This window comes from Ralstonia chuxiongensis (assembly GCF_024158925.1).
Classification (GTDB): Bacteria; Pseudomonadota; Gammaproteobacteria; order Burkholderiales; family Burkholderiaceae; genus Ralstonia; species Ralstonia chuxiongensis.
The window spans coordinates 452,672-562,788 of the sequence record NZ_JAMYWC010000002.1; the positions used below are offsets into that span (position 1 = coordinate 452,672).

Here is a 110,117-nt window from a genome sequence, read left to right on the forward strand (position 1 = left end):
GCAGCCGATGGCGTAGTCGCAGCCAAGTTCCGCAACACGGGGCAGGCGTGTATCAGCGCAAATCGCGTGCTGGTGCAGTCCAGCATTTACGATGCGCTTGCCGAACGCGTGGCCGAACGCGTAGCCCGCCTGCGTACGGGTAACGGCCTGGAAGCAGACGTGCAGCTTGGCCCGCTGATCGACACGGCGGCCGTGCGAAAAGTTGAAGAGCACGTGGTCGATGCCCTAGACAAAGGCGCGCGGCTTCTGCACGGTGGCAACCGGCATGCGCTCGGTGGCAACTTCTTCGAGCCGACCGTGCTGGTTGACGTCACGCACGATATGCTGATTGCCCGCGAGGAGACCTTCGGCCCCGTGGCGCCTCTATTCCGCTTCGATACCGACGATGACGCCATCGCCATGGCCAACGACACCGAATACGGACTTGCCGCGTATTTGTACAGCCGCGACGCTGCCCGCATCTGGCGCAACGCTGCCCGCATCGAGTCGGGCATGGTCGGAATCAACACCGGCCTGATCTCGACCGAAGTCGCGCCATTCGGTGGTGTGAAGCAAAGCGGCCTGGGGCGCGAAGGTTCGCACCTCGGTATCGACGAGTTCCTGGAGGTCAAATATCTGTGCTGGGACGGCCTCGACGCCGCTTGAGCCTGATGGATAGCCCAACCTCAACTCACAAAGGACAACGATGATCAAGATGATCGCTGCGGTCTGCCGCCGCCCTGGTATGACGCATGCCGAATACGTGGCCTATGTACAGCACGTGCATGGCGCGATCTCGAATGAGAACCCCGTCACCCTGCGGCGCTATGTACAGAACCACGTCTTCGATGCGGCGTTCGGATCGACCGCCGAACCCGAGCATTCGATGACGGTTGCACGGGATTCGGTAACGGAACTGTATTGGGACAATGCGCAGGACATGTCCGCCACCTTTGCCCATGAGCACGTGCGTACAAACGTTGGACCTGATGCCGCCAACTTCGCAGACGCCAGCGTTTCGCTCAGTTTGGTGGCGGTGGAAGCGGAGCAGCCGGTTGTGACGCCGAAACGCGCATGTGGGGCCAAGGTTCTGCACTACCTGCGGGCAGCGGAAGGATTGTCACTACCCGAGTTCTTTGATCGATGGTCGCGGGCGCACGAGCTGGCCTTGGCCGCCGAGCCGCTTGCCGCAGCCGCATTGCGACGCTGCGTACATAACAGACAGGTTCCGGAATTCAATGCCATGCTGGCCTACTTCAGTGCCACGGATGTGCCCGCCTACGAAGGTGTTGCCAGTCTCTGGTTCGATGATGTGTCGTCCGTTGGCGCATTCCGCGCCTATGAACGCGCGCTGCTCGCGATCAACGCTAACGCCACCACCACGTTCTACCGTCCGGCCCAGTCCTTCTTCCTCTACGCGACGGAAGTACCAATTTACGAGCGCAGCTAGCATCAAGCGCCATGCTCTTGCATTGGCGTGTTAGACGCGTACAGCTACGGCGCTTACGACAGCTTAGAAAGCCTTGCTTCGCGATTCACCATCTCAATCGATAGGAGGGCCCTGCTGCCGAGGTTGTCGTCTGTGCGCGCGTGGTGCTGACGGAGCGACAACTCGGCACCGACAACGCGCCCACGCTGGCGGATCTGAGCGAGGCGCTGCCCCGCCAGGCCGTGGCCTGACAAATGCCCGGCTGCCGACACGGCCGGCTGGAGGACGGCGTCTATCCAGGTGTTTGAAGCGGCTGGCGTGATTGGGGTGCCCGGTATGCTGCATGGCAACTCAATCACCGACTCTTTGGAGACCTGCATGTTCACCGTCCTCAGCAAGCTCGTCCTGCTCGCCGTGTATGGCGTTGCGCTGGCCAGCTATGCCACGCCGCTGCCGCTGTCCGCCGATGCCATCGGCTGGTTGCGCGTCGCGGCCTTGGTGTTGCTGGCCGCGCATGCGTTGGAGGTGGTGTTTTGCTTCCGGAAGGTGTCGCTGCACAAGGGCCCGTTGCTCGACAGCGTGTTGCTGACGTTGCTGTTCGGCTTTCTGCACTGGAAGCCGATGGCAGACGCTGCACGGCAAGCTCGCTGATCGGCGCCAATCGGCCTGACTAGCCGCAACGGCAGCGCAGACCTACTCTAGTTGCAGTCGTCTCCTGATTGACTCGATTGGACTTATTTGCTGCAACGCAGCATTGATCATGGACAGAGTGGAACGAACGGCGTTTGTCTTTGCTGGCGGCGGCAGCCTCGGCGCCATCGAGGCCGGCATGCTGCGCGAGCTGGTGGCCTCGGGCGTGGTCCCGGATATGGTGGTGGGCGCCTCGGCGGGCGCCATCAACGCCGCTTTTTTTGCGTGCAATCCGCACGCGGCGGGCACGGCCCAGCTCGAGGCGCTGTGGCGCGGTGTGCGGCGCGCCGACGTGATGCCATGGTCCTGGCGGGCAATGTTCAGCATGCTCGGGCTCCTGGGTGGGCAACGGGAGCACCTAGTCGATGCATCCGGCCTGCAGCGCCTGCTGACGCGGCATTTCGGGCAGACCCTGCTGGAGGCGGCCACGCTCCCCCTGCACGTTGTGGCCACCGACATGCAAACTGGCGCCGAGGTGGTGCTGTCTTCCGGAGCCATCGTGCCAGCGGTGCTTGCCAGCGCCGCCATTCCGGGCGTGTTTCCGCCGGTGCGCATTGGTGATCGCCTGTTGATCGACGGGGGCGTCGCCAACAACACGCCAATCTCCGCCGCCATCCGGCTGGGCGCCACACGTGTCGTCGTATTGCCAGCGGGGTTTGCCTGTGCCGACCGTCGCGCCCCGCGCAGCGCCATCGAGCACGCGCTGAACGCCTTGTCACTGCTGGTTGCGCGTCAGCTTGTGCAAGACCTGGAGCGCTGGGCCGGGCAGGTGCCCATTGCCGTGGTGCCACCGCTGTGCCCCCTCGATGTGTCGCCCTACGACTACGCCCGCTGTGGAGAACTCATCGACCGCGCCGCTGCCGCCACTGCGGCATGGCTGGCAGCCGACGGTCTGGCGGGCACAGGCATACCGGGCGCGCTGCGTGAGCACCATCACGACGCGACCCAGGCTAGTTGCAGTGCCCAGGTTTGATGCCACGGCAAAAGGCAACGGGGCGACACGGCAAGGCAAAGTAGGGCAGAGCAATTTCAGCGTGAGCGTTGGACCTCGGGTGCCTGACCGCAGACAACCCGCGATGCCGCACGCTGTGTGTGCTCGCTGCAAGCACCACCGATTGAGACACGCAAGACAAGAAGATCAGCGAATCGTCGTGACGCTTCTTCTTTGCCTCTTCTGACAGCCACATAGGCACCATCCACATCAAGGTGGCTTGAGCCCGGCACCTCCCGGCTCACTCCTTCTCCTTATGCACCGGAAACAACGCCGACAACACCTGACGCGCCGTCCCGCGTAGCACGCCGCTCGCATCCGGGTCGCCATACGCCAGTGCCGTCGCAAAGTTGCGTGCCTGCTGCAGCGTGACGTGCGGCGGCAGCGGCGGCACATCGGGGTCGGTCTTCACTTCCAGCACCACGGGCCGGTCTGCGTTGAGCGCTTCGTCCCACGCGCCGGCCAGTTGGTCGGGGTCGTCGACGTAGATGCCCTTCAGGCCGATCAACTCTGCAAACCGGTGATACGGCACATCTGGGATGTCCTGTGAGGCCGGAAATTTCGGGTCCCCTTCCATCACGCGCTGCTCCCACGTGACTTCGTTCAGATCCTGGTTGTTGAGCACCATGCAGATCCACTTGGGAGACTTCCAGCGCTTCCAATATTTCGACACGGTGATGAGTTCGGCCATGTTGTTCATCTGCATGGCGCCGTCGCCTACGAATGCAATGACGGGTCTCTCTGGGTGCGCAAACTTGGCGGCAATTGCATACGGCACGGCTGCCCCCATCGATGCCAACCCGCCCGACAGCGAGCCCATCATGCCGGGCTTGAACTTGAGATCGCGCGCATACCAGTTGGCACACGTGCCAGAGTCGCTGGTGACGATCACGTTGTCCGGCAGCTTGGGTGACAGCTCCCAGAACACGCGCTGCGGGTTGACGGGGTAGGCCGGTTGCAGCGCGCGGTCTTCCAGCGTCTTCCACCAGCTTTCATTCCAGCGGGCAATGCGTTCAGGCCAATAGCGATCGGTCTTGCGCTGGAGCAGCGGCAGCAGTGCTCGCAGCGTTTGTGCGCTGTCGCCCACGAGGTTGACTTCCATCGGATAGCGCAACCCGAGCATGCCGGGGTCGAGGTCGATCTGCACGCCGCGCGCTTGGCCTTCCTTGGGCAGGAATTCTGCATAGGGAAAGCCGGAGCCGACCATTAGCAGCGTGTCGCAGTGGTTCATCAGTTCCCAACTCGGCTCGGTGCCCAGCAGCCCGATGGCGCCTGTCACATAGGGCAATTCGTCGGGCAGGACGGCCTTGCCAAGAAGCGCCTTGGCCACGCCCGCGCCCAGCGTTTCCGCCACCGCTGCCACTTCTGCACTGGCCCCGAGTGCGCCCGCGCCTACGAGCATCGCCACCCGGCGGCCGCTGTTGAGCATGTCCGCGGCGCGTTCCAGATCGGCGGCTTGCGGGATCACGCTCGGCGCGCTGTAGCCCACGCCCGAGTGCACCGTGCCGTGCGCACGCGGCGGTTCGGTGTAGGGCATTTCCTGCAGATCATTCGGCAGCACGAGCGCCGTCACCCGGCGTTGCCCGATGGCGATGCGCACCGCGCGATCCAGCAGATGCCGCACCTGCGCCGGCATGCTGGCCTGGTGGACAAACGCGCCGGCCACGTCGCGGAACATCGCCGCCAGATCGACCTCCTGCTGGTAATGCCCACCGACTGCCGTGCGCGCCTGCTGCCCGGTGATCGCCAGCACCGGCATGTGGTCGAGCCGCGCGTCGTACAGCCCCGTGATGAGGTGCGTCGCCCCCGGCCCGGACGTTGCCATGCACACGCCCAGCTCACCCGTGAACTTGGCATGTGCAGAGGCCATGAAGGCCGCCATTTCTTCATGCCGCACCTGCACGAATTCGATCTTGCCGCCGGCCCGCTGCAGCGCACCGAACATGCCGTTGATGCCGTCTCCAGGGTAGCCAAAGATGCGCCGCACGCCCCAGTCATACAGGCGGGCGACGAGGAAGTCGCTGACGGTGGCTTGCATGGTTTCTGTCCAGTATCAGATGGTGGGTCGTCAGCTCGTGGTCTCGGCGAGCAGCGCTTCCTTGCGCGCGGTCATGGGCTCCTGCAGCGGCGTCAGGTCGACGTGCTGACGGACCAGCTTGGGAAAGAGTTCGGTCTCTTCTTCCTCCACGTGGTGTGAAACGTACTCGGCCAGCACCGTGAATTTGGCCGCGAACAGATCGTCGCCTGCGTGCATGCCGCTCAACTGCTTGATCAGGTCCTTCGCGGTGGCGTGCTCCACCACGGCTTCGTCGACGAGATCCTTGAACGCTTCGCCGCCGTTGTCGCGCACGAACGGGTAGAACACCTCTTCTTCAAGCTGCGTGTGCACGGTCAACTTTTCACATGCTTCGCGCACGATTTGCTCGCAGGTGGCTTTGTCTTTCTCTTGCTGGAACGTCTTGAACAGTTTTTTCACCTCACGGTGATCGTCCAGCAGCATCGACAGCACGGCGCGCTGCGCCACAGGGATTTCAGCTTTGTTCATGGGGCTCTCCGGTAGGGGGGTCTGTTTTGATACGCCGAACCGTCGAGCAAGCGCCATGCCGCACGCGCGCCTTTGCGGGCGACGTACCGCAGGCAAGCTTCGTGCTGACACAGGTGATTGCGTGCGACAGACGCCGCGCAGATGCGTGGCCGCCGCACATCATCCTGAACGTCAACTGATTGATGGGAGGTAACTGCTATGCAAACCACGACAACCGGCACCACGCTGGGCACCGGCACTGGCACCGGTGTAGGAACCACCGCGGGCGTACGCATGCGCATCATTGGGCGTGCCGATACGGATTCGGCCGGCCCGGGCCCGGAACTGATGGCCGCCGATACGCTGGAGGGCAATCGCGTCGTCAATCTCAACGGAGAAGACCTCGGCAAGATCACCGACATCATGCTCGACGTGCAGCGCGGCCGGATCGCCTACGCGGTGATGTCGGTGGGCGGCTTCCTGGGCATTGGCGACAAGCTCTTTGCGGTGCCGTGGAGCGCCATGTCGCTCGACGTTGACCGCAAGTGCTTCGTGCTCGACGCTAACAAGGACCGCCTGGAGGCCGCTCCCGGTTTCGACAAGGACAGCTGGCCCACGATGGCCGACCCGACCTGGGCCGAGTCCGTGCACGAGTACTACGGGTCGCGTCCTTACTGGGAAGAGTATTGAGCGCGCCCGGGCACGCCGTTCGCTTGCGTGTCGTCAGTCACGCTTGAAACAGGAGGGCGCCATGGAGAAAGGCAAGAAAGAGAAGCATCCGCACGCAGAAAAGCGTGAGGAACTGGTGGAAAAGGCCGTGGAAGATACGTTCCCGGCCAGTGATCCGCCCGCCACGGGCGGTATCACCCGCGTTGTCGACAAGGACAAAAACGCGAACGCACACCAGGACAAGCGCACCCACAACGGCAATCACCGGTAGCCGTTAGCCGGCACTGCCGCGCCCGCATCGCCTTTGGCATGCGGGCGTTTTTCTTCGATGCCGCCGTATTAACGGTGCGCCAGGATATTGACGACGTTGCCGAACGGATCGCGCACGTAAAAGCGGCGCACGCCCCAGGGCTCGTCAACGAGCGGATAGACGATTTCCAGGCCCAGCGATACGGCCCGCGCATGCACCGCATCCACATCGTCCACTTCTACCGACAGCGCCGGCACCGGCGTACCGTTTCCGCCTTCGCTGGCGATGCTGACCTGCGGCGTCATCGTGCTGGCCGTATCGGCAAAGGTGATGATCCAGCCGTGGTCCATCACCACTTCCAGATCGAGCAGTTCGGCATAGAACGCGCGGGCGCTTGCCGGGTCGGCGGCATGCAGATTGGGGACGATGCGTCGGACGGCCATGCAGGGGCTCCTTTTTACCGATTCGGTGACGGCATTCTAGTCACGGCTGTGACGCTGTGTTGGCATGCGCACGGGGCGCACATCACGTAAAGTGGCGGGCACTCGAACTACAGAGACACGCACGCCATGGAATTCCTGCAATCGCTGCTGGCACCCCGCCTGCAAAATGTTGAAACCTCCGCCATCCGTGAGCTGTTCAAGGTGCTCGGCAAACCGGGCCTGATCTCGTTTGCCGGCGGTTTTCCTGACTCGGCCCTGTTTGACGTGGAAGGCCTGAAGGCCGCGGCCGACAGCGCGCTCACCACCGACGCCGCCCGCGCGCTGCAATATGGCGCCACCGAGGGCTTCGAGCCGCTGCGCGAGGCCATCGTCACGCTGATGAAGGCACGCGGCGCCAACGTCGCCAACACCGACATCCTCGTCACCACCGGTTCGCAGCAGGGGCTGGATCTGCTGGGCAAGGTGCTGATCGGCGAAGGCGACACGGTGCTGACCGAAGCCCCCACCTTCCTCGCCGCCATTCAGGCGTTCAAGCTGTACGGCGCCAAGGTGGCCGGCGTGCCGACCGACGGCGACGGCCTGGATGTCGATGCACTGGAAAAGGTGCTCGCCACCGCGCGACCCAAATTCCTCTACGTGATTCCCAACTTCGGCAACCCGAGCGGCGCGCTGATGAGCCTGGAGCGCCGCAAGCGCCTGCTGGACGTGGCGGTGCGCCACAACCTGCTGATCGTGGAAGACGACCCTTACGGCGATCTGTATTTCGATGCACCCCCGCCGCCGTCGCTGTACGCGCTGTCGCAGCAGACCGATGGCGCTCAGGGGCGTGTGATCTACCTGGGCAGCCTGTCGAAGGTGATGGCGCCGGGCCTGCGCGTAGGCTGGATGATCGCCTCGCAGCCGGTGCTGGGCAACGCGGTGATGGTCAAGCAGTTTGCCGATGCGCACACCTCCACGTTCGCGCAGGCCACGGCCGCGGCCTACCTGCGCAGCAATCGGCTGGACACCGTGCTGCCGCGCACGCGCGCCGCCTATGCCGAACGCGCCCACGCCATGGCCAACGGCCTGCGCGCGCTGCTGCCGGAAACCGAACTGACCTTCAACCGCCCGCGCGGCGGCATGTTCCTGTGGTGCGCCTTGCCGGGCCGCAATGCCGGCGATGTGGCCAAGGTGGCCATCGAGCGTGGTGTGGCCTTCGTGCCGGGTGCGGCGTTCTACCCGGTCGACCCGGATCGCTCGACGCTGCGTCTGTCGTACGCCACCTCGTCGCTGGCACAGGTGGAAGAGGGTGTGCGCAAGCTCGCGCACGCTATCGGCGAGTTCAAGCTCGGCTGACCCCCGGGCGCAGGCCGCGGTGGCAACGGCACACACCGACGCGCAGCAAGACCCCGCGCTGCTGCGCCGCCTGCTTCGCGCCAAAGACCGCATGGACGCCGCCTCGCATGAGGCGTGGCCCGTCAAGCGGCTGGCCGAAGTGAGCGGCGTGTCGGAGGCGCATTTTGCGCGCTCGTTCAAGCAGGCCTTCGGCATTCCGCCGCACCGCTACCTGCTCACGCGCCGCATCGAGCAGGCCGCCACCCTGCTGCGCGACACCGACCTGCCCATCATCGAAATCGCCTACGCCACCGGCTGGGAAAGCCTTGGCACCTTCGGCCGCATCTTCCGCGACATCACCGGGCAGAGCCCGAGCGCCCTGCGCCGCCACGCCCAGGCCACCGCGCCGCAGCAGCAACTTGATCGCGTGCCCGCCTGTGTGCTGAAAGCGGCGCAGCGGCCCGACCTTGTCACAGCAGTTTCGGAGAAGCGCCGCCAGCTGGCGGACGGTACAAATCCGTCACCCACCAACAACAAGGAGCGGTGATGAGCCAAGGGATCAATGTCGTCGGGCTGTATGTAGATGATCAGGACGCGGCGCTGGCGTTCTATGTCGACAAGCTCGGGTTTCGCGTGCACACCGATGTGCGCAACGGCCCGTACCGTTGGCTGACGGTGCAGCATCCGGAGCAGCCGTCGTTTCAGCTTGGCCTGTTTCAGCCGGGCCCGCCCATTCACGACGAGGCCACCGCGCAGACGCTGCGCGCCATGGTTGCTAAAGGCGCGATGCCGCCGCTGGTGCTGACCGTTGCCGATTGCCGGGCGACCTACACACAACTGCGCGAGCGCGGCGTCGAGTTCACGCAGGAGCCGGTCGAGCGCTTCGGCAGTGTCGATGCCGGCTTTCGTGACCCCGCTGGCAACGGCTGGAAGATGATCCAGGCCGCTGGGGGTGCAAAGTGAGCGCCCGCAACGCAATCCGCCAGTTCCATCGCTGGGTGTCGATGGCCTTCACGCTCACGGTCATTGCCAACTTTGTCGCCATGGGGCTGGGCAAGGGTGCGCAGCCGCCCGCGTGGATCACCTATGCGCCGCTGCTGCCGCTGGCGCTGTTGCTGTTCACGGGGCTTTATATGTTTGCGCTGCCGTACCTGGATCGGCGTGGCGGGCGGCGTTCGACCGGCGAGCGGGACACGCCCACTGCGGCGGTCTGAGCGCGGCGCGTGAGGCTCTGAGGCTCGATTGCCGGGCTCAGACAGTCGAGCGTGAGTGTCCGAGGCTCGTGCACCAAGCTCAACGCCCGGAACATGACAGTTCGAGGTCGAAAAAATCGGGCTCAGAGGGCCGAGCGCGAGGGGTCGGAGCCCGGACGCCGAGCCTTTGAGGCCCGAACGTCGACCTCGAAGCCCGGAGCGCGAGTGTTTGAGGTCGAAAATGTCGAGCTCAAAGTGTGGCGCACGAAGGTTTGAGGCTCGACCGCCGAGGTCCAGGCGCGGAACGCGAGGGTTTGAGGGCCGAGCGCCGGGGGGCAGGGTCGGAACGCGGGGGTTTGAGGCTCGAGCGCCGGGGGCCAGGGTCGGAACGCGAGGGTCTGACGTCCGATCGCCGGGTTCAGAACCCGGCGCGTCGCGTTCCGCGCTTCGGCTTTCAGTGGGCGACCGACGTGGCTGCAGGTTCATCGGCCGACGCTGCCCCATGCCGACCGCTTATCCGCCACAGCACCACCGCCACCACATGGCACGCGGCGGCGGCCCATCCCAGCATGCCCGGCCCGCCGTGGGCCAACGCTAGCGCCCCCACCGTGGACCCCAGCGCGATCCCCACATACACCGCCGACGCATGCAGCGACAGCGTGGTCGGCGACACATCGGGGGCGAGGCGGATCAGCCGAGTCGCTTGCGCCGGGCCGAAGCCCCAGCCGGCCATGCCCCACAGCACGACCGCGCCGATGGCGATGGCGCCGGCCACCGTGCCGTGCAGCACTTGCACCGACAGCGAGAGCACCGAGAACGCCAGCACGATGCCCGCGCTGCTCACCGCCAGCACGCGCGCTACGCCCGCGCGGTCGGTCATGTGGCCGCCCAGGCCCGTGCCCAGCGCCGCAAAGCTGCCGACCAGGAACAGCACGATGCCCACATGCTGCGGCGCGAACCCCAGCCCCTGCACAAAGAACGGTGCGACGTAGGTGTAGAACGTAAAGCCGCCTGCCGCCCACAACGCGGACACCGCCAGCGCGCCCAACATGCCGGGCCGGCGTGCCACGCTCAGGCGTTGCGCCAGCGTGGTCACGCTGTGCGGCAGGGCGCGCGGCAGGCCGAAGGCGAGGCCTGCGGTGGCCAGCGCCGACAGCACACCGCACGCGATGAACGTCGAGCGCCAGTCGCCCTGCGCGGCAATCCACGCGCCCAGCGGCACACCGAGCGCCACCGCGACCGTGCCGCCGCCCGTGATGATGGCGAGCGCCGAGCCGCTGCGCCCAGCCGGCACCAGCGAGGTCGCCACTGCATTGGCTGTCGGCAGGAAGACGCCCGCCGCCAGCGCCAGCAGCACGCGCGCCGCCATCAACTGGCCAAAGCCGTGTGCGGTGGCAGCCAGCAGGTTGCCCGCCGCAAAGATGGCCAGCGCGCCGATCAGCACGCGGCGCCGGTCCACATTGCCGAGCAGCGTCGCCATCACGGGCGAGCCCACGGCGTACGTGACGGCAAACACGGTGACGAGCTGCCCGGCCGCCGGCACGCTCACGCCCAGGTCTGCGGCCAGCACCGGCAGCAGGCCGGCGATCATGAACCCTTCAGTGCCGATGGCGAACGCGCCCAGGCACAACCACCACAGCGATGCCGGCATGGTCGGCTCCTGTCAGAAGAAGAAAGCGGAATGGAGGCGGAGCGCAGAGGCTCCGCGAGGATCAGCGCGCGGTGGAGCTGGCCGTCTGGCCCAACAGCACGTTGCGCTCGTCGTCGGAGATGTCTTCGCGGCGGCGCGAGTAGGCGCGCTCGACCCCGGCATAGGCGCGCTGCGTGGCCGGGCGCGCGCCAACGGCTTCGAACCAGCGCTGCAGGTGCGGAAAGTCGTTCAGGTCCTGGCCGTGCCCGGCGTGCGGCACGATCCACGGATAGGCCGCGATGTCGGCGATCGTGTAGTCGTTGCCGGCAATGTAGGGGCGATCGGCCAGGCGGCGGTCGAGCACGCCGTACAGGCGGTTCGTTTCCTTGGTGTAGCGCTCGATGGCGTAGGGCACGCGCTCCGGTGCATACACGTTGAAGTGGCCGATCTGCCCGGCCATCGGCCCCAGGCCGCCCACCTGCCAGAACAGCCACTTGAGCACTTCCATGCGGCCGTGCAGGTCCGCGGGCATCAGCTGGCCGGTCTTCTCGGCCAGGTAAAGCAGCATGGCGCCCGATTCGAACAGCACCACGGGTTCGCTGCCTTCGGCCGGGTCGTGATCGACCATGGCCGGAATCTTGTTGTTGGGCGAGATGGCCAGGAACTCAGGCTTGAACTGGTCACCCCGGCTGATATCGACGGGGATGACGCGGTGCGGCAAGCCGGTTTCGGCAAAGAACAGCGCCATCTTCAGGCCGTTGGGCGTGGCGCAGTAGTAGAGGTCGATCATGGCGGGGCCCTCGTGTTCTGTCATGTTGGTTGACAGATTATGTGGGCGAGTGGCCTTTGGTAATGTCCAAAAACTGGAATTTTCAGGTGACCACTCAGTGGCCGTGCGCCTGTGCGGGCTCCGCTGTTTCGCAAGAGCGTGCGTACCATTCCCAGGCCGCGGTGCCACACAGCACGCCCGTCGCCAGCGCCGACACGGCCAGCGCCGGAAGCTCAACCGCTGGCAGCCACGCGCCGCCCAGCACCACCAGGCCAACCACGTGCGCCGGGCGCAGCCGCCCGAAGATCGCCCACTTGAACAGCAGGTTGCCCAGCAGGTATAGCGCCGCACTGCCCAGCACCGCCAGCGCCGTCCCCGCATGGGCGTGGCCCACCGGATGCGCCAGCACGAACTCATCGGCCACCGCCCCGACGATGATGCCGGCCACCAGCACCACGTGGATGTAGGTGTAGGCCAGGCGTGCGAGCCGGCCCGGATCAGCCGAATGCGAGATGGTGCGCGCACCGCGCTCGGCAATCGTGTCGAAGTACAGCCACCACATCGCCAGGCTGCCGATGAACGACATCGCCATCGCCGCGATGTTTTCTGCGTTCCAGTCGAGCCCGGCAAACGTGGAGCCCGTCACCAGCACCGATTCGCCCAGCGCGATGATGATGAACAGCGAGCAGCGCTCGGCCATGTGGCCGCCTTCCACGTTCCAGTCGTTGGTGGTGGAGCGGCCCAGGCCCGGCGTGTAGAAGCCCATCGATGGCCCGAGCCATTCGATGGCCAGCGCGATGATCCAGCATGCCCAGCGCACGGAATCCTCTGACAGGCCACCGGCCAGCCACAGCACTGCCGAGACCCCGAGCCACGTGCCGATACGCTGGAAGTTGCGCCGCAAGGGCAGCGACTCGCCACGCACGGCCCACAAAAAGAACAGCGTGCGCCCGAACTGCATGAACACATAGGCCAGCGCAAACGCCAGCCCGCGCGAGCCGAACGCCTGCGGCAGCGATGCCGAGAGCAGCAGCCCACCCGTCATCAGCACGAGCATCAGCATGCGGATGGCGAGTTTTTCGGGGTCGAGCCAGTTCGTCACCCACGACGTGAAGATCCACACCCACCACACCGCCAGCATCAGCAGCAGCGCCTGCGCGCCGCCCTGCAGCGTGAAGTTGCCGATCAGCAGATGCGAGAGCTGCGTCACCGCAAACACGAACACCAGATCGAAGAACAGCTCGATGTTGGTGACGCGGTGGTGGCCGTGTGCCCCTTCGGGCGAGGGGCGGAGGTAACTGCGGGGCATCGGGTGTCCTCAGTGCTGCTTAAAGCGCGATCAGGCCGACTGCATGCCCAGCGTGAGCGTGCCTGCGCCCACCATCACCGCGCCGCCCGTGTAGCCGAAGCGGCGCTGTGCGGCCACGCTGGTCAGGCGCTTGGCGAGCAGCTTGGCGGCCAGCGCGTACATCGACGCATTGGCGGCAGCCAGGATGACGAAGGTCGGCAGCAGGATCACGCTCTGCGAGAGGAAGGTCTGCTCGGCCGACATGAACTGCGGCACGAACGCGACGAAGAAGACGATGCTCTTGGGGTTCAGCGCGGTGACCGTCCAGGCGGACAGGAAGCGGCGGCCAGCGGACTTCTGCTGCACGGGGATGGTGGCCTCCGGCGCATCGTCGCGTAGGCGGCGGGCGCTGAGGATGGATTTGATGCCCAGGTAGACGAGGTACGAACCACCGATGAGCTTGAGCGCCGTGAAGGCCGTGGCTGAAGCGGCGAGCAGCGCGCCCGCACCGGCAAGGGAAACGGCCATGGCGGTCGTGTCGCCTGCCGCCACGCCGGCAACGGTGCTCCACGCCGAGCGGCCACGGTTGGCCAGCGAATCACCAATCACCAACAGGATGGTCGGACCCGGGATGAGCAGGATGATGATGCTGGCGCCGATGAAGGCCAGCCAGGTTTGGAGGGTCATGGGGTGGCTCGCTGTGTTGTTGGGGGGAGGGGGACACAGTTATCCATGAAAAAATTGGGGCGTCAAATGGGGCGGGGTGTTTTTCTTTTTTCTTGGTTTTGATGTTGGTGGTGCATCCCTTGTTTCATCCCCTGCCGGGGCTGACTCACTTTCTTTGGTCTTGCCCAAAGAAAGTAAGCAAAGAAATGCGCGCCCGAGATGGCGAAAGACTCCTTCAATTTTCGTAACCGGGCGGAGGCGGGGAAAACTCGCTGCGCTCAGACAGTTCCCCGCCTTTTTTCCGCCCGCTTACAAAAATTGAAGGCGCCATCTAGGGCAGGAAAGTCAAAGGCCAAACCATCTCAGCGCCAGCCCAAACGACAAGGCCAACCTCGCGACGGGTTGGCCTTTTTCTTTTGACGTTGAGCCCTTGATGGCGCCTTGGATTTTTGTTGCGGGGAGGATAAAGAGGGGAGGCCTGTCTGAGCGCAGCGAGTTTGCCTCCCCTCCCTCCCCGCGACACAAATCCAAGGGGAAGTCGCCATCTCGGGCGCGCCTTTCTTTTGCTTACTTTTCTTTGGCAAGACAAAGAAAAGTGAGTCGTGCCCGGCAGGGTACGAAAGGGGGATGGACCACCACGTCCAAAACAGCCCAAACAAAAAACCTACCCGTGCCTCCGCGCCGCCAACCCCACCCCACTCACCAACAAAACCGCAGCCGCCACCTCAAGCCCATGAGGCCATCGAGCCTCATAGATAAACCCATACAACAGCGCAAACACCGTCTCAAACACAATCAACTGCCCCGACAGCGTCAGCGGCAACTTGCGGCTGGCCGCATTCCACAGGCTGTTTCCCAGCACAGATGCCCCCAGCGCCACCCCCATATTCACCAGCCAGAACATCCCCCATGCCGATGCGGGCTGCGCTGAAGCCGTCGCCATGCCGGGCACGAAAAACGCCGGTACGGCCAGTGCCAATGACAACCCCCCCGTCGCAACGCCAGTCAACAGCGACCACTCCCGACTGGAGAACTGCGGCCGCGCGCGCAGGTACCGCGCATTGCACACCGCATACACCGTCCAGCACGCCAGCGCGCCCGCTGCCATCAGCAGACCGATGAAATAGGTTCTGCCGCCCGCACTCGAATGCACGTTGGGCGCATCCAGATAGATGCACACCACACCCGCCACGGCCATGAGCAGTGGCAGGGCCAGGCGGCGCATGGGCAGGCTGCCCCGTTCTGCTGCACCGGCCAGCGTGACCGTCACCGGCAGCAGCCCGACGATGAGCGATACCGGCGCCACGCCCGCACGCTGCACGCCACCCGCCACGCACAGGTAGTAAAGAATGTTGCCTGGCAGCGATAACAGCAGCAGCGCCACCCAATCGCGCCGAGTCGGTTTGCGCCACAGCGTGCGCCACACCGGCAACGCGAGCGCCAGCGACAACACGCCATACAACACATACCGCGCGGCCGACAGCGCCAGCGGCGAGAACTGCGGCAGCATCTTCGGCGCAACGAAGATGACGCCCCACAGCGCCCCGGCCGCGACGCCGTAGCCGATGCCCGTCAGGTGGTCACGCCGTATGTCGTGCTGACCGTGAGGAAGATGCGTTGCAGTGGAGGTGTCGCCAACAGCCATGGAGCGTCTGCCCGGAAAGATCAATCGAACCGGCACTCTGCGCGTGCGCGCGCCGCGCGTCTTGGCGAAGACGGCTGCGCTTTGGCAAAAACGGAAATGGCAGGGCTAGCGCCGCACAGCTGCGGGCGTAATGCCGTGGGCGGCTTTGAGGTGGCGCGTGAGGGCGCTTTGGTCGTAGTAGCCGGTGCGCGCGGCAATCTCGGCGATGGGCAGGGCGGTGGTTTCCAGCAGCGTCAACGCATGCCGCAGCCGCACCTGGGCCAGATGCGCGTGCAGCGTGGTGCCGTATGCAGCACGGAACAGCGTGGCGAGGCGACGCGCGCTCACGCCCACGTCTGCGGCGAGCGCGTCGACGGTGAGCGGCTCGGCGTAGCGGTGTTCGATGGCGTGCCATACGCGCTCGGCACGTGCATCGGCGCGTGCGCGTATCTGCGTGGACTGGTTGGCCGGATGCGCGGCCAGCGTCGCCAGCGCGAGTGACGACCACGCATTGGCCAACACCGTGTCGACGATGGGCGCGTCCTGCAGCCAGGTCGTCAGCGCGCGCAGGCCCGGTGTGAGCGGAAAGAACACGCGATCGGCCAGGCCGCCCAGGCCGGGGGCATCCACGGTTTGCCCGGGAATGTCGAACACAATGAAGCGGTTGGCGCCCGTGGCTTCAAACGCATGCGTGGCGCCGGCCGGGATGAGCGCGGCGTGGTGCGTGTCGACGCGGCCGCCGCGGCCGTCCACGTCCATCTCCAGGATGCCGCGTGCGGGCATCACGACCTGCATGAAGTCGTGCGAGTGAGGAGGTGCGGCAAGGCCGTAAGTGCGGAAGTCCAGCATGGTGCCGCCGAGAATAGCACCGGCATCCGCCCAAAAAAATACCCGGCCACAGATCATGCTGCGCCGGGTCTCGGAACTTTCACGGAAAGAGGATCCGTGAGAAGAGGAACAGGCATATCGTGCGCTGCGTGCATGACAGCGGCATGTCAGCCGCGCCTTCGCACTCATTCCTCCCGGATCGTCACCTTGTCCGGATAGAACGCGAGATAGCCCGCCACTTCACGCGCGACGGGTTTGGGCTGTTCGTACGTCCAGACGGCGTTGTCGACGCGCACGTCGCCGGCCACGATCGTGTAGTACGACGCAGCGCCCTTGTATGGGCAATGCGTGTGATGTTGCGTGCGCTCCAGCAGGTTCATCTGTACATCGTCGCGCGGGATGTACTGCACCGGCGGGTACGACGCCTCGCGCAGCGTGCGCGCCAGATGCGTGCTGGCGATGGTGAAACCGTTGAGGGTCACTGTCACGCGGCGCGGGTTCGACTCCACGGTAATGGGGTGATTCGGATCGATATCTGGCATGCGGCACTCCTGCAGTTGGGCGAGGAAAGACGCTTTCACTGTAGCAAGCGCCGCGCGCGCCTTCTGTCGCCGCCCCTCCTTACCAGTGCGTTTCCGATTCCGGCGTGGACGAGACGCGGTGGATCGCCAGGTCGGCGCCCATGAATTCGGCCTCGCGGTCCAACCGCAGCCCCACGACTTTGCGCAGGGTGCCGTACACCACCGTGCCGCCGATCAGCGCAATGACAATGCCGCCCGCCGTGCCTGCCACCTGCGCCCAGAACGACACACCGCCCAGGCCGCCCAGCGCCTTCAGGCCGAAGATGCCGGCCGCGATGCCGCCCCACGCGCCACACAGGCCGTGCAGCGGCCATACGCCGAGCACGTCGTCGATGCGCCAGACGTTCTGCACGCGCGTGAACATCCAGACAAACAGCACGCCCGCAATGCCGCCGACGGCAAGCGCCCCCAGCGGGTGCATCACGTCAGAGCCGGCGCACACGGCCACCAGGCCGGCCAGCGGGCCGTTGTACGAGAAGCCCGGGTCGTTCTTGCCCATCCACCACGCGGTGAGCGTGCCGCCCACCATGGCCATCAGCGAGTTGATGGCGACGAGGCCGCTCATCTTGTCGAGCGTCTGCGCGCTCATCACGTTGAAGCCGAACCAGCCCACCGCCAGCACCCAGGCGCCAGCCGCCAGGAACGGGATGTTCGACGGCGGATGCGCGGCGATGCGGCCGTCGTCTTTGTAGCGGCCGTGGCGGGCGCCAAGCAGCAGCACCGCCGGCAGCGCGATCCAGCCGCCCACGGCATGGACAACCACCGAGCCGGCAAAGTCATGGAACTCCGCGCCCGTCACGCTCTGCAGCCAGTGCTGGATGCCGAAGCGCTCGTTCCAGGCGATGCCTTCAAAGAAGGGGTAGACGAAACCCACCAGCACGAAGGTTGCCGCCAGTTGTGGCTCGAAGCGCGAGCGCTCGGCAATGCCGCCCGAGATGATGGCCGGGATGGCCGCCGCGAAGGTCAGCAGGAAGAAGAACTTCACCAGCTCATAGCCGTTCTGCTGCGCGAGCACATCGGCGCCGGTAAAGAAATTGACGCCGTACGCGATCGAATAGCCGATGAAGAAGTACGCGATGGTCGACACGGCAAAGTCGACCAGGATCTTGACCAGCGCATTGACCTGGTTCTTCTTGCGGACAGTGCCCAGCTCAAGGAACGCGAAGCCGGCATGCATGGCCAGCACCATGATCGCGCCCAGCAGGATGAAGAGCGCGTCGCCCCCGGTTTTGATGGAGTTCATTGCGGTTGTCGTGCGGGTTGAGGGTCAGCGCCATCCGGGTGCAGTGCATGCCCACAAATGACGCAAAAAGCGCCGACAGATGCAAAAGCTGTTCCAACCGTGTGCAAAAAGGTGACATGGCGCACCACGGCCGTGCGCGCGCCGTCGTTCTCGGGCGCCGCGTTGGGGTTGGCCCGAAATCGGTGCGCAATTGCTTTGAATTGGTGCATGTGAGGCGGTTGATGCGCCGTGGTGGTGCGTCCTGGCGCGGAAGGTTACGGCGTGGCGCCCGAGACGCTGAACGATGCCGCCACGGCGTTCCACAGCGGCTCGTACCGCAAGCGCACGGCACTGGCCTGCTCGGGCGATGTGGCGGGAGACTGCATGTGGAGCATCAGCAGCGCGCCGTCGGTCGGCACCATGAAGACGCGGCCGACCAGCGTGTTGCCCGTGGCGCGCGGGATATGCGGGCCGGGCGATTCGCCGATGTAGCTGGCCCACACGCCGGTGCGCCCCCCGAACGATTGCGTGCCCCAGCCAATGAGCCGGCAGGGGGCTGCCACAGCTTGCTTAACGGCATCGCGCATCCAGCGAGGCTCGCGGCTGTCAGGAACGGTTTCGGGGTCCCCTTCGGTGGGGTGCACGATCAGTTCAATGCGCGACAGCCCCGAGCCGCCCTGGTTGGCCCACGCGCCGATCGCTACCCGCGCCGGGTCGGGCTTGCGCGGCGGCGTGGGCGGCACGCGCTCCCAGGAGAACGGCAGCCGCAGGCCGAGGCTCGCACCGCGCGCATTCGGCCAGTCAGACAACGTCACGGCCTGGGTGAAGCGGCTGCTCAGCTCATCAGCGGGGCGGTCGTCGTAGACCACCGCCAGCAGCGTCTGCAGCGTGGCGCGGTCTTGGTTGCCCTGTGCGCGCTCAACGACGCGTTCGGCCAGGGCGTGGGCGGTCTGGGCCGTCTGGGTGGCGGTCATCACGCTGGGCTGGTGGATATCGAGTGCGCGCTCGATCAGCAGCTGGCGCTCGTCGTCGGATAGCGGAATGCCGGCGATCAGGCGGCGCGTGCGGGCTAGCGCCTGCGGGAACGCGTTGTCGAATTGCGTACGGGCGCGGATCAGCTCTTCACGCTGACCGGGAAAGCGCTGGATGGCGCGGTCGAGCGCCTGCGTCTGCACGGTCAGGAAACCAAGCACGCTGATCAGCCCCGGGATGGCGCCGGGCGTGTAGTCCCACGCCAGGGCGTGACCGGACCACGCCAGCAAGGCGGTCAGACACCAGCGCATCGTTGCGCGGCTTGGCATTGGAAGTTCCCCCTGTGGCCGGACCCGTTTCCGACCAAAATCCGACTCTAACGATTTGTATCGATTGTGTGCAAGATGGGTGTTGCACCGAGATCGGACCGTTCCCGCCCCGCCATTTGCGCAAACAATGTCGGCGACCGTGCGGCCGGTTGACGAGTGCGTCAACCCCGAAAATACTGTCTGTTCGACCCGCCGACCGGCTCGCATCGCCTTGTGCGTCGTACAACACATCCAACGCCGGCGCCCACTTTTCGAAGGTGGAGACATGACCGATCTTTCCGCTGCCCGCGCGGCCGATCCCTCGCCTGCCAGCGAGCCTGCGCCGGCGCGCAACAAGGTGCGTTTCGTGACGGCCGCATCGTTGTTCGATGGGCATGACGCGTCGATCAACATCATGCGGCGCATCCTGCAGTCGATGGGCTGCGAGGTGATCCACCTGGGGCACAACCGCTCGGTGGACGAGGTGGTCAACGCCGCGCTGCAGGAAGATGTGCAGGGCATTGCCGTGTCCAGCTACCAAGGCGGCCACGTCGAATACTTCAAGTACATGATCGACGCGCTGCGCGCACGCCGCGGCGAGCACATCCAGGTGTTCGGCGGCGGGGGCGGGGTGATCGTGCCGACGGAGATCCGCGAGCTGCAGGACTACGGCGTCGCGCGCATCTACAGCCCCGAAGACGGCCAGCGCATGGGCCTGGCCGGCATGATTGCCGACATGGTGCAGCGCTGCGATATCGATCTCTCCATCTACGCGCCGGCCACACTGGAGCCCGTCGCCAATGGCGACCGCCGCGCCCTGGCGCAATTGATCACCGCACTGGAATCGGGCCGCATCGATCCGGCGTTGCGCGAGGCCGTGCACGCGGCTGCGACGGCTGCGCCGACGCCGGTGCTCGGCATCACGGGCACGGGCGGCGCGGGCAAATCGTCGCTGACCGACGAGCTGATCCGCCGCTTCCGGCTCGACCAGCAGGACGCGCTGCGCATTGCCGTCATCTCGATCGATCCGTCGCGGCGCAAGTCGGGCGGCGCCCTGCTGGGCGATCGCATTCGCATGAACGCGATCAACCATCCGAGCATCTTCGTGCGCTCGCTGGCCACGCGGGAGGCCAGCCGCGAGATCTCCGACGCGCTGCCCGATGTGATTGCCGCATGCCGTGCCGCCGGGTTCGATTTCATCATCGTCGAGACCTCCGGCATCGGGCAGGGCGATGCGGCCATCGTGCCGCACGTCGATTTGTCGCTGTACGTGATGACGCCCGAGTTTGGCGCCGCCAGCCAGTTGGAGAAGATCGACATGCTCGATTTTGCCGATCTGGTGGCGATCAACAAGTTCGATCGCAAGGGCGCGCAGGACGCGTGGCGCGACGTTGCCAAGCAGGTGCAGCGCAACCGCGAGCAATGGCATGCCCGGCCTGAAGACATGCCGGTGTTCGGCACGCAGGCCTCGCACTTCAATGACGACGGCGTGACGGCGCTGTATCACACGCTGGCCGATCGGCTGACCGAGCGCGGCATGGCGCTTGCCGAGCGCACGTTGCCGCGCCCGGCCGGCAAATGCTCCACCAGCCACGACGCCATCGTGCCGCCCGCGCGTGTGCGTTATCTGGCGGAGCTGGCCGATACGGTGCGCAGCTACCACCGCCGCGTGGATGCGCAAAGCCGCCTCGCGCGGGAGCGTCAGCAGTTGCACGCCAGTCACCGCATGCTGGAGCAGGCCGGTGCCACGGTGCAGACGCTGTCCGCGCTCGACAAGCAAGCCGCGGAACGCGACGCGCAACTCGGCGCCACCGAACGCAAGCTGCTCGCCATGTGGCCTGATTTGCGCCGTGCATATTCCGGCGACGAATACGTCGTGAAGATCCGCGACAAGGAAATCCGCACGCAGCTCACGCACACCACGCTCTCGGGCACCACCATCCGCAAGGTCGTCCTGCCGCCCTATGAAGACGACGGTGAAGTGCTGCGCTGGCTGATGCGCGAGAACGTGCCGGGCAGCTTTCCGTACACCGCCGGCGTGTTCGCCTTCAAGCGCGAGAACGAAGACCCGACGCGCATGTTCGCGGGCGAGGGCGATGCCTTCCGCACCAACCGGCGCTTCAAGCTCGTCTCCGAAGGCATGGACGCCAAGCGGCTGTCCACCGCATTCGACTCCGTCACGCTCTACGGCGAAGACCCGGCGCTGCGCCCGGACATCTACGGCAAGGTCGGCAATTCGGGCGTCTCCATCGCCACGCTCGACGACATGGAAGTGCTGTACGACGGCTTTGATCTGACCAGCCCTGCCACGTCGGTTTCCATGACGATCAACGGGCCGGCGCCGACGATCCTGGCGATGTTCATGAATGCCGCCATCGACCAGAACCTCGCCAGGTTCCGCGCGGACAACCAGCGCGAGCCGACGCAGGACGAGGAAGCGAAGATCCGCGCGTGGGTGCTGCAGAACGTGCGCGGCACGGTGCAGGCCGACATCCTCAAGGAAGACCAGGGGCAGAACACCTGCATCTTCTCGACCGAGTTTTCGCTCAAGGTGATGGGCGATATCCAAGAATATTTCGTGCACCACCAGGTGCACAATTTCTACTCGGTGTCGATCTCCGGGTACCACATTGCCGAGGCCGGCGCGAACCCGATCTCGCAACTTGCGTTCACGCTGGCCAACGGTTTCACGTATGTGGAGGCGTACCTCGCGCGCGGCATGCATATCGACGATTTCGCGCCGAACCTGTCGTTCTTCTTCTCCAACGGCATGGACCCGGAATACAGCGTGCTCGGCCGCGTCGCGCGTCGCATCTGGGCGGTCACCCTGCGAGACAAGTACGGCGCGAACGAGCGCAGCCAGAAGCTGAAGTACCACGTGCAAACGTCAGGCCGATCCCTGCACGCGCAGGAGATCGCCTTCAACGACATCCGCACGACGCTGCAGGCGCTGATCGCCATCTATGACAACTGCAACAGCCTGCACACCAACGCCTACGACGAGGCCATCACCACACCGACGGCCGAGTCCGTGCGGCGTGCGCTGGCCATTCAACTCATCATCAACCGCGAATGGGGCCTGGCCAAGTGCGAGAACCCGAACCAGGGCAGCTTCATCATCGATGAACTGACGGACCTGGTGGAAGAAGCCGTGCTGCAGGAGTTCGAACGCATTGCCGAGCGCGGCGGTGTGCTTGGCGCGATGGAAACCGGTTACCAGCGCGGCAAGATTCAGGAAGAGTCGATGCTGTATGAGCAGCGCAAGCACGATGGCTCGCTGCCCATCATCGGTGTGAATACGTTCCGCAATCCGGATGCCGAGAGCGTGGTGCCGCCGCACATTGAGCTGGCGCGCTCAAGCGAGGAAGAGAAGCAGAGCCAACTCGCGCGGCTGCAGGATTTTCACGCGCGGCACGCTGCAGAGGCGCCTGCCATGCTGCAACGCCTGCAGCGCGCGGTGATTGACGATCAGAACGTGTTTGCGGTGCTGATGGACGCGGTGCGGGTCTGCTCGCTTGGGCAGATTACGCATGCGTTGTTCGAGGTGGGCGGGCAGTATCGACGCAACATGTAGCCGCCGCGCGTGGGCTCAAGCGTGCGTGGCGGGTTCAATCCATGCCGGCGGCACGCCATGCCCGCCGCGCGGGGCACGCCACACTTGGCGCGCTGCCGCCGTCACGCTGTCGATGAGGGGTACGGGAACGTGCGGTTGCAGCTTCTGTGCAAGGCCGGCCAGCCCGGCGCCGCCCAGCACGATCGCGTTCACCGCGTGGCGGCGCAGGACGGTGATACACGCGCCAATCAGGATCTGTTCCGCAGCATCCGGCGCGGCGTAGAGCGCAGCCCCGTCGAGGTCGACGGTATGGATATCGCGCACGGTGTGGCCGCCTTCAAGCGTGGGCAGCAAGCGCTCCAGAATCGGCCCCCACGCGTGGCCACCCGTGATGACAGCGCACGTGCCGTACGTTGCAGCTTCCATCAACGCGGCTTCCGCCAGGCCGGTGACGGGGCACGGCGCTACCTCGCGCAGCGCGAAGAGCCCGGGGTCGCCAAAGCAGCCGATGATGGCGGCGTCAGGTGCGGGCTGCTGCGCCCTCGTCCATGCGTCGAGCGCGGCGTGCGCGGCGACTGCGTAACCGACCTCGGTTGCGATGTAGGGCGCCCCAAAGCGCGCGGTGACGGATTCCACGATCACATCGCCGGGCAATGCGGCCTGCATGAAGCGCGTGACGGTCTGCGTGAGTGCGCTCGTGGTATTCGGGTTGATCAGCAGCAGCCGGCGCGGCCCGGCCGATTCCGTAGCGAGGGTCATTGGCGCGCGTTCCGTCAATGGTTCAGTCAACCCGCCCGGCGCTTTGGCGGCGGCGCAGTCGAACAATGGCCAGCATCGTTAGCCCCATCACCACGAACGACACGACGGTGGTGAGCGTGCCCAGCGCGTAGATGGACGGCGTCGTCACGGTGGTGGTCAGCCCTTGCAGTTCGAGCGGCAGCGTGTTGACGTCGCCGATTGCCTGCGAGGTGCGCGCGATTTCATCCCAGCTCAGCGTGAAACCGAACATGCCCACGCCGATGAGCGATGGCGCGATCAACGGCAGTACGACGTGCCGGAACGTCTGCCAGGGCGTGGCCCCGAGGTCGCGCGCGGCTTCTTCGTAGGCGGGATTAAATCGGTTGAAGACGGCGAACATGATCAGCAGCCCGAAGGGCAGCGTCCACGTGAGGTGCGCGCCGAGTGCGGATGTCCAGAGGCCAAGGGACGATCCAAAGCTGTCGGCCTGATCGGCCATGCCCAACGCGGTGAGCAACGCCTTGATGCCCGTGTCGATCAGCCGGAACTGCAGGCCGATGCCGAGCGACACCACGATCGACGGCATGATCAGGCTGGCCACCGTGACGTAGAACAGCGCACCACCGCCACGCAGCCGCTTCCGGAAAGCCAACGCTGCCAGCAGCGAGAGCCCCATGGTCAGCGCCATCACGACCGCGCCCAGCGCAAGTGAGCGCCGGAATGCCGCGCCGATGTCGACCACGCCCAGGCCTTCGGCAAGCTGGCGATACCAATGCAGCGACAGACCATTCATCGGAAATGTCAGGCCGCCTTCCGGGCCCTGGAAGCTGAGCGCGAAGATCGTCAGCATCGGCCCGTACAGAAACAGCACAAACAGCGCGAAGAGGCACGCCAGCGGCCAGAAGCCGGGGGCGCGTGGTTCACGAAAGCGGGCGCGCATGTCAAAGCTCCTTGCGGATGTCGACCACGCGGGTCAGGCCCCAGATGATCATCAGCACCGTCAGCAGCAGCACCACGGCATTGGCTGCCGCCAGCGGAAACTGCAGGTACGACGTCTGCACCTGGATCATCTTGCCGACCGAGGCGATCTGCTGGCCGCCCATCACGCCCACGGTAACGAAATCGCCCATCACGATGGTGAGGATGAAGATGGAACCGATCAGGATGCCGCTGCGCGACAGCGGCACGATCACGTGCCACAGCGTTTGCCAGGCACTGGCGCCAGCATCGCGCGCGGCTTCGAGCAACGCGCGGTCGATGCGCATCATCGAATTGAAGATCGGCACGATCATGAACATGGTGTAGAGGTGCACGTAGGCCAGCAGCACCGAGAAGTTCGAATACAGCAGCCAGTCCTGCGGCTGCTCGATCAGGTGCATGGCCTGCAGCGTCTGGTTGACGAGGCCATTGCGGCCCAGCAGCGGAATCCACGAAATCATGCGGATCACGTTGGAGGTCCAGAACGGCACCGTGCAGATCACGAACAGCAGCGTTTGCACCGCAGCCGAGCGCACGTGGAACGCCAGGAAGTACGCCAGCGCAAAGCCCAGCACCAGCGTCAACGCCCAGGTGCCGAGCGCAAAGCGCAGCGTCGACAGGTAAGTCGACGCCGTCACGCACAGATCGCCGTATTCATTGAGATGGCCGCAGCCTTCCCACAGCTTGGCGTAGTTGCGCAAGGTGAAGGTCGGCAGCAGCGCGTACTCGTTGAAATCCCAGAAGCTGACCATCGCGACCAGCCCCAGCGGGATCAGAAAAAACACGACAAACACCGCCGCAAACGGCAGCGCCTGCAAGCCCGGACCGAGCGAGCGTCGGGCGCCGGCGGCGGGTGGAGTGGACGGCGTAGACGGCGTAGAGGGTGTCATGACGATGGCGACGTGCTGAGGGGCGTCAGGCGGCGACGAACTCGTTCCACTTGCGGACCATGTATTCGTTCTCGTCCATGACCGCGTTCCAGCAGGCAATGCCGCCCATGCGCTGTTCGTAGCTGCCGCCGTCGCGCACGCTGCCCGCCTTGGCCAGCAGATCGCCGTGCGGGCTCTTGATGTCCTTGGCAGCGGGTTTGCCTTCCATCCAGTAGGCCCACTCATACGGCTCCATCTTGGCCTTGGCCGTTTCCAGCACGGCGCTGTAGTAGCCCTGGCGGTTCAGGTAAGCACCGGCCCAGCCGTCGAGGAACCAGTTGATGAATTCGTACGCCGCATCGAGCTTCTTGCCCGACACCGTCTTCGGAATGCCAAAGCCGGCGGCCCACGCGCGATAGCCTTCCTTGAGCGGCTGGAACGTGCAGTCGATGCCCTTGCTGCGCACGGCCGTCACCGCCGGGCTCCACATCGACTGGATCACCACCTCGCCCGAGGACATCAGGTTCACGCTTTCGTTGAAGTCCTTCCACAGCGCGCGGAACTGGCCGGCCTTCTTGGCTTCAATGAGCGTCTTGATGGTCAGGTCGATCTCGGCGCGGGTCATGTTGCCCTTGTCGGCGTACTTGTGCAGGCCCTTGGCTTCCACCACCATCGCCGCGTCCATGATGCCGATGGAAGGGATGTTCAGGATCGACGCACGCCCCTTGAATTCGGGGTTCAGCAACTCGGCCCACGAGCTGATGGGGCGCTTGATCAGGTCGGGGCGGATGCCCAGCGTGTCGGCGTTGTACACGGTCGGGATCAGCGTCATGAACTGCGTAGGCGAGGCCGCAAATGTGGTCGCATTGGCGCCCGGCAGGTACATGACCTTCTTGGGCGCGGTGCCCTGGTCGCCCACCTTCTTGCCGGCCACTTCGCCCTTGGTGAACAGCGACGTGATCTTGTCGGCGTTCTTGATGCGGCGTGCATCGATGCCCAGAAGGTTGCCCGTCGGCACGATCTTCTTGAGCGAGAAATATTCCGTGTCGATCAGGTCGAAGCTGCTCGGCGCTGTCACGGCGCGCTTGGTGATCTCGTCAGTGGTCACGGCCACGTATTGCACGCGGATGCCGGTGTCGGCTTCAAATTTCTCGGCGATCAGCTTGTCTTGGTTGACGGCCGTACCGAGGTAGCGCAGGGTCAGTTTCTCTTGTGCATGGACGGCCGGCACGACGCCGGTGGCCAGAATGGCAGCCATGCCCTTGAGTGCGGTGCGGCGGCCGGCCTTGAAGTCGTTGGAATCGTCAGACATGTTGCAACCCCTGATAGGAAGGTGAAGGCAGCGCCTGAAGCCGTCAGGCTGCGGATTGGAATGGTTGAGCCGGTTTGTCAGGCCGCTGGCGTGCCCGGTAAGCGGTGGGCCTGTGCTGCATCCCACGACGCCCAGATGGGCTGGTGCAGCGCCAGGCTTGCAATGGCGGTGTCAGTCTCGGGCAGGCTCACCGTCACGCGTTGCGAGGGCGAGAGCACCACGCCTTCCACGCTCACCAGGACATGGGTGCCCTGGTATTCGATGTCGCAGATGCGGCCGCGCACTCGGGGGCGATCTCCGGCTGCAGATTCATCGGCATGCAAGGCCATGCGGTCGATGCGCACCGCAACCGGCCCATGCGCGTCTTCCAGCAGGTTGTGCCCGCCGATGAAGGTCGCGACAAACGCAGTGGCCGGCTGGTTGTAGACCTCGCGCGGGCTGCCGGCCTGTTCGATGCGGCCGTGGTTCATCACGACCATCTGGTCGGCCAGCGCCATCGCTTCTTCCTGCGAGTGCGTGACGTGCACGAAGGTCAAGCCAAGCTCCTGCTGCCAGCGCCGCAATTCGGCACGCATCTGTGTGCGCAGGAACGGATCAAGCGCAGAGAGTGGTTCGTCCAGCAGCAGCACGCGCGGCTCCATGATCAGCGCACGCGCCAGCGCCACGCGTTGCTGCTGGCCGCCCGACAGCTCGCCCGGCCGACGCTGCGCCAGGTGGCCCATCGCCACCCGCTCCAGCAGCACCTGCGCGCGCCGGCGCCGTTCGCGTGTGTGGATGCCTCGCATCTTCAGGCTGAAGGCCACGTTCTCGAGCGCGCTCAAGTGGGGAAACAGCGCGTAGCTCTGGAACATCATGGCCGTGCCGCGCGAAGCCGCCGGCAGATTGGTGATGTTGCGATGACCCAGCAGGATGTCGCCGTCGCTCACATGTTCGTGGCCGGCAATCATGCGCAGCGTTGACGATTTGCCGCAGCCCGAAGGCCCCAGCAAGCAGCAATAGCTGCCGGCCGGCACGCGCAGGTTGATGGCGTCGACGGCCACGGCATCCTGTGCGTAACGCTTGGTCAGCGCAACGAGTTCGAGGGAGTCGGCGGGGGCGGTGGGTGCGCGGGTCATGTCGGGTTGGTGCAATAGGTGTGCCTGTCTGCGCGCGGCAATTTCGGCGCGAGCGCGCTTGGCATGCGTCGTTCTGGTGCGTGAGGCCGCTTGCGCGGGCAGCCGCGCCACATACCGGGGCAGGTGGCGCGGCCGGCTTCGCGTGCGTTAGAAGCTATGACGCACGCCCAGCGCCACCGAGGTCTGGCTCGTGCCCGGCACACCGCCGCCGATGGCGCCCGACGAGGTATTGACCAGCGCTTCCGTCGCGCTCGACGAGTTTTTCAGGTACGCCACGTTGGCTACCAGCGTGGTGCGCTTGGACAGGCTGTACAGGCCCAGCAACCGATAGACCATCGAGCTGTTCGACAGCGTCGAGTTACGGCGGTACAGCACGTCGGCGGAGCCCGTAAAGGCTGTGGTGAATGCGTAATCGACGCCGCCTTCCACGGCGAAGGCCTTGCGCGCCGACATGCTCGGGATCGACTGGAACGCACCTGCGCCGCCCACATCCGCCCGGGCGGCGCCGAGCCGCAGCTTGGTCGCGCCAAAGGTGTAGCTGCCGCCCACGGTGATGAGCTTGTAGAGCGAGCCGGTGCCGCTGCCGTCGCGTTCCTGGTCGTAGCTTGCGGCCAGATACAGCGGGCCAGCGCTATAGCGCCCCGCCAGGTTGAACAGCGAGCCCTGCGAGATGGAGCCGGCCGCTTCGCCAAAGCCGTACATCGCGCCGAATTGCGCGCCGCCCAGCGTGGGCGACACGTACTTGACGGTGTTGTTGTAGATCTCGCTCACGGCGTCGAACTCGCTGAACTTGAAGATCGAGCCCGAGTTGTAGCCGCCCTTGAAGATGCTGCCCACCAGCCAGTCGTCGTTGAAGTTCCATTGCTTGCCGGCCGTGAGCGTGCCCGACGACGAACTCAGCCCGACATACGAATTGCGCGAGAACAGCGTGCCGTTGGACGACATGCGCCCGTTGCTCGGGTTGAAGCCGGCCTGGAGGTTGAACAGCGCATTCACACCGCCGCCCAGGTCTTCCTTGCCGCTCAGCCCGAAGTTGGACACGCCCAGGATGCTGTCCGACACGCCGGTCAGACTTTGCGAGCCGTTGCCGGCATGGTTGGTCCAGCTCACGCCGGTATCGATGACGCCTGACAGCGTCACGCTCGATTGCGCAGCGGCAACGCCGGACAGCCCGAATGCCAGGGCGGCAGCGCCCAGCTTGGTGGTGGTGCTCATGACAGGTGATTCCCCTCAAAGATTTGGCGCGACCGCCTTTTCAAGGTCAGTGGCCGCTCCCGGCATTGCGTTCTATGTTGAGTACAAGCTTTGTTTTGATTGTGCACAATCACGCTTGTCTACATGCAGTAACCGTGCCAAGCAAAATGGACGGTTTTGGCTTGTTTCTGGTGCAAGGACGGCAAAAATATGGGGGGATTTCTTGAGGATGCCGCACCAACGCCGTCAGGTTCAGCATCAGTTTTGTGCACAATCCAAGCGGTGTTTGCTCGATTAGAATGGCGAGATGCCAGAGCCCACGACCCCTCCGACCTCCCAGCCACGCCGCAACAACGCCGAAGTCGACGCCCGTATTTCGGACGCGGTGTACGACGCCATCCTCGAACAGAAGCTGCCGCCCGGCACCCGCCTGGTCGAGGCGCAGCTATGCAAGGCGTTTGGGATTACACGGGGGACATTGCGCCGGGTGCTGGTGAAGCTGGCACATGAGGGGGTGGTCGAGCTGCAGCCCAACCGCGGCGCGACGATCGCCGTGCATGACGCGACGGAAGCGCGCCAGGTCTTTGGTGCGCGGCTGATTCTGGAAACCGGCTCGGTACGCGAACTGGCGCAGCACGCGACGGCGGAGCAACTCACCGAGCTGCGTGCACTGGCGGCTGCCGAACACGCCAGCCGTGAATCCGGCAACTGGCGCGATTGGATCCGCCTCTCGGGCGATTTCCATATCCAACTGGCCGAGGCGAACGGCAACCCCATCATCACGGCGATGCTGCGCACGCTGGTGGCACGCACCTCGCTGCTGATCGGGCTCTATGAATCCCCCGCGCGGCCGAGTTGCGGCCACGACGAACACCTGGCCATTCTCGATGCGGTGGAGCGCCGCGACGGCGAGCGCGCCGCGCGGCTGATGGGCGAACACCTGGGCGAGTACATCGCTGCGCTGGAGCTTGAGCCCCGGCAGGTGGAGACGATCGATTTCTCCAAGCTGTTTCGCCGCGTCAAGGTCTGACCGGGCGCCGGCCTAGCGCTGCATGACGGCCAGGGCCACGAGGATGCCCGCGGGCGGCAACACACACCAGAACGACAGCGTTGCAAACGCCAGCGCGCCCAGCACCGCCCCGACGGCAAAGCCGGCAAGCGGCGGCACCATCTTGCGCAACCGCGTGCGCGCAACATCTTTCTGCGTACCACTTGGCGACAGCAGTTCCACTACGTCGATCACGATCTGCGTCGTGTTGCCGGTCATGATCGTCGTGGGTGCATGCTCCGACAGCACGATGCGCGCCTTGGCGTTCTGTACGCCCATCGCCGCGACGCCGATCAGCCCGACAACAATTGTGGCCGGTGCATCGGCCGATTGAATCGGTAGGGCCAGCAACCCCGCCACCATGAACGCCAGCAGCAGAACGGCCTGCGCCAGCAGCAGCGGCCGAAGCGGCGCCACACCGCGCCGCGTGAGCGACGTCACGGCCAGCTTGGTCGCCGCCACGGCCAGCACGAACATGGGCAGCGCCAGCAGCTTGGCCAGCACGCCTTGTCCGGAACCCGCCAGCTCCAGGCCGATCATCACGAAGTTGCCAGTCACGTGTGCGGTGAACAGCCCAAACAACGCCGCAAAGCCGACCACATCCACATAGCCGGCGACGAACGCCAGCAGCGTTCCCTGGGCGATCAGGAAACGCGCTGACGCTGGTGTAGCCGTTGCGGCTGCCACAGTTTCAGAAGGCAAAGCACGAACACCCGAAGGCGCCCCAGAAGCCGCGGAAGTCGGTCGTGGGCACGTTGGCCGTGCGGGCCTTCTGGTGCGCATGGCCGTGCACGGAACACGAGCCGACGCACTGGTGCACCTGCTGCTGCAACGGCGCCGCCGGCCGCCAGTGCCCAGGCACGCGCGCCACGGGCGACCACTCGGGCAGCACCGGAATCGGCGGCGGCCCGAACTCGGAGAACTCCGCTGCCCCGTAGACGATGCGTCCACCCACCACCGTCAGCACCGATTCGATGGTCTTGATATCGGCCTCGGGCACGCTAAAGAAATCCGCCGACAACGCTGCCAGGTCGGCGAGTTGCCCGACCTTGATCTGCCCCTTGTTGCCCTGGTCTGCCGAGAACCACGCGCTGCCGTGCGTGTACAGCTCCAGCGCCACCTCGCGCGGCAGGCCCTCCGGATACAGCGCCATGCCGCCCACGGTGCGCCCGCTTGCCAGCCAATACAGCGACGTCCACGGGTTGTAACTCGACACGCGCGTGGCGTCGGTGCCTGCGCCCACCGGCACGCCTTCGGCCAGCATGCGCTTGATGGGCGGCGTTTGTTCTGCGGCGGCGGCGCCGTAGCGGTCGACAAAGTATTCGCCCTGGAAGGCCATGCGATCCTGGATGGCGATGCCGCCGCCCAGTGCGCGCACGCGCTCGATGTTCTTCGGCGAAATCGTCTCCGCATGGTCGAAGAACCACGGCAGGCCGTTGAACGGAATGTCGCGGTTCACGCGCTCGAACACGTCGAGCATGCGCGAGATCGATTCGTCGTAGGTTGCGTGCAGGCGGAACGGCCAGCGTTGCGCGACAAGGTGGCGCACCACGGTTTCCAGCTCCTGCTCCATCGTCTCGGGCAGGTCGGGGCGCGGCTGCAGGAAGTCTTCAAAGTCGGCCGCCGAGAAGACGAGCATTTCGCCCGCGCCGTTGTGGCGGAAGAAATCATCGCCCTGGCGGTATTGCACGCTGCCGGTCCAGTTCTTGAAGTCGGCCAGCTCCTCTTTCGGCTTCTGCGTGAAGAGGTTGTAAGCGATGCGGATGGTGAGCTGGTTCTGCGCGGATAGCTCGCGGATGACTTCGTAGTCTTCCGGATAGTTCTGGAAGCCGCCGCCTGCGTCGATGGCGCTTGTCACGCCCAGGCGGTTCAGCTCTCGCATGAACTGGCGCGTGGAGTTGACCTGGTATTCCGGCGGCAGCTTCGGCCCCTTGGCCAGCGTCGCGTACAGGATCATCGCGTTGGGCTTGGCGATCAGCATGCCGGTGGGCTCGCCGGACGCGTCGCGCTGGATCTCGCCGCCCGGCGGGTTCGGCGTGTCCTTGGTGTAGCCGACCTGGCGCAGCGCCGCGCGGTTGAGCAACGCGCGGTCGTACAGGTGCAGCACGAACACGGGCGTGTCGGGCGCGGCCTGGTTCAGCTCTTCGAGCGTGGGCATGCGGCGCTCGGCAAACTGGAATTCCGTCCAGCCGCCCACCACGCGTACCCATTGCGGCGACGGCGTGCGCGCAGCTTGCTCCTTGAGCATGCGCATCGCGTCGGCCAGGGAGGGCACGCCTTCCCAGCGCAACTCGAGGTTGTAGTTCAGCCCGCCCCGAATCAGGTGCAGGTGCGAATCGTTCAGGCCGGGGATGACGGTGCGCCCGCGCAGGTCGATGACCTGCGTGGAGGCGCCGCGCAGGGCCATCACGGCGGCGTCGTCGCCCACGGCAACAAAGCGGCCGTCACGCACGGCAACGGCGCTGGCGGTGGGGCGTTCGCGGTCGACCGTGTGGATGCGGCCGTTGTGCAGGATGAGGTCGGCGGTCATTGCGTCAGTATTTGGGATAGATCGAAAAACGTCCGGGTCCGGCAATCAGGACCGTGGTGAAGATGATCAACAGCATCCATCCGAACTGGCCCTCGGCAAGCGACCAGTCCGGATGCACCACCAGCATGGCCACCAGCAACGTGGCGACGATGGGCAGACACGCCAGGCGCGTGAGCACGCCGAGCGCAACCAGCAGCGGACACAGGGTTTCGGACAGGATCGCCAGCAGCAGTGTGGGGGCGGCGCCCATGTGGAACGGGTCTTCAATGCGCGTGAGCTCTTGGCTGTAGTGCAGCACCTTGGGCAGCCCGTGCACGGCAATCAGCAGGGCGCTGCCAGTCAGGCGCAGGAACAGCAGGCCAACGTGCAGGGCGGTATCGGCAGGGGCCGCAGCGTGCGAGGGGTCGAGCGAAAGGCGTGTCATGGCGTCAGCTCGGGTTGCGCGGCGTGGTGCCGCCGGTGGCGGCAAGGTCCGTTGGTGGCGCCTCGGTTGGCACTTGGGGCGGTGCGCCCGTGATCTTCGGCACGCACTCGTGGCGGAACCACGCCATGGTGATCGGCTCGCCGGCCAGCAGGCGCTGCGCAGCCGGCACGACCTGTTCGCCGATCAGCATGCCGAGCAGCCCGACCAGCGCAATTGCCGGTGGCGCGGGCGATCGGACGTGCAGCAGCGCATAAATCACGCCGACTAGCATGCCGACGCCAATGGAGATGAGGTAGGGCTTCAAAGCGAGGGCTCCAGATCCAGAATGCGAAGGGCGACGCGCTCAAGGTGCGCCGCCCGCGCAGGTCAGCCGGTGATAAACGCCAGCAGGTCCGCGTTGACCTTGTCCGCTTCGGTCACGCACATGCCGTGCGAGCCGCCCGGATAGACCTTGAGCGTGCCGTTCTTCACCAGTTCCACGCCCAGCTTGGCCGAATCGTCGATCGGCACGATCTGGTCGTCGTCGCCATGCAGGAACAGCACCGGCACGTCGATCTTCTTCAGGTCTTCGGTGTAGTCGACCTCCGAGAACTCCTTGATGCACAGATACTGCCCGTGAATGCCGCCGGTCATGCCCTGCGCCCAGAAAGCATCGATGGTGCCTTGCGAGACCTTCGCGCCCGGCCGGTTGAAGCCGAAGAACGGCGTGGCGAGATCACGGTAGAACTGCGAGCGGTTGTCGGCGACACCCTTGCGGATGCCGTCGAACACGTCCATCGGCAAGCCGTTCGGATTGGTGGCCGTCTTGAGCATGATGGGCGGCACTGCGCCGATCAGCACCGCGCGGGCGACGCGCTTGGTGCCATGACGGCCGATGTAGTGCGCGACTTCGCCGCCGCCGGTGGAATGGCCCACCAGCGTGGCGCCCTGGATGTCGAGCGCGTCGAGCAGCGCAGCCAGATCGTCGGCATAGGTGTTCATGTCGTTGCCCTGCGACGGCTGGTCGGAACGGCCATGGCCGCGCCGGTCATGCGCGATGACACGAAAACCCTTCTGCACGAGGAAGAGCATCTGCGCGTCCCAGGCGTCGGCATTGAGCGGCCAGCCGTGCGAGAAGACGACGGGCTTGCCGCTGCCCCAGTCCTTGTAAAAGATGCGCGTACCGTCTTGGGTCGTAATCGTTTGCATGGGAATGAGAGAGAGGGTGGTAGCTGATTGAATGGACGACAGGGCAACGCATGCGGTTGCACATGCGTCGCCCGGCCGGAGCAGCGTCTTCTTTTATGGTCGGCAGCGCGATCAGTTGGCCGCCACGGGCGCCAGCGCCTCGTGCGGGGTGGCCGTGCGTTGCGAGGCCTTGTGCACCATCGTGTAGGCGTAGTCCACGCCCATGCCGTAGGCACCGGAGTGTTCCTTCACCAGCTTCATGACAGCGTCATACGTGTCGCGGTGGGCCCAGTCACGCTGCCATTCCAGCAGCACCTGTTGCCACGTCACGGGCACCACGCCGGCCTGGATCATGCGCTGCATGGCGTAGTCGTGCGCCTCCTTCGACGTGCCGCCCGAGGCGTCGGCGACCATGTAGATCTCGTAGTCGGCATCGTGCATGGCCGACAACGCGAAGGTGCAGTTGCACACTTCCGTCCACAAGCCGGAGACGACCACCTTCTTGCGGCCGTTCTTTGCCAGGGCATCGCGCACCTTCTGGTCGTCCCAGGAGTTCATCGAGGTGCGTTCAAGCAGTTCCTGATCCGGAAACACATCGAGCAGTTCCGGGTAGGTATAGCCCGAGAAGCTCTGCGACTCGACGGTCGTAATGGTGGTGGGGATGTTGAAGATCTTCGCAGCCTTGGCAAGGCCGACGGTGTTGTTCTTCAGGACCTGGCGATCGATCGACTGCACGCCGAAGGCCATTTGCGGCTGGTGGTCGATGAAGATCAGTTGACAATTTTGGGGGGTGAGGACTTCCAGCTTGGGATTCATGGCCGTATCCAGTTTCCGATAGGGGATGCGAGGGGGATGCTGCAGACCTGACGCCGCGTCGGCGCGGCGCGATCAACGGCCCATCCATGATAGGAAGTCGCGTTCCGGGCGCAACGCTCAATCGGCGAGTGCAGTTTTTGCGATTGCCGAACAATCGTCGCGACTTCCCGAAACATTCCGTCGGTACCCTGGACACGCGCGCCGGTCGTGGGATTCGGCGCGCGTGGCCGTTAGCGGATCCAGCCGCGCTCGAGCAAAGGCGTGTCCCATGCCGGCTCGCCAGCGTGGTGGCTGGCCAGGCAATCGATCAGTGCGCACACCTTGACAGCCTGACGCTGCGTCGCCGGATACACGGCAGAGAAGTGCAGCGGTGTCAGGTCGTAATCGGCCAGCACCGGCACGAGGCGGCCGGCGACGAGATCGTCGCTGATGACGAGGGTGGGCAGGCAGGCAATGCCGGCGCTGGTGAGGGCGTAGTCGCGCAGCAGATGCACGGAATTCGAGCGCACCTGCTCGGGCAGGTCCATCGCGGGGCCGGCCTCGCCGTTGCGCGAGAACAACCAGCGCTTGCGAGTCGGATAGCCGGAGTAGAGCGCCAGCGAATGCTGCAGCAGATCGGCCGGCTGCTGCGGCATGCCGTATTCCTCCACGTACGCGGGCGTGGCGCAGAACATGCGCCGCAGCGGGAACAGGCGCCGCTCGATCAGCGAATCGTTGATCGGCGGAAAGATCTGAAACACAACGTCGAACCCCTCGGCAATCGGATCGACCACGCTGTCGTCCACCACCACGTCGAGCTGGATATCGGGGTACTGCGCACCGAACCTCGCCAGCGGCTCGGCAAAGTGGCTGAGCGCGTATCCGGGCAGCATGCGGATGCGCAGCTTGCCGGCGGGCGTGGCGCGCAGGCCGCGCATCTGGTCGGTCAGGTCCGTCAGCATGCAAACGGCTTCAGCGCATTGCTTGTAGTAGGTTTCACCCACTTCGGAAAGACGCACGTGCCGCGTGCTGCGGTGAAACAGCGGCGCTTCAATAAAGCGCTCCAGTTGTTGCACGCGGTTGGTGACCACCGAGTTGGTCACGCCCAGCTGGCGCGCGGCCTCGGCAAAGCTGCGCGTTTCCGCCACGCGCACGAAGGCTTCAATACTGAGAAAACGGTCCATTTCCAGCGTCCTTGCGCCTGAGCTGAAAGAGCGGCGCGACGCCGGCCATCATACGGCGATCCGGTGGAATGTGACGCGCGCGTCAGCAAGGCTTTTCTGCGCATCGCCGCGTCGTTTATCCTTTGCAATCTGTTTCATTTCCATCTCGCATTCCAATACCAAACGAGGAGCAGTTCATGGCAATTCAAGTCGTCGGCATCGTCGGTGCCGGAACAATGGGCAACGGCATTGCGCAAGCGTGCGCCGTGGTTGGGCTGGATGTGGTGATGGTGGACATCAGCGATGCCGCCGTGCAGAAAGGCATTGCCACGGTGGCAGGCAGTCTGGACCGCCTCATCAAGAAGGAAAAGTTGACCGAAGCCGACAAGGCTGCCGCGCTCGCACGCATCCACGGTTCGACCAGCTATGACGATCTCAAGCGCGCCGACCTCGTCATCGAGGCCGCCACCGAGAACTTCGACCTGAAGGTGAAGATCCTCAAGCAGCTCGAAGCTGCGGCTGCGCCGCACGCAATTGTGGCGTCGAATACGTCGTCCATCTCGATCACCAAGCTGGCCGCCGTGCTGCAAGATGCGAGCCGCTTCATCGGCATGCACTTCTTCAACCCGGTGCCGATGATGGCGCTGGTGGAAGTCATTCGCGGCCTGCAGACGAGCGACGCCACGCATGCGGCGGTGGAAGCGCTGGCCAAGCAACTGGGCAAGACGCCGATCACGGTCAAGAACAGCCCGGGCTTTGTCGTCAACCGCATCCTGTGCCCGATGATCAACGAGGCGTTCTGCGTGCTGGGCGAGGGGTTGGCCTCGCCGGAGGAGATCGACGAGGGCATGAAGCTCGGCTGCAACCACCCGATCGGGCCGCTGGCGCTGGCCGACATGATCGGCCTGGACACCATGCTCGCCGTGATGGAAGTGCTGTACACCGAGTTTGCTGACCCGAAGTACCGCCCGGCCATGCTGATGCGCGAAATGGTGGCCGCCGGCTACCTTGGCCGCAAGACCGGCCGCGGCGTGTACGACTATCGCAAGTAAGTCAGCTGCGATTCTTCACGGCATGCGCGCTGTCCGCCAACTGTCAGGCCGGATTCGCGCGAACTGTCCGCAAGTGTGCATGGAGGCGGTGTGGGGATGCGTCGATGATGACGTATCGCCACACCGTTTTTTCTTCCCCACACTCCGGACGCCATCATGCCGCGCTACGCCTTCCGCCTGCTCAACGTCTTTGCCGAATCCACGTTCGGCGGCAACCAGCTCGCCGTCTTTGAAGACGGGCGGGGCCTGGACGACGCCACCATGCAGGCCATCGGACGCCAGTTCAACCTGTCCGAGATTACGTTCATCTTCCCCGACGACACGGATGGCGCCACGGCGCGTTTTCGCATCTTCACGCCCGATTACGAGATGCCGTTTGCCGGTCACCCATCGCTTGGGACCGCGCAGGTGGTGCGCGAACTGTACGGCCCAGGCAATGAACTGACGCTGCGTTGCCAGTCGGGCATCGTGTCGCTGACGGCGCAGGACGAGGGGTGGTCGCTCGTGCCGCCGCGCTCGGGGGCGTTGGATACGCGCGAAGCCGATCCGGCCATCGCCAAGATGCTTGGGCTGGATGCGGATGCGCTGGCGGGCCCGCCGCTGTGGGTTGACGCAGGCATCGAGCAACTGATGGTGCCGGTCAAGACGCGCGCCGATGTGGAGCGCGCCCGGCCCGACCCGTCAGCCTTCGATGCGTGGCCGCGCAGCCGCAACGATGGGCGCAACGCCTACGTCTTCACCATGCCCGCGCCTGGCAGTAACGATCCGGTGGTTTCGCGCTTCTTCTTCGAATACGGCACCGGCCTGTGGGAAGACCCGGGCACCGGTTCGGCGTGCGCCAACCTGGGCGGCTGGCTGCGCGCGACGGGCCATGCGCTGCCCGCCAGCTACCGCATCGAGCAGGGCGCCGCAGTGAGGCGACCCTGCCACCTGACGCTGCGTGTGGATGCCGACGGCACGATCCACGTGGGTGGCCGCGTGATCGAAATCGGACGCGGCACGTTGACGATTTGATCGGTCGACTAGGCCGCGCGGGCCGACGGTGTGAGCTGCTTGCAGAAGAACGTCGTCCCGCAGAATGCGCCGTCGGGCATCAGCGCGTAATTGGGCACCACGCCCACGCGCTGCCAGCCGGCGCGTGCGTATAGCCGCTCGGCATCGCCGCCCGTCACCGTGTCGAGCACGAGCACCGTCTTGCCTTCGGTGCGCGCCTCTTCCTCGATCGTCGCCATCAACCGCCGCGCCACGCCCTGACGGCGCGCGCGGCGGTGCACGAGCATCTTGGCGACGTCGGCGCGGTGCGGCTGGTTTTCCGGCTGTGCGAGCACCAGTTGCACGGTGCCGTGGATGGCGCCCGCTTCATCCTCGGCAATCAACAAGGCGCGCTCGCTGCGCGCCACGCCTTCGGCAACGTTGCGCCAGAACGCTTGCGCCTTGTCGCGAGACAACGGCCACATGAAGCTCACTGACGCGCCGCCTTCCACGCAATCGATCAGCACGTCGGCCAACGCATCCACACACGCGCTTGCCTCGTTGGCGCCCACGCGCCGGATGGTCAGGGTGTCGATCATCAAGGCCTCCAGTGGGCAGCGGACACGGTTGTCAGCGCGACGAGGTAACGGGCCGGCCGCCGCGTGGGGTTGTGATAGACGATCGGGCGGTCCAGCCGCATGGTCAGGCAGTCGCCTGCATTGAGGCGCCAGTGTGTGTCGCCCACGGTCATTTCCATCGAACCTTCGATCACCCACACTTGCTGGTGGATTTCGGCATCGCGCGCGCCGGTGTCATAGGCCACGCGCTCGCCGGGCGGAAAGTGCACCTCAACGAGCTGCAAGGGCGAACGCGCCGCCGGCGACAGGTTGCGGCGCACGTAGCCAGAGGCAGGGTCGGTCCACTCGGGCTGATCTGCCGCCCGTGATACCGGCGACGGTTCCACGGCTGGCGCGGGACTGTCTTCGAACAGCGAGGCAAGGGTCACGCCCAGCGCGGAGCTGAGCCGATCCAGCACCGCAGCGGTCGGGCTGCTCTGGCCGCGTTCAATGAGGGAGATGGCCGAACGGCTGACCTGGCTGCGCTCTGCCAGCGCGTCGAGCGAGAGCCCCTGGGCGTCGCGCAGTTCGCGCAGGCGGTGGGCGATGCGTTGGTGAATGTCCATATTTTCCAGTTTAATGGAAATTAATCTCTAATAAACTGGAATTTGGGCCGCAGCCAGATTGGCCCCTGCTCTGGGTCGTACCTTGCCCAGACGGCGGGGGCTATTGCGTTGGCGATAGCGGGGAGAACGCCCCGGCCGCGTTCATCGGCCTACTCGAAGGACGCAACTTCGGCAAGCTCGTGGTGCGGGTGGCCGAGGCCTGACCGCGCGCTCGGCCGCTCTTGGCTATTGGGTTGCAGCGTCCCGTCGCTGTACGGCGGGCGGCAGCCACGATGCATCGAGTGCCGCCTCCTTGGGCCAGGTCAGTTGCATACGCAGCAGGAACGAGCCGGTGGGCGGTGGCAGCCAATTGTTGCGCATGCCCTTGGGCGGTGCGCGCTGGATCAGGATGTCGAGCGAGCCATCGCGGTTCAGGCGTGGGCGATCAGCTTCGCTCAGCACGTTGCGCAAGCCCGGGCGTTCGATCGCGCGGCGCGGCTGCCCGGCAGCGGACAGGGCAGCGATGGCCCAGCCGGCATTTTCGGGCGGGAGTTGGTTGCGCTCGAAATGCAGGACGTAGCGGTGCGTGCTGTCCAGCGCCATGCCGTTTGCGTCGGTCGTGGCGGTGGCGATGAGCATGTCCTGCGGCAGGTCGGTGCCGCCGCCGTTCCACGCCACGATGGCGCGCTGTGCGTAATCCAGCCCGTAGGCGCCGATCATGCGCGGGATGAACCAGCCATTCTGCGTGACGGACGGTTGCTTGACGGCCAGCGCCAGCGTTTCGCGCGCGGCCGCCACCCCACCCTCCATCACCTTCAGGTTGGCGGCGCTCACGGCTTTGGCGTCGAACGGCGCACCAGGCACGATGCCCAGATCACGCAGCGATTGCAGCATCGTGGAGTCGGCTGCGTGCGGCGGATTGTCCTTGAGCAGCTCGGCAAAGCGCGTGAAGTAGCTGTTGGCGTCCAGCGCGGTGACACGGCGGCGCGCGGCATCCAGGCTGACGTCTAGGTCGGTGGCCTTGTCCGTGTTCACCTTTGCCCCGGCTTCGGCCTCGCGCGGGGTGGTTTTGCCGAAGGCCTCCAGCGGGGTGATGCGGTAGCGGTCCTGTATGCGGCGTGCGGCGGTCAGGTCGCGCGGTCCGGCCACCGGCGTCCGTGCCACCACCCAGACGAGGCTGGTCGGCGCGGCAATCTGTTTGACGCCCGTGGGCAGCGTGCCCTCCCAACCCGGCGGCGTGATGGCGTAGTGCGCGGCACGCGCCCCGGTGGTGCGGTTGCCGAGCGATTCGAACACGTCGTTCCACCCGTCGTGCAGCGCCACCCAGAGGTGTCGGCGCCCGGCGTCGGGCAGGCTCAGGACGACCGGGCCGTTACGCAAATCGACGAAGGCGCTGCTGGCGAGTACGTCTACGCGGGCGCGCACGCCGGCGGGCAGGGTCTCATCTTCCAGCGTGCGCTGGTGCATGAACGTGCCGGCGGGCGCCAGCGCAGACGTGGTCTGCAGCAGCGCGTCGGTCATCATCAACGGAAACGCGTAGACATAGGCCGAGCGCACGAGCGCTTCGTTCGGCTGCGGCAGACGTTGCTCGATCGGTGCCGTGGTCGCGGCGTTCTGGGTGGAGCAGCCGGTCAGGCCCAGGGTAAGCGCCGAGGCCGCCACGCTCAGCGCCACGGCCGCCAGCTTGGTAAGCCGGCGCGCGGGCGCAGGGCAGTGCGTCATCTTGTTCTCCTTTTGTCGTCGTCGGTGCGCGCAACAGGAAAGCAGACGCCTGTCGGACATCCCCCCAAGGATGCTTGCGCATACGGTTGCGCGGTAGCCGATCCCATGGCTCCGCGCATGTCGTGTCTTGAATCTTTGGAATGTAGAAGCGCTGCCAGCGCAAGTCAATTCAAGTGCAGTGGGGCATGCACGCCTAGTTGTGGGGCGGGCAGAGTCTAGAGGCGCAGGTGCAGCGCAAGACGCAACTTGGCCGCGTCATATTCCGCCTTCATGCGCGCCACGATTTCGGCGGCGGGCGGCAGATCGGCAATCTGCCCCACCCCTTGCCCCGCGCCCCAGATGTCTTTCCAGGCCTTGGCGCGCGAGCTGCCATCGCCAAAGTTCATTTTGGATTTGTCGGCCTCGGGCAGGGCGGCCGGGTCCAGTCCCGCGAGTTCGATGCTTTCGCGGATGTAGTTGCCGTGCACACCCGTAAAGAGGTTGGTGTAGACGATGTCCGACGCGGCCGCGCGCAGGATGGCCTGCTTGTAGCTTTCGGCCGCGTGGGCCTCCTGGCTGGCGATAAAACGCGTGCCAATGTAGGCGAGGTCCGCACCCATGGCCTGCGCGGCAAGGATGGCGTCGCCTGTGGCAATGGCGCCCGACAGCGCGATCGGCCCGTCGAAGATGCGCCGCACCTCGCCCACCAGCGCAAATGGCGACAGCGTGCCGGCATGCCCACCCGCACCCGCAGCCACCAGAATCAGCCCGTCGACGCCGGCTTCCAGCGCCTTTTCGGCATGGCGCAAGTTGATCACGTCGTGCAGAACGATGCCGCCGTAGCCATGCACGGCATCCAGGATCTCCTTGACGGGCGCGCGCAGCGAGGTGATGAAGATCGGCACCTTGTGTTTGACGCAGGTGGCCACGTCCTGCTCCAGCCGCGCGTTTGAGTGGTGCACGATTTGATTGACGGCGATCGGTCCCACCACTTCGTGCGGATGCGCGGTGCGGTAGGCCGCCAGCTCCTCGTTCATCTGCGTGAGCCAGTCGTCCAGCATCTCGGCCGGGCGCGCGTTGAGCGCTGGAAACGCCCCGACGATGCCGGCCTTGCATTGCGCCAGCACCAGTTCCGGATAGCTGACGATGAACATCGGCGAACCGATCACGGGCAGCGTCAGGTGCTGCAGCATGGGCGGCAGGTGCTTGGCGGCGGGCATGGCGTCTCCTGGTTGGGCAAACCGGCACGACAGGGGCAGAACACGTCGTTTGATTATAGGAACGATCCCGCACCCCGCCGTGCGCGGTCTACCCGCCGGGCTCAGACATGGGCGTGCTGCGTCAGCAGTTCAATGAAGGCGCGGTTGAAGGCGGGCAGGTCGTCGGGTTTGCGGCTGCTGACCCAGTTGCGGTCGGTCACCACTTCGCGGTCTACCCACATGCCGCCGGCATTGCGGATGTCGTCCTGCAGCGTCGGCCAGCTTGTCAGCGTGCGCCCGCGCACCAGGCCCGCAGACACCATCAGCCACGGCCCGTGGCAGATCACGGCGATCGGCTTTTGCGCCCGCTCGAACGCTTTCACAAAGGCCTGCGCGGCCGGCACGACGCGCAGTGCATCGGCGTTGAATACCCCGCCGGGCAGCACCAGGCCGTTGAAGTCGTCAGCCTTGGCTTGATCCAGCGTCAGGTCCACCTTGAAGGTGTCGCCCTTGGTGGCGTGGTGCAAGCCCGTCACGCTTGGGCCTTTCGGCGCGACGATGCTGACCGTGGCACCGGCGGCTTCCAGCGCCTGCTTGGGGCTGGCCAGCTCAGCCTGCTCGAACAAATCGTCGACGAGGATGGCGATGCGCAAGTCTTGCAATGGGGTCATGGCGAACTCCTTGTCAGGGGAAATCGAAAGAGGGGACGGCAGTGGACGGTCCCGCAACGCGCGTGCCCGCTCTGCGCTAGCATGCGGAGCATTCGCCACGCATCACTTCACCCAAGACTGATCACCGGAGACTTGCATGACCACGCCGCTTTCCATCGATGCCGCCACCGCTGCTGCAGACGCCGCGCTGTTTCCTGGCTTCCGTCCGTTCCGCCAGGTGGTCAACGGGGTGGAGATCGCGGGGGTGATCGGCGGCAGCGGTCCGCCGCTGCTGTTGCTGCATGGCCATCCGCAAAGCCATGTGATCTGGCACAAAGTCGCGCAGGAGCTGGCGCACGATTACACCGTCGTCGCGACCGATCTGCGCGGCTATGGCGCCTCATCCAAACCGGCCGGCAGTGCCCGGCACGCCGAATACAGCAAGCGAACCATGGCGCAGGACCAGGTGGAGGTCATGCGCGCGCTCGGCTTCGGCCGCTTCCGGCTGTGCGCGCATGATCGCGGGGCGCGCGTGGCGCATCGCCTATGTGTTGATCACCCCTTGCACGTCGAGCGCGCCATGCTGCTCGACATCGCCCCCACGCTGGCGATGTACGAGCACACCGACATGGCGTTTGCCTCCGCCTACTGGCATTGGTTCTTCCTGATCCAGCCGTCGCCGTTTCCTGAGACGCTCATCAACGCCACGCCCGATTTCTACATCGGCAAACTGATGGGCCTGCGCCACTCTGGGCTCGAACCGTTCGCCCCGGAAGCAATGGCGACCTACGCCGCCGCCATGCGGGAGCCCGCCAGCGTGCACGCCATGTGCGAGGACTACCGCGCCGCCGCCACCATTGACCTCGAACATGATCGCGCCGACCGCGACGCCGGCAAGCGCGTGAGCGTGCCGCTGCGTGTGCTGTGGGGTGAGCATGGCGTGATCCAACGCTGCTTCAAGCCGCTGGAACTGTGGAGTGCCGTGGCGGACGACGTGAGCGGCGGCACCGTGCCGTGCGGGCATTACGTGCCGGAAGAGGCGCCGGAGGCGCTGCTCAAGGAGATGCGGGCGTACTTCGCCTGAGGCAGCCGCCTAGGCGTCGGCCCACTCGCGCAGCAGGTTGTGATACGTCCCCGTCAACGCGATGACCGACGGGTCGTCCTGCCCCAGCAGCCCCATCAGCCGCTGCAGTTCCGTATCCATCTGGAACAGCAGCGTGCGATGCGCGTCACTGCGCACCATGCTTTGCAGCCAAAAGAATGAGCAGACGCGTGCGCCGCGCGTAACCGGCGTCACGCGGTGCAGGCTGCTGCTGGGGTAAAGCACCATGTCACCCGCCGCAAGCCTGACGCGGTGCTCGCCGAAGGCGTCGTCGATCACGAGTTCGCCCCCCTCGTAGTCTTCGGGCTCGGTCAGGAACAGCGTGCAGGAGAGGTCGCTGCGGATGCGGAAATCGGTGCCGCGCAGGTGGCGCACGGCGTTGTCGACGTGGTTGCCGAAGGTCTGGCCGCCCGCGTAGCGATTGAACAGCGGCGGGAACACCTTGAGCGGCAACGCGGCGGAGAAGAACAGCGTATTGGCCGAAAGCGCATCCTGGATGAAGGTACCGACCTCACGCGCGGCCTGCGAGCCCTCGGGCAACTGCATGTTGTGCTTCACCTGGCCTGACTGCGCGCCGGCGGTGACCTTGCCGTCCACCCATTCGGCGGCATCGATGATGGCGCGGCACTGCGCAACCTGTTCCTTGGTCAGGACGTTGGGAATCTTCAGCAACATGATGGTTCGGTGTCCAGCGCAGCGGCCAGCACGCGCAGGCGCGCATCGGGATGGCCGACAAGAAAGTCATGCGCCTTCGCGAGGAAGGCCGGTGTGGCGGTGTGCGGCACGGCGCGCATCCAGGCGAGGGCGTCATCTGCGCGGTTGGCGAGCGCGAGTAGGCGCGCGGCATTGAACTGGCCGCGGAAGTCACCGCCCTCTGCGGCGCGCAGGTAGCAGCGCAGGGCCATCGCCGTGTCAGCCTCGACTTCCCAGCCGTCTTCATAGAAGCCACCGAGCACGTTGATCGACTTGGCGTGGCCTTGTGCGGCCGCAGCCTGGAAAAGTGCGAACGCTCGCGTGCGATTAGCCGGGACGCCTCGGCCGAGTTGCAGGCTCGTCGCATAGTTGTACTGCCCCCAATCGAGGCCGGCAGCGGCGGCGCGCGCGTACCAGTGCGTGGCGGTCTTGTCGCAGGCGGGCGCGCCCCAGCCGTGCTCGTAGCAGCGACCGAGCATGTTGGCGGCCATGGCGTGGCCTGACAGCGCGGCCGTCTTGAACCAGAACAACGCTTCGGCCGGTCTGCGTTCGACGCCGCGGCCATCGAGCAGCCATTGGCCGAAGATGGCCTGCGCTTCCGTGTGCCCGCGCCGGGCGGCAGCCGCCAGCCAGCGTGCGGCGCGCTCAGCAGGGCCAGTCAGCACGGCGTGGATGGCATCGACCACCGCCGCATCGGCAGCGGCAGCTGCAGCGTGTGCCGACATCAGTAGCGGATGCCCAGCGTCAGGATGGCCGTGCGGCCAGGTGCCAGCGATGCGTAATGCGATGCATACGCCTGGTTGAAGTACACCTTGTCGAACACGTTCTGCACGTTCAGCTGCAGGGTGGTGTGCTTGTCGATGCGGTACGCGGCCATGGCATCAAAACGCCAGTACGCCGGCACCCACTTCGGGTTGGCAGGGTTGGTGCTGCCCCACACCTTCGAGACGTAATACGCGCCGCCGCCGAGCGTGAGTTTCGGCATCGGCTGATACGTCGTCCACAAGCTGAAGCTGTTCTTCGGCGTGTTGGGGAAGGCCGTTCCGTTGGTGCCGCCAAAGGCTGCGCCTGCGCCGCCGTTGTTGCGCAGTTCGCTCTTCAGATACGTGTATCCGCCGAATACCTGCCAGCGGTTGGTCAGCGCGCCCGACCAGCCCAGCTCGAAACCGTCGACGCGCTTGTTGCCGGCCATGGCGGCGGTGCCGTCCTGCTGCACGATGCGCGCATTCGTCGTTTCAATGCGGAAGACGGCGGCTGTCAGCGCAAGCTTGCTGTCGAGCACGTTCCACTTGGTACCGAGTTCGTAGGCGCGGTTCTTTTCCGGGGCAAGCACGTCGCCGCGATTGCCCGAGCGGTCTGGCGTCAGCGCGCTTGTATCGGCACCCTGGCCCGCCACCGAGCCCGACGGCGTGGAAGACGTGCCGTACGCCACGTAGATGCTGCCGTTCTGCGCAGGCTTGAAAACGAGGCCGAGCTGGTAGTTCAGCAGGTTGTCGTCACGCGAAAAACTTGAACGCACGCCCTGCGCATTCGCCGACGTGGTGGCCGATGCCGAATAGCGGTCGAAGCGCAGGCCGCCGTTGACCTGCCAGCGCGGCGACAGCTCGATGGTGTCGAACACATAGGCCGATTGCGTGCGCACGGTCGTCTCGGCCGGATTGTTGTTGAGCCTGATGCTGCCCGCCCAAGGGTCGTTCGGGTTCGGGTTGAAGAGATCGGTGCAGTTGTAGCCGCCGGCCGCGCCGACGCCGTTCGGGCAGCGGTTGCTGCCGGTGGCAACAGCATATGTGTCATTGCGGCTGCGCTCGCGCGAGAACTCCAGGCCCGCCGCATAGCTGTGCTTGAGGCCGCCCGTGTCGAACTTGCCAGTCGCTTCGGTCTGGTTGGCGACGGTGTTGGCCACCGAATATCGCGAATTGGTGCGGCGCCAGACCATGCCGTAATAGATGTTGCCCTGGCTGTCGTCGGGCTGCGTCCAGATGGTGTCCTGGCTTGTGCGGGCGATGCGCGTGGTGCTGCGCAACTTCAGCGCGCGCGACACATCGTGCTCCAAAGAGAGCGTGCCCATGTCGGCGCGGTCGCGGCGGAAGTCGCGCGACAAGCCGTAATAGACGCTCCGGTCGACATTCACGGGCGCGCCGTCTCCGGGGCCGAACAGTTGCGGGCGGCCATCGGTGCGGCGGTTGAACGTGCCGTTGTTGTACGGAATGCCGGTGTCGGGCGTGTCGTTCGATTGCAGGTGGTAGTACGACAGCGTGGCGCGCGTGGGCGTGCCCAGCCCAAAGGCGATGGACGGCGCAATGCCCCAGCGGCTCAAGCTCGTCACGTCGCGGCCGGCAACGGCGGCGTCGTGGGCCATCGCGTTCAGGCGGAAGGCGGCGTGCTCGCCGATCTGGTAATTGCCGTCAGCCGTGACACGTTTGTACGCCGCGTTGCCGACCGACAGCGTGCCCTCGGTAAAGTGCTCCAGCTTGGGCGTCTTGGTGACGATGTTGATTGCCCCGCCGGCCGCGCCGCGCCCCTCATACGCGCCCGACGGCCCCTTGATGACTTCCACCGATTCCACGTTGAACATCTCGCGCGATTGCGCACCGATGTCGCGCAACCCATCGAGGAAGGTGCTGGCCTGCGCGTCGTAGCCGCGGATGAACGGGCGATCGCCCACCGGATTGCCGCCTTCGCCTGCGCCAAACGCGATGCCCGGCACCGTGCGCAGCGCCTCGGTGAGCGTGACGGAGCCGGTGTTCTGCAGCACCTCAGCCGGAATGACTGTGACGGACTTGGGTGTATCGAGCAGCGGCGCGGTGAATTTGCCGCCGGACGCGGCATCCGTCTTAAAGCCGCTGCTGCCGGTCACGGTCTGCTCAGGCAGGGTGGCCGATACGGCGTCCTTCTTTGTGTCGGCCAGCGCTGGCGCTGAAGCCACGGCAAAGCTCATCGCGCCCGTTAGATATCCCACGACCGAATGTTCGGTGCGCTTGCGTTCCGTCTGTGCTGCGTACATGGCGTGCTGCCCCTCCCCAAAAGTTCTGCTTACACGTGTGTTGCAAATGAGAATTGTTATCGTTTGCATGTGAGCGAGTCAACGCACCGGCTGGCGAATTCCTTACGAACGCACAGGGTTCGTCATATAAATCAGGGGGTTATAGCGCCGCGACGCTGCTGTAGAAAATTGTTGAAAGCTATGTCACTCGAACGCTTCCATTTTTTCAAGCAAATGATTTAGTATTGTCGGGCAGGTTGTCCAACCGAATCCCTTTTCGAGGCGAACATCGCGTGAGCACGGACCCGGAACTCCTCATCGAGCGGCGCGGCCAGGCGCTGTGGCTGACCATTCAGCGCGAAGACCGCCGCAACGCGATCAACGCCGCCGTGCTCGAAGCGCTCACAACTGCGTTGACCGACGCCAGCCGCGACACCTCCGTGCGGGCCGTGGTGTTGACCGGCACCGGCACGCGTGCCTTCTGTGCCGGCGCCGATCTACAAACCGGCCAATCCTTTCGCTTCGACTATTCCCAGCCGCATCAGGCCCTGGCGGATCTGTTTCGCCAGGCACGCCGCTGCACCGTGCCGCTCATTGCCCGCGTGAATGGCGCGTGCATGGCGGGCGGCATGGGCTTGCTGGCGATGTGCGATCTGGCGGTGGCCAGCCGTAGCGCCACGTTCGGCTTGCCGGAGGTAAAAGTCGGCGTGTTCCCCGCCCAGGTGTTGGCCGTGCTGCAGCACCAGTTGCCGCGCCGCGTGCTGAACGAGCTGTGCCTGACGGGCGAACCGATGAGCGCAGAACGCGCACTCGCCGCGGGCCTCGTTAACGAAGTCGCAGAGCCTGAAGCGCTTGATGGAGCGGTCGATGCGTTGCTTGCGCGGCTGCTGGACAAATCGCCGTCGGCCATCCGGCGCGGGCTGTACACGCTCAAGCAGGTTGAATCGCTCGGCTTCGAGCAAGCCATGGCGTTCACCGAAAGCCAGATCGGCCTGTTCGCCCTGACCGAAGATGCGCAGGAAGGGCAAGCCGCCTTTCGTGAAAAGCGCACCCCCAACTGGACGGGCCGCTGACATGCGCAAGGACACCATTTCCATTGGTGGCGCCAGCGGCTTCTGGGGCGACAGCATTACGGGCCCGATGCAGCTGGTCGCCTCGGGCCGCCTCGACTTCCTCGTCTTCGATTACCTGGCCGAGCTGACCATGTCGCTGCTGGCCAGCGCGCGCATGAAGAACGCCGAGTTGGGTTACGCCACCGACTTTGTGAGCGTGGCGATGCGCGCGGTGCTCAAGGATGCGCTGGCGCAGAACATCCGCATCATCGCCAACGCGGGCGGCGTGAATCCGCGCGGATGCGCCGCCGCGCTGCAGGCGTTGGCCGACGAGCTGGGCGTGCGCGTGCGCATTGCTGTGGTGGAAGGCGACGACGTCTTGCCGCTGCTCCCCGCCCTGCGCGACGAAGGTGTGCACGAACTGCAGAGCGGTCGCCCCTTGCCCGACAAGATGGTGAGCGCCAACGCGTACCTGGGCGCATTGCCGATCAAGGCGGCGCTCGACGCGGGCGCGCAGGTTGTCATCACAGGGCGATGTGTCGACAGCGCCGTCACCCTTGGCGCGCTGATGCATCACTTCGGCTGGGCAATCGATGATTACGATCGCCTTGCCGCCGGCAGCCTCGCCGGGCACATCCTTGAATGCGGTTGCCAGGGTGCCGGCGGCCTGTATACCGATTGGGAAGCGGTGCCCGACTGGGCGCACAGCGGTTACCCCATCGTCGAATGCCGGGCCGATGGCAGCTTCGTTGTCACTAAGCCCGACGGCACGGGCGGTCTGGTGACGCCCGCTACCGTGGGCGAACAACTGCTCTACGAAATTGGCGACCCGGCGCGCTACGTGTTGCCCGATGTGGTGTGCGACTTCACGCAGGTGACGATGGCGCAGGCAGGCGAGCATCGCGTGGAAGTGCGCGGCGCACGCGGCCTTGCGCCCACGCCCGATTACAAGGTGAGCGCAACGTATGCCGAGGGCTACCGCGCGACCGGCCAGCTCACCATCGTCGGCATTGACGCCGATCGCAAGGCGCGCCGCACGGCCGAGGCGATTCTGGAACGCACGCGCGGTCTGTTCCGCCAGCTTGGTCTGCCGGATTACAGCGCAACGCATATCGAGACGCTCGGTTCGGCGTATCTGTTCGGGCCGCACCAGCCGAACGTGCCCCGTTTCGAATCGGTGATGTGGCTGGCGGTGACGCATCCGAGCAAGCAGGCGCTGGAGTTGTTCGCGCGCGAGATCGCGCCGGCGGGTACGTCGTGGGCGCCGGGCACGACGGGCGCAGGTGGGCGGCCAAGCGTGGTGCCCGCCATCAAGCAATACGCCTTCCTGATCGACAAGGCGCGCGTGCAGGCGCGCGTGACATTGCTGGGCGGGGATGGCTTCGACATTGCCGTGCCGACGGGCGGTGCCGCACTCGAGGCATCCACCGCGGCAGCTGCATCGGATGCCTTGCCGGCCGGCCCAACGCGCGAAGTTCCCCTCATCGAACTCGCCTATGCCCGCAGCGGCGATAAGGGCGACATCTCCAATATCGGCGTCATCGCGCGTCGGCCTGAAGACCTGCCGTTGCTGCGCGCGCAATTGACGGAAGACGCCGTCGCGGCGTACCTCGCGCATGTCGTGAGGGGGCGCGTCACGCGATACGACTTGCCCGGCATTCACGCGCTCAACTTCGTGTGCGAACAGGCGTTGGGCGGTGGCGGCATGGCCTCGCTGCGCAACGACCCGCTCGGCAAGGGCATGGCGCAGGTGCTGCTGACGATGCCGGTGCGCGTGCCGGCCGACCACCCTTGATTGACGAGGCGATCATGCTCTCCGGCCTGCTGCCGTCTGCCCGTTTCGATGCCGACCACGATACGTTTCGTGAGACCGTTCGCCGCTTTGTCGACAAGGCCGTGATGCCAAACATCGATGCATGGGAAGAGGCCGAGACGTTTCCGCGTGCGCTGTATCGCGAGGCGGCCGACCTTGGCTTGCTCGGCATCGGTTTTCCGGAGGAACACGGCGGTACGCAGGGTGATTTGTTTCTGGAACTGGCGATGATCGAAGAGCTGACGCGGGCGGCCAGCGGCGGCTTGCTCGCATCGCTGTTCAGCCACACGATCGGTGCGCCACCCATCGTGGCGGGAGGATCGGCAGAACTGAAGGCGCGTGTGCTGCCGCAAATCCTGTCGGGCGAGAAGATCAGCGCGCTCGCCATCACCGAGCCTTCGGGCGGGTCGGACGTTGCCAATCTCACCACCCGTGCGGTGCGCGACGGCGATCACTACGTCGTCAACGGCAGCAAGATCTTCACCACCTCCGGCATGCGCGCGGATTACATCACCGTGGCCGTGCGCACGGGCGGCGCGGGGGGCGGTGGCATTTCTGTGCTGCTCGTGGAGGGCGATACGCCGGGCCTGACGCGCACGCCGCTCAAAAAAATGGGCTGGTGGTGCTCCGACACGGCGCAGCTGCATTTCGACAACTGCCGCGTGCCCATCGGCAACCTGCTCGGCGTGGAAAACCGCGGCTTCGAGCTGGTGATGCGCAACTTCAACCACGAACGCTTGGCGCTGGCGATGCAAGCCTACGGCTTGGCGCGCACGTGCCTGGCCGAAGCCGTGGAATGGGCCACGCAGCGCGAAACGTTCGGCAAGCGCCTCGTGCAGCATCAAGTCGTGCGGCAGAAGCTGGTGGCGATGGCCACGCGCATCGAAGCCACCCGCGCATTGCTTGAAGACCTGATGCACCGCATGCAGGCCGGCGATTCACCGGTCGCGCAACTGTGCATGCTGAAGAACTTCGCCACGCAAGGCCTGCAGTTCTGCGCCGACACGGCCGTGCAACTGCTTGGCGGCATGGGTTTCATGCGCGGCACGAAGTCGGAGCGCATCTATCGTGAAGTGAAGGTCTACATGATCGGCGGCGGCGCCGAGGAAATCCTCAGCGATCTTGCCGCGCGTCAGCTCGGCTGGGCCTAAGGGCCTAACGCGCGCATTCAGGGAGAGAACCATGTATCGCTCAGTCTTTCGACCGGGGCTGTTTCAGGGGCAAGTGGCCGTGGTGACGGGTGGCGGCAGCGGCATCGGCCGGTGCACGGCGCATGAGTTGGCGTCGCTGGGGGCGGCGGTCGCGTTGGTGGGGCGCAATGCAGAGAAGCTTGCCGCCGTGCGCACGGAGATTGTCGAAGCCGGCGGCACCGCGCACACCTACGTTTGCAATATCCGCGACGAGGCCGCTGCGCAAGCCACCGTTGCGCAAATCTACGGAGAGCACGGCCGCATCGATGCGCTGGTCAACAATGCCGGCGGCCAGTTTCCGGCGCCGCTCAAGGACATCTCTGCCAAGGGCTGGGAAGCGGTGGTGCAGACGAACCTGACCGGCGGTTTCCTGATGGCGCGCGAGTGCCTGAACCAGGCGATGCAGCAGCACGGCGGCGCGATCGTCAACATCGTCGCCGACATGTGGGGTGGCATGCCGAACATGGGCCACTCCGGCGCAGCGCGCGCGGGCATGGTCAACTTTACGGAGACGGCCGCGTTCGAGTGGGCTCAGTACGGCGTACGCGTGAACGCGGTGGCGCCCGGCTACGTGGCGTCGTCGGGCATGGACGCGTATCCGCCGTGGATGGCCGAGACCATCCGCAGCATGCCTTCGACCGTGCCGCTTGGGCGCTTTGCCACCGAGGCGGAGGTGTCGTCGGCCATCGTGTATTTGCTTTCGGAAGCCGCGGCGTTCATCACTGGCACGACGCTGCGCGTGGATGGCGGCCGCCCGAACGTGCGGCCCGGGTCGCCCATGCCGGCACCGCGTCATGGCGCCGAGCCGTTCAACGGCTTCCACCTGGCCGTGACTCCCAAGGTGCTGCAAAGCGAGGAGGGCCGCAATGCCGGCGCTTGAATCGCGCATCGTGCCGCAGAGCGACGCGTACCGGCAGAACCACGCCGCGCTCATGGAACTTGTCGGCCGGCTGCGCACGCTGGAAGACCGCACACGCGACAAGTCCGAAGCTTCTCGCGCGCGCTTCGAGCAGCGCGGGCAACTGCTGCCGCGTGACCGGCTTGGTCGTCTGCTCGACGCCGGCGCGCCTTTTCTGGAGCTGTCCACGCTGGCCGGCTTTTGCCTCGACCACACAGACCCGGCGCGCTCGATTCCTGGCGGCGGCTTCATCGCAGGCATCGGCTGGGTGAGCGGCGTGCGCGCGATGATCATCGTTGACGATGCGGGCATCGACGCAGGTGCCGTGCAGCCGATGGGCATCGAGAAGTTCCAGCGTGCTCAGGCCATTGCGCTGGAGCAGAAGCTGCCGTTCATCCACCTCGTCGAATCGGCCGGCGCCAACCTGTTGACCTATCGCGTGGAGACTTTCATCCATGGTGGCAGCGGTTTCTATTGGCTCGCACGGCTGTCGGCGGCGGGCATTCCGGTGATCAGCGTGGTGCACGGGTCGAGCACTGCGGGCGGCGCATACATGCCCGGCCTGTCGGACTACGTGGTCATGGTGCGGGACCGCGCGCGTGCCTTTCTCGCCGGTCCGCCGCTGCTGAAAGCGGCCACGGGTGAGATCGCCACCGAAGAAGAACTGGGCGGCGCACAGATGCACGCCAGCACGTCGGGCCTTGCCGAATACCTGGCCGAAGACGATGCCGATGCACTGCGGATCGCACGCGAACTTGTTGCAGCGCTCGACTGGAACCGCGATGTACCGGCAGTGGATCGGCCCTACGCACCGCCGCGCTTTGATGCGGAGGAACTGCTTGGCATCGCGCTGACCGATCACCGCAAACCGCTCGACATGCGCGAGGTGATTGCCCGCATTGCCGATGGATCGGATTTTCTGGAGTTCAAACCAGACTACGGCCCTGCGACGATCACGGGGCACGCGGCAATCTGCGGCATGCGCGTCGGCGTCATCACGAACAACGGGCCGCTGGACCCGGCGGGCGCCACCAAGGTGGTGCATTTCATTCAGGCGTGCTGCCAGTCCGACACGCCGCTGCTGTATCTGCAAAACACCACCGGCTTCATCGTCGGCAAGGCGTCGGAGCAGGCCGGCATGATCAAGCACGGCTCCAAGATGATCCAGGCCATGGCCAACGCCACCGTGCCGCGTATCACCTTGCATTGCGGTGCGTCGTTTGGCGCGGGCAACTACGGCATGTCGGGGCGCGGTTTCTTTCCGGATTTCTGCTTCAGCTGGCCCAACGCCAAGACGGCCGTGATGGGCGCTGAGCAGGCCGCCGGCACGATGGCGACGGTCATGGCCGCGAGCATGCAACGCAAGACACAGACCGTCGACCATGAAGCCATCGAAGCGATGCGCGCCAAGGTGATCGACACGTTCGAGCGGCAGTCCGACGCGTTCACCATTTCGGGCCGATTGCTGGACGACGGCGTGATCGACCCGCGCGACACGCGCAAGGTGCTCGCCTGCGTGCTTGGAGTCTGCGACGAAGCGCGCCGCCGCACGCTGCATCCGATCCAGTTTGGCGTTGCACGCCCGTAGCCACCCCGAACCCATACACGAACAGCCCAGGACAACCGGAGCGAGACACCATGCATTTCACCCACGAGCATCAGGAACTGCAGCGCAACTTGAAACGCTTCATCGACAGCGACATCAACCCGTACGTCGATGAATGGGAAGCAGCGGAGATGTTCCCTGCCAAGCAGCTCTTCAAGAAGATGGGCGAGCTGGGTTTTCTCGGTATCGCCAAGCCGACCGAGTTTGGTGGCCTGGGCCTCGACTATTCATATGCGATGGCGATGGCCGAGACGCTTGGCCACATTCACTGCGGCGGCGTGCCGATGGCGATTGGCGTGCAGACCGACATGGCGACGCCCGCATTGGCGCGCTTCGGTTCGGACGCGCTGCGCGCGCAGTTCCTGGCGCCCGCCATCAGTGGCGATGCGGTGGCGTGCGTGGGCGTGTCGGAGCCGAGCGCGGGCTCCGATGTGGCGAGCATCAAGACCACTGCGCGCAAGGACGGCGACGACTACATCATCAACGGCAGCAAGATGTGGATCACCAACAGCCTGCAGGCCGACTGGATGTGCCTGCTGGCCAACACGTCGGACGACCCTGCCCACCGCAACAAGTCGCTCATCATCGTGCCGATGAATACGAAGGGCGTGTCAGTCGGCAAGAAGATCCGCAAGATCGGCATGAATTCGTCGGACACCGGTCTCATCTACTTTGACGACGTGCGCGTGCCGCAGCGCTACCGCATCGGTGAGGAAGGCAAGGGCTTCACGTACCAGATGCTGCAGTTCCAGGAAGAGCGCATGTGGGCCGCGGCCAGCAGCCTGGCGACGATGACGATGTGCATCGAGGCCACCGCCGAGTACGCGCGCGAGCGCAAGCTGTTTGGGGCCAGCCTGCTCGACAACCAATGGGTGCACTTCAAGCTGGCCGAGTTGAAGACGGAAGTGGAAGCGCTGCGCGCGCTCACGTATCGCGCGTGCGATCTGTACATCCAGGGGCAGGACGTGACGGAGCTGGCATCGATGGCCAAGCTCAAGGCCGGGCGCCTTGCGCGCATCGTGCCCGATGCCTGCCTGCAGTTCTGGGGCGGCATGGGTTTCACGTGGGAAAACCCGGTCTCGCGCTATTACCGCGATGGGCGTCTGGGCTCGATTGGCGGTGGCGCGGACGAGGTGATGCTCGGCATCATCTGCAAATACATGAACACGCTGCCGGGCAAGAAGGGCTGAGCGATGACCGCCTCGCATGCCGCATTCCGCTCGATCCTCATCGCCAACCGGGGCGAGATCGCACTGCGCATCATGCGCACGGCGCGCCGCCTTGGCATGCGCACCATTGCCGTGTATTCCGAGGCTGACCGCGATGCCCCGCACTGCCGCGCGGCTGATCTTGCGTTGCCGATTGGTGCATCGCAATCGCAAGCGTCTTATCTGAACATTGCGGCATTGCTGGAGGCCGCGCGCAAGTCGGGCGCGCAGGCTATACACCCCGGCTACGGCTTCCTTGCGGAGAGCGACGCCTTTGCCAATGCCTGCGCAGACGCGGGCCTCGTCTTCATCGGGCCGCCTGCGGATGCCATCCGCGCAATGGGCAACAAGGCCGGCGCCAAGCGCCTGATGGAAGCCGCTGGCGTACCGTGCGTGCCGGGTTATCAGGGCGAAGATCAATCCGCTGAGCGCATGGCGCAGGAAGCCGCACGCATTGGCTACCCGGTGATGATCAAGGCGGCCGCTGGCGGCGGTGGGCGCGGCATGCGCCGCGTGGACGGTGCAGAGGATTTTGCGGCGGCGCTGCAGTCTGCGCGTTCCGAAGCAGAGAACGCATTTGCCTCGGGCGAGTTGATCCTGGAGAAGGCCATCGTCGAGCCGCGTCATATCGAGATTCAGGTGTTTGCCGATACGCATGGCAACGTGGTTCACCTCGGCGAGCGTGATTGCTCGGTGCAGCGCCGGCATCAGAAGGTGATTGAAGAATCGCCATCGCCTGCCGTATCGCCCGAGTTGCGTGCGCGCATGGGCGCGGTGTCGGTGGCGGCGGCGCGCGCGATCGGCTATGTGGGTGCGGGCACGCTGGAGTTTCTGCTCGCCCCGGACGGCGCGTTTTACTTCATGGAGATGAACACGCGCCTGCAGGTGGAGCATGCGGTGACCGAAGCGGTGATCGGCGTCGATCTGGTCGAGTGGCAGCTGCGTGTGGCGCTTGGCGAGCCGTTGCCGCTCGCGCAAGACGCCATCGATGCACGTCGCGCGCAGGGCGGGCACGCCATCGAAGTGCGCCTGTGCGCAGAAGACCCGCAGCAGGATTTCCTGCCGCAAAGCGGCACTGTTGCCCGATGGCGTGCGCCGCAGGATGTCCGCACGGACCATGCATTGGCCGACGGGCTCGTCGTCTCGCCGTACTACGATTCGATGCTTGCCAAGATCGTGGCGCACGGCACCGACCGCGCCGATGCATGCCGACGTCTTGCGCACGCCTTGGACGATTGCCTGCTGCTGGGTCTGCCGACCAACCGGGCGTTTCTACGCGATTGCGTGGCGCATCCGGCGTTCCTTTCCGGCGATGTGTCGACCGCGTTCATCGACCGGCATTTCCCCGCGGCGATGCGTCATGCGGCCGTACCTGATGCAGCGGTTTGCCAAGCGGCTGCCGTGCTGCTCACGCACCTGTGCCAGGACACCGCACGCCGCTATCCCGCAGAACTGCACGGCTGGGCCAGCAGCCGCACGTATCCCACGCTGTGCCGCTTCTTGCTTGATGGCGAGGCCATCGAGATGCGTGTGCGTGCGCTCGGTGCGCAGCGATGGGAGTTGACTTGGGACGGCGGTGCCACTCAGGTGGCCCTTGTGTCAGCGGCCAATGACCGCGTCACGCTTGCGCTGGGCGACACGCTCCACGCGGTCGACTACGCCTTCACCGGCGACGCATGCCACTTCGTGCTGAATGGCGTCGAGCACATCGCCATCGACGCCACATACACCAAGGCAGAGCGTGACGGCGCGCAAGCCGGCAGCGGCCGGATCAGCGCCCCGATGAACGGCCGCGTGGTTGCCGTGCACGTGGTGCAAGGCGAGGCGGTCTGCGCCGGTCAGGTGCTGCTGGTGGTCGAGGCGATGAAGATGGAACACAGCATTGCCGCGCCGCTCGCAGGCGAGGTGAAAGGGTTATTCACCCAAGTCGGTGCACAGGTTGCGCCCGGCGGGTTGCTGATGGAGATTGCCGCGGCCTGACGGCTGCACTGCCGTCCTGATCCATCGTTTCGTCGTGCAGTTCATGCGGTCAATGCAGTCCATAGGAGACGTCCCATGTCCGAAGCCACGCCAGACACCACGCTTGAAGCCAACCTGCTGAACCGGGTGACGCTGGGCGATACGTTGCATCGCAGTGCACGCAAGTTCGGCGCGAAGGTCGCGCTGGTCGATGGCCCGCGTCGCATGACGCATGGCGAACTCAACGCAGACAGCAATCGCTATTCGCACGCGCTGCTTGCAAGCGGCCTCGCGCCCGGCGACAAGGTGGCGATGGTGTGTGGCAACTCGGCGCAGTTCCTGGTGGCCGCGTACGGCATTCTCAAGGCGGGGCTGGTGTGGGTGCCGATCAACGCGATGCTCGGCTCGGACGATGTGCGCTATATCCTCGAACATGCCGAGGCGCGGCACGTGGTGATCGACGCGGCGCTGTACCCGGCGCTGCGTGACACGCTGTCGGCGCTTGCTTTACCCGCGCACCAATGCTTCGGCGCACCGGTTGCCGATGGCCCGCAAACCGTGGAGCAAGCGCTGCAAGGCCACGCCGATACGCTGCCCGCCGTGGTGATCGACGATCGCGATCTCGCGCTCATCATGTACACCAGCGGCACGACCGGCCGGCCGAAGGGCGCAATGCACTCGCACCGCTCGGTGCATGCCGCGTTGATGTCCAACATCGCCGGCCTGAATCTGAACGAGACCGACGTGTTCTCGTGCCTGCTGCCGATGTTCCACTGCGCGCAGTTTGCGACCGCCGCGTCCGCGATGATGGTGGGCGCCACGCTCGTCGTACAGCGCGGCTTTGATCCGGCAGCGCTGCTCGATGCGATTGCCAACGAGCGCATCACGCAACTGTTCGGCCTGCCGCTCATGTACGCCGCGCTGCTGCACCATCCGCTGCGTGCGCAGCGAGATCTGTCCAGCCTGCGCCTATGCCTGTATGCGATGGCCCCGATGGCCAAGCCGCTGCTCGAACGCCTGATTGCCGAGGTGTGTCCGAACTTTGCGCTCGGCTCCGGTCAGACCGAAATCTTCCCGATGACGATGTACTTCGCGCCCGACCAGCAACTGCAGCGCACCGGGAACTACTGGGGCCGGCCCTGCATGGTGAACGAGGCGGCGATCATGGACGATCAAGGCAATCTGCTCGGCCCGAACCAATTGGGCGAGATCGTGCATCGCGGCCCCAACGTCATGCTCGGCTACTACAAGGACCCGCAGGCCACCGCCAATGCGCGCCGCTTCGGCTGGCACCACACGGGCGATCTCGGCATGTGGGATGCCGACGGCCAGCTCCAGTTCAAGGACCGCATCAAGGACATGATCAAGACCGGCGGTGAGAACGTGCCCTCGGTCAAGGTGGAAGAAGTGTTGCTGCGGCACCCGGCCGTGGCGAACGCCGCGGTGGTCGGCTTGCCGCATGTGCACTGGGTGGAAGCGGTGGCAGCGTTCGTCTGCCTCAAGCCCGACGCACAAGCCGATGCTGCCGCGCTGCAGGCGCATTGCAGAGAGCATCTCGGTAGCTTTGAGGTGCCTAAGCACATCGCCGTGGTTGACAAGCTGCCCATGACGGCGACCGGCAAGATCCAGAAGCACGTGCTGCGCAGCGCCAACCAGGCACTGTTCGAAGGCGACGCGCGCTAGGAGTGCTAAGCCGCCGGCTGGGGCGGCGTGCGCAGGATGAACAGCACCGCCTGGTCGGCCAGCGCGTCAATGCTGATGCCCGCGCCTGCCTGATACCACTGCGCTGTCCAGTTGAGCGCGCCGAACATCAGCAGGCGGTCGACAGGCGTCGGGTGTGCCCATTCGCCCGAGGCGCGCAGGCGGTCGATCACGCGCGTCCAGATGTCTTCGTAACGGTCCTTGAGCGCGATGATGCGCTCTTGCGCATGCGCATCGAGCGAGCGCCACTCGTACAGCATCACCGGAATGAAATCCTGGTGGGGCGCAAGGATCGTGTAGAGGTGCGCGCGCACGAGTTGGCGCATCGCCTCGCGTGGCGGCAGGTCGTCGATATCGATGGCTTCGATATCCGCCAGCGCCACAGTCAAGCCGTGCTCGATCACGGCCTGCAGGATGTCCTGCTTGGTTTTGAAGTGGTAGAACCAACTGCCCGCATGGACGCCCGTGGCGGCGGCAATGTCGCGCACCGTGGTGTTGCCGTAGCCCTTCTCGCGGAATAGCCTGGCCGATTGCTCGATCAACGCGCGGCGCAAGCCCTCGTTGGCATCCTGCGCGGGGCGGCCGCGCTTGCGGCGCGGCGCTTCTGCTTCAGTGGCGGCTTCAGTGGCGGATTCGGGCGGATTGGATGTGGCGGGTTTCGGCATGCCCAGGCGAAGAGAAGAGGCGTCGCTGCATTGTAGCGGGGCATCGCCACCGCGCGGCATGTCAATCGCGGTTCAGGATGCGGCCGTGTTCGACCGTGGCGGCGCCTGCCTTGACCAGCGCCGCGATCGCAGCATCCACCAACGTTTCCATCGATTGGCTTGCGAAGAAGCGCGCCTGCAAGCGCGGCATCAGCGTGGTCTGCGTGAACCACGCAAACAGCGCGTCGTGCGACAGCGCCTGCTGCTCCAGGAGCTTGAACTTCACCAGCACGCGAATGGCGTGCAGCGCGTTGCGTTCCGGGTCTGCACGCAGATACGCAAGCCGCCCCAGCGATGCGTCAATCGCGGCGTTGACGCTGGTGAACGGCCGGCCGTGTCCGGGAATTACCACGCGCGCGTCGAGCTGCGCGATGCGCTCAAGAATGGCCTGCTGCTCGGCAAAGCCGCTTTCGCCCTCAAGCTCGGGAAAGATCACGCCAAAGCCGCGCTCCCACAACGCATCGGCAGAGATCAGCACGCGCGTATCGGGGTTGAAGAGGATGACCGCGTGCGGGTCATGCCCAGGTGCACTGATGACTTGCCAGTCGAGGCCGCCCAGACGCAACGTCATGCCGTCGGCGAGGCCAGCGTCGGCATCGCGATCGGGCAACGAGAAGCGTGCGCATTCCTGGCCGGTGGGGCCGTAGCTGAGGGCGTCGGTATCCCAGCGGCGCACGTCGTCGATCTGCGCCGCAGGCACGCGCGTGTGACTGCCGTAGATGGCCTGCAGCGCAGCATTGCCGCCGCAGTGGTCGGAGTGCAGGTGCGTGTTCAGCAAACGGCGCAGTGGCCTGCCTTGCAGCGCGTGCTGCACCAGCGCCACGGTCTGCGGCGCGTGCGTGAGGTAGCCGGAGTCCACCAGCGCGCAGCCGCCATGCGCTTCGTCATCGAAGAAAAGGATGTTGTTGGACGACAGCCAGCCGCGCTCGAACACGCGCATCGAATCAGGAAAGGTGACGATGTCGTGTTCGGCCATGGTGATGGGCGCTCAGGCGCAGGGCGTCTCGTTGAGCCAGGCGCAGGCGCGCTCGGGCAAGGTCTTCCACACGGCCAGGCGAGCGGTGTCGTTCATGGTCGACCAGGCGGCAATTTCGTCGATGGTGCGCATGCAGCCGATGCACAGGCCGTGCGCCTCGTCCATCTTGCACACGCTGATGCACGGCGACGACACCGGCTGGGCGCGCTCGGCCTGCGCGCGGCTATTGCGCAGCTTGCCGAGCGAGAGCTTCAGTTGCGCGCGGGTGCAGGTGTCCATGCGTGTTCGATCAGTCGCGCTGGGCGATGTCGGCCACAGGTGCGCCCGTCATGGCTTCCAGTTCCGCGGGCGTCAGGTTGAACACGGCGTGCGGGTGGCCGGCTGCGGCCCACACGCTGTCGTATTGGAACAGGTCGCGGTCGAGCAGCATCACCGGCTTGACTGCATGCCCCACCGGACACACGCCACCGATGGCGTAACCGGTCTTCTCGCGGACGAACTTCGCATCGGCCTTGGCCAGCGCGCCCACGTGCGCGGAAACCTTTGCCTCGTCGACACGATTGGTGCCGCTGGCGATCACCAGCACCGGCACATCGTCTTCCGCGCGACGGAAGATGATGGACTTGGCAATCTCCGCCACCGAGCAGCCCAGGCCGGCAGCCGCTTCGGCAGACGTTTTTCCGGTGGCCGGCAGCATCACGATGGCTTTTTCGTAGCCGAGCGTGCGCAGGTGGTCGGCCACGCGTTGGGCAGATTCAGGCAGCGGGGCGTTTGTATCGGTAGCGGTCATCGTCGTTGTTCTTGATTGGGTTTCAGATGCAGGCCTGGGCGATCTGGTCCTGCAGCTTGAGCAGCAGCGCACGGCCTGCACGCGAGGCGGTGGGGCGGCCGATGGCTTGCGAGATGAAGTCGCCCGCCAGCACCACCTTGTCCAGGTCGATGCCGGTGCGGATACCCAGGCCGTGCAGGAGGTACAGCACGTCTTCGGTGGCCACGTTGCCGGTGGCGCCCTTGGCATACGGGCAGCCGCCAAGCCCCGCCACCGATGCGTGGAAGATGGCGATGCCGACTTCCAGGCTGGCGAGGATGTTGGCCAGCGCCTGGCCGTACGTGTCATGGAAGTGGCCCGAGAGGCGGTCGATCGGGAACGTCGCCGCAGCGGCTTCCATCACGGTTTTCACCTGCCCGGCGGTGCCCACGCCGATGGTGTCGGCAATGTCGATCTCGTCGCAGCCCAGGTCGGCCATGCGCTTGATGACGTCCACCACCGACGACACCGGCACTTCGCCCTGATACGGGCAGCCCAGCGAACACGAGATCGACCCGCGCACGCGAATGCCTGCATCCTTGGCGGCCTTGGCCACTGGCGCAAAGCGTTCGATCGATTCGGCGATCGTGCAGTTGATGTTCTTCTGCGCGAAGGCCTCGCTGGCGGCGCTGAAGATCACGATCTCGTCCGCGCCTGCTGCAGAAGCGCCTTCGAAACCCTTCATGTTGGGCGTGAGCACCGAATACAGCGTGCCCGGCCGGCGCTGGATGCGCGCCATCACGTCGGCGCCATCGGCCATGGCCGGCACCCACTTGGGCGACACGAACGACGCGGCTTCCACGTTGACGAAGCCGGCCTCGGACAGCCGGTTCACCAGTTCGACCTTGGTGTCGGTGGAAACCGGCGCCTTCTCGTTCTGAAGACCGTCGCGCGGGCCGACCTCGACCACTTTCACGAAATGCGGGTAGCTCATCTCAGTAACCTCGTTGCAGATCGACGATGCCGGCAATCGGTTCGCCGGCTTCCAGCGCGCGGATCTTGCGCGCGATCTGGGCAATGCTGACCTCACGCAGCGTCAGCGCCGAAATGTGCGGCGTGATGTGGATGCGCGGTTCGGTCCAGAAAGGATGGTCGGCGGGCAGCGGCTCGGTGCGGAATACGTCGAGCGCGGCGCCGGCAATGTGGCCGCTGCGCACGGCGGCCAGCAGGTCGTCTTCCACCAGATGCTTGCCGCGCGCCACGTTGACAACGAACGCGCCCGGCGCGAGCTGACCGAGCAGCTTTGCGTCGATCACGTTTTCCGTGTCGGCGGTCAGCGGCAGCACATTCACCAGCATGCGCGTGCCGGCAAGGAAGCCGGGCAGGGCATCGCTGCCCGCACGGCAATCGACGCCCTCGACGTGCTTGGCGGAGCGGCTCCAGCCACGCACCGGAAAGCCGAAGCCCGCCAGCGTCTTGGCGATGTGCGTACCAAGCACGCCCAGGCCCAGCACGCCGACGACAAACTCGTCGCGGTTGAACGGCTTGAGGAAACGCCACATCTTGGCCTGCTGCTGGCGCTCGTATTCATCAAGCCGGCGGAAGAAGCGCAGCACGGCGTGCGTGACGTATTCGCCCATCTGCGCGGCCATGCCGGCGTCGTCCAGGCGCACGATCGGCAGGCCTTCCGGAATGGCATCGGGCGATTGCGCGCGCAGGCCGAGAATGGCATCGACGCCCGCCCCGAGGTTGAACACCGCGCGCAAATCGCGGCGATCACGCAGCATGTCGGCGGGCGGTTGCCAGACCACGGCGTAATCAGCGTCCTGCGCCGCACCTTGCTCCCACACCGACAGCCGTGCCTCAGGCAGTGCCTGCGCAAAACCGTCGAGCCAGGGTTGGGGCTTGCCGTCGGGCGTGTAGATCTGGATGTGCATGTGGGGCGACTTCAGTGCGGGTAGTTGACGTATACGTCAAGCAGTGTAGCAGGGGCCGGCAACGCGCGTTGCGGCCCGCTCGCGCGTCATTCAGCCGTCACTCCGCCGGCTTGAACGCCAGCAGCTGCACGCCTTCCGTCACCTGATCGCCCACGCCATAGAGCACGGATTCGACGACGCCGTCGGCAGGTGCGGTGAGCGTGTGTTCCATCTTCATGGCTTCCATCACGACGAGCGGTGCGCCTTTGGTGACGGTCTGCCCTGGCGCGGCCAGCACGGCGATGACCTTGCCGGGCATCGGCGCGGTCAGCTTGCCGCCTTCGTCGTCGGCTTCGCCTGCATGGGCGAGCGGGTCGTGGCGCTCCAGCGTCCAGTGCGCGCCACCGGTGAAGACGTGGAAGACGTCGCCATCGACATGCACCTGGCCGGTCGCCTTGTGCGAGCCCAGTGCGGTGGTGAAGGTCTCGGCGTGGCGCTGCGAGGTGAAGGGCGCTTCATGCCCGTTTGCTTTCAGACGCGAGCCGTCGCGGCCGTAGACGAGCGTGGCGTCGACGGCCTGTTCGCCGTGGGAGAAGCGCAGCGTGCGCTCAGCCGCGCCGTTCAGACGCCAGCCGCTGCCGCGCGCCCACGGCGAATGCGGATCGCGTGTGTCCGTGCGCAGGCTGCGTGCCTCGCGGGCAAGCAGCGCAGCCACGGCCAGGGCGATGGCGTCTTGCGGCACGGCCGGGGCTGCCGGGAACAGCGTGTCGTGATTGCGCGCGATCAGGCCGGTATCCAGATCGGCGGTCGCGAACGGCTTCGATGCGACCAGGCGGCGCAGGAAGGCCACGTTGGACGACAGCCCCACCAGGTGGAAGCTGCCCAGCGCCTGCAGCATGCGCGCGAGCGCTTCTTCACGGTCACGGCCCCAGACGATGAGCTTGGCGATCATCGGATCGTAATAAGGGCTGATGGCATCGCCTTCGCGCACGCCCGCGTCGATGCGCACGGCGGCGGGTTCGCCATTGGCCTGCGCGCCCACGGTAAATTCCACCGCCGCCGGCGTGCGCAGCACCTTCAGCGTGCCGATGGACGGGAGGAAATCGCGCTCGGGGTTTTCTGCGTAGATACGTGCTTCCAGCGCGTGGCCGTGGATGTGCAGTTCGTCCTGCGCGCGCGGCAGCGGCTCGCCGGAGGCCACGCGCAATTGCCATTCGACGAGGTCTTCACCCGTGATCATTTCGGTGACCGGATGCTCGACCTGCAGGCGCGTGTTCATCTCCATGAAGTAGAACGTGCCGTCTTCGTCGACGATGAACTCGACCGTTCCAGCACCCACGTAGCCCACGGCGCGCGCCGCAGCCACGGCGGCTTCGCCCATCGCGCGGCGACGGTCCAGCGTCATGCCGGGGGCGGGGGCTTCTTCCAGCACCTTCTGGTGGCGGCGCTGCACCGAGCAGTCGCGCTCGAACAGATAGACGGCGCCGCCGAAGCTGTCGGCAAACACCTGGATTTCAATGTGGCGCGGGCGCGTGAGGTACTTCTCGATCAGCACGCGGTCATCGCCAAAGCTGGAGGAGGCTTCGCGCTTGACGGAGGCCAGCGAGGCTTCAAATGCATCGCTCGATTCCACCACGCGCATGCCCTTGCCACCGCCGCCCGCACTCGCCTTGATGAGCACCGGGTAGCCAATGCGATCAGCCTGCGTGCGCAGGAATTCGGCGTCCTGGTTGTCGCCGTGGTAGCCAGGGACGAGCGGCACGCCGGCCTTTTCCATCAGCGCCTTGGCCGCGCTCTTGCTGCCCATGGCTTCGATGGCCGAGGCCGGCGGGCCGACGAAGATGATGCCGGCGTCTGCGCAGGCCTTGGCGAAAGCTTCGTTTTCCGAGAGGAATCCGTAGCCGGGGTGGACGGCCTGGGCGCCGGTGGCGCGCGCGGCTTCGAGGATGCGGTCGGCGCGCAGGTAGCTGTCGCGGGCGGCGGGCTCACCGATGTGGATGGCTTCGTCGCAGGCCGCAACGTGGCGGGCATTGGCGTCGGCATCGGAATAGACGGCGACTGTGCGGATGCCAAGCTTGCGGCAGGTGGCGGCGACTCGGCAGGCGATTTCGCCTCGGTTGGCGATGAGGAGCTTGGTGATCATTGGTGTGTGTCTCCGGTGCTTTCTGTCTGCATCTTTTGCACTTGTGGTGCATCCCTTGTTTCATCCCCTGCCGGGGCGGGCGGTGGTGGTGCATCCCTGTTTCGTACCCTGCCGGGCACGACCTACTTTTCTTTGTCTTGCCAAAGAAAAGTAGGCAAAAGAAAGGCGCGCCCAAGATGGCGACCCCTTCCTTGAATTTGTGTAACCGGGCGGAGATGGGGAAAACTCGCTGCGCTCAGACAGTTCCCCATCTTTTTTCCGCCCGCTTACACAAATTCAAGGCGCCATCAAGGGCAGGAACGTCAACGGCCAAACCGTTGGTGTGCATGTCCTGTCAGGCGCTTGTTTGTTGCTGTGTTGCCGTTTGCTTCGCTCCGCGTCTTGCCGCGTACCCACCACTGCGTTTGCACTGCGATGGTGGGGCCGTTGATGCCCTAGATGGCGCCTTGAATTTCTGTTGCAGAGAGGAAAAAGAGAGGAGGCTGTTTGAGCGAAGCGAGTTTGCCTCCTCTCCCTCTCTGCGACATAAATTCAAGGAATCTTTCGCCATCTCGGGCGCGCCTTTCTTTGCTTACTTTCTTTGGCAAGACAAAGAAAGTGAGTCGGGCCCGGCAGGGCGCGAAAGGGGGATGGACCACCAACAAAAAAACCATCCCCACACCAAAAACATCAGTCGGCAGGCGTAATGTCGATATGGCAATGCGAAGACTGCGACCCCGCATGCGATTCATGATGCATGTGATCCTGCGCCTCCACCCGCATCCCCAGCCGCGCCAACAGCTTCCGATCCGCATCCGCCTCCGGGTTGTCCGTCGTCAGCAGCTTCTCGCCATAGAAGATCGAGTTGGCGCCCGCCATGAAGCACAGCGCCTGCAAGGCATCGTCCATCGCCTCGCGGCCAGCGGACAGCCGCACCATCGCCTTGGGCATCGTGATGCGCGCCACAGCAATCGTGCGAACGAAATCGAACGGGTCCAGTTCTTCATTGCCCGCCAGCGGCGTGCCTTCCACCTTCACGAGGTTGTTGATGGGCACCGAATCCGGATACGGCTCCATGTTCGCCAATTCTGCGATCAGGCCCGCACGCTCGTGCACCGATTCCCCCAGCCCGACGATGCCGCCGCAGCACACGTTGATGCCGGCGTCACGTACGTGCTCGAGCGTGTCGAGCCGGTCTTGGTACGTGCGCGTGGTGATGATCTCGCCGTAGAACTCGGGCGCGGTGTCGAGGTTGTGGTTGTAGTAATCCAGGCCCGCGTCCTTCAGTTGCGCGGCCTGTTCCTGCTTGAGCATGCCCAGCGTTACGCACGTTTCCAGCCCCATCGCCTTCACGCCGCGCACCATGTCGGCCACGGCATCGAGCTGATGCGGTTTCGGATTGCGCCAGGCTGCGCCCATGCAGAAGCGGCTCGCACCGTTCTGCTTTGCGCGCGATGCGGCTTCGAGCACGGCGTCGATCGGCATCAGCTTTTCCGCCTCGACACCGGTGTCGTAGCGGGCCGATTGCGGGCAGTACGAGCAATCTTCGGGGCAGCCGCCGGTCTTGATGGACAGCAGCGTCGAGAGTTGCACCGCATTCGCATCAAAGTTGGCGCGGTGCACCTGCTGCGCCTGGAACAGCAGGTCGTTGAACGGCAGCGCGAACAGCGCTTCGATGGCTTCGCGGCTCCAGCGCGCGTCGGGCGCCTGGCCTGGCGTGACGGGCGCCTTGGCGGCGTTCGGAACGAAGTTGAGCGGAGTGGATTGCATGAGGACTTCCTTCAAGTGATGCGTGGTTTCGTTGTTATGCGGATCAGGCCGGCAGCAGCCAGTTCGGCTTGCGCTTGCCCAGGAAACTTTGCACGCCTTCGCGGCCTTCTTCCGAAGCGCGAATGGCGGCGATGCGTTCAGCGGTATCAGCCAGCAGTGCGTCGTTGACCGCAGCACCAGACACCTCGCGCACGAGCCGCTTGCTCTCGCGCACGGCGTTCGGACTGTTGGCGACGAGCGCGGCCGTGATGTCGGCCACCTTGGCGTCGAGGGCATCCGCGTTCACCAGTTCATGCACGAGGCCGAGGCGATGCGCTTCGGCAGCCGAAAAGCGTTCTGCGGTGATGAAGTAGCGGCGCGACGCCTGCTCGCCCAGGGCGCGAATCACATACGGGCTGATGGTGGCCGGAATCAAGCCGAGCTTTGCTTCCGACAGGCAGAAGTTGGCCGTGTCGACGGCAACGACGATGTCGCACGCGGCGACCAGGCCGACGCCGCCGGCATACGTGTCGCCCTGCACGCGCGCAATGACTGGCTTGGGGCAGGTGTAGATGGCGCGCAGCATTTCGGCCAGGCGCAGCGCGTCGGCGCGGTTCTCGTCATCCGAGTAGCCGGCCATCTTCTTCATCCAGTTCAGGTCGGCACCCGCGCAGAACGCAGGGCCGTTGCCCGACAGGACGATGGCGCGCACGCTCGGCTCATTGGCCAGTGCGCGAAACGCGCCGGTCAGTTCGGCGATGACCGTTTCGTTGAAGGCGTTGCGCACGTCGGGCCGATTCAGCGTGAGCGTGGCGACGGCGCCGTGCTGCGCGAAGGCGAGGGTCTCGAAAGCGTTCATTCGGGGTCCTTGTTGGTGTCGGACTTGGGGTCGTCTGCGCCGGAGGCTTCAGCGTTGCTGCCCGGTGCCACCGCTTGCACCGGGCCTGCCGGCAGGCCGAGTTCGCGCAGGAAGGCATCCACCTGCGGCAGCCAGATGGCGAGCCCTGCATGGCTTGCAAACATGCCGTGCGAGTCGCTCTTGAAGTTGCCGAAATCCACCAGCCGGCCTTTGCCGCCGGCACTGGTGTAGGCAGCGAACATTCTGTCGGGCATCGGCTTGGGCCAGTAGCTGTCGTTGTCGCCGTAAAACCAGAGCGATGGGTAGCGTGACTGGCGACCGTACGTCTCGAAGGCGCGCACGAGGTTGCCTTCCCAGTCGACGCAGGTGTCGTTGCGCAGGCCGCCGGCAAAGTTCACCAGCCCACGCACGCCGGGGTAGGCGATGGTGCCGAAGGCCAGCGTGGTCAGGCCGCCATGCGACTGGCCCATGACGACGATGCGGTTGCGGTCCACGTACGGCTGCGCGGTCATGTAGTCGAGGGCGGCCACCACGTCTTCGGCCTGGATGATGCCGTTGGCTTCGACGTTGCAGCCGCTGCCGATGTACGCGCCGCCGGATTTGGAAAACCCCTGCCGCATCGGAATGGCCACCACGTAGCCGCGTGCGACCAGCGCCGCAGCCTGCTCGCTGTAACGGGCACGCGCTTGGAATGCCGCCTTGCCACGCGCCTTGCCATGGTTGAGCACGATGAGCGGAAACGGCCCGTCGCCGGCCGGCTTGTAGATGGTCGTCTCCAGCTTGAGCGTGAAGATGCCCGCAGACTTGGGCACCTCCACGATGGTCTCGCTGATGCCGGACGGCGTGGTCTCGCTCGCATGCGCGGCCGCGAGCAGCAGCGCGCAGCCGAAGGCTGCCAAGGCGCTGCGCCACGTTCGCGCGGTGATGCTGTTCACTGCAAATTCCCTGGTCGATGGACGGCCCGCTTACATGCGGAACACGCCGAAGTTCATGTCGCCGATCGGCGCGTTCAGGCTGGCCGACAGCCCCAGGCCCAGCGCGCTGCGTGTGTCGGCCGGGTCGATCACGCCGTCGTCCCACAGGCGCGCGCTGGCGTAGTACGGATGGCCCTGGCGCTCGTACTGGTCGCGGATCGGTGCCTTGAAGGCCGCTTCTTCATCCGCGCTCCATTGACCGCCCTTGGCTTCGATGCCGTCGCGGCGCACGGTGGCGAGCACGCTTGCGGCCTGTTCGCCGCCCATCACCGAGATGCGCGCGTTCGGCCACATCCACAGGAAGCGCGGCGAATACGCCCGACCGCACATCCCGTAGTTGCCCGCGCCAAACGAGCCGCCGATGATGACCGTGAACTTCGGCACCTGCGCCGTGGCCACCGCCGTCACCATCTTCGCGCCGTTCTTGGCGATGCCTTCGTTCTCGTACTTGCGGCCGACCATGAAGCCGGTGATGTTCTGCAGGAACACCAGCGGAATCTTGCGCTGGCAGCACAGCTCAATGAAGTGCGCGCCCTTGAGGGCAGCCTCTGAAAACAGGATGCCGTTGTTGGCGATGATGCCGACCGGGTAGCCCCAGATGCGCGCAAAGCCGCAGACCAGCGTCGTGCCGTAGCGCGCCTTGAATTCGTCAAACGCAGAATCGTCGACGATGCGGGCAATGACTTCGCGCACGTCGAACGGCTTGCGCGTGTCGGTCGGGATCACGCCGTAGAGTTCTTCGGCGGGGAAGCGCGGCTCGACCGGCGCGTGGATTTGCACCTGCTCCGGCTTGCGGCGGTTCAGGTGCGCGACGATGCTGCGCGCTTGCGCCAGCGCGTGCGAATCGTTGTTGGCGAAGTAATCCGCCACGCCAGAGAGGCGCGTGTGCACATCGGCGCCGCCAAGATCTTCGGCACTGACGACTTCACCCGTGGCGGCCTTCACCAGGGGCGGGCCCGCCAGGAAGATCGTGCCCTGTTCCTTCACGATGATCGATTCGTCGCTCATCGCCGGCACATAGGCGCCGCCGGCGGTGCACGAGCCCATCACCACTGCAATCTGCGGAATGCCCTTCGATGACAGGTTGGCCTGGTTGTAGAAGATGCGGCCGAAGTGATCGCGATCAGGAAACACGTCGTCCTGGTTCGGCAGGTTGGCGCCGCCCGAATCGACGAGGTAGACGCAGGGCAGGTGGTTCTGCTCGGCAATCTCCTGTGCACGCAGGTGCTTCTTCACCGTCATCGGGTAATACGTGCCGCCCTTGACCGTGGCGTCGTTGCAGACGATCACGCATTCCTGGCCCGAGATGCGGCCGATGCCGGTGATGATGCCGGCGCCAGGTGCGGCGTCGTCGTACATGCCGTACGCCGCCATCTGAGAGAACTCCAGGAACGGCGTGCCGGGGTCGAGCAGTTGCTGCACGCGGTCGCGCGGCAGCAGCTTGCCGCGGGCGAGGTGCTTGGCGCGGGCGTCTTCACCGCCGCCCTGGGTGATGCGTGCAACCTTGTCGCGCAAGTCGGCGACGAGCGCGCGCATGGCATCGGCGTTGGCCTTGAAGTCTTCAGCGCGGGGGTTCAGCTTGGTTTCTAGCGTCGGCATGGCAGCAGTGCAAGAAGGTCGGTGCGGTTCAGTCAGGGAAGGTGCCGTCGACGTACAGCCAACGGCCTTCGGCGGATTCAGCGCCGCTGGCGTCCAGGCGGACGAAGCGGCTGGTTTCGTGAAGACGATGCGCGCGGCCGCCCACCTTGTAGCGCGCGACGAATTCCACCGTCGCGTGCGTGGCGTCTTGGGGCGTGTGGCGCTTGACGTCCAGGCCGAGCCAGCGTGTGGCGGCGGCCTCTGCTTCGCTGGTTTCCAGGTCGACAGGGCAGGTGGACGGATGCCACGTGCGGCGCAGGTACGCCGTGTCGCCCAGCACATAAGCGCTGTAGCGCGAGCGCATGAGCTGCTCAGCCGTAGCCGGCACGGCGTCACCCGCGTGGAAAGGGCCGCAGCAGCGCGCATAGGCGCCGTTGCCGCAAGGGCAAGCGTCGGCTGGGCCGATGGGCTTGGTTTGTGCGGCAGGCATCAGGCCAGCAACTCCGGCAGTTCGCGCATGTCGGTGAACGTACGGGTGGCGCCAGCGGCGATCAGCGGGCCCGGCGCATTGCGGCCGGCGTACGCCAGCACCGTCATGCCGGCAGCGTGCCCGGCGGTGACACCCGTGGGGCTGTCTTCGATCACCAGGCAACGCGACGGCGATACCCCCAGGCTGCTGGCGGCCAGCAGATACACATCGGGTGCGGGCTTGCTGCGCGCGACTTCGGTCGCCGAGAAGATGCGCACGTGCGTGGGCTGGAAGTGCTCGATCAGCCCGGTGCGGTTGAGCTGCAGTTCAACCTTCGTGCGATCGGCGCCCGAGGCCACCGCCATCGGCAGGCCCAGCCTGGAGAGCACATCGATGGCGTGCGCGATATGCGGCACGGCTTCCACCTCGGCTTCGAGCAGCGCGTTGCGGCGCGCGTGGAAGGTGGACAGCCAGTTCGGCGGCAGCGGTTCGCCGCGCATCTCGGCAATCGCATCCAGTTCTTCGCGAATGGCCTTGCCGAGGAAGCGCTTGATGGAATCTTCCGGGCTGATGCTGATGCCAAGCTCGGTCAGCATCTCCCAGATCAGGCGGTTGACGAGGGGTTCGCTGTCGACCAGCACGCCGTCGCAATCGAAGAGGATCGCGTCAAAGCGCGGGTGGTTCGAAACAGAGGAGGTCACTGCAGTCATGCGTTCTTCGTAAAGGGTTCGTCGGCGGCGGCTGGTACATCCGCCGCCTTCGTGGATGTCGTCTTATATGCGTCCGTCGCGCAGCAACGCTTCAATCTGGTCAAAGCGGTCGAAGCCCCAGAATGCTTCGCCGTCGACGATCACGTAGGGCGAGCCGAACACGCCGCGCGACATGGCCAGGTCGATTTCGGCCTTGAGCTGATCCTTGATCTGCTGGCTGCTTGCGCCGGCGTTGAGCGCGGCACCGTCGATGCCCATGGCGTCGGCAATCTTCATCACCTCCGCCGGCTCGCCGATGTTGATGTCGTCCACGAACAGTGCGCGGTAGAGCGCACGCGCAAAGTCGATGGCGCGGTCACCGCCGTGGTGGTCATGTACCCACAGCGTGGCGCGCGCCGCGTATTGCGTGGGCAGTGGGAAGTGCGTCGGCTTGCGGTATTCAATGCCGTTGAAGCGTGCAGTGCGCTCGAAGTCGCGCCAAGCGTAATCGCCCTTGAGCGGCACCTGCGGCAGCGGGGAGCCGCCGGTGGTCTTGAACACAACCCCCAGCAGGATCGGGTGCCATGCCGTCGCCCGGTTGTACCGCTGGGCGAGTTCCTCCACGCGCGTGCTGGCGAAGTAGCCGTACGGCGATGAGAAGTCGAAGTAGAAATCGATGGCCCCGTTCATCATGTGCTCCCCTGTTGTGCTGCGCCTTCCCCGAAAATGCCTACGCCAGAGCGCGGGCGATCAAGATCTTCTGGATATCGCTCGTGCCTTCGTAGATCTGGCACACGCGCACGTCACGGTAGATACGCTCCACCGGGAAGTCGTTCACGTAGCCGTAACCGCCAAAGACCTGGATGGCATCGGAGCAGACGCGCTCGGCCATCTCGCTGGCGTTGAGCTTGGCCATGGCCGCCTCTTTCAGGCACGGCAGCCCGGCGTCTTTCAGGCTGGCGGCATGCCAGACCATCTGTCGCGCCACATCTACGCGCGTGGCCATCTCGGCCAGGCGAAATTGCACCGCCTGATGCGCGAACAGCGGCTGTCCGAAGCTCTCGCGCTCCTTGGCATACGCCAGCGCGGCTTCGAAAGCCGCACGCGCCATGCCCACGCTCTGCGCGGCAATGCCGATGCGCCCGCCTTCCAGCCCGGACAGCGCCATTTTGTAGCCCGCGCCTTCTTCGCCCAGCAGGCAATCGGCGGGGATGCTGCAGTCTTCGAACACGATCTGCGCCGTGTCGGACGAGTGCTGGCCGAGCTTGTCTTCGAGCCGCGCGACGATGTAGCCAGGCGTGTTGGTCGGCACCAGGAACGCGCTGATGCCGCGCTTGCCTGCTGCCTTGTCGGTTACGGCCATGACGATCGCTACGTCGGCATGCTTGCCGCTGGTGATGAACTGCTTCACGCCGTTCAAGACCCAGTGGTCGCCATCTCGCACGGCCGTGGTGCGCAGCGCCGATGCATCGGAGCCGACATGCGGCTCGGTCAGGCAGAACGCGCCAAGCATCTCGCCGCGCGCCAGCGGCACCAGCCACCGCTGCTTTTGCGCGTCATTCGCAAACGCCATCAGCATGCTGCACACGGGGCAGTTGTTCACGCTGATGACGGTGGAGGTGCCACCGTCGCCGGCAGCAATTTCTTCCAGGATCAATGCCAGCGACAGGTAGTCGAGCCCCGCACCGCCCAGTTCTTCGGGCACGGCCACGCCATAAGCGCCCAGCTCGCCCAGCTGGCGGTGCACGTCTTTCGGGAAGGTCGCTTCACGGTCCCATGCGGCTGCGTGCGGCACGATCGCCTCGCGCACGAACGTGCGGATGGCGTCGCGAATCATCTCTTGTTCTTGGGTCAGCAGCATCGTTCCGGCCTCACCATTCAATGACGCTGCCGTCGTAGTTGCGGAACCCGCCGTTGTCGGCACGCGTGGCACCGGCAATGACGCTGCGGATGCCGGCCACGCTCTCCTGCGGCGAGATGGCCGCGCCTGCGCCGCCCATGTCTGTCTGTACCCAGCCGGGGTGGAAGGTCAGGCACGTGGCGTTTTTGGCGTCGATCGACACCCCGCGCAGCACGGCATTCACCGCCGCCTTACTGGCGCGATACAGCCAGCCTCCGTTGCCTGTCATGTCCCCAATGCTGCCCATGCGGCTGGAGATGACGGCGAGCACGCCGCCGGTTTCGTCCAAGCCGTTGCGTCCGGCTTCCACCATCGGCAGCACCGCAGGCAGCACGCCCATCGGCGCCCACACGTTGGTGTGCATGACGGCATCGAAATCCGCCTGGCTGACGGGCGTGGCGCCCTGCGTGCGCGGGCCGTAGATGCCCGCCACGTAGATCGCCACGTCCAGCGCTTCGCCGTCCAGCTTCCATGCCAGGCCGGCAACGGCATTGGCGTCGGTCAGATCAAGCACGTGCGTTTCCGCGCCCAATGCCTGCAGCGCCTGCGCGGCTTCTTGCGTGCGCACGGTGGCAATCACGCGCCAGCCATCCGCACGGTATTGCTTGACCGTTTCCAGGCCGATGCCGCGCGACGCGCCCAGGATGAGCGCGGTACGCGTGCGGCGGGACGTTGCGTTCGTCATGCGCGTGCCTTAGTAGAGTTCGATGCCGACGGCCGTGGCTTCGCCGCCGCCGATGCACAGGCTTGCCACGCCGCGCTTGCCGCCACGGTGTTGCAGGGCGCCCAGCAGCGTCGCGATCAAGCGTGCGCCCGACGCGCCGATCGGATGGCCGAGTGCACACGCGCCGCCGTTCACGTTGACCTTCTCGTGCGGGATGTGCAGGTCGTGCATCGCGGCCATCGGCACCACGGCAAACGCCTCGTTGATCTCGAACAGGTCAACGTTGTCCGAGTTCCAGTCGAGCTTCTTGAACAGCTTGTCGATGGCCGTGACCGGTGCCGTGGTGAACCAGCCCGGCGCTTGGGCGTGCGTGGTGTGGCCCAGCATCACCGCCAGCGGCGTGATGCCGAGTTGCTTGGCAGTCGACTCGCGCATCATCACCAGCGCAGCCGCGCCATCGTTGATCGACGAAGACGACGCGGCCGTCACCGTGCCGTCTTTCTTGAAGGCAGGCTTGAGCGAGGGGATCTTGTCGACCTTGATGCGGCGCGGGCCTTCATCGGTATCGATGACGGTGTCGCCGGCTTTGCTCGACACCGTAACGGGCGTGATTTCCCAGCGGAACGCGCCGGATTCGGTGGCCTCCTGCGCGCGGCGCACGGACGTCATCGCGAAGTGGTCCTGGGCCTCGCGCGTGAATCCGTATTTCTCGGCGCAGTCCTCGCCGAAGGTGCCCATCGCGCGGCCCTTGTCGTAGGCATCTTCCAGGCCGTCGAGCATCATGTGGTCGTAGATCATGCCGTGGCCGATGCGATAACCGCCGCGGCCTTTCGGGATCAGGTACGGCGCGTTGGTCATGCTTTCCATACCGCCCGCAACCACAACGTCCAGCGACCCTGCGAGCAGCGCGTCGTACGCGTTCATGGCGGCGCGCATGCCCGAACCGCACATCTTGTTGACCGTGGTGCAGCCGACTGACAGCGGCAGGCCCGCGCCCAATGCGGCCTGACGTGCCGGTGCTTGCCCCTGCCCCGCAGGCAGGACGCAGCCCATGATGACTTCTTCAATCTGTTCCGGTTTCAAACCCGCACGCTCGACTGCCGCGCGGATGGCAGCGGCGCCGAGTTGCGGAGCAGTGAGGCTGGCGAGTTCGCCCTGGAAGGCGCCCATTGGGGTACGGGCGGCGGAGGCGATGACGATGCGGTCGGACATTTCTGCAATCTCCTGGAACTGTGCTTGGGACAGGTTCTGCACTTGTGGTGCAGGGTTTGTGTGTCTCTTGCTTTTTGCGTGGGCCTTGGTGGTCCATCTGCGTTTCGTCCCCTGCCGGGGGCGACTCACTTTCTTTGTCTTGCCAAAGAAAGTAAGCAAAGAAAGGCGCGCCCAAGATGGCGACCCCTTCCTTGAATTTTCGTAACCGTGCGGAGACAGGAAAAACTCGCTGCGCTCAGACAGTTCCCCGTCTTGCTTCCGCCCGCTTACGAAAATTCAAGGCGCCATCAAGGGCAGGAACGTCAACGGCCAAACCGTTGGTGCGCATGTCCTGTCAGGCGCTTGTTTGTTGCTGTGTTGCTGTGTTGCCGTTTGCTTCGCTCCGCGTCTTGCCGCGTACTCACTACTGCGTTTGTGCTGCGATGGTGTGGCCGTTGATGCCCTAGATGGCGCCTTGAATTTCTGTTGCAGGGAGGAAAAAGGAAGGGAAACTGTCTGAGCGAAGCGAGTTTTTCCCTTCCCCTCCCTGCGACATAAATTCAAGGAGTCTTCCGCCATCTCGGGCGCGCCTTTCTTTGCTTACTTTCTATGGCAAGACAAAGAAAGTGAGTCAGCCCCGGCAGGGGATGAAACAGGGGTGAACCACAACCCAAAAATCCAAAACAAAAAATCAGAACCCCACCGGACTAGGCGTACTCCCTTCCTTCCCATAATTCAGCCAAGCTTCACCAAGCTGAGCATGCAGTTCCTCATTGGAGCTCGCCGCCATCCCCAGATTGCGCAACATCCCATCCTTCACGCCGTAAATCCAACCGTGAACGGTCAGCGGCTGCCCGCGATCCCATGCGTCCTGCACGATCGTCGTCAGGCACACGTTGTTGACTTGGTGAATCACGTTCAGCTCGCACAGCCGGTCGTGCTGATCCTGCTCGCGGACCACCGTGCCGAGATACGTCTCGTGTTGCTCGGCCACGTCACGCACGTGACGAATCCAGTTGTCGGCCAGCCCGAAACGTTGCTTCGTCAGCGCTGCCTTCACACCCGAACAGCCGTAGTGGCCCACCACCGTGATGTGCCGGATCTTCAGCACTTCCACCGCAAACTGCAGCACCGACAGGCAGTTCAGGTCCGAGTGCACCACCACGTTGGCGATATTGCGGTGGACGAACACCTCGCCGGGCGGCAGACCGATGATCTGGTTGGCAGGCACGCGCGAATCCGAGCAGCCGATCCAGAGGTATTCCGGGTTCTGCTGGTTGGCCAGGTTGGAGAAAAAATCCGGGTCTTCAGCGTGGACGCGCTCGACCCATTTCCGGTTGTTCTCAAACAGCTCTTTAATGCGATGTGGCATGGTTTCCCGTCGTGTTGAGAGGGTTAAGCGGCGGCGCGCTGCAGTGTCGTGTTGTCTTGGGCTGCGTTGTCGGGCGCGCTCGCGCCGTAGCGATTGACGAAGCGTTCGGCTGCGTCATACGCGTAGAAATCGTGCATCTGCCCGGAGAGCAGGCGCTCCTTGTACCCCTGCCACATGGAGGCTTCGAAGAAGTCTGCGTGGTGCTTGAGGAAGGCTTCGCGCACGCGCGGGTCGCCCAGCAGGAACGTGCGGTATGTCTCTGGAAAAATGTCGTGCGGGCCGACGCTGTACCAGACCTCGCCAGACATCTCTTCTTCTTCGGTGCGCGGCTGGGGAACGGTGCGGACGTTGCAGTCGGTGAGATATTCGATCTCGTCGTAGTCGTAGAAGACCACGCGGCCGTGGCGCGTCACACCAAAGTTCTTGTACAGCATGTCGCCCGGGAAGATGTTCGCGGCGATGAGTTCCTTGATGGCGTTGCCGTATTCGATGATGCCGTGTTCGACTTGCGCATCGGTGCCTTCGTGCAGCCAGATGTTCAGCGGTGTCATGCGGCGCTCGATGTAGACGTGGCGGATGACGATCTCTTCGCCGCCGTCTTCGCTGCGCTGGTATTCGACCATTGAGGGCGCGTGCTTCTCCAACTCCTTGATGAGGTCCTCATCAAAGCGCGAGAGCGGGAAGGCCACGTCGGAATACTCCAGCGTATCGGCCATGCGCCCCACACGATCGTGGCGCTTCACAAGCTGGTACTTGCTCTTGATCAGCTCGCGCGTGGTTTCCTTCGGCGGCGGGAAGTAGTCCTTGATGACCTTGAACACGTACGGGTACGAGGGCAGCGTGAACACGAGCATCACCAAGCCCTTGATGCCGGGCGCGATGATGAACTTGTCCGACGAGTGCTGCAGATGATGCAGGAAGTCGCGATAGAACAGGTTCTTGCCCTGCTTCTGCAAGCCGAGCGAGGTATAGATCTCGGCGCGCGGCTTGCGCGGCATCAGGTCACGCAGGAAGGTCACGTAGGCAGACGGAATCTCCATGTCCACCATGAAATACGAGTGCGTGAACGAGAACAGGATCAGCAGTTGTTCTTGCTGCAGCAGCACCGTGTCGAGCGAGAGCTGGCCCGCGGCATTGCGCAGGATTGGCACGGCCAGCGGGAACGTCTTGTCGCCATTGATCACGCGGCCAATGATGTACGCCGCTTTGTTGCGGAAGAACAGCGACGACAGCACATGGATCTGGAAATTCGGCGCGATGCGGAAGTCGCCGAAATGCTCGCCCACCGCGCGCACGATGTAGCCGATGTCGCGCTCGAGATCTTCAAACGGCGCGTTGAGCTGGAAGTTGTGGACGATGCGCTCGAAGCAGGGGCCCAGGCCATCGCGCGTGCCGGGGTAATAGGCGCGGTACGTCGGCTTGGTGGGCGACTCTTCGTTCTCGATGTATTCCGTCGAGATGGCCGGGCGCACGAAGATGAAATCGTTGTTGAAGTACGAGCGATGCAGGATGCGCGTACACACCGAGTTGAAGAAAGTCTCGGCGCACTCGGGCTGGTGATGGTTGGTCAGCAGGCCGATGAAATGCAGCTTGATCTGGCGCCAGATCTCGTCGTCGATGTTCTCGGCGTCGTATTCGTCTTCCAGGATGACGGACGCTTCGCGCACGCGCTCGTCGTAGTAGGCGATGCGGTCGCGCTGCAGTTGCTGCAGGCCGGCCCAGTCCCCGGTCTCGAACGCAGTCTTGGCCTGTACGCTGACTTCCCGGAACAAGCGGTAGTGCTTGTCGAAGCCGTCGAGCATCGTACGGGCGACGTCAAAGGCGATCTGCGACGAGAGGAGCTTGGGGAAATGGGACATGGCGTGTGCGCGGGGAGGGGCAGGGAAGCGGCGAAACCAGCAAACCAGGCAGACCTAGATTGTAGGGTCTTCGGTGCCGTGTTCGCGTCCTGAAACCGTTGCGCCTCCTTATCCGTTTGGCTGATGGCCCCGTGCCACCAGCCCGCCTGCTCCTGCCCGTTACATCGTCTCTGCGTACAGCTCCCGACCGATCAGCATGCGGCGGATTTCCGACGTGCCGGCGCCAATTTCGTACAGCTTGGCGTCGCGCCACAGGCGGCCGACCGGGAATTCGTTGATGTAGCCATTGCCGCCCAGGATCTGGATGGCTTCGCCGGCCATCCAGGTAGCCTTCTCGGCCGTGTAGAGGATCACACCGGCGCAGTCCTTGCGCACCTGGCGCACGTGGTCGCGGCCCAGCGAGTCGAGGTTCTTGCCCACCGTGTACAAGTACGCGCGGCATGCCTGCAGCGTGGTGTACATGTCGGCCATCTTGCCCTGGATGAGCTGGAACTCGCCAATGCTCTGGCCGAACTGCTTGCGGTCGTGGATGTACGGCGTGACCACGTCCATGCAGGCCTGCATAATGCCGATCGGACCGCCGGAGAGCACCGCGCGCTCGTAATCCAGGCCGCTCATCAGCACCTTGGTGCCGCCGTTTTCCTGGCCGAGGATGTTTTCCACCGGCACTTCCACGTTCTCGAACACCAGCTCGCCCGTGTGCGAGCCGCGCATGCCGAGCTTGTCCAGTTTCTGCGCCACCGAGAAGCCCTTCATGCCCTTTTCGACGATGAACGCCGTCATGCCGCGCGCGCCCAGTTCGGGCTCGGTCTTGGCGTAGACGACGAGCACGTCGCAGTCTGGGCCGTTGGTGATCCACATCTTGGTGCCGTTGAGCACGTAGCGGTCGCCTTTCAGCTCCGCGCGCAGCTTCATGCTGACGACGTCAGAGCCGGCATTCGGCTCGCTCATCGCCAGGGCACCGACCCATTCGCCAGACACCAGCTTGGGCAAGTACTTGGCCTTCTGGGCCGACGTGCCGTTGCGGTGGATCTGATTCACGCACAGGTTCGAGTGCGCGCCATACGACAGGCCAACCGACGCCGAGGCGCGGCTGATTTCTTCCATGGCGATCATGTGTGCCAGGTAGCCCATGTTGGCGCCGCCGTACTCCTCGGCCACCGTGATGCCGAGCACGCCTAGGTCACCCATCTTGCGCCACGCGTCCATCGGGAACTGGTCGGTGCGGTCGATTTCGCCGGCACGTGGTGCCAGCTCGCCCTGCGCCCAATCGCGCACGGCCGAACGCAGCATCTCGATGTCTTCGCCCAAGTCGAATTTCAGGCCGGGCAGATCAATCATGGTGGTCTCCTTGGGCGCGGCTCAAGCCGCTGGTGTCTCTGAGTAATGGGTCCGGCGCTGTGCGGTGTGCGCCGCTTGTGGCGGGCGCACCGGTGCCGGAAGGGTGCTTTAAGGTGTTGCGTATTGTATTGACGTTTACGTAAACGTCAATGACCGGTCGTTACGTAGATTTGCGGAATCAGGCGGCCTTGCGTCGCTTGGGCGGCTTGCCCGTTCCGGCCTGCGCCTCTTCCAGCAAGCGGCGGCACTGGCGCTCATGCTGGTCGATCTCGGCCAGTTGCGCGTTCAGATCTTCCAGTTGCTGCGTGAGCGCCGCACGGTGTTGTGCCAGCGACGCCAGGAAGCGCTCAAGTTGCGGCACCGTATCGCGCGGCGACTCATACAGATCCAGGATCTCCTTGATCTCGCCCAGCGACAGACCGAGCCGCTTGCCGCGCAGGGTCAGCTTCAGGCGCGTGCGCTCGCCGGCCGAATACACCCGGCGACGCCCGCCCGGGCCTTGGCGATCCGGCGCCAGCAGGCCCTGGTCTTCGTAGAAGCGGATGGCGCGCGGCGTGATGTCGAACTCGCGGGCAAGGTCGGTGATGGTGAAGCTTGCGTCGGCAAGCTCGCCGGCATCGCCCGATTCAAGATCGGCGGCGAGCGCAGCGGCGGCAGACGGAGTAGAGGAAGACATACGGCGGGGGAACGGAGTAACGGCAGAGGTGTGATGACACATGCACGCCGGGCTGCGACATTAAGTTTTCGCTTAAGATGGATGACCGGCGGCGAATTGACGTTTACGTTAGCGTCAATGGCGCCAAACCGCAATCGCAAAGACCGCCCCGAAGCACCCAAAGGCGGCGACCGAGACCACATCCCCATGAACGCGCTCGAACACCAACTTGATTATCCCTTTGGCGACACGCTTCCCGAAGGCGGCACGCGGTTTGAAGTCGCCCCCGGCGTCTACTGGCTGCGCATGCCGCTGCCCTTTGCGCTCGATCACATCAACCTCTGGCTGCTGCGTGATCGGCAGGACGGGCAGGAGGGCTGGACGATCATCGATTGCGGCATCAACCACGAAGCAATTCGCGGGTACTGGGAAACGATCTTCGCGAACCACCTCGACGGCCTGCCGGTGCTGCGCGTGCTGGTCACGCACTGCCATCCGGACCACGTTGGCCTCTCGAACTGGCTGTGCGAAGGCGGCGACGAAAAACGCTGGAACGTGCGCCTGTGGATGAGCCTGGGCGACTACGCCTTCGCGCGCATGCTGGTGGGCGGCACGGGCGCGTCGAACGCCGGCGGCGAATTTGCCGCGCGCCATTTCGAGCGCCACGGCTTGACGGACCCGACCTCCATCGAAGGCATCCGCAACCGCAAGGATTACTACAGCACGCTCGTGCCTAGCGTGCCCAGCCAGTACCGTCGCCTGATGGATGGCGATATCGTTTCCATCGGCAAGCACAAGTGGCGTGTCATCACAGGCTTCGGCCACGCGCCCGAGCACGTCGCGCTTTACAGTGAAGATGCCAACGTGCTGATTTCCGGCGACATGGTCTTGCCGCGCATCTCCACCAACGTGAGCGTGTTCGATCTGGAACCCGAAGCGGATTCGCTCACGCTGTATCTGGATTCGCTGGGCAAGTACGAGCCGCTGCCGGCCGACGTGCTGATCCTGCCGTCGCACGGGCGGCCGTTCCGCGGGCTGCATACGCGCATCCAGCAACTACGCGACCACCATGCCGATCGGTTGGCTGAAACGTTGGCTGCGTGCAAGGCCGCGCCGCAATCGGCACGCGACATCGTTAACGTCATCTTCAAGCGCCAGTTCGATGTGCACCAGATGACCTTCGCGATGGGTGAGGCGCTTGCCCACCTGCATGCGCTGTGGCATCGCGGCGAACTGGTGCGCGAATCTGGCGCGGACGGTATCGTTCGATTCCACGCAACCGCATAAACTGCACAACCCGCTTTCCACCGGAGCCGACCATGGCTGACCAGCATGACGTTCTCGACGACAGCGCCGTCGTCCTGCCGTTTCCCGCACAAACGCCGACTGCGCCGTATTACGCGGTGATTTTTTCCTCCACGCGCACCGACGGCGACAACGGCTACGGCGCCATGGCCGACCGCATGGTGGAGTTGGGGCGCAGTATGCCGGGGTTCCTCGGCATCGAATCCGTACGCGATGAACTGGCCGGCGACCAGGGGCGACCGGGCATCACCGTGTCGTATTGGTCGTCGCTGGAGGCCATTCGCGAGTGGAAGAACCAGAGTGACCACCTTGCCGCGCAGAAGCTGGGGCGCGAGCAGTGGTACGCGTCGTACCACCTGCGCATTGCAAAGGTGGAGTACGACTATGGGTTCGAGCGATAACGCATCGCTGTGGCCAACAAAAAACCCGCCAACCGGCGGGTTCTCTTTTTTTCTGCGGCCTGATGATTCAACCTTAACGCAGGGTCTTCGCAAACTGCCCCAGGTATCGCACGCCGTCGATTGCGCGGCTGCCGTACCACGACACCATTTCGCCATCGACGAGATAGACCGGTTTGCCGATCTGCTTTTCCAGCGCGTCGACATGCTCTTCGGTAAAGCTGTAAGGCTCGGTGGAGAGCAGCACGCAGTCGATGTTGCGCACCACCTCATCGCTCCAGCGGAACGTCGGGTAGCGCGTGTCCGGCCGGTTGGGGCGGGCGCAATCGCCGCTATTGTCGGTGCCGCATTGCACAGGCGCCGGATCGTCCGGCCACGTATGGCAGTTCACGAGCTTGAGCATGCGCGAGATGTACGTGTCGCGCGACACCGTCATCCACGGGTCTTGCCAGATGGCGTACAGCACGCGGTGCGGCAGAAAGTGGCGGCCGCGCAGTGCCTCCAACTCCTGCCTGAGCGCATCCGACAGCTTCTGCGCCTGCGCTTCGCGGCGAAAGATACCGCCCAGCAGCTGGTATAGCGCGAGGTTGTCTTCCGGCGAGCAAGGATGCGTGACGATGATGTGCGGGATGAATTCGCGCAGCTTGTCGACGGTCGGGCGCGTGTTCTCGTCAATGTTGACGATGACGTGCGTGGGCGCCAGTTCGCGCAACTTGTCGAGTTTGACGGTCTTGGTGCCGCCGACCTTCGGTACGTTGCGCACCGCTTCGCGCGGGTGGATGCAGAAGCCGGTGCGGGCGACCAGTTGATCGCCCAGGTCAAGCGAGAACAGCAAATCGGTAATCGAAGGGACCAGGCTGGCGATGCGCGGTGTGGTGTCGACAGGGGCGTGCGCGATGCCAGCCGCATCGGTGTAAGTCATGACGAAATCTCGGGGTTGCGGGGTTTGCGCCCGGCGCGCGCAAACGCAAAGTCATAGAGCCCGCGCGGCAGCACGTGCAGCAGCTTGGCGACGATGCCCATCGGCCATGGCAGCACTGTGAAGCGCACGCCGCGATGGATCGCATTCACAGCTTTCTGTGCGAAGCGGTCCACCGGCATCAGGAAGGGCATCGGATACGGATTGTGTTCGGTCATCGGCGTCTGGATGTAGCCGGGGGCGATCGTCACCACGCGCAAGCCAAGCGGGCCGAACTCCACGCGCAGACTCTCCATCAGCTTGATCACCGCCGATTTGGAGGCGCTGTACGCCGCCGCGCCGGGCAGCCCGCGCACGCCCGCCACGCTCGCAATGCCGACCAGCGTGCCGCCAGGCTGCCCAGGTTTGGCGCGTGCCAGCATCGGCCCGACGAACGGCTGGAACGTGTTGAGCACGCCCATCCAGTTGGTGTCCATCACGGTGGCAAAGGCTTTCAGGTCGCCGGGTTCGCGCAAGTCTGTGCCGACCGAGATGCCTGCGTTGGCGATCACCACATCGGGCAGCCCAACTGTGGCGATAAAGGCGTTGGCCACGTCGCGCATTGAATCAGCGCTACGCACGTCGGCCGCGTAGCAATGGCAGCGGCTCTGGATACCGGCAGGCAGCGTCTGCACAAACTCATGGAGCGCGTCGACACGTCGTGCGACCAGCCCGATCTTAGCGCCCTGCGCTGCGTACTGACGTGCCAGTGCCTGCCCGATCCCGCTGGAAGCGCCCGTAATGAAGACGATCTCGCTCATGTCGATGTCCTGTTGGTGTGAAGATGTGAAGAAGGCCGACGCACAAAAAACGCCCGCACAGGGGCGGGCGTCGATGGCGGTGTCACGCCCGGGCAGAGGCCCGGAAACGCGGCAACCCGTCACATCTTGCGGTTGCGCACCTGGTCGACGAGGTAGTCGAGCGTTTGGGCGGCACCCACGTTGCTGCCTGCATCTGCCGGCGAGGTGGTGTACTTGCCCTGCACGACCACGGTCGGTACGCCTTCGATCTTGTACTGATCGGCCAGCTGCGCGGCGCGTTTGGTATTGGCGTTCACACTGAACGAGTTGTAGGTGTCGCGGAACTGCTTTTCATCGACGCCGTTTGCGGCCATGAACTTGGCGATGTCATCCAGTTCGGACATCGAGCGGTAGTTCTTGTGCAGCTGGTCGAACACGCGGTCATGCAGCGTCTTGCCGCTGGCGTCTTTGGCGTCGAGCTTGCCCAGCGCTTCCAGCGTGTAATAGATGCGGGTATGCGGCTCCAGCTTGGCATTGAAGGCCACCGGCACGCGCTTGATCACCACGTCCTTGCCTTGCTTGGCGACCCACGCCGTCCAAGTGTTTTCAAAGTCGTAGCAGTGCGGGCAGCCGTACCAGAAGAACTCCGTCACTTCGATCTTGCCTGCGGGCACGGGCTGCGGCGTTTGCAGCACTTTGTATTCCTTGCCGGCGGTCGGCGCGGCATTGGCCGGTGCGGTCATCAGGAAGCCGGCGCCGGTGGCGAGGGCGATCAGGAAAGCAGCGAGTTTTTTCATGGTGAATGGACGACGGATTAGACGACGAACTGGACGAAGTAACGGAAAAACCAGCGAAATCGAGTGCCGAACCGCTCGACGCGGGTGTCAGCGTAACTGAATCTCAGGTTTCTGACCGATCACAGCCCGCGGGGTTCAAAGCGGGCTGCGCGGACTGCACGTTACTGGCGGGCGAAGCGGATGACCGAAGATTCCACGCCTGTCGATTGCAGGCGGCTGCGCACGGCGGTCATCTCGTCGAGCGAGTTGAACGGCCCCAGGCGCACGCGATACATGGTGGCGCCGTTCACCTCGCGCTGCGTCACCTTGGCTTCAAAGCCTTGCATGGCCAGATTGCCCTTCTGGCGCTCAGCGTCTTCGGAGGATTTGTAAGCGCCAACTTGCAGGAAATACCCCGTCTTGGCGGCATCCTGGCGAGCAATCTCGGCAATCGGGTCCGTCACCGGCTTCTCGTTCGAGGCAGTGACAGGCGGCTTGGGCGGCTTGGCGCCCGGTGCGCTTGCCATCTGCGGCGTCGAGCTCGGTTGGGCCGGGTGAATGGTGATGCCCGGCGGCGGATTGTTCTGCTCGGCGGTCTGATCGACCGGCTTGGCCGGCACGCGGCTCCACAGCGGCGCGTTCGGGTCCGCCGCCTGCGGGGCGCTGGCCTGCGGCGCGGGTTGTGCCGGCGCAGGAAGCGTGTTGACCACGTTGCCCGCTTCGCTCGGCTTGGGTTGCGCGCCGCCACGAGACACGAACGGTACCGGGGCCTTGGTGATGTACACCGCCACCACCACGGCGATCGCCAAACCGACGATCAAGCCCAGCACCAGACCCAGAAACGTGCCGCCCCGTTGCGAGCGGGCACGGGAAGATTGCGTATTGCGTGCCATGTCGATCCTTCTAGAAGCGCCCGATTATAAGAGCGCCGTGTGATGCCAAATCGTGCGCATTTACATCTTTTGCGGCGCGGACACGCCGATCACCGCCAACCCGTTGCGCAGCACCTGACGCGTGGCGGCCAGGAGCGCCAGACGGGCGCGCTTGACGGCCTCGTCGTCGACCAGCACGCGATCGGCGTTGTAGAACGCGTGGAAATCGCCAGCGAGGTCGCGCAGGTAGAAGGCCACGGCGTGCGGGGCCAGTTCGCGTGCGGCGTCGGCCAACATGTCGGGGAATGCGGCCAGGCGTTGCACCAGGGCTGTCGCCTGCGGGCTGACGTCCGGGCCCGTCACCGCAGCCAGATCGGCGTTGGTGAGCGACGCAGGGTCAACGCCTGCGCGTTCGAACACCGAGCAGATGCGCGCGTGAGCGTACTGCACGTAGTACACCGGGTTCTCGTCGCTTTGCTTGAGCGCCAGATCGACGTCGAAGACGAACTCGGTATCGGCCTTGCGCGACAGCAGGAAGAAGCGCACGGCGTCGCGGCCACGCGTGAAGCGCGCGGGCCAGTTCGGCTCACCGGCATCCACACAAGCGCGGATGGTGTCGACGCCAGCTTCGCTCTCGGCATCCCCGTTGGACCATTCGATCAGGTCGCGCACGGTCACATACGAGCCGGCGCGCTTGGAAATCTTGACCTCGGCGCCGTCCTTCATCACCGTGACCATCTTGTGCAGGACGTAATCCGGATAGCCCTTCGGGATGCCGATGTTCAGGCCCTGCAGGCCGGCGCGCACGCGGGCGATGGTGCCGTGGTGGTCGCTGCCCTGGACGTTGATGACCTGCGTGAAGCCGCGGCCCCACTTGGTCGTGTGGTACGCAACGTCGGGCACGAAGTAGGTGTAGGCGCCGTCGGACTTGCGCATGACGCGGTCCTTGTCGTCGCCGTCGTCGGTGGTGCGCAGCCACAGCGCACCTTCCTGCTCGTACGTCTTGCCGGCAGCAACAAGCGCGTCCACCGTCTGCTGCACCTTGCCTTCGGTGTAGAGCGACGATTCCAGGTAGTAGCGGTCGAACTTCACGCCAAAGGCTTGCAGGTCGATGTCCTGCTCGTTGCGCAGATACGTGACGGCAAAGCGGCGGATGGCTTCGATGTTTTCCACATCGCGCTCGCCCGTCACGGGTTCGCCATCGGAGGCGCGTGCGGTCTTGCCGGCGAGGTAATCGGCGGCGATGTCGGCAATGTAGTCGCCGTTGTAGGCGGCTTCGGGCCAGTTGGCGTCACCGGGTTTGAAGCCGCGCGCGCGGGCCTGCACGGAGACGGCCAGGTTGTGGATCTGCACGCCGGCGTCGTTGTAGTAGAACTCGCGGTGGACCTTGTGGCCTTGCCAGTCGAGCAGGCTCGCCAGCGCATCGCCCAGCGCGGCCTGGCGGCCGTGGCCGACGTGCAGCGGGCCGGTCGGGTTGGCGGAGACGAATTCCACCAGCACGGGCGCGCCGTCATGTGTATTGGCGGCGCCGTAGCGGTCGCCTTCCGCAAACACGGCGGCAATCACGTCGGCGCGTGCGGCGGCCGACAGGCGCAGGTTGATGAAGCCAGGGCCGGCGATCTCAACGGCGGACACCAGGCGTTGGCCGCGGGCATCGGCGCGGATGGCGTCGGCGATCTTGCCGGCCAGCTCGCGCGGATTGGTGCCCAGCGGCTTGGCGAGCTGCAGCGCGACGTTGCAGGCGATGTCGCCGTGCGCGGCCTGCTTGGGGCGCTCCAGGACGATCTCCGGTCGGGCTTGGCCCTCGGGCAGCAGGGAGCCGACGGCGTCGGACAACAAATGGGCGATCGTCTGTTTGTGGGAGGGCAGCATAAAGAAACCATGACGCCGGCAGTGCTGAAATGGATTGAAATCCAGTTCTGGCGCCGCCAGTTGCGTTGTTCGGGGAAAAGTACGAAATTTTATCAGGTGAGCCGTGGTCTCAGAGGTATCCGCCCCCAGTCATGGCAATCTGCGGCTCCCCCACCCAACCAAGGGAAACAAGAAATCATGATCACCTTTACTTCGCACGCTTCGCAAAAATTCTCGATGCAGAAGGATCTCGCCATGGTGCTGCTCGGCGTGATCGGCAAGACGCTGGGCGAGCGCGGTGTCATCACGCCCGAAGAAATGCCCCACGCCATCGATCGCCTCAAGCGCGCCATCAAGGATGACACGCACCAGGCACATATCAAGGTGGCCGAACTTTCGGCGCCCGAGCTGGACGAAGACGGCGAAGAAGAGCCGCCGCATCTCGGCCAGCGCGCCTATCCGCTGCTGCACATGCTGGAAGAATCGCTGGTCGAGAAGTCCAGCGTGCTCTGGGGCGTCTGAGTTTCGGGCGCAGGCCCAAAAAAATGCCCGGCCGCCAAACGGGGCGGTCCGGGCATCCGGCCACACGGGCCGGGAGCGGGGGAGGGGGCTGGCGCGTTGGCCGGTGTCTCGTCCTGCTGCGTTTGTGTTATTGGTCGTGGAGCATGTCGGACAGTTCGTCCGCGTGTTCCTCCTCAACGGCCAGAATCTGTTCCAGCACGCGCCGCGTGGTGGGGTCTCGGTCCCCGATGTAGCGGATCATCTCAAGGTAGCTGTCGATCGCGATCCGCTCGGCAACCAGGTTCTCCCTGATCATCTCGACCAACCCGTCGGCTTCCACGTATTCAGAATGGCTGCGCGTGGACAGGCCTTCCGGGTTGAAGTTGGGCTCGCCGCCCAGTTGCACGATGCGCGTGGCGATGCTGTCGGCGTGCGCTTGTTCCTCGTTGGCGTGCACGAGAAATTCTGCGGCGATCGGTTCGGCGTTGATGCCCTTGGCCATGAAGTGATGGCGCCGGTAGCGCAGCACGCAGATCAGCTCCGTGGCCAGCGCCTCGTTCAGCAGCCGCAGCACGGTTTCCCGATCGGCTTTGTAGTCTTCGGTCACCGCGCCTTCCTCGATGTGCTTGCGGGCACGTTCGCGCAAGGTTTTGATGTCGGTGAGGAAGCCGCTTTCCGAGGGGGCGGCGACGTTGGTCCGGCTCATGTGTTTGCTCCTGCGGGGTGATTGGCGGGTTGGGTTTATTCGCTGGCGTCGCGCCGGCTGCTGCCGCCGGCCAGCGCCACAACCAGCCCGATCGCCGCGCCAATCGCCACGGCTACACCCACTGACTTGAATGGCGCCGCAGTGATGGTTTCTTCGGTGCGATCGAGCGCCCAGTCCATGCGCTGGCGGGCTTGATGCGCGCGGTCGTTGGCGGCTTGGCGCAGCTGGTCGGCACGCGCATGCAGCGTGCGGCTGGCGCGCCGGGCTTCGGCGCTACCTTCGTCGGTCAGTGTATGGATGGCGTTTTCAAGGGAGCGCAGCAGGCTTTGCACGTCTTCCACGGCGGGGCGAGCAGCGTACCGGGCGTGGTCCACGGCGTCGCTGGCGCTGTTCATGGCGCGGTGCGCGCGATCATTGACGTCATCAATTCGGCTTCGGACGCGTTGGCTGGCAAAGAGTGACATGGTGAAGCTCCTCATCGTGGCGCCGCGGGAAACACACACGGGCGGCGCGGTTGGTTCGGGTGCAATCTCGGCGCTTGCGAAAGCGGGCCGCATGTCAATGGCATAGCAAGACACGGGCCGCGCTCGCGCCTGGGCTGTCTGCGCTAATCGACCGCCTTGAAGACCGTGACGCCCAGCACCAGAAACAGCACGAACAGCACCACGAAGATGAAGAACAGGACCTTGGCGATACTCGCCGCGCCTGCGGCAACGCCGGTAAAGCCCAGCACGCCGGCCACCAGGGAAATGATGGCGAAGATGAGTGCCCATTTCAGCATGTTGTCGTCTCCGATTCGGATGGATGGGGATGCAGGGCAACGGCACATTGCGTGAGGCCGGCGCCCTGTGGCGTACTCCACGCACATCGCGTGCCTGACCGGGGTGCGCCCGAAGTGTCGCCCGGGGCGCCCACGCGGTATCATCCGAATTGCCAAAAAAACACAAACGCAACGCGCGCCGCGTCGGGCGGTTTGACGCGTTTCCTATGGGTCTGCATGCCATGCGGTCATCCTTGCGCTCCACTCTGCTGCTCGCCGGCGGCATTCTGCTGACGCTCGGGGTGCTGATTGCCTCGGAGACGGGCAACATCCGCCTGAGCCAGGGCTATCGGCAGGTGATCCAGTCGCAGCAGGCTGAAACCGCCATCAACGAACTGCTTGCCGAGCTGGTGAACGCCGAGGCCGGGCAGCGCGGTTTCCTGCTCACGGGCAAGGACGAATACCTCGATCCATACAACAAGGCCATTCCGCATATTCATGCGTTGATGGCAGAAATTCGCGATCACTACGCCAACGATCCGGATGCGCTCAAGCTGTTCTCGGAGACTGCGCTCCAGGTGAGCCGCAAGCTTACCGAGATGGAACTCACGCTGATTTACGGCAAGCGCGACCTGGAAGTGGCGCTCGATCTGGTGCGCACCGATTTCGGCAAGGCATCGATGGAAGCGGTGCGGCAGGGTCTGGATCGGCTGCGTCAGCGTGAGATCGCCACCGTGGCCCGCAGCCTAGAACACGCCGAGCGCGATCTGGCGCTGTCGCGCTACGGCATTGCGCTCATCACGGCGGTCAACATCATCCTGCTGGTGGTGCTGGGCATGCAGCACGCCAAACGTCTTGCCGTGACGGAGCGCGAGCGCGACATGGCGGAGGAAGAAAGCCAGAAACTCGACCGGATGGTGCGTGAGCGCACGCGGCAGTTGTCCGACTTGGCCGCCCACTTGCAGCGCGTGACCGAAGACGAGAAGACGCGTCTCGCGCGCGAGCTGCACGACGAACTGGGCGCTATCCTCACCGCCACCAAGATGGACCTGCACTGGCTGCGTTCACGCATTCACGCCAACGAGCCGGCCATGAGCGAAAAGATCACGCGCGTGATGGCCCACGTGGATCAGGGCATCCAGATCAAACGCCGCCTGATCGAAGATCTGCGCCCGACGATTTTGCTCAACCTGGGTTTGGTGGAGGCGCTTTCGCAATTGACGGAGGACGTCGGCACGCGCAACGGCTGGCATACGGAAGTGAGCCTGCCTGACGACATGCCCAAGCTGACCGACGATGCGGCCATCGCGCTGTATCGCATCGTGCAGGAATCGCTGACCAACGCATCGAAATACGCGCATGCGACCACGGTGTCGGTGGCGCTCGATGTGGATGACCAGGGCGTGCGTTTGCGCGTGCGCGACAACGGCCGTGGCTTCCCGGCCGATATCGAGCGGCGCCGCATGGTCGGCCATCACGGCCTGCTGGGGATGGAGCAGCGCGCCATTGCGCTGGGCGGCACGCTCGTCATCGATTCAATGCCAGGCGGTGGTGTGACGATCATCGTTGAGCTGCCTCCCACCGATGCCGTATTCGACCGAGGTGCGGCCAACGAGCCGTCTGGCATGCAGGCGCTGACTGGCGGTATTGCGCCCGCGCCGGGCCACGGTGGTGCGACGGTGTAAGTCGCCCCGCGTGATGTCAACGCCCAAACAAAAAGCCCCATCGCGGGGCTTTTTGTTTGATGCCGGTGTAGCTGACGGCGTTACATCTTCTGCTTGGCGTTGTCGGCCGAGTTCTCCAGCTTCTGACCACCGGTCTGGAGGTCCTTGCCGGCTCCGGCCATGGTGTTGCAGCCGGCCAGGAATACACACGTCAGTGCAAGTGCGGCACACAAGGTCTTCATCGAACGCTCCTTGGGGGTGAGAAATGGCGTTGGGCGCGCGCCACGACAGCCGACGCGGCGGGCGCGAAGAATCTCAGGGGTGAAAGTGCTGCGCGGGCTGCTGGCGGGGGCGGCCGACGCCGGCGCGCTCTTCGATCACCTCGAACACCTTGTCGAGTTCGAGCGATTTGTCGAAGAAATAGTTGGCGCCTGCCTCAAAGCAGCGCTGCCGATAGGTCGGCACTTGCGCGTGGTTGGTGTAGACGATGCGCACGCTGGGCGACGCTTGATCGCGCAACGTTTGGAGGACCTTGAAGCCATTGCCCTGCCGCAATTGCAGGTCGACGATCACGACGTCGTAGTTGCCTTGCCCGAGAAGGCCCAGCGCCAAGTCTTCGGTATCTGCCCACTCGACCGTCGCTACGAACGCGGAGGCCTTGAGGTATTCCAGCACCATGCCGCGAAGCACCGGGGAGTCCTCGATCAGGAGGACACGCAGGCCACGGGTGGAGAGGGTGACGGCTTGATCCAGCATGGGTTGATGTTAGCCAGCGGGTTGCCGAGGTGGTATCAGGCGTTGTCCTACATGCCAGTTGGGTTTGCGGTGCGCCGAGGCGGTTTGGCGCCCAACCGGGTGCTACTCGACCAAGCCGTTTTTGATGGCGTAATACGTCAGATCGGCATTGGATTTCATGCCCATCTTTTCCAGAATCCGCGTGCGGTAAGTGCTCACCGTCTTGACGCTCAGGAACAGCTCTTCCGCGATGATCGATACCGATTGCCCGCGCGCCAGCTTGCAGAAGATCTGGAATTCGCGCTTGGAAAGTGTCTGGTGCAGGGGTTGATCGGTCGGCTTTTCCAGACCGCCAATCAGCAGCTCGGCCACCGTCGGGCTCACATAGCGACGGCCTTGCGACACGGTGCGAATGGCCTTCACCAGCTCATCCGGCGCGCTTTCCTTGGTCAGATAGCCCGATGCACCCGCGCGAATCAGGTTGATGGCGTACTGGTCTTCCGGGAAGGTCGACAGGATCAGCACCGGCAGATCGGGATGGCGCTGGCGAGCGAGCTTGAGGGTGTCGATGCCGTTGCGATCGGGCATGGAAATGTCGAGCACCACGACGTCAAAGGCGCCGGTGCGGAGTTGCTCCATCACCTCTTCCCCGCTGGCCGCTTCCCCCGCGACTTCGATGTCCCGCTCTTCGGACAGGAACTGTCGAAGGCCGGCACGGACGATCTCGTGGTCGTCCGCAATCAGGACGCGAATCATGCTGCTCCTTATGAGCGCGCTGGGCGGGCTGCCCGGCTCTGCGCGCTGCGCTTGTTGGTTCGATACGACAGCAATTGTATCGGACTGTTGCGCCGAAACGGGGCTCCTCTTGCTGGCGCGGTCTGGGGGAGTTGTCAGCGTTTCCATAAAAGACCTCGGGAATGTGCATGAATCGCAACATGTCGATGCCTGCCACTGAGCAATCCACGTGCCTGGGCGTGCGCGCCCAAAGAAAACGGGGCGGAAGAGTTCCGCCCCGGGGTCGCTAGCGGGGCGCCGGGCCGTGCCCAGCTATCCCGCGTAGTGACGTGTTACTTGGTCTGGGTAGTGGCCGTGGCGTTTGCGCCGGCGTCGGCGCTCAGGCCAGGAGTGGTCTCAGCCTTGGCAGCCTTGCCCGACTTCTCTGCCGACTTTTCCGTCTTGCTGACCGACTTGCCGACCTTGCCGGCGGTCTTGTCGATGCCGGCTTCCGCCTTGGCCTTGTGTTCGTGCGCGGCCTTGGCGCCGTGCTCGGCCTTGGTGTTCAGTTGACTCTTGGCGGACTCGGTGTCCAGCTTGGCGCCCGCATCGGCCTTCAAGCCCGCGCCGGTATTGCCTTGCACCGGAGCCACGGCAGCCGTGCCATTGGTTTGCAGCGATGCGCCGGCCGACGGGGTTTGCGCGTTGGCGTAAGCCGAAGCAGCAGCGATGGCGATGGCGGACAGGGAGATCAGCAGCTTGTTCATGGAAGAGACTCCTTTCGTTCTGAACGGCCACGCGAAGGATTCGTCGCGGCATCACTCTGTGTGTGTTGAGTGAATGGGTTCAGTCTATGGAGCCCTTCCGGTTACGACTGTTAGGGGGTGTAAGCCTTTGTAATGTAAGGATCGCCCCTCTTGAAACCCCGGCGAATCCAATGCCGGTAAGGGTTTGCGGACGTAAGACACAGTGTGGATCACGCCATGTCTTAAACGTCTTGTCACAGAATCAGAGATTCGGCGCGAGGGCGCGCTCCACAAAGGCGCGGTCTTCACCGCTGCGGGCGATCATGTCGTCCACTTGATCCTGTCCGATCTTGCCCAGCGTGAAGTACGTGCTGTCGGGGTGCGACAGGTAGAAACCCGAGACGGACGCAGCCGGCGTCATCGCCAGCGCTTCGGTCAGGTTCATGCCGATCTCCTGCGCGTCGAGCACGCGGAACATGTCGCGCTTGACCGTGTGCTCCGGGCAGGCCGGGTAGCCGGGCGCGGGGCGGATCCCCTTGTACTCCTCGCGAATGAGCGCGTCGTTGTCGAGCGTTTCATCCGCCGCATAACCCCACAGGTCGCGACGCACGCGGGCGTGCAGGCATTCGGCAAAGGCTTCGGCAAAGCGATCGGCCAGGGCCTTGAGCATGATCGCGCTGTAGTCGTCGTTGTCGGCTTCGAACTGCTTCTCGCGCTTTTCCACCCCAATGCCGCCCGTCACGGCAAACAGGCCGATGTAATCGGCAATGCCGGTGCTCTTGGGCGCAATGAAATCGGCCAGGCAGCGGTTTGGGCGCATCACGCCATCGATGATCGGGCGCTCGCTTTGCTGGCGGATGTTGCGCCAGGTGAGCGCGACTTCCGAGCGCGATTCGTCGGTATAGATCTCGATGTCGTCATCGTTGACGGTGTTGGCGGGCAACAGCGCGATCACGCCGTTGGCCGTGAGCCAGCGCCCGGCGATCAGCCGCGCGAGCATGCTCTTGCCGTCGGAGAACACGCGACGGGCTGACTCACCCACGATTTCGTCGTTGAGGATGTCCGGGAATTTGCCGGCCAGGTCCCACGTCTGGAAGAACGGGCCCCAGTCGATGTACTGCGCGAGTTCGTTCAGGTCGTAGTTGCGGAACACGCGGCGGCCGATGAACTTGGGCTTGGGCGGCGTGTAGTTCGACCAGTCGATTTTCGTCTTGTTGGCGCGCGCGGCGGCCAGCGACACCATCGGCTGGGCCTTCTTGTTGGCGTGCTGCGTGCGAATGCGGTCGTAATCCGCATGCAGCTCTTCGACGTAGCGCGCGGCGCCTTCGTCCGACAGCAGGCTCGACGCCACGCTCACCGAGCGCGAAGCGTCCGGCACATAGACGACCGGGCCTTCGTAGTTCGGCGCGATCTTCACGGCGGTGTGCACGCGGCTCGTCGTCGCGCCGCCGATCAGCAGCGGGATCTTCTTCACGCGGAAGTATTCGTCGCGCTGCATTTCCGATGCCACGTAGGCCATCTCTTCCAGCGACGGCGTAATCAGGCCCGACAGCCCGATGATGTCCGCGCCTTCCACCTTCGCCTTCGCCAGAATCTCGTTGCAGGGCACCATCACGCCCATGTTGACGACTTCAAAATTGTTGCACTGGAGCACGACGGTGACGATGTTCTTGCCGATGTCGTGCACATCGCCCTTGACCGTGGCGATGACGATCTTGCCGCGCGAGCGCACGTCGCCGCCGGCCGCTGCAATCTGGCGCTTTTCTTCTTCGATGAATGGAATCAGGTGCGCCACCGCCTGCTTCATGACGCGGGCGGATTTCACCACCTGCGGCAGGAACATTTTCCCGGCGCCAAACAGGTCGCCGACGATGTTCATGCCGTCCATCAGCGGGCCTTCGATTACCTGAATCGGGCGACCGCCTGCAGCAAAGATTTTCGCGCGGACTTCTTCGGTGTCTTCGACCACGTAATCGTTGATGCCATGCACGAGCGCGTGGGCCAGGCGCTTTTCCACCGGCTCCTGGCGCCAGGCGAGGTTCTCCTCACGCTTGGTGCCACCACCCTTGTAGCGGTCTGCAATCTCCAGCAGGCGGTCGGTGGCGTCGGGGCGGCGGTTGAGCACCACATCTTCCACGCGGTCGCGCAGTTCGGGGTCGAGGTTCTCGTACACACCCAACTGGCCGGCGTTGACGATGCCCATGTCCATGCCCGCCTGAATCGCGTAGTACAGGAACACGGTGTGGATCGCCTCGCGCACCACGTCGTTGCCGCGGAACGAGAACGACACGTTCGACACGCCGCCGCTCACCTTTGCGTACGGCAGGTTCTGCTTGATCCAGCGCGTCGCTTCGATGAAGTCGACAGCGTAGTTGTTGTGCTCTTCGATGCCGGTGGCCACAGCGAAGATGTTCGGGTCGAAGATGATGTCTTCCGGGGCGAAGCCGACCTTGTTGACCAGGAACTCGTAGCTGCGTTTGCAGATTTGGGTCTTGCGCTCGAACGTGTCAGCCTGGCCTTGTTCGTCGAAAGCCATGACCACGGCGGCCGCGCCGTAGCGCTTGATCAGCTTGGCATGGTGCGCAAACTGTTCTTCGCCTTCCTTGAGCGAGATGGAGTTGACGATCGCCTTGCCCTGCACGCATTTCAGACCCGCCTCGATCACGTCCCATTTGGACGAATCGATCATGATCGGCACACGCGCGATATCGGGCTCCGAGGCGATCAGATTCAGGAAGCGAACCATCGCCGCCTTGGAATCGAGCATCGCCTCGTCCATGTTGATGTCGATGACCTGCGCGCCGTTTTCGACCTGCTGGCGCGCCACGGCCAGCGCCTCGTCGAACTGGCTGTTCAGGATCATGCGCGCGAACGCCTTGGACCCGGTGACGTTGGTGCGCTCGCCGACGTTGACGAAGAGCGTGCTCTCGCCGATGTTGAACGGTTCGAGGCCCGAAAGACGCATGGGGCGCATGGAGTGGTCGGTCATGATGGTGCGGGGTTCGGTCAGGCGGCGGCGTATTCGCCGAGCTTCAGCAAGTTGCCGTGCGGGTCGATCACGTAGAGCTCTTTCATGCCCCACGCGCGCACCGCCGGCGGCGCGAGCTCCAGCCCGCGCGCGGTGAATTCTTCAAACAGGGCCTGCGTGCTCGGTACACGCAGGTAGCACGACGTGTGCTCGGCAATGCGGCGGTCGTCGCACAGCCAAAAATGGATCTCGGCGCCATCGCGGCTGACGATCAGGTAGTCGCCTGCAATCAATTCCTGCGAGAAGCCAAGCCGCTCCGTATAGAAGCGGGCCGACTCCTGCAGGTCCAGCGAGGCCAGTACGGGAATGGTGCTGTCGATGCGTGCGGTCATGTCGATGGCGGGAGTGATGCCCGAGCTCAAGCGGCTTCCTTGTACTGGCCCGGCCATGCGCGCGGCTTGCGATTCGCCACGCGCTCGGCAATCGCCTTGATGTGCTCTGGCGTCGTGCCGCAGCAACCGCCCACCAGATTCACCAGGCCGGCCGACGCAAATTCGTCGACCAGGCTGGAAGTGACCTCAGGCGTTTCATCGAAGCCGGTGTCGCTCATCGGGTTGGGCAAGCCGGCATTCGGGTAGCACGAGACGGCCGTGTCGCAAATCTTCGCCAGCTCGGCAATGTACGGACGCATCAGCGCGGCGCCCAGCGCGCAGTTCAGGCCAAAGGTGATCGGCTTGGCGTGGCGCAGGCTGTTCCAGAAGGCCTCCACGGTTTGGCCAGAGAGAATGCGGCCGGAGGCGTCGGTAACGGTGCCGGAGATCATCACGGGCACGCACTCGCCGGTGTCTTCGAAAAGCTGATCAATGGCGAACAGCGCCGCCTTGGCGTTGAGCGTGTCGAAAATCGTCTCGACGAGGAACACGTCCGCGCCGCCTTCGAGCAGCGCTTTGCCCTGCTCGTAATACGCGTCGCGCAGCAGGTCGAAGCTGACGTTGCGGGCGCCCGGGTCGTTCACGTCGGGCGAAATGCTGGCGGTCTTGGGCGTCGGCCCAAAGGCGCCCGCCACGAAGCGGGGCTTGTCCGGCGTGCTGTATTTATCGCAGGCCTCGCGTGCCAGGCGCGCGGCCACGACGTTCATCTCGTAAGCCAGCTCCGCCATCTTGTAGTCTTCCTGCGCGATGGTCGTCGCACCAAAGGTATTGGTTTCGATCAGGTCCGCGCCGGCCGCCAGGTATTGCTCGTGAATTTCACGGATGACGTCGGGGCGCGTGAGCACCAGCAGCTCATTGTTGCCCTTCACGTCGATCGGGTGGTCGGCAAAGCGCTCGCCGCGGTATTGCGCCTCGGTCAGCTTGTAGCGCTGGATCATGGTGCCCATTGCGCCGTCCAGGATCAGGATGCGCTCGCGAAGCAGCGCGGGCAGATTGGCGGCACGAGTGTAGGGCAGGGGCGCGGTCATGGGAGGGACTCCGAGGTGCTGCGGCCGGTCAAATATTCAGAATTTGCGGCCAAAGGTGAATTTTACCAGTCGCATCAATGACTTGCCGCCGTTGTGGGCAATCGCGCTCCTATAATCCACATCACGCCCTTTGCCCGCCCTGCCGCCTGCCATGCAACTGCTCGATCCCACAGACGCCCACGCCTTCCTGGAACGCACGCCCGCCGCGCTTTTTGTCGACTGCCGCAGTGAAATGGAACACCTGTTCGTGGGTCATCCGGCCGGCGCCCATCACGTTTCATGGAACGACGGCCCGCATTGGGAGGTGAACCCCGAGTTCGTGCCGACCGTGCGCAAACTGACCGGCCATGGCGTCGAGCGTCCCATTGTGCTGATCTGCCGGAGCGGCAATCGCTCAGCCGCTGCGGCGCACGCACTGGAAGAGGCGGGTTTCCGTGATGTCTATGTCGTGCGCCACGGCTTCGAGGGGGACCTAGACAGCACGCGCCATCGCAACACGCTGAATGGCTGGCGTCATGCGGGCCTGCCGTGGGAGCAATGCTAGAAGGACGCTATCGAACCGATAGTCGATCGACACATAAAAAAACGCCCGGCAGCGCCATGCTCCGGGCGTTTTTTGTTGATCCGTCTGGCGGGCGATCTTGCCCGCGCGATAGGTCAGTGCATCGTCACCGGCTGCGTCATCACCGTGTCGAATTTGCCGAGAAAGTCGTCGACTTCTTCAACGGTGGGCTCGCTGGCGATCAGCTTTTTCACATCCTCGCGGAAATGCTCGGCCAGCTCGCCGCCGAGGAAAATTTCACGTTTGAGGTTCTTGTCCACGATCTCGTAGCCACCCGCTGCCAGCATGGCGTGTTGGCCGTCTACACCGAACTCAACAACACAGTAGTTGTCGCTGTTGTAGATCATTTGCATGGTGCACCTCCGAGGCGTCAATCGTCTTGCTGTTGTGGGGACTGCTCTACTGCTGCACCGGGTAGATGGGGCCCACGACCACGACTTCAAGGGCCGATCAACTCCCGCCTCCTGACCGTTCTGCCCCATCTGCTCCTTGGGCTTAATGATCGGTCACAAAGTTCGCGAAGGCGAGCCGAAATGTGTGACGTGCGTTGTGATCGCGTAACAAGACCTTTCCGCTCCTGCACCGAAAGAAGCAACCGGCCTTCCGCCGTTTGGCGGGTAGACGACGGGCCGTGTGCGGGGCGCTTGCAACTATCGACAAGGCAAGCAGGCCTTATGGCGTGTCACATTGGCTCCCGCATCCTGCGTGCCCGAAGAACTCATCCAGATCGGCGAGAAAGGCCTCCTCCTGTTCGATAGGGGCCAAGTGTGCTGCGTCGGGAATCACTTTCAAACGGGCGTCGGGGATGTGCGAGGCGATCTCCTGCGCTACTTCCACCGGCGCACCGGTGTCTTGTTCGCCGGTCATGACGAGCGTTGGACAAGCGATGCGTGCAAGCGAGCTGCGTGTGTCGAGCGCCTTGATGGCCAGGCATGCACCGACATAGCCGTGCGGTGGCGTGGCGCGCAGCAACTCGCGAATGCGTTCAACAACGTCGGGGTGGGCTTCACGAAACGGCGTGGTCAGCCAGCGCTGTATCGTGGGTTCGACAATGCCGCTCATGCCGTGCGCTTCGACTTGGCCGATGCGTTCGTCCCACATGGCGTGCGCTGACACCGGCGTGTAGCACACGGTGTCGCACAGCGTGAGCGAGAGCAGTCGCTGCGGGTGCCGCACCCCCAAAATTTGCCCGACCATGCCGCCCATCGACAGGCCAACGAAATGCGCCTGTTCAATCGACAGCGCATCAAGCAGGGCGGCCACATCGTCCGCTAATTGGAACAGCGTGTAGGCGCCGTGCGGCGCGCTGGTCTTGCCATGGCCGCGTGCGTCATAGCGCAGCACACGGTGGCGGCTGGCCAAGCGTTGGGCGATGCTGTCCCACAGTTGGTGGTCCACGCCCAGCGCGTGCGCAAGCACGACCCATGGGCCATCTGCACCGTCGGTACGGTAGTGGATATCGATGCCGTTGGCGCGCACCGTGCCGGAGTTGGAGAGGGCGTTGGCGTCCATGTCAGCCTCCTTCCTGGGACTGGTAGACCAGATCGAATTGCATGCCGTTGGGCTCGGTCTGGCGCAGGCGTACTGGGAGCCAACCGTGATCGGCAGACAGCCAGATCTCTACACGCCGTTTGTCATCTGCACGGCGCGGCAGTCGTATGAAGTGTTGTGCACGAATCGTGCCGTTCGGCGTCTCGATGGTTTCCTCGCCGACATGCTGGACGCGGGCCACTTCCACGCTGTCGGTATCGGCGATCGGGAATTCCAGCGTAAGGCCCGGGCTGGCAATGCGCGCGGGGCCGCCCCGGGCCAATCCGGTCAATTGCAGGAAGACGCTGAAGCGGTCTTGCGTGCCTTCGGGCAACGGAAGCACGGCCGGCGAGCGGGTGAAAGTGACCGTGGGCGCGCTCTGTGCGCCGGATGCTGGGATGGAGTCGGTCGCGTAGTGGAACGTCGTCACGTCGGGTTGTCGGCGCCCGCGCACTTCTTCGTAGCGCGCGGGGGTTAGACCGTACGGGCCGACGGTGCCGGCGCTGCGAAACGCGAGTTTGCCGAAGAAGAGCGGCAACGGAATTTCCACGGCGAGCGTGTAAGTTTTGCCATCGGTGGCCCAGCGGATCACGCCATCTTCGTTGCGCACGCCGTTGACGTAAGTGGCGTACCGCAGCGTGGTCGATGGTGGCAGCGAGAATGCGTCGCCCGGCGGTGCAGGCGGCCCGCCCGGGCCTTCGCCGCTCAGATCCTTGACCACGCCGGTATCGCCCGAGGCTTGAGCGCCAGCGCTGGTGAATTCGGATGGATCCATGCTTGCCAGATCGGGCGCCGGCGACGTGGGTGTCGGCGCAGGTGGGGTCTGAGCACGCGGACGGGGCGGCGCCGGGCGGGGCTTGGGCGCAGCCGGGGGCGTTGGCGGCTGCACGGGCTCGGGATGCAGCAACAGCGCGGGGATGATCTGCTCGGGGGCCGGCGGCCACGTCACCTGACGGCTGCGCGCGATCCACACGACGGCAATGACGTGCAGCACGAGCACGGCCAGCAGCACGAGCCCGAACCGGCCAAGCCGATAGAAGCGACGCCTGCGGGGTTGCATGCTGTCGGTATTCAGTTCGTCAGGATTGCGGGGCGATGGGTGCAACGTATCCAAGATCGGCGGAAAGCTGTTGTGCGGCCAGCCGCAAGCGCCGCTCCAGCGGGCTGCTCCAAGTGGTGTCGAAGGTGCTTTGTGCGCCCAACGCGATCAGCACGAGACACAATTGGCCGTTGGCGTCGAACACAGGTAGCGACATCGCGTTGATGCCCGGCAATACGCCGCCGTGAATGCGCGAGGCGCCATGCAGGCGCACGTCGGCGCAGATGGCGTCGTAGGCTTCGAGCGTTTGCGGCAGCTCGGGGTTCTCGGCGCTCGGGGTATTCCCTGCTGCCGTAATGCGGTCCAGTTCGCGCTGGATGAACGAGCGCGTTTGCGCACGCGGCAAGTAAGCGCCGAACACGCGGCCGGTGGCCGAGTTCAGCATCGGCATCACGTCGCCCAGGCGCAGGCTGACCGTTACGGGATGACTGGCTTCTTCCCAGTGAACGATGGCCGGGCCCTGGTTGCCCCAGACGGCCAGGCCGATGGTGTGATCGATCTCGTCGCGCAGCGCGGCGGCTGCGGGCCGGGCGCGGCGCATCGGATCTTGCCGGTTCAGGCTAACCAACCCCATTTCCAGCGCGAACGGGCCCAGGTCGTAACGGCCTTCGGGCGTTTGCGTGACGAGCCCCAGGCGCGCAAAGCTCACCAGATAACGGTGCGCTTTGGCGGGGTTCATGGGCGCGGCACGCGCCAGGTCGCGCAGCATCATCGGGCCATCGGTGTGCGTGAGCACTTCCAGCAGCCGGAAGCCGACTTCGATGGACTGGATGCCCGAGCGCGCGGGCGCATCCAGCTCGCCATCGGCATCGGACTCCAGGTCGAGATCGGTGTCGGCGGGCAGCGGTGACATGGTGAGGGGTGATGGGTCGGTTCGGGCCAGTTTAGCCGATGCAAGGTGTACCATCCGCGCAGCCTTTTTTCATACAACGCACATGAAACTCGCCACCCTCAAGGATGGCTCGCGCGACGGTCAGCTGGCCGTGGTCTCGCGCGACCTGAAGACCGCTCACTTCGCCACGCACATCGCCGGCACGCTGCAGCGCGCGCTGGACGACTGGGCCTTCCATGCACCGCAGTTGCAGGATCTGTACGACCAGCTCAACGCGGGCCGTGCGCGCCACCCGTTTGCGTTTGACGCCGGCAACTGCATGGCGCCGCTGCCGCGCGCGTACCAATGGGCCGATGGCTCGGCCTATGTGAACCACGTTGAACTGGTGCGCAAGGCGCGCGGCGCCGAGATGCCCCCCGAGTTCTGGACCGACCCGCTGATGTACCAGGGCGGCTCGGATGACTTGGCTGGCGCGCATGACCCCATCGTCTGCCGCAGCGAAGCGTTCGGCATCGATTTCGAGGCAGAGGTGGCCGTTATCACCGGCGATGTGCCGATGGGCACCGAGCCGGCCGTCGCTGCCGAGGGCATCCGCCTGATCGTGCTGGCCAATGATGTGTCGCTGCGCAATCTGATTCCGACGGAGCTGAGCAAGGGTTTCGGCTTCTTCCAGAGCAAGCCGGCCACGTCGTTCTCACCCGTGGCCGTCACGCCCGATGAATTGGGCGGGGCCTGGCGCGAACGCAAGGTGCATCTGCCGATGACGGTGCGCTGGAATAACAAGAAGGTTGGCCAGCCCGAGTGCGGCACCGACATGGTGTTCGACTTCGGCCAGCTGATCGCGCATATCTGCAAGACACGCAACGTGCGCGCGGGCAGCATCGTCGGCTCGGGCACGATTTCCAACGTGGACCGCAGCAAGGGGTACGCGTGCATCGCCGAGAAACGCATGCTCGAAACCCTCGAATCGGGCGCGCCCGTCACCGAATACATGCGCTACGGCGACACCGTAAAGATCGAGATGTTCGACGCCAATGGCGTGTCGATTTTCGGTGCGATCGACCAGGAAGTCGTTGCCCCAGGCACGCAAGCGTAAGGCTTAAGCGGATTCGGGTGCCGTCTTCGGACGGCGCCCCCGCTTTGGCGCCGCGGCACCCGTTGTCAGCGCCTGCCCGTGATACCCCAGGCGCAGCGACAGCGTCCGCCCGGCTTCGCGCAGCAGCCGCGAGGCGGGACCTTCCAGGCTGGAATCGAACACGCTGGACAAGCCCAGCGCCGTGATCGCCCCCGCCAGCTTGCCTTGTGAATCGAGCACCGGCACGGCTACCGAATCAATGCCGTGCACCAACGTGCCGCCGATGCGCGCCACGCCCTCCTGCCGCACCGCCTGCCAGCGCGCGCGGCAGTTCAGCCAGTCGGTCAGGCCGGCCTTGCCGGCGCCGGGGCCGCGCAATTCGCGGTCGATGAGCGAGACGATCTGGATTTCCGGCATCCACGCGGCGCACGCCTGGCCCGTGGCGGAGTTCAGCAGCGGCATGACCGAGCCAACCCGCACGTTGACCGCCACCGGCCGGCCGCTGTCTTCCCAGCGCACGATGACGGGGCCGCGCGCGGTCCAGATCGACAGAAACACGCTTTCGTTCAGCCGTTCGGCCAGCTTCGGTAGCAGGTTGCTGCCCTCGCGCACGAAATCCACGTCGGACAGCGCCGACAGCCCGACCTGCAATGCCTGTGCGCCCAGCCGGTAGCGGGCGGAGGCGGGATCCTTCTCCACAAAACCCATGCGTTCCAGCGATACCAGATAGCGGTGGACCTTTGCGCGCGGCATGCCGAGCTGCCGGCCCAGTTCAGAGACGGCGTGTGCGCCACAGGCATGCGCCATCGCCGAAAGCACGGTCAGCGCGATCTCGGCGGACTGGATGCCAGCGCTGGTGCGTTCAGGCGCGGCGTCGTCTGCGGGCAATTCGTCAGGCGATGTATCCGGCGGCAGGGGAGCGTCGATGGGCATCTTGAAGTCTCGGGTGTCGCTTTATAAGATACGCGTTACGTAAAAAGATACAACCGGCGCGGCGGCCCCTGCGCGCTGGAAAAGACCTCGAACCCGGGAGACGCTATGAAGCTGTCGATCTTTTCCGTGCAGGACCACTACCCCGACCGGCCCCGCAGTCTGCCGCAACTCTACGCAGACGTCATCGCCCAGGCGCGTCATGCCGAAGCGCTCGGCTACGACACCTTCTGGGTGGCCGAGCATCATTTTCACGAGTACGGCGCCGTCCCCAACCCGGCGGTCTTTCTCTCGCATCTGGCCGCGCAGACGCAACGCCTGCGGCTGGGCACGGCCATCTCGATCCTTACCTTCCACCATCCGGCCACCGTGGCCGAGAACTACGCGATGGTCGATGCGCTCTCCGGCGGGCGGCTGTCGCTGGGCGTGGGCTCGGGCTACCTCAAGCACGAGTTCGAAGGCTACGACGTCGACCCCGCCATCAAGCGCGAGCGCTTTGATGAAGCCTTGATGCTCGTCGAGCGCTTGCTCGCTGGCGAGCGCGTGCACCACGCGGGCCAGTTCCACACGCTGCGCGACGTGCGCCTCAACGTGCTGCCAGTGCAGGCCCGCGTGCCGATCCACGTGGCGATCCTGCGGCGCGAGGCGGCGTATCACATTGGCCGGCATGGGCGGCGCATGCTGTTCGTGCCGTACGCGTCGGTCGACAGCTTCGACGACATCCGCACGTTGATGGACGATTACCTGCGCGGTTTGGCCGAAGCGGGCATTGCCGACACGCGTGGCATGGCAGCCGTCGCGCTGCACACGCACGTGGGCCCGACCGAAGCCGCCGTGCGCGCGACGGCCGCCAACGCGTTCGACCTGTACGTCGCCACGCGCCTCTATGCGCGCCGCCAAACCTACGACGATGTGCTGACCAGCGGCCTGTCGCTGTTCGGCACGCCCGACGCGGTGGCCGAGAAGCTCGCGCGGCTGTCCGACATGGGCGTCGATCACGTGATGGCGCTACACAACTTCGGGTTGATGCCGCAATCGGCCGTGCTCGAGTCGATGCGTGCGTTGGTGGAGGATGCGTTGCCCCGTGCCGGCATCACTGCGCTCGCTGCCTGAACCTGTCTAGCCTGGGCGACTCCGCATCGCCAAACCGCCGCAAAACCGCTACGCTCTTTGCCAAACCACGGGAGGAGACCCCCAATGCAGCGACCGAAGTGGCGACATGCGGGCGTACTGGTCGGTTTGGCTTTGCTGTCTTCCGCCGCGCTGGCGGACATCCGCATCGGGGTGACGGTGTCGGCCACGGGGCCGCAGGCCTCGCTGGGGCAGCCCGAGAAGAACGCCACCACGCTGTGGCCGCGCGAGATCGGTGGTGAGCGCGTCGACGTAATCGTCCTTGACGATGCGTCGGACACCACGCGCGCTGTCACCAACACGCGCAAGCTGATGAGCGAGTCCAACGTGGACGTGATCGTGGGTTCGTCCACGACGCCGAATACGCTGGCGATGATCGACGCGGCGGCCGAGGGCAAGACGCCCGTGATCTCGCTGGCCTCATCCGCCAGGTTGATCGAGCCGATGGATGCGAAGCGGCGCTGGATCTTCAAGACGCCGCATTCGGATTCGCACATGGCATCGCTCATTGCCGAGCACGCCACCGCGCACGGCGTGAAGACCATCGCCTACATCGGTTTTGCCAATGCGCTGGGCGAGGCCTTCCTGGCGGAGGTGCAGCGCTTTGCCGATCTCAAGCACATCCGCATCACCGATACCGAGCGGTTTTCGCCTACCGACAACAGCGTGACGGCGCAGGTGCTGCATCTGTTGGCCAACAAGCCGGACGCCGTGGTGATTGGCGGCTCCGGCACGCCCGCAGCGCTGCCGGCCCGCGCGCTCGCCGAGCGAGGCTACACCGGCAAGATCTACTTCAATCACGGCGTTTCCAACAACGATTTCGTCAGGCTGTGCGGCAAGGATTGCGAAGGCGCCTACGTGCCGACCGGCCCCGTGATGGTCGCCGCCGAATTGCCCGACACCAACCCCGCCAAGAAGCAGGCGCTGGATTTTGCGCGCCGCTACGAGGCCGCCTTTGGCAAGGGCAGCGTGTCGATCTTTGCCGCCTACACGGGCGATATCGGCTTGCTGCTGCAGCGTGCGGTGCCGGTCGCGCTCAAGCGGGCCAAGCCGGGCACGCCGGCCTTTCGCGAGGCGCTGCGCGATGCGCTGGAGCAGGTGCGTGACCTGCCCACCAGCACCGGCGTGGTCAACATGAGCCCGCAAGACCACGTGGGCCTGGACCAGCGCGCCCGCGTGATGGCGCAGATCCGCAGTGGCCAATGGCGCCTGGCCGATACAGCGAAGTGACGATAGCGCACATCTCGCGTTGCACGCGCGATCTCATCCGCTATGCTTGATCCATTACCTCGGACGCCATGACCTCGCTCGCTCCCCGCTTTGCCCGCTACCAGGCGCTGACGCTCGTCCAGCACGGCCCCATCCTTGAAATCGTGATGGGCGCGGCGCAGTCGGCCAACCGCAAGCTGTCCACGGCCGATGCCGGCCTGCACCGCGAGCTGGCGGAGATCTGGCGCGATGTGTCCGCCGAGCCCTCGGTACGCGTCGCACTCATCCGCGGCGAGGGCAAGGGCTTCTCGGCCGGCGGCGATCTGCACCTCGTCGAGCAGATGGCCGAAGACTTCGACGTGCGCACCCGCGTCTGGCACGAGGCACGCGACCTCGTCTACAACGTCATCAACTGCGACAAGCCCATTGTCAGCGCCATGCACGGCCCGGCCGTGGGGGCAGGGCTGGTCGCCGGATTGCTGGCCGATATTTCCATCGCCGCGAAGGACGCCCGCATCGTCGACGGCCACACGCGCCTAGGCGTGGCGGCGGGCGACCATGCAGCGATTGTCTGGCCGTTGTTGTGCGGCATGGCCAAGGCCAAGTATTACCTGCTGCTGTGCGAGTCCATGACCGGCGAGGAGGCCGAGCGCATTGGGCTCGTCTCGCTGGCCGTGCCCGAAGCGGACCTCGTCAACCGCGCATTCGAAATCGCCGAGCGCTTGGCGGCGGGTTCGCAGACGGCCATTCGCTGGACCAAGTACGCGCTGAATAACTGGTTGCGCATGGCGGGCCCGAGTTTTGATACATCGCTGGCGCTTGAATTCATGGGTTTTGCGGGCCCCGACGTGCGCGAGGGCATTGCGAGCCTGCGCCAGAAGCGTCCGCCCACGTTTGATGGCGCCTGATGGGAAACACGCCCGCACGCCCGACCCCGACCGATTTGTAGGAGACACCATGTTCACCCAGATGCCCAATTTCGCTGAAGGCGGTTTCGATTTTCTGCGCAAGCTGTGGGGCGGCGGCTTTGCCGGGATGGCCGGTGGCGGCATGCCCAACATGGCCAGCTTTGCCGCGCCGCCGATGGATCTCGAGGAAATCGACAAGCGCATCCATGACCTGCGCGCTGTTGAGAGCTGGCTGCAACTGAATGCCAGCCTGCTGCGCACGGCAATCCAAGGGCTGGAAGTGCAGCGCGCCACGCTGGTGGCCTTGCAGACCTTCGGCTCCGCGCTGTCGCCAGATGCCATGAAGTCCGCGTTCGACGGGCTGACGCCGGGTGCGACTTCCACTGACGAAGAATCCAAGCCCGCGTGGCCGCACACGGCCGCCACAGCCAAGCCGGCCGAAGACGAACCGCCGCCCGAAGACGAGGCCGAGGCCGAGGCAGAAGAAGACACGGACGACGACCAAGCCGAAGCCCGCGCCGAAAATGCACAGGCTCAGGCCCAGGCCGCCGCGCAGGCGCAAGCTGCTGCACGTGCCGCCGCGGCTGCGCTGGATCCCTCGCCGTGGTGGAACATGCTGCAGCAGCAGTTCAACCAGATCGCCAGTTCGGCTGCCGCCGCCATGCCGATGCCGCAGAACTTGATGCCGGGCTTCCCAGGCGGCTTCCCCGGGTTTGCCGGTGCGCCGGGCGCGGAAGGGTTGGATGCGGCGCCGGAAGACATCGAAGAGAAGACGGTGCCGGCCAAGCCCAAGCGTGCTGCCGCCAAGCCGGCGCAGAAGCCGACCGCCAAGACGCCTGCGGGCAGCACGGCCAAGCCAGCCACCAAGAAAGCGGCTGCCAAGAAAGCGCCGGCGAAATCTGCGCCGCGCAAGCCCGCCAACGACACGCCCTGATCGATGTCGCCGGACTGCACTGCGCTCTTGATGATGGGCGGCGGCGCGCGGGCCGCCTATCAGGTTGGTGTGCTGCGCGGCATCGCGGGGTTGGCGCAGGAGTATGCGCCGGGTGTGGCACGTACGCCGTTCGACGTCATTTGCGGCACGTCGGCGGGAGCGATCAACAGTCTGGGCCTCGCACGCGGTGCGCAGGATTTCACACTCGCCACCGAGGCGCTCACCCAGCTCTGGGGCAGTCTGCACGCCGATCGTGTCTATCGCACGGACGTCGGCCGCGTGGTCTCCAGCGGCGCCCGGTGGCTGACCGCACTGGCGTTCGGCTGGATGACCGGCCGCACGCCGCGCGCGCTGTTCGACAACACACCGCTGCGCGAACTGCTGGAATCGCAACACGACGGGAAGCAGGTGCAAGCCGCATTCGAGGCTGGAGCGCTGCGCGCGCTGGCCATCACCGCGCTGTCATACACCACTGGGCGCCACGTCACGTTCTATCAATCGCCGCACGTGGTGCTGCCGTGGCGGCGTTCGCAGCGGATTGCGGTGTCAGACGAGATCGGCGTGTCGCACATGCTCGCGTCGTCGAGCATCCCGTTCATCTTCCCCGCCGAGCCTGTGCCGCTCGAAGGTAATGACGAATGGTTCGGCGACGGCACGATGCGCCAGATGTCGCCACTGAGCCCGGCCATTCATTTGGGGGCGAATCGTATTCTGGTAGTGGGCGCCGCGTCGCGCTCGCAGCCGGGCTGGTACGACACGGTGCCGGCGTCCGGCTATCCGTCGCTCGCCCAGATCGCGGGGCAGGCGCTGGCGAGCATCTTTCTCGACGGGCTCTCGGCCGATATCGAACGGCTGCAGCACGTCAACGCAGTGGTGGCCCGCAACCCCGAGATTGCCGACGCGCGCGACGGCTGGCGCAAGATCGAAGTGCTGGTGATGGCGCCGTCCGAGCGCATCGAGCTGATTGCGTCGCGCCACGTGCAGCGCTTGCCGGGCACGGTGCGCGCGCTGCTCAAGCCGCTGGGCGGCACCGAGGCGCGCGGTGCGGCATTCGCCAGCTATCTGCTCTTTGAACCGGAGTTCACGCAGGAACTGATCGACCTGGGCGAGCGCGATGTAGAAGCCCGCCGCGACGAGCTGGCCGCGTTCCTGTACGGCGCGATTCCGGACACGATGCGCGCAGCCTGATCAGCGCGACGAGCGTGTCGACGGTTCAGCCAACAGCGCATCGATGCGCTTGATGAGCGCTGGGTCGCTCGGCTCGACGCTGCTCGGGAACACCGCCGCCACGCGGCCGGTGCGGTCCAGCAGATATTTGTGAAAGTTCCACTTGGGCGGCTGGCCCGTCTCCGTCGCCAGCCACGTATACAGCGGCGACGCCCCCGCGCCAACCACCGCCGTCTTCGAGAACATCGGGAATTTCACGCCGTACGTGTTGTAGCAAAAGTCGGCGATCTGCTTGCTGTTGCCGGGTTCTTGCTGAAAGTCGTTCGACGGAAACCCCAGCACCGTCAGCCCCTTGTCGCGGTACTTCGCGTACAGCGCTTCGAGCCCTTCGTACTGATGCGTGTAGCCGCAATAGCTGGCGGTGTTGACTACCAGCACGACGCGGCCGGCGTACTGGCAGAGGTCTTGCGGCGCATCATCCTGCAAACGCTTGACGCGAAAGTTCAGGCTGGCGGGGCAGGCGCCTGCGGCAGCCGGTGCTTGCGCGGTGGTTGGGGCGCTCAAAGTGGCAGCATGCCCCGTGCGCGGCAGCAGCAATGCGATGACCGCAATGGCAATCGCAAT

At 65.0% G+C, this 110,117-nt stretch carries 110 protein-coding genes (2 of these 110 running past the window's edge); 34 read left to right on the forward strand and 76 right to left on the reverse strand.

Annotated features, from left to right (window positions below; translation table 11 throughout):
- On the forward strand, positions 1–645 hold the 3' end of the coding sequence (locus NKG59_RS06715; protein WP_045205005.1) for an NAD-dependent succinate-semialdehyde dehydrogenase. The gene continues 825 nt to the left of window position 1, outside the view; only the last 645 of its 1,470 coding nucleotides appear in the window; its start codon lies beyond the left edge, outside the window; it ends in the stop codon at positions 643–645.
- A 40-nt stretch (positions 646–685) separates the two neighbouring features.
- Complete coding sequence (locus NKG59_RS06720) at positions 686–1,429, forward strand: EthD domain-containing protein (protein ID WP_253535991.1); 744 nt, start codon at positions 686–688, stop codon at positions 1,427–1,429.
- Between the two features lie 53 nt (positions 1,430–1,482).
- Here NKG59_RS06720 and NKG59_RS06725 read toward each other — a convergent pair whose 3' ends face one another.
- Positions 1,483–1,788 (reverse strand): hypothetical protein, encoded by a 306-nt coding sequence (locus NKG59_RS06725; protein WP_253535993.1) that lies wholly within the window; start codon positions 1,786–1,788, stop codon positions 1,483–1,485.
- Between NKG59_RS06725 and NKG59_RS06730 the strand changes: the two genes are divergently transcribed.
- Positions 1,787–2,059: a DUF1145 domain-containing protein gene (locus NKG59_RS06730; protein WP_253535995.1), complete on the forward strand. Its 273-nt coding sequence runs from the start codon at positions 1,787–1,789 to the stop codon at positions 2,057–2,059. The two genes, NKG59_RS06725 and NKG59_RS06730, sit on opposite strands and share 2 nt — an antisense overlap.
- A 109-nt stretch (positions 2,060–2,168) precedes the next feature.
- Positions 2,169–3,071: a patatin-like phospholipase family protein gene (locus tag NKG59_RS06735; RefSeq protein ID WP_045205002.1), complete on the forward strand. Its 903-nt coding sequence runs from the start codon at positions 2,169–2,171 to the stop codon at positions 3,069–3,071.
- Between the two features lie 259 nt (positions 3,072–3,330).
- Here the strand turns inward: NKG59_RS06735 and NKG59_RS06740 are convergent, their stop codons facing one another.
- A complete protein-coding gene (locus NKG59_RS06740; protein ID WP_253535997.1) occupies positions 3,331–5,127 on the reverse strand; it encodes a thiamine pyrophosphate-requiring protein in 1,797 nt (598 codons plus the stop codon).
- Positions 5,128–5,157: 30 nt separating this feature from the next.
- On the reverse strand, positions 5,158–5,634 hold the full coding sequence (locus NKG59_RS06745; protein WP_092974431.1) for a hemerythrin domain-containing protein: 477 nt from the start codon (positions 5,632–5,634) through the stop codon (positions 5,158–5,160).
- Positions 5,635–5,832: 198 nt separating this feature from the next.
- Between NKG59_RS06745 and NKG59_RS06750 the strand changes: the two genes are divergently transcribed.
- Both NKG59_RS06750 and NKG59_RS06755 read left to right on the forward strand, forming a co-directional pair.
- A complete protein-coding gene (locus NKG59_RS06750; protein WP_253535999.1) occupies positions 5,833–6,303 on the forward strand; it encodes a PRC-barrel domain-containing protein in 471 nt (156 codons plus the stop codon).
- A 61-nt stretch (positions 6,304–6,364) separates the two neighbouring features.
- Entirely contained in the window at positions 6,365–6,553 is a 189-nt protein-coding gene (locus NKG59_RS06755; protein ID WP_024976897.1) for a hypothetical protein, read from the forward strand.
- Positions 6,554–6,621: 68 nt separating this feature from the next.
- Here the strand turns inward: NKG59_RS06755 and NKG59_RS06760 are convergent, their stop codons facing one another.
- Positions 6,622–6,975: a glyoxalase superfamily protein gene (locus NKG59_RS06760; RefSeq protein ID WP_045204998.1), complete on the reverse strand. Its 354-nt coding sequence runs from the start codon at positions 6,973–6,975 to the stop codon at positions 6,622–6,624.
- 126 nt (positions 6,976–7,101) lie between these two features.
- Between NKG59_RS06760 and NKG59_RS06765 the strand changes: the two genes are divergently transcribed.
- From NKG59_RS06765 to NKG59_RS06780, 4 genes are read left to right on the forward strand one after another with little or no spacing between them, the layout of a single operon-like run.
- Positions 7,102–8,310 (forward strand): aminotransferase-like domain-containing protein, encoded by a 1,209-nt coding sequence (locus tag NKG59_RS06765; protein WP_045204997.1) that lies wholly within the window; start codon positions 7,102–7,104, stop codon positions 8,308–8,310.
- A 19-nt stretch (positions 8,311–8,329) separates the two neighbouring features.
- Positions 8,330–8,836 carry a helix-turn-helix domain-containing protein gene (locus tag NKG59_RS06770; protein ID WP_253536001.1) on the forward strand — a complete coding sequence of 169 codons (507 nt, stop codon included), beginning with the start codon at positions 8,330–8,332 and terminating at the stop codon, positions 8,834–8,836.
- On the forward strand, positions 8,836–9,252 hold the full coding sequence (locus NKG59_RS06775; protein WP_253536004.1) for a VOC family protein: 417 nt from the start codon (positions 8,836–8,838) through the stop codon (positions 9,250–9,252). The genes NKG59_RS06770 and NKG59_RS06775 overlap by 1 nt, the downstream gene beginning before the upstream one ends.
- A complete protein-coding gene (locus tag NKG59_RS06780) occupies positions 9,249–9,503 on the forward strand; it encodes a hypothetical protein (RefSeq protein WP_253536006.1) in 255 nt (84 codons plus the stop codon). The genes NKG59_RS06775 and NKG59_RS06780 overlap by 4 nt, the downstream gene beginning before the upstream one ends.
- A gap of 433 nt (positions 9,504–9,936) precedes the next feature.
- Here NKG59_RS06780 and NKG59_RS06785 read toward each other — a convergent pair whose 3' ends face one another.
- The 9 genes from NKG59_RS06785 to NKG59_RS06825 all read right to left on the reverse strand — a co-directional run bounded on the left by NKG59_RS06785 (position 9,937) and on the right by NKG59_RS06825 (position 19,391).
- A complete protein-coding gene (locus NKG59_RS06785) occupies positions 9,937–11,133 on the reverse strand; it encodes an MFS transporter (protein WP_253536015.1) in 1,197 nt (398 codons plus the stop codon).
- A 61-nt stretch (positions 11,134–11,194) separates the two neighbouring features.
- Positions 11,195–11,902 carry a glutathione binding-like protein gene (locus tag NKG59_RS06790; protein ID WP_253536471.1) on the reverse strand — a complete coding sequence of 236 codons (708 nt, stop codon included), beginning with the start codon at positions 11,900–11,902 and terminating at the stop codon, positions 11,195–11,197.
- Between the two features lie 94 nt (positions 11,903–11,996).
- Positions 11,997–13,190 (reverse strand): low temperature requirement protein A, encoded by a 1,194-nt coding sequence (locus NKG59_RS06795; protein WP_253536017.1) that lies wholly within the window; start codon positions 13,188–13,190, stop codon positions 11,997–11,999.
- A 30-nt stretch (positions 13,191–13,220) separates the two neighbouring features.
- Positions 13,221–13,856, reverse strand: coding sequence for a LysE family translocator (locus NKG59_RS06800; protein ID WP_253536019.1), 636 nt, complete (start codon positions 13,854–13,856; stop codon positions 13,221–13,223).
- A gap of 643 nt (positions 13,857–14,499) precedes the next feature.
- A complete protein-coding gene (locus tag NKG59_RS06805; RefSeq protein ID WP_253536021.1) occupies positions 14,500–15,480 on the reverse strand; it encodes a DMT family transporter in 981 nt (326 codons plus the stop codon).
- 105 nt (positions 15,481–15,585) lie between these two features.
- Positions 15,586–16,308, reverse strand: a complete 723-nt coding sequence (locus NKG59_RS06810; RefSeq protein ID WP_253536022.1) for an AraC family transcriptional regulator — start codon at positions 16,306–16,308, stop codon at positions 15,586–15,588.
- A gap of 164 nt (positions 16,309–16,472) precedes the next feature.
- Complete coding sequence (locus NKG59_RS06815; RefSeq protein WP_253536024.1) at positions 16,473–16,829, reverse strand: DUF427 domain-containing protein; 357 nt, start codon at positions 16,827–16,829, stop codon at positions 16,473–16,475.
- Positions 16,830–16,908: 79 nt separating this feature from the next.
- Positions 16,909–18,111: an ammonium transporter gene (locus NKG59_RS06820; RefSeq protein WP_045202281.1), complete on the reverse strand. Its 1,203-nt coding sequence runs from the start codon at positions 18,109–18,111 to the stop codon at positions 16,909–16,911.
- 254 nt (positions 18,112–18,365) lie between these two features.
- Entirely contained in the window at positions 18,366–19,391 is a 1,026-nt protein-coding gene (locus tag NKG59_RS06825; protein ID WP_253536025.1) for a hypothetical protein, read from the reverse strand.
- Positions 19,392–19,656: 265 nt separating this feature from the next.
- On the opposite strand from NKG59_RS06825, the gene icmF reads away from it, so the two are divergent.
- Positions 19,657–22,944 carry a fused isobutyryl-CoA mutase/GTPase IcmF gene (gene icmF / locus NKG59_RS06830; protein ID WP_253536027.1) on the forward strand — a complete coding sequence of 1,096 codons (3,288 nt, stop codon included), beginning with the start codon at positions 19,657–19,659 and terminating at the stop codon, positions 22,942–22,944.
- Between the two features lie 15 nt (positions 22,945–22,959).
- Here icmF and NKG59_RS06835 read toward each other — a convergent pair whose 3' ends face one another.
- The 6 genes from NKG59_RS06835 to NKG59_RS06860 all read right to left on the reverse strand — a co-directional run bounded on the left by NKG59_RS06835 (position 22,960) and on the right by NKG59_RS06860 (position 29,150).
- Complete coding sequence (locus NKG59_RS06835; RefSeq protein WP_253536028.1) at positions 22,960–23,682, reverse strand: aspartate/glutamate racemase family protein; 723 nt, start codon at positions 23,680–23,682, stop codon at positions 22,960–22,962.
- Between the two features lie 22 nt (positions 23,683–23,704).
- Entirely contained in the window at positions 23,705–24,601 is an 897-nt protein-coding gene (locus tag NKG59_RS06840) for an ABC transporter permease (protein WP_045202288.1), read from the reverse strand.
- Between the two features lies 1 nt (position 24,602).
- Positions 24,603–25,529 (reverse strand): ABC transporter permease, encoded by a 927-nt coding sequence (locus tag NKG59_RS06845; RefSeq protein WP_253536029.1) that lies wholly within the window; start codon positions 25,527–25,529, stop codon positions 24,603–24,605.
- Positions 25,530–25,554: 25 nt separating this feature from the next.
- The gene (locus NKG59_RS06850) at positions 25,555–26,820 is read right to left on the reverse strand and encodes an ABC transporter substrate-binding protein (protein ID WP_253536030.1); all 1,266 of its coding nucleotides are present in this window, start codon (positions 26,818–26,820) and stop codon (positions 25,555–25,557) included.
- Between the two features lie 77 nt (positions 26,821–26,897).
- Positions 26,898–27,935: an ABC transporter ATP-binding protein gene (locus NKG59_RS06855; RefSeq protein WP_253536031.1), complete on the reverse strand. Its 1,038-nt coding sequence runs from the start codon at positions 27,933–27,935 to the stop codon at positions 26,898–26,900.
- 147 nt (positions 27,936–28,082) lie between these two features.
- Positions 28,083–29,150 (reverse strand): porin, encoded by a 1,068-nt coding sequence (locus tag NKG59_RS06860; protein ID WP_253536032.1) that lies wholly within the window; start codon positions 29,148–29,150, stop codon positions 28,083–28,085.
- Between the two features lie 286 nt (positions 29,151–29,436).
- On the opposite strand from NKG59_RS06860, the gene NKG59_RS06865 reads away from it, so the two are divergent.
- The gene (locus NKG59_RS06865; RefSeq protein ID WP_092973707.1) at positions 29,437–30,159 is read left to right on the forward strand and encodes a GntR family transcriptional regulator; all 723 of its coding nucleotides are present in this window, start codon (positions 29,437–29,439) and stop codon (positions 30,157–30,159) included.
- Between the two features lie 12 nt (positions 30,160–30,171).
- Here the strand turns inward: NKG59_RS06865 and NKG59_RS06870 are convergent, their stop codons facing one another.
- From NKG59_RS06870 to NKG59_RS06900, 7 genes are all read right to left on the reverse strand, one after another.
- Entirely contained in the window at positions 30,172–30,879 is a 708-nt protein-coding gene (locus NKG59_RS06870) for a YoaK family protein (protein ID WP_045202299.1), read from the reverse strand.
- On the reverse strand, positions 30,869–32,707 hold the full coding sequence (locus NKG59_RS06875) for an amidohydrolase (RefSeq protein WP_253536034.1): 1,839 nt from the start codon (positions 32,705–32,707) through the stop codon (positions 30,869–30,871). Before NKG59_RS06875 ends, NKG59_RS06870 begins: the two co-directional genes overlap by 11 nt.
- 4 nt (positions 32,708–32,711) lie before the next feature.
- Positions 32,712–33,131, reverse strand: a complete 420-nt coding sequence (locus NKG59_RS06880) for a DoxX family protein (protein WP_045202302.1) — start codon at positions 33,129–33,131, stop codon at positions 32,712–32,714.
- Between the two features lie 4 nt (positions 33,132–33,135).
- Positions 33,136–33,435: a XapX domain-containing protein gene (locus tag NKG59_RS06885; protein ID WP_045202304.1), complete on the reverse strand. Its 300-nt coding sequence runs from the start codon at positions 33,433–33,435 to the stop codon at positions 33,136–33,138.
- A gap of 62 nt (positions 33,436–33,497) precedes the next feature.
- Positions 33,498–34,319: an alpha/beta fold hydrolase gene (locus tag NKG59_RS06890; RefSeq protein WP_253536036.1), complete on the reverse strand. Its 822-nt coding sequence runs from the start codon at positions 34,317–34,319 to the stop codon at positions 33,498–33,500.
- A gap of 111 nt (positions 34,320–34,430) precedes the next feature.
- On the reverse strand, positions 34,431–35,114 hold the full coding sequence (locus NKG59_RS06895) for a hydrolase (RefSeq protein ID WP_024976877.1): 684 nt from the start codon (positions 35,112–35,114) through the stop codon (positions 34,431–34,433).
- A gap of 230 nt (positions 35,115–35,344) precedes the next feature.
- Complete coding sequence (locus NKG59_RS06900; protein ID WP_253536037.1) at positions 35,345–36,277, reverse strand: LysR family transcriptional regulator; 933 nt, start codon at positions 36,275–36,277, stop codon at positions 35,345–35,347.
- A 176-nt stretch (positions 36,278–36,453) separates the two neighbouring features.
- Here NKG59_RS06900 and NKG59_RS06905 point away from each other — a divergent pair, with 176 nt between their 5' ends.
- Both NKG59_RS06905 and NKG59_RS06910 read left to right on the forward strand, forming a co-directional pair.
- On the forward strand, positions 36,454–37,308 hold the full coding sequence (locus tag NKG59_RS06905; RefSeq protein ID WP_045202311.1) for a 3-hydroxybutyryl-CoA dehydrogenase: 855 nt from the start codon (positions 36,454–36,456) through the stop codon (positions 37,306–37,308).
- Positions 37,309–37,464: 156 nt separating this feature from the next.
- A complete protein-coding gene (locus NKG59_RS06910) occupies positions 37,465–38,322 on the forward strand; it encodes a PhzF family phenazine biosynthesis protein (protein ID WP_253536038.1) in 858 nt (285 codons plus the stop codon).
- 8 nt (positions 38,323–38,330) lie between these two features.
- Here NKG59_RS06910 and NKG59_RS06915 read toward each other — a convergent pair whose 3' ends face one another.
- The 5 genes from NKG59_RS06915 to NKG59_RS06935 all read right to left on the reverse strand — a co-directional run bounded on the left by NKG59_RS06915 (position 38,331) and on the right by NKG59_RS06935 (position 43,013).
- Positions 38,331–38,879, reverse strand: coding sequence for a GNAT family N-acetyltransferase (locus NKG59_RS06915; RefSeq protein WP_253536039.1), 549 nt, complete (start codon positions 38,877–38,879; stop codon positions 38,331–38,333).
- Entirely contained in the window at positions 38,879–39,463 is a 585-nt protein-coding gene (locus NKG59_RS06920) for a helix-turn-helix domain-containing protein (RefSeq protein WP_253536040.1), read from the reverse strand. Before NKG59_RS06920 ends, NKG59_RS06915 begins: the two co-directional genes overlap by 1 nt.
- Before the next feature lie 225 nt (positions 39,464–39,688).
- Positions 39,689–41,164, reverse strand: coding sequence for a DUF1254 domain-containing protein (locus NKG59_RS06925; RefSeq protein ID WP_253536041.1), 1,476 nt, complete (start codon positions 41,162–41,164; stop codon positions 39,689–39,691).
- 215 nt (positions 41,165–41,379) lie between these two features.
- Positions 41,380–42,363, reverse strand: a complete 984-nt coding sequence (locus NKG59_RS06930; protein WP_253536042.1) for an NAD(P)H-dependent flavin oxidoreductase — start codon at positions 42,361–42,363, stop codon at positions 41,380–41,382.
- 101 nt (positions 42,364–42,464) lie between these two features.
- Positions 42,465–43,013, reverse strand: a complete 549-nt coding sequence (locus NKG59_RS06935) for a type 1 glutamine amidotransferase domain-containing protein (protein WP_253536043.1) — start codon at positions 43,011–43,013, stop codon at positions 42,465–42,467.
- 136 nt (positions 43,014–43,149) lie between these two features.
- On the opposite strand from NKG59_RS06935, the gene NKG59_RS06940 reads away from it, so the two are divergent.
- On the forward strand, positions 43,150–44,076 hold the full coding sequence (locus tag NKG59_RS06940) for an alpha/beta fold hydrolase (RefSeq protein WP_253536045.1): 927 nt from the start codon (positions 43,150–43,152) through the stop codon (positions 44,074–44,076).
- 9 nt (positions 44,077–44,085) lie between these two features.
- Here NKG59_RS06940 and NKG59_RS06945 read toward each other — a convergent pair whose 3' ends face one another.
- From NKG59_RS06945 to NKG59_RS06955, 3 genes are read right to left on the reverse strand one after another with little or no spacing between them, the layout of a single operon-like run.
- Positions 44,086–44,769, reverse strand: coding sequence for a Fe2+-dependent dioxygenase (locus tag NKG59_RS06945; RefSeq protein WP_253536047.1), 684 nt, complete (start codon positions 44,767–44,769; stop codon positions 44,086–44,088).
- Positions 44,760–45,512, reverse strand: a complete 753-nt coding sequence (locus NKG59_RS06950; RefSeq protein ID WP_253536048.1) for a tetratricopeptide repeat protein — start codon at positions 45,510–45,512, stop codon at positions 44,760–44,762. The genes NKG59_RS06945 and NKG59_RS06950 overlap by 10 nt, the downstream gene beginning before the upstream one ends.
- Positions 45,512–47,791, reverse strand: coding sequence for a TonB-dependent receptor (locus NKG59_RS06955; RefSeq protein WP_253536050.1), 2,280 nt, complete (start codon positions 47,789–47,791; stop codon positions 45,512–45,514). The genes NKG59_RS06950 and NKG59_RS06955 overlap by 1 nt, the downstream gene beginning before the upstream one ends.
- 272 nt (positions 47,792–48,063) lie before the next feature.
- Here NKG59_RS06955 and NKG59_RS06960 point away from each other — a divergent pair, with 272 nt between their 5' ends.
- The 8 genes from NKG59_RS06960 (at position 48,064) to NKG59_RS06995 (ending at position 59,179) form a co-directional block, all read left to right on the forward strand.
- On the forward strand, positions 48,064–48,843 hold the full coding sequence (locus NKG59_RS06960) for an enoyl-CoA hydratase/isomerase family protein (RefSeq protein ID WP_253536051.1): 780 nt from the start codon (positions 48,064–48,066) through the stop codon (positions 48,841–48,843).
- A 1-nt stretch (position 48,844) separates the two neighbouring features.
- Positions 48,845–50,617 (forward strand): acyclic terpene utilization AtuA family protein, encoded by a 1,773-nt coding sequence (locus NKG59_RS06965; RefSeq protein ID WP_253536053.1) that lies wholly within the window; start codon positions 48,845–48,847, stop codon positions 50,615–50,617.
- Positions 50,618–50,631: 14 nt separating this feature from the next.
- Positions 50,632–51,786 carry an acyl-CoA dehydrogenase family protein gene (locus NKG59_RS06970; RefSeq protein ID WP_253536055.1) on the forward strand — a complete coding sequence of 385 codons (1,155 nt, stop codon included), beginning with the start codon at positions 50,632–50,634 and terminating at the stop codon, positions 51,784–51,786.
- A gap of 31 nt (positions 51,787–51,817) precedes the next feature.
- Entirely contained in the window at positions 51,818–52,705 is an 888-nt protein-coding gene (locus NKG59_RS06975; protein WP_253536057.1) for an SDR family oxidoreductase, read from the forward strand.
- Positions 52,692–54,311, forward strand: a complete 1,620-nt coding sequence (locus tag NKG59_RS06980; protein WP_253536058.1) for an acyl-CoA carboxylase subunit beta — start codon at positions 52,692–52,694, stop codon at positions 54,309–54,311. Before NKG59_RS06975 ends, NKG59_RS06980 begins: the two co-directional genes overlap by 14 nt.
- 50 nt (positions 54,312–54,361) lie before the next feature.
- A complete protein-coding gene (locus tag NKG59_RS06985) occupies positions 54,362–55,519 on the forward strand; it encodes an acyl-CoA dehydrogenase family protein (RefSeq protein ID WP_253536060.1) in 1,158 nt (385 codons plus the stop codon).
- Positions 55,520–55,522: 3 nt separating this feature from the next.
- Positions 55,523–57,517, forward strand: a complete 1,995-nt coding sequence (locus NKG59_RS06990; RefSeq protein WP_253536062.1) for an acetyl/propionyl/methylcrotonyl-CoA carboxylase subunit alpha — start codon at positions 55,523–55,525, stop codon at positions 57,515–57,517.
- Between the two features lie 75 nt (positions 57,518–57,592).
- Positions 57,593–59,179, forward strand: coding sequence for an AMP-binding protein (locus NKG59_RS06995; RefSeq protein WP_253536063.1), 1,587 nt, complete (start codon positions 57,593–57,595; stop codon positions 59,177–59,179).
- Positions 59,180–59,184: 5 nt separating this feature from the next.
- Here the strand turns inward: NKG59_RS06995 and NKG59_RS07000 are convergent, their stop codons facing one another.
- The 21 genes from NKG59_RS07000 to NKG59_RS07100 all read right to left on the reverse strand — a co-directional run bounded on the left by NKG59_RS07000 (position 59,185) and on the right by NKG59_RS07100 (position 80,984).
- Entirely contained in the window at positions 59,185–59,862 is a 678-nt protein-coding gene (locus tag NKG59_RS07000; protein WP_045202551.1) for a TetR/AcrR family transcriptional regulator, read from the reverse strand.
- A gap of 61 nt (positions 59,863–59,923) precedes the next feature.
- On the reverse strand, positions 59,924–60,877 hold the full coding sequence (locus tag NKG59_RS07005) for an MBL fold metallo-hydrolase (protein WP_253536065.1): 954 nt from the start codon (positions 60,875–60,877) through the stop codon (positions 59,924–59,926).
- 12 nt (positions 60,878–60,889) lie between these two features.
- Positions 60,890–61,156: a DUF1289 domain-containing protein gene (locus tag NKG59_RS07010; protein WP_045202347.1), complete on the reverse strand. Its 267-nt coding sequence runs from the start codon at positions 61,154–61,156 to the stop codon at positions 60,890–60,892.
- 10 nt (positions 61,157–61,166) lie between these two features.
- Positions 61,167–61,667, reverse strand: coding sequence for a YbaK/EbsC family protein (locus tag NKG59_RS07015; RefSeq protein ID WP_045202349.1), 501 nt, complete (start codon positions 61,665–61,667; stop codon positions 61,167–61,169).
- 22 nt (positions 61,668–61,689) lie between these two features.
- On the reverse strand, positions 61,690–62,619 hold the full coding sequence (locus NKG59_RS07020; protein ID WP_253536067.1) for a hydroxymethylglutaryl-CoA lyase: 930 nt from the start codon (positions 62,617–62,619) through the stop codon (positions 61,690–61,692).
- A gap of 1 nt (position 62,620) precedes the next feature.
- A complete protein-coding gene (locus NKG59_RS07025) occupies positions 62,621–63,562 on the reverse strand; it encodes a 2-hydroxyacid dehydrogenase (protein ID WP_253536069.1) in 942 nt (313 codons plus the stop codon).
- 97 nt (positions 63,563–63,659) lie between these two features.
- A complete protein-coding gene (locus NKG59_RS07030) occupies positions 63,660–65,684 on the reverse strand; it encodes an acetyl/propionyl/methylcrotonyl-CoA carboxylase subunit alpha (protein ID WP_253536071.1) in 2,025 nt (674 codons plus the stop codon).
- Between the two features lie 669 nt (positions 65,685–66,353).
- A complete protein-coding gene (gene bioB / locus NKG59_RS07035) occupies positions 66,354–67,433 on the reverse strand; it encodes a biotin synthase BioB (RefSeq protein ID WP_253536073.1) in 1,080 nt (359 codons plus the stop codon).
- Between the two features lie 43 nt (positions 67,434–67,476).
- Positions 67,477–68,271 carry an enoyl-CoA hydratase/isomerase family protein gene (locus NKG59_RS07040; protein ID WP_024976848.1) on the reverse strand — a complete coding sequence of 265 codons (795 nt, stop codon included), beginning with the start codon at positions 68,269–68,271 and terminating at the stop codon, positions 67,477–67,479.
- Complete coding sequence (locus NKG59_RS07045) at positions 68,268–69,206, reverse strand: dienelactone hydrolase family protein (RefSeq protein ID WP_253536075.1); 939 nt, start codon at positions 69,204–69,206, stop codon at positions 68,268–68,270. Before NKG59_RS07045 ends, NKG59_RS07040 begins: the two co-directional genes overlap by 4 nt.
- Before the next feature lie 30 nt (positions 69,207–69,236).
- Entirely contained in the window at positions 69,237–70,844 is a 1,608-nt protein-coding gene (locus NKG59_RS07050) for a carboxyl transferase domain-containing protein (RefSeq protein WP_253536077.1), read from the reverse strand.
- Between the two features lie 28 nt (positions 70,845–70,872).
- Positions 70,873–71,313: a YchJ family protein gene (locus tag NKG59_RS07055; protein WP_253536078.1), complete on the reverse strand. Its 441-nt coding sequence runs from the start codon at positions 71,311–71,313 to the stop codon at positions 70,873–70,875.
- Positions 71,313–72,002: an HAD family hydrolase gene (locus NKG59_RS07060; RefSeq protein ID WP_045202364.1), complete on the reverse strand. Its 690-nt coding sequence runs from the start codon at positions 72,000–72,002 to the stop codon at positions 71,313–71,315. The genes NKG59_RS07055 and NKG59_RS07060 overlap by 1 nt, the downstream gene beginning before the upstream one ends.
- A 63-nt stretch (positions 72,003–72,065) precedes the next feature.
- On the reverse strand, positions 72,066–72,671 hold the full coding sequence (locus tag NKG59_RS07065) for a 2-hydroxychromene-2-carboxylate isomerase (protein ID WP_045202366.1): 606 nt from the start codon (positions 72,669–72,671) through the stop codon (positions 72,066–72,068).
- A gap of 40 nt (positions 72,672–72,711) precedes the next feature.
- A complete protein-coding gene (locus NKG59_RS07070) occupies positions 72,712–73,842 on the reverse strand; it encodes an acyl-CoA dehydrogenase family protein (protein WP_253536080.1) in 1,131 nt (376 codons plus the stop codon).
- 10 nt (positions 73,843–73,852) lie between these two features.
- Positions 73,853–74,566, reverse strand: a complete 714-nt coding sequence (locus tag NKG59_RS07075) for an SDR family oxidoreductase (RefSeq protein WP_253536082.1) — start codon at positions 74,564–74,566, stop codon at positions 73,853–73,855.
- 9 nt (positions 74,567–74,575) lie between these two features.
- Positions 74,576–75,757 carry an acetyl-CoA C-acetyltransferase gene (locus NKG59_RS07080; protein ID WP_253536083.1) on the reverse strand — a complete coding sequence of 394 codons (1,182 nt, stop codon included), beginning with the start codon at positions 75,755–75,757 and terminating at the stop codon, positions 74,576–74,578.
- A gap of 670 nt (positions 75,758–76,427) precedes the next feature.
- Positions 76,428–77,108 carry a carbonate dehydratase gene (can, locus tag NKG59_RS07085; RefSeq protein ID WP_092973629.1) on the reverse strand — a complete coding sequence of 227 codons (681 nt, stop codon included), beginning with the start codon at positions 77,106–77,108 and terminating at the stop codon, positions 76,428–76,430.
- A gap of 23 nt (positions 77,109–77,131) precedes the next feature.
- Entirely contained in the window at positions 77,132–78,967 is a 1,836-nt protein-coding gene (aceK, locus tag NKG59_RS07090; protein ID WP_253536086.1) for a bifunctional isocitrate dehydrogenase kinase/phosphatase, read from the reverse strand.
- 159 nt (positions 78,968–79,126) lie between these two features.
- On the reverse strand, positions 79,127–80,308 hold the full coding sequence (locus NKG59_RS07095) for an isovaleryl-CoA dehydrogenase (RefSeq protein ID WP_253536089.1): 1,182 nt from the start codon (positions 80,306–80,308) through the stop codon (positions 79,127–79,129).
- Between the two features lie 178 nt (positions 80,309–80,486).
- Positions 80,487–80,984, reverse strand: coding sequence for a MerR family transcriptional regulator (locus NKG59_RS07100; protein ID WP_253536091.1), 498 nt, complete (start codon positions 80,982–80,984; stop codon positions 80,487–80,489).
- Between the two features lie 186 nt (positions 80,985–81,170).
- On the opposite strand from NKG59_RS07100, the gene NKG59_RS07105 reads away from it, so the two are divergent.
- Entirely contained in the window at positions 81,171–82,250 is a 1,080-nt protein-coding gene (locus tag NKG59_RS07105) for an MBL fold metallo-hydrolase (RefSeq protein ID WP_253536093.1), read from the forward strand.
- A 32-nt stretch (positions 82,251–82,282) separates the two neighbouring features.
- A complete protein-coding gene (locus tag NKG59_RS07110; protein WP_009239249.1) occupies positions 82,283–82,669 on the forward strand; it encodes an antibiotic biosynthesis monooxygenase family protein in 387 nt (128 codons plus the stop codon).
- Positions 82,670–82,742: 73 nt separating this feature from the next.
- Here the strand turns inward: NKG59_RS07110 and NKG59_RS07115 are convergent, their stop codons facing one another.
- The 5 genes from NKG59_RS07115 to argS all read right to left on the reverse strand — a co-directional run bounded on the left by NKG59_RS07115 (position 82,743) and on the right by argS (position 87,884).
- A complete protein-coding gene (locus NKG59_RS07115) occupies positions 82,743–83,588 on the reverse strand; it encodes a helical backbone metal receptor (protein WP_253536095.1) in 846 nt (281 codons plus the stop codon).
- Positions 83,585–84,385: an SDR family oxidoreductase gene (locus NKG59_RS07120; protein WP_045202380.1), complete on the reverse strand. Its 801-nt coding sequence runs from the start codon at positions 84,383–84,385 to the stop codon at positions 83,585–83,587. Before NKG59_RS07120 ends, NKG59_RS07115 begins: the two co-directional genes overlap by 4 nt.
- A 119-nt stretch (positions 84,386–84,504) precedes the next feature.
- A complete protein-coding gene (locus NKG59_RS07125) occupies positions 84,505–85,161 on the reverse strand; it encodes a thiol:disulfide interchange protein DsbA/DsbL (RefSeq protein ID WP_004633713.1) in 657 nt (218 codons plus the stop codon).
- A gap of 161 nt (positions 85,162–85,322) precedes the next feature.
- Positions 85,323–86,033 carry an SPOR domain-containing protein gene (locus NKG59_RS07130; protein WP_045202381.1) on the reverse strand — a complete coding sequence of 237 codons (711 nt, stop codon included), beginning with the start codon at positions 86,031–86,033 and terminating at the stop codon, positions 85,323–85,325.
- A 60-nt stretch (positions 86,034–86,093) separates the two neighbouring features.
- A complete protein-coding gene (gene argS, locus NKG59_RS07135) occupies positions 86,094–87,884 on the reverse strand; it encodes an arginine--tRNA ligase (protein ID WP_253536097.1) in 1,791 nt (596 codons plus the stop codon).
- A 177-nt stretch (positions 87,885–88,061) separates the two neighbouring features.
- On the opposite strand from argS, the gene NKG59_RS07140 reads away from it, so the two are divergent.
- Positions 88,062–88,385: a DUF1840 domain-containing protein gene (locus NKG59_RS07140; protein ID WP_024976829.1), complete on the forward strand. Its 324-nt coding sequence runs from the start codon at positions 88,062–88,064 to the stop codon at positions 88,383–88,385.
- A 127-nt stretch (positions 88,386–88,512) separates the two neighbouring features.
- Here the strand turns inward: NKG59_RS07140 and NKG59_RS07145 are convergent, their stop codons facing one another.
- From NKG59_RS07145 to NKG59_RS07155, 3 genes are all read right to left on the reverse strand, one after another.
- Positions 88,513–89,070 carry a ferritin-like domain-containing protein gene (locus NKG59_RS07145; protein WP_045202384.1) on the reverse strand — a complete coding sequence of 186 codons (558 nt, stop codon included), beginning with the start codon at positions 89,068–89,070 and terminating at the stop codon, positions 88,513–88,515.
- A gap of 35 nt (positions 89,071–89,105) precedes the next feature.
- A complete protein-coding gene (locus NKG59_RS07150) occupies positions 89,106–89,534 on the reverse strand; it encodes a hypothetical protein (RefSeq protein WP_253536099.1) in 429 nt (142 codons plus the stop codon).
- A gap of 143 nt (positions 89,535–89,677) precedes the next feature.
- Entirely contained in the window at positions 89,678–89,851 is a 174-nt protein-coding gene (locus tag NKG59_RS07155; protein WP_092973607.1) for a DUF1328 domain-containing protein, read from the reverse strand.
- 221 nt (positions 89,852–90,072) lie between these two features.
- Between NKG59_RS07155 and NKG59_RS07160 the strand changes: the two genes are divergently transcribed.
- Positions 90,073–91,515: a sensor histidine kinase gene (locus tag NKG59_RS07160; protein ID WP_045202553.1), complete on the forward strand. Its 1,443-nt coding sequence runs from the start codon at positions 90,073–90,075 to the stop codon at positions 91,513–91,515.
- Between the two features lie 80 nt (positions 91,516–91,595).
- On the opposite strand, the gene NKG59_RS07165 is transcribed toward NKG59_RS07160, so the two are convergent.
- The 7 genes from NKG59_RS07165 to NKG59_RS07195 all read right to left on the reverse strand — a co-directional run bounded on the left by NKG59_RS07165 (position 91,596) and on the right by NKG59_RS07195 (position 98,116).
- Complete coding sequence (locus NKG59_RS07165; protein WP_024976825.1) at positions 91,596–91,736, reverse strand: entericidin A/B family lipoprotein; 141 nt, start codon at positions 91,734–91,736, stop codon at positions 91,596–91,598.
- A gap of 73 nt (positions 91,737–91,809) precedes the next feature.
- Positions 91,810–92,250, reverse strand: a complete 441-nt coding sequence (locus NKG59_RS07170) for a response regulator (RefSeq protein WP_045202387.1) — start codon at positions 92,248–92,250, stop codon at positions 91,810–91,812.
- A 102-nt stretch (positions 92,251–92,352) separates the two neighbouring features.
- A complete protein-coding gene (locus NKG59_RS07175) occupies positions 92,353–92,985 on the reverse strand; it encodes a response regulator (protein ID WP_009277190.1) in 633 nt (210 codons plus the stop codon).
- A 311-nt stretch (positions 92,986–93,296) separates the two neighbouring features.
- Positions 93,297–93,710, reverse strand: a complete 414-nt coding sequence (locus tag NKG59_RS07180) for a hypothetical protein (protein ID WP_253536101.1) — start codon at positions 93,708–93,710, stop codon at positions 93,297–93,299.
- Positions 93,711–93,951: 241 nt separating this feature from the next.
- Positions 93,952–96,699, reverse strand: coding sequence for a methionine synthase (gene metH, locus NKG59_RS07185; RefSeq protein ID WP_301288101.1), 2,748 nt, complete (start codon positions 96,697–96,699; stop codon positions 93,952–93,954).
- The gene (locus NKG59_RS07190) at positions 96,696–97,049 is read right to left on the reverse strand and encodes a bleomycin resistance protein (RefSeq protein ID WP_253536472.1); all 354 of its coding nucleotides are present in this window, start codon (positions 97,047–97,049) and stop codon (positions 96,696–96,698) included. The genes metH and NKG59_RS07190 overlap by 4 nt, the downstream gene beginning before the upstream one ends.
- A 26-nt stretch (positions 97,050–97,075) precedes the next feature.
- Positions 97,076–98,116: a homocysteine S-methyltransferase family protein gene (locus NKG59_RS07195; RefSeq protein WP_045202391.1), complete on the reverse strand. Its 1,041-nt coding sequence runs from the start codon at positions 98,114–98,116 to the stop codon at positions 97,076–97,078.
- Positions 98,117–98,267: 151 nt separating this feature from the next.
- Between NKG59_RS07195 and NKG59_RS07200 the strand changes: the two genes are divergently transcribed.
- Positions 98,268–98,660, forward strand: coding sequence for a rhodanese-like domain-containing protein (locus tag NKG59_RS07200; RefSeq protein ID WP_024976820.1), 393 nt, complete (start codon positions 98,268–98,270; stop codon positions 98,658–98,660).
- 113 nt (positions 98,661–98,773) lie between these two features.
- On the opposite strand, the gene NKG59_RS07205 is transcribed toward NKG59_RS07200, so the two are convergent.
- From NKG59_RS07205 to NKG59_RS07220, 4 genes are all read right to left on the reverse strand, one after another.
- On the reverse strand, positions 98,774–99,031 hold the full coding sequence (locus tag NKG59_RS07205) for a BTH_I0359 family protein (protein ID WP_012760982.1): 258 nt from the start codon (positions 99,029–99,031) through the stop codon (positions 98,774–98,776).
- A 319-nt stretch (positions 99,032–99,350) separates the two neighbouring features.
- Positions 99,351–100,190 carry a 3-oxoadipate enol-lactonase gene (pcaD, locus tag NKG59_RS07210; RefSeq protein WP_045202393.1) on the reverse strand — a complete coding sequence of 280 codons (840 nt, stop codon included), beginning with the start codon at positions 100,188–100,190 and terminating at the stop codon, positions 99,351–99,353.
- Between the two features lies 1 nt (position 100,191).
- On the reverse strand, positions 100,192–101,322 hold the full coding sequence (locus NKG59_RS07215) for a DUF3108 domain-containing protein (RefSeq protein WP_420804023.1): 1,131 nt from the start codon (positions 101,320–101,322) through the stop codon (positions 100,192–100,194).
- On the reverse strand, positions 101,288–102,160 hold the full coding sequence (locus NKG59_RS07220; RefSeq protein WP_253536107.1) for an IclR family transcriptional regulator: 873 nt from the start codon (positions 102,158–102,160) through the stop codon (positions 101,288–101,290). The genes NKG59_RS07215 and NKG59_RS07220 overlap by 35 nt, the downstream gene beginning before the upstream one ends.
- Positions 102,161–102,242: 82 nt before the next feature.
- Here NKG59_RS07220 and NKG59_RS07225 point away from each other — a divergent pair, with 82 nt between their 5' ends.
- Positions 102,243–103,235: a fumarylacetoacetate hydrolase family protein gene (locus tag NKG59_RS07225; protein ID WP_045202399.1), complete on the forward strand. Its 993-nt coding sequence runs from the start codon at positions 102,243–102,245 to the stop codon at positions 103,233–103,235.
- A 3-nt stretch (positions 103,236–103,238) separates the two neighbouring features.
- Here the strand turns inward: NKG59_RS07225 and NKG59_RS07230 are convergent, their stop codons facing one another.
- The gene (locus tag NKG59_RS07230) at positions 103,239–104,147 is read right to left on the reverse strand and encodes an IclR family transcriptional regulator (RefSeq protein WP_253536109.1); all 909 of its coding nucleotides are present in this window, start codon (positions 104,145–104,147) and stop codon (positions 103,239–103,241) included.
- A gap of 105 nt (positions 104,148–104,252) precedes the next feature.
- Between NKG59_RS07230 and NKG59_RS07235 the strand changes: the two genes are divergently transcribed.
- The 5 genes from NKG59_RS07235 to NKG59_RS07255 all read left to right on the forward strand — a co-directional run bounded on the left by NKG59_RS07235 (position 104,253) and on the right by NKG59_RS07255 (position 109,514).
- Positions 104,253–105,257, forward strand: coding sequence for an LLM class flavin-dependent oxidoreductase (locus NKG59_RS07235; protein ID WP_253536111.1), 1,005 nt, complete (start codon positions 104,253–104,255; stop codon positions 105,255–105,257).
- A gap of 84 nt (positions 105,258–105,341) precedes the next feature.
- Positions 105,342–106,505: an ABC transporter substrate-binding protein gene (locus NKG59_RS07240; RefSeq protein ID WP_253536113.1), complete on the forward strand. Its 1,164-nt coding sequence runs from the start codon at positions 105,342–105,344 to the stop codon at positions 106,503–106,505.
- A 68-nt stretch (positions 106,506–106,573) separates the two neighbouring features.
- The gene (locus NKG59_RS07245) at positions 106,574–107,392 is read left to right on the forward strand and encodes an enoyl-CoA hydratase/isomerase family protein (RefSeq protein WP_252691906.1); all 819 of its coding nucleotides are present in this window, start codon (positions 106,574–106,576) and stop codon (positions 107,390–107,392) included.
- Between the two features lie 49 nt (positions 107,393–107,441).
- Positions 107,442–108,326 carry a PhaM family polyhydroxyalkanoate granule multifunctional regulatory protein gene (locus tag NKG59_RS07250; protein ID WP_253536115.1) on the forward strand — a complete coding sequence of 295 codons (885 nt, stop codon included), beginning with the start codon at positions 107,442–107,444 and terminating at the stop codon, positions 108,324–108,326.
- A gap of 3 nt (positions 108,327–108,329) precedes the next feature.
- The gene (locus NKG59_RS07255; RefSeq protein WP_253536117.1) at positions 108,330–109,514 is read left to right on the forward strand and encodes a patatin-like phospholipase family protein; all 1,185 of its coding nucleotides are present in this window, start codon (positions 108,330–108,332) and stop codon (positions 109,512–109,514) included.
- On the opposite strand, the gene NKG59_RS07260 is transcribed toward NKG59_RS07255, so the two are convergent.
- Positions 109,515–110,117, reverse strand: partial view of a glutathione peroxidase gene (locus NKG59_RS07260; protein ID WP_253536119.1) — the 3' portion only. Its footprint extends 93 nt past the window's final position; the window shows 603 of its 696 coding nt (coding positions 94–696); the start codon falls outside the window, past its right edge; it ends in the stop codon at positions 109,515–109,517.

What these genes read in the sequence shown, in the direction of transcription:
- NKG59_RS07065 (WP_045202366.1), bottom strand. Translation starts at nt 72,671, where the DNA reads ATGAACGGGGCCATCGATTTCTACTTCGACTTCTCATCGCCGTACGGC.
- NKG59_RS06955 (WP_253536050.1), bottom strand. Translation starts at nt 47,791, where the DNA reads ATGTACGCAGCACAGACGGAACGCAAGCGCACCGAACATTCGGTCGTG.
- NKG59_RS06865 (WP_092973707.1), top strand. Translation starts at nt 29,437, where the DNA reads ATGCCAGAGCCCACGACCCCTCCGACCTCCCAGCCACGCCGCAACAAC.
- NKG59_RS07115 (WP_253536095.1), bottom strand. Translation starts at nt 83,588, where the DNA reads ATGACTTACACCGATGCGGCTGGCATCGCGCACGCCCCTGTCGACACC.
- NKG59_RS06985 (WP_253536060.1), top strand. Translation starts at nt 54,362, where the DNA reads ATGCATTTCACCCACGAGCATCAGGAACTGCAGCGCAACTTGAAACGC.
- NKG59_RS06890 (WP_253536036.1), bottom strand. Translation starts at nt 34,319, where the DNA reads ATGCAAACGATTACGACCCAAGACGGTACGCGCATCTTTTACAAGGAC.
- NKG59_RS06740 (WP_253535997.1), bottom strand. Translation starts at nt 5,127, where the DNA reads ATGCAAGCCACCGTCAGCGACTTCCTCGTCGCCCGCCTGTATGACTGG.
- NKG59_RS07100 (WP_253536091.1), bottom strand. Translation starts at nt 80,984, where the DNA reads ATGTCTTCCTCTACTCCGTCTGCCGCCGCTGCGCTCGCCGCCGATCTT.
- NKG59_RS07080 (WP_253536083.1), bottom strand. Translation starts at nt 75,757, where the DNA reads ATGTCCGACCGCATCGTCATCGCCTCCGCCGCCCGTACCCCAATGGGC.
- NKG59_RS07070 (WP_253536080.1), bottom strand. Translation starts at nt 73,842, where the DNA reads ATGCTGCTGACCCAAGAACAAGAGATGATTCGCGACGCCATCCGCACG.
- NKG59_RS06975 (WP_253536057.1), top strand. Translation starts at nt 51,818, where the DNA reads ATGTATCGCTCAGTCTTTCGACCGGGGCTGTTTCAGGGGCAAGTGGCC.
- NKG59_RS06995 (WP_253536063.1), top strand. Translation starts at nt 57,593, where the DNA reads ATGTCCGAAGCCACGCCAGACACCACGCTTGAAGCCAACCTGCTGAAC.
- NKG59_RS07225 (WP_045202399.1), top strand. Translation starts at nt 102,243, where the DNA reads ATGAAACTCGCCACCCTCAAGGATGGCTCGCGCGACGGTCAGCTGGCC.
- NKG59_RS06835 (WP_253536028.1), bottom strand. Translation starts at nt 23,682, where the DNA reads ATGACCCTCGCTACGGAATCGGCCGGGCCGCGCCGGCTGCTGCTGATC.
- NKG59_RS07180 (WP_253536101.1), bottom strand. Translation starts at nt 93,710, where the DNA reads ATGAACAAGCTGCTGATCTCCCTGTCCGCCATCGCCATCGCTGCTGCT.
- NKG59_RS07075 (WP_253536082.1), bottom strand. Translation starts at nt 74,566, where the DNA reads ATGACGAACGCAACGTCCCGCCGCACGCGTACCGCGCTCATCCTGGGC.
- NKG59_RS07190 (WP_253536472.1), bottom strand. Translation starts at nt 97,049, where the DNA reads ATGACCGCACGCATCGACAGCACCATTCCCGTACTGGCCTCGCTGGAC.
- NKG59_RS06815 (WP_253536024.1), bottom strand. Translation starts at nt 16,829, where the DNA reads ATGCCAGATATCGATCCGAATCACCCCATTACCGTGGAGTCGAACCCG.
- NKG59_RS06860 (WP_253536032.1), bottom strand. Translation starts at nt 29,150, where the DNA reads ATGAGCACCACCACCAAGCTGGGCGCTGCCGCCCTGGCATTCGGGCTG.
- NKG59_RS06805 (WP_253536021.1), bottom strand. Translation starts at nt 15,480, where the DNA reads ATGGCTGTTGGCGACACCTCCACTGCAACGCATCTTCCTCACGGTCAG.
- NKG59_RS06745 (WP_092974431.1), bottom strand. Translation starts at nt 5,634, where the DNA reads ATGAACAAAGCTGAAATCCCTGTGGCGCAGCGCGCCGTGCTGTCGATG.
- NKG59_RS07205 (WP_012760982.1), bottom strand. Translation starts at nt 99,031, where the DNA reads ATGCAAATGATCTACAACAGCGACAACTACTGTGTTGTTGAGTTCGGT.
- NKG59_RS07170 (WP_045202387.1), bottom strand. Translation starts at nt 92,250, where the DNA reads ATGCTGGATCAAGCCGTCACCCTCTCCACCCGTGGCCTGCGTGTCCTC.
- aceK (WP_253536086.1), bottom strand. Translation starts at nt 78,967, where the DNA reads ATGTCCCATTTCCCCAAGCTCCTCTCGTCGCAGATCGCCTTTGACGTC.
- NKG59_RS06725 (WP_253535993.1), bottom strand. Translation starts at nt 1,788, where the DNA reads ATGCAGGTCTCCAAAGAGTCGGTGATTGAGTTGCCATGCAGCATACCG.
- NKG59_RS07245 (WP_252691906.1), top strand. Translation starts at nt 106,574, where the DNA reads ATGACCTCGCTCGCTCCCCGCTTTGCCCGCTACCAGGCGCTGACGCTC.
- NKG59_RS07160 (WP_045202553.1), top strand. Translation starts at nt 90,073, where the DNA reads ATGCGGTCATCCTTGCGCTCCACTCTGCTGCTCGCCGGCGGCATTCTG.
- NKG59_RS07005 (WP_253536065.1), bottom strand. Translation starts at nt 60,877, where the DNA reads ATGGCCGAACACGACATCGTCACCTTTCCTGATTCGATGCGCGTGTTC.
- NKG59_RS06940 (WP_253536045.1), top strand. Translation starts at nt 43,150, where the DNA reads ATGACCACGCCGCTTTCCATCGATGCCGCCACCGCTGCTGCAGACGCC.
- NKG59_RS06905 (WP_045202311.1), top strand. Translation starts at nt 36,454, where the DNA reads ATGGCAATTCAAGTCGTCGGCATCGTCGGTGCCGGAACAATGGGCAAC.
- NKG59_RS06730 (WP_253535995.1), top strand. Translation starts at nt 1,787, where the DNA reads ATGTTCACCGTCCTCAGCAAGCTCGTCCTGCTCGCCGTGTATGGCGTT.
- NKG59_RS06850 (WP_253536030.1), bottom strand. Translation starts at nt 26,820, where the DNA reads ATGTCTGACGATTCCAACGACTTCAAGGCCGGCCGCCGCACCGCACTC.
- NKG59_RS06820 (WP_045202281.1), bottom strand. Translation starts at nt 18,111, where the DNA reads ATGAACTCCATCAAAACCGGGGGCGACGCGCTCTTCATCCTGCTGGGC.
- NKG59_RS06980 (WP_253536058.1), top strand. Translation starts at nt 52,692, where the DNA reads ATGCCGGCGCTTGAATCGCGCATCGTGCCGCAGAGCGACGCGTACCGG.
- NKG59_RS07095 (WP_253536089.1), bottom strand. Translation starts at nt 80,308, where the DNA reads ATGATTGATCTGCCCGGCCTGAAATTCGACTTGGGCGAAGACATCGAG.
- NKG59_RS07040 (WP_024976848.1), bottom strand. Translation starts at nt 68,271, where the DNA reads ATGAACGCTTTCGAGACCCTCGCCTTCGCGCAGCACGGCGCCGTCGCC.
- NKG59_RS06895 (WP_024976877.1), bottom strand. Translation starts at nt 35,114, where the DNA reads ATGAATCCCAAGCTGGAAGTCCTCACCCCCCAAAATTGTCAACTGATC.
- can (WP_092973629.1), bottom strand. Translation starts at nt 77,108, where the DNA reads ATGCCACATCGCATTAAAGAGCTGTTTGAGAACAACCGGAAATGGGTC.
- NKG59_RS07230 (WP_253536109.1), bottom strand. Translation starts at nt 104,147, where the DNA reads ATGCCCATCGACGCTCCCCTGCCGCCGGATACATCGCCTGACGAATTG.
- NKG59_RS06945 (WP_253536047.1), bottom strand. Translation starts at nt 44,769, where the DNA reads ATGTTGCTGAAGATTCCCAACGTCCTGACCAAGGAACAGGTTGCGCAG.
- NKG59_RS07195 (WP_045202391.1), bottom strand. Translation starts at nt 98,116, where the DNA reads ATGACCGCGCCCCTGCCCTACACTCGTGCCGCCAATCTGCCCGCGCTG.
- NKG59_RS07150 (WP_253536099.1), bottom strand. Translation starts at nt 89,534, where the DNA reads ATGTCACTCTTTGCCAGCCAACGCGTCCGAAGCCGAATTGATGACGTC.
- NKG59_RS06810 (WP_253536022.1), bottom strand. Translation starts at nt 16,308, where the DNA reads ATGCTGGACTTCCGCACTTACGGCCTTGCCGCACCTCCTCACTCGCAC.
- NKG59_RS06990 (WP_253536062.1), top strand. Translation starts at nt 55,523, where the DNA reads ATGACCGCCTCGCATGCCGCATTCCGCTCGATCCTCATCGCCAACCGG.
- NKG59_RS07050 (WP_253536077.1), bottom strand. Translation starts at nt 70,844, where the DNA reads ATGCCGACGCTAGAAACCAAGCTGAACCCCCGCGCTGAAGACTTCAAG.
- NKG59_RS06840 (WP_045202288.1), bottom strand. Translation starts at nt 24,601, where the DNA reads ATGCGCGCCCGCTTTCGTGAACCACGCGCCCCCGGCTTCTGGCCGCTG.
- NKG59_RS06765 (WP_045204997.1), top strand. Translation starts at nt 7,102, where the DNA reads ATGGAATTCCTGCAATCGCTGCTGGCACCCCGCCTGCAAAATGTTGAA.
- NKG59_RS06795 (WP_253536017.1), bottom strand. Translation starts at nt 13,190, where the DNA reads ATGCCCCGCAGTTACCTCCGCCCCTCGCCCGAAGGGGCACACGGCCAC.
- NKG59_RS07255 (WP_253536117.1), top strand. Translation starts at nt 108,330, where the DNA reads ATGTCGCCGGACTGCACTGCGCTCTTGATGATGGGCGGCGGCGCGCGG.
- NKG59_RS06855 (WP_253536031.1), bottom strand. Translation starts at nt 27,935, where the DNA reads ATGACCCGCGCACCCACCGCCCCCGCCGACTCCCTCGAACTCGTTGCG.
- NKG59_RS07220 (WP_253536107.1), bottom strand. Translation starts at nt 102,160, where the DNA reads ATGTCACCGCTGCCCGCCGACACCGATCTCGACCTGGAGTCCGATGCC.
- NKG59_RS06875 (WP_253536034.1), bottom strand. Translation starts at nt 32,707, where the DNA reads ATGACCGCCGACCTCATCCTGCACAACGGCCGCATCCACACGGTCGAC.
- NKG59_RS06965 (WP_253536053.1), top strand. Translation starts at nt 48,845, where the DNA reads ATGCGCAAGGACACCATTTCCATTGGTGGCGCCAGCGGCTTCTGGGGC.
- NKG59_RS07235 (WP_253536111.1), top strand. Translation starts at nt 104,253, where the DNA reads ATGAAGCTGTCGATCTTTTCCGTGCAGGACCACTACCCCGACCGGCCC.
- NKG59_RS06920 (WP_253536040.1), bottom strand. Translation starts at nt 39,463, where the DNA reads ATGGACATTCACCAACGCATCGCCCACCGCCTGCGCGAACTGCGCGAC.
- NKG59_RS06785 (WP_253536015.1), bottom strand. Translation starts at nt 11,133, where the DNA reads ATGCCGGCATCGCTGTGGTGGTTGTGCCTGGGCGCGTTCGCCATCGGC.
- NKG59_RS07200 (WP_024976820.1), top strand. Translation starts at nt 98,268, where the DNA reads ATGCAACTGCTCGATCCCACAGACGCCCACGCCTTCCTGGAACGCACG.
- NKG59_RS07155 (WP_092973607.1), bottom strand. Translation starts at nt 89,851, where the DNA reads ATGCTGAAATGGGCACTCATCTTCGCCATCATTTCCCTGGTGGCCGGC.
- NKG59_RS07240 (WP_253536113.1), top strand. Translation starts at nt 105,342, where the DNA reads ATGCAGCGACCGAAGTGGCGACATGCGGGCGTACTGGTCGGTTTGGCT.
- NKG59_RS06790 (WP_253536471.1), bottom strand. Translation starts at nt 11,902, where the DNA reads ATGATCGACCTCTACTACTGCGCCACGCCCAACGGCCTGAAGATGGCG.
- NKG59_RS06880 (WP_045202302.1), bottom strand. Translation starts at nt 33,131, where the DNA reads ATGACACGCCTTTCGCTCGACCCCTCGCACGCTGCGGCCCCTGCCGAT.
- NKG59_RS07000 (WP_045202551.1), bottom strand. Translation starts at nt 59,862, where the DNA reads ATGCCGAAACCCGCCACATCCAATCCGCCCGAATCCGCCACTGAAGCC.
- pcaD (WP_045202393.1), bottom strand. Translation starts at nt 100,190, where the DNA reads ATGGACGCCAACGCCCTCTCCAACTCCGGCACGGTGCGCGCCAACGGC.
- NKG59_RS06925 (WP_253536041.1), bottom strand. Translation starts at nt 41,164, where the DNA reads ATGACGCACTGCCCTGCGCCCGCGCGCCGGCTTACCAAGCTGGCGGCC.
- NKG59_RS06900 (WP_253536037.1), bottom strand. Translation starts at nt 36,277, where the DNA reads ATGGACCGTTTTCTCAGTATTGAAGCCTTCGTGCGCGTGGCGGAAACG.
- NKG59_RS06930 (WP_253536042.1), bottom strand. Translation starts at nt 42,363, where the DNA reads ATGCCCGCCGCCAAGCACCTGCCGCCCATGCTGCAGCACCTGACGCTG.
- NKG59_RS06720 (WP_253535991.1), top strand. Translation starts at nt 686, where the DNA reads ATGATCAAGATGATCGCTGCGGTCTGCCGCCGCCCTGGTATGACGCAT.
- icmF (WP_253536027.1), top strand. Translation starts at nt 19,657, where the DNA reads ATGACCGATCTTTCCGCTGCCCGCGCGGCCGATCCCTCGCCTGCCAGC.
- NKG59_RS06735 (WP_045205002.1), top strand. Translation starts at nt 2,169, where the DNA reads ATGGACAGAGTGGAACGAACGGCGTTTGTCTTTGCTGGCGGCGGCAGC.
- NKG59_RS06775 (WP_253536004.1), top strand. Translation starts at nt 8,836, where the DNA reads ATGAGCCAAGGGATCAATGTCGTCGGGCTGTATGTAGATGATCAGGAC.
- NKG59_RS06760 (WP_045204998.1), bottom strand. Translation starts at nt 6,975, where the DNA reads ATGGCCGTCCGACGCATCGTCCCCAATCTGCATGCCGCCGACCCGGCA.
- NKG59_RS07055 (WP_253536078.1), bottom strand. Translation starts at nt 71,313, where the DNA reads ATGCCTGCCGCACAAACCAAGCCCATCGGCCCAGCCGACGCTTGCCCT.
- NKG59_RS06750 (WP_253535999.1), top strand. Translation starts at nt 5,833, where the DNA reads ATGCAAACCACGACAACCGGCACCACGCTGGGCACCGGCACTGGCACC.
- NKG59_RS06845 (WP_253536029.1), bottom strand. Translation starts at nt 25,529, where the DNA reads ATGACACCCTCTACGCCGTCTACGCCGTCCACTCCACCCGCCGCCGGC.
- NKG59_RS06910 (WP_253536038.1), top strand. Translation starts at nt 37,465, where the DNA reads ATGCCGCGCTACGCCTTCCGCCTGCTCAACGTCTTTGCCGAATCCACG.
- NKG59_RS06970 (WP_253536055.1), top strand. Translation starts at nt 50,632, where the DNA reads ATGCTCTCCGGCCTGCTGCCGTCTGCCCGTTTCGATGCCGACCACGAT.
- NKG59_RS07020 (WP_253536067.1), bottom strand. Translation starts at nt 62,619, where the DNA reads ATGAGCTACCCGCATTTCGTGAAAGTGGTCGAGGTCGGCCCGCGCGAC.
- NKG59_RS07105 (WP_253536093.1), top strand. Translation starts at nt 81,171, where the DNA reads ATGAACGCGCTCGAACACCAACTTGATTATCCCTTTGGCGACACGCTT.
- NKG59_RS07125 (WP_004633713.1), bottom strand. Translation starts at nt 85,161, where the DNA reads ATGAAAAAACTCGCTGCTTTCCTGATCGCCCTCGCCACCGGCGCCGGC.
- NKG59_RS07060 (WP_045202364.1), bottom strand. Translation starts at nt 72,002, where the DNA reads ATGACTGCAGTGACCTCCTCTGTTTCGAACCACCCGCGCTTTGACGCG.
- NKG59_RS06825 (WP_253536025.1), bottom strand. Translation starts at nt 19,391, where the DNA reads ATGCCAAGCCGCGCAACGATGCGCTGGTGTCTGACCGCCTTGCTGGCG.
- NKG59_RS07140 (WP_024976829.1), top strand. Translation starts at nt 88,062, where the DNA reads ATGATCACCTTTACTTCGCACGCTTCGCAAAAATTCTCGATGCAGAAG.
- argS (WP_253536097.1), bottom strand. Translation starts at nt 87,884, where the DNA reads ATGCTGCCCTCCCACAAACAGACGATCGCCCATTTGTTGTCCGACGCC.
- NKG59_RS06950 (WP_253536048.1), bottom strand. Translation starts at nt 45,512, where the DNA reads ATGTCGGCACACGCTGCAGCTGCCGCTGCCGATGCGGCGGTGGTCGAT.
- NKG59_RS07110 (WP_009239249.1), top strand. Translation starts at nt 82,283, where the DNA reads ATGGCTGACCAGCATGACGTTCTCGACGACAGCGCCGTCGTCCTGCCG.
- NKG59_RS07010 (WP_045202347.1), bottom strand. Translation starts at nt 61,156, where the DNA reads ATGGACACCTGCACCCGCGCGCAACTGAAGCTCTCGCTCGGCAAGCTG.
- NKG59_RS06800 (WP_253536019.1), bottom strand. Translation starts at nt 13,856, where the DNA reads ATGACCCTCCAAACCTGGCTGGCCTTCATCGGCGCCAGCATCATCATC.
- NKG59_RS06915 (WP_253536039.1), bottom strand. Translation starts at nt 38,879, where the DNA reads ATGATCGACACCCTGACCATCCGGCGCGTGGGCGCCAACGAGGCAAGC.
- NKG59_RS06755 (WP_024976897.1), top strand. Translation starts at nt 6,365, where the DNA reads ATGGAGAAAGGCAAGAAAGAGAAGCATCCGCACGCAGAAAAGCGTGAG.
- NKG59_RS07030 (WP_253536071.1), bottom strand. Translation starts at nt 65,684, where the DNA reads ATGATCACCAAGCTCCTCATCGCCAACCGAGGCGAAATCGCCTGCCGA.
- bioB (WP_253536073.1), bottom strand. Translation starts at nt 67,433, where the DNA reads ATGCAATCCACTCCGCTCAACTTCGTTCCGAACGCCGCCAAGGCGCCC.
- NKG59_RS07175 (WP_009277190.1), bottom strand. Translation starts at nt 92,985, where the DNA reads ATGATTCGCGTCCTGATTGCGGACGACCACGAGATCGTCCGTGCCGGC.
- NKG59_RS07130 (WP_045202381.1), bottom strand. Translation starts at nt 86,033, where the DNA reads ATGGCACGCAATACGCAATCTTCCCGTGCCCGCTCGCAACGGGGCGGC.
- NKG59_RS06935 (WP_253536043.1), bottom strand. Translation starts at nt 43,013, where the DNA reads ATGACCCCATTGCAAGACTTGCGCATCGCCATCCTCGTCGACGATTTG.
- NKG59_RS07120 (WP_045202380.1), bottom strand. Translation starts at nt 84,385, where the DNA reads ATGAGCGAGATCGTCTTCATTACGGGCGCTTCCAGCGGGATCGGGCAG.
- NKG59_RS07250 (WP_253536115.1), top strand. Translation starts at nt 107,442, where the DNA reads ATGTTCACCCAGATGCCCAATTTCGCTGAAGGCGGTTTCGATTTTCTG.
- NKG59_RS07165 (WP_024976825.1), bottom strand. Translation starts at nt 91,736, where the DNA reads ATGAAGACCTTGTGTGCCGCACTTGCACTGACGTGTGTATTCCTGGCC.
- NKG59_RS07025 (WP_253536069.1), bottom strand. Translation starts at nt 63,562, where the DNA reads ATGCACATCCAGATCTACACGCCCGACGGCAAGCCCCAACCCTGGCTC.
- NKG59_RS07145 (WP_045202384.1), bottom strand. Translation starts at nt 89,070, where the DNA reads ATGAGCCGGACCAACGTCGCCGCCCCCTCGGAAAGCGGCTTCCTCACC.
- NKG59_RS07015 (WP_045202349.1), bottom strand. Translation starts at nt 61,667, where the DNA reads ATGACCGCTACCGATACAAACGCCCCGCTGCCTGAATCTGCCCAACGC.